Origin of the sequence: Cryobacterium sp. GrIS_2_6 (assembly GCF_035984545.1) — a bacterium.
Classification (GTDB): Bacteria; Actinomycetota; Actinomycetes; order Actinomycetales; family Microbacteriaceae; genus Cryobacterium.
The window spans coordinates 3871923-3985494 of the sequence record NZ_JAXCHP010000001.1 but is presented as its reverse complement, the minus strand read 5'-3'; the positions used below and the strand labels follow the sequence as shown (position 1 = coordinate 3985494).

At 67.1% G+C, this 113572-nt stretch carries 115 protein-coding genes, 1 tRNA gene, 1 other RNA gene and 1 pseudogene (2 of these 118 only partly in view); 15 read left to right on the top strand and 103 right to left on the bottom strand.

Annotated elements, in window-relative coordinates:
* On the bottom strand, positions 1-31 hold the start of the coding sequence (gene rarD / locus RCH22_RS19305; protein ID WP_327015219.1) for an EamA family transporter RarD. The gene continues 899 nt to the left of window position 1, outside the view; the window shows 31 of its 930 coding nt (coding positions 1-31); it begins with the start codon at positions 29-31; the stop codon falls past the left edge of the window.
* Positions 32-186: 155 nt separating this feature from the next.
* The gene (gene groES / locus RCH22_RS19300; protein WP_092339382.1) at positions 187-483 is read right to left on the bottom strand and encodes a co-chaperone GroES; all 297 of its coding nucleotides are present in this window, start codon (positions 481-483) and stop codon (positions 187-189) included.
* Between the two features lie 150 nt (positions 484-633).
* Here groES and RCH22_RS19295 point away from each other — a divergent pair, with 150 nt between their 5' ends.
* Complete coding sequence (locus RCH22_RS19295) at positions 634-1848, top strand: class I SAM-dependent methyltransferase (protein WP_327015218.1); 1215 nt, start codon at positions 634-636, stop codon at positions 1846-1848.
* A 47-nt stretch (positions 1849-1895) separates the two neighbouring features.
* Here RCH22_RS19295 and RCH22_RS19290 read toward each other — a convergent pair whose 3' ends face one another.
* From RCH22_RS19290 to glmS, 10 genes are all read right to left on the bottom strand, one after another.
* Positions 1896-2297 carry a hypothetical protein gene (locus tag RCH22_RS19290; RefSeq protein ID WP_327015217.1) on the bottom strand — a complete coding sequence of 134 codons (402 nt, stop codon included), beginning with the start codon at positions 2295-2297 and terminating at the stop codon, positions 1896-1898.
* Between the two features lie 42 nt (positions 2298-2339).
* Positions 2340-2930, bottom strand: coding sequence for a hypothetical protein (locus RCH22_RS19285; RefSeq protein WP_327015216.1), 591 nt, complete (start codon positions 2928-2930; stop codon positions 2340-2342).
* An 83-nt stretch (positions 2931-3013) separates the two neighbouring features.
* Positions 3014-3481 carry a DUF4190 domain-containing protein gene (locus tag RCH22_RS19280; protein WP_327015215.1) on the bottom strand — a complete coding sequence of 156 codons (468 nt, stop codon included), beginning with the start codon at positions 3479-3481 and terminating at the stop codon, positions 3014-3016.
* A gap of 143 nt (positions 3482-3624) precedes the next feature.
* Positions 3625-4692, bottom strand: a complete 1068-nt coding sequence (tsaD, locus tag RCH22_RS19275; RefSeq protein WP_327015214.1) for a tRNA (adenosine(37)-N6)-threonylcarbamoyltransferase complex transferase subunit TsaD — start codon at positions 4690-4692, stop codon at positions 3625-3627.
* Positions 4689-5228, bottom strand: a complete 540-nt coding sequence (gene rimI, locus RCH22_RS19270; RefSeq protein WP_327015213.1) for a ribosomal protein S18-alanine N-acetyltransferase — start codon at positions 5226-5228, stop codon at positions 4689-4691. Before rimI ends, tsaD begins: the two co-directional genes overlap by 4 nt.
* Positions 5229-5861 (bottom strand): tRNA (adenosine(37)-N6)-threonylcarbamoyltransferase complex dimerization subunit type 1 TsaB, encoded by a 633-nt coding sequence (gene tsaB / locus RCH22_RS19265; RefSeq protein WP_327015212.1) that lies wholly within the window; start codon positions 5859-5861, stop codon positions 5229-5231.
* Positions 5862-5870: 9 nt separating this feature from the next.
* Positions 5871-6428 carry a tRNA (adenosine(37)-N6)-threonylcarbamoyltransferase complex ATPase subunit type 1 TsaE gene (tsaE, locus tag RCH22_RS19260; RefSeq protein WP_327015211.1) on the bottom strand — a complete coding sequence of 186 codons (558 nt, stop codon included), beginning with the start codon at positions 6426-6428 and terminating at the stop codon, positions 5871-5873.
* The gene (alr, locus tag RCH22_RS19255; protein ID WP_327015576.1) at positions 6425-7588 is read right to left on the bottom strand and encodes an alanine racemase; all 1164 of its coding nucleotides are present in this window, start codon (positions 7586-7588) and stop codon (positions 6425-6427) included. The genes tsaE and alr overlap by 4 nt, the downstream gene beginning before the upstream one ends.
* A complete protein-coding gene (locus tag RCH22_RS19250) occupies positions 7582-7938 on the bottom strand; it encodes a holo-ACP synthase (protein ID WP_327015210.1) in 357 nt (118 codons plus the stop codon). The genes alr and RCH22_RS19250 overlap by 7 nt, the downstream gene beginning before the upstream one ends.
* Positions 7939-7975: 37 nt before the next feature.
* Positions 7976-9826 carry a glutamine--fructose-6-phosphate transaminase (isomerizing) gene (glmS, locus tag RCH22_RS19245; protein WP_327015209.1) on the bottom strand — a complete coding sequence of 617 codons (1851 nt, stop codon included), beginning with the start codon at positions 9824-9826 and terminating at the stop codon, positions 7976-7978.
* Positions 9827-9859: 33 nt separating this feature from the next.
* On the opposite strand from glmS, the gene coaA reads away from it, so the two are divergent.
* From coaA to RCH22_RS19230, 3 genes are all read left to right on the top strand, one after another.
* The gene (gene coaA, locus RCH22_RS19240) at positions 9860-10816 is read left to right on the top strand and encodes a type I pantothenate kinase (RefSeq protein ID WP_134449920.1); all 957 of its coding nucleotides are present in this window, start codon (positions 9860-9862) and stop codon (positions 10814-10816) included.
* A 134-nt stretch (positions 10817-10950) separates the two neighbouring features.
* Complete coding sequence (locus RCH22_RS19235) at positions 10951-11283, top strand: DUF6412 domain-containing protein (protein ID WP_327015208.1); 333 nt, start codon at positions 10951-10953, stop codon at positions 11281-11283.
* An 83-nt stretch (positions 11284-11366) separates the two neighbouring features.
* Positions 11367-12125 (top strand): membrane protein insertase YidC, encoded by a 759-nt coding sequence (locus tag RCH22_RS19230; RefSeq protein WP_327015207.1) that lies wholly within the window; start codon positions 11367-11369, stop codon positions 12123-12125.
* Here RCH22_RS19230 and glmM read toward each other — a convergent pair.
* The 4 genes from glmM to truA form a co-directional block, all read right to left on the bottom strand.
* Positions 12122-13492 (bottom strand): phosphoglucosamine mutase, encoded by a 1371-nt coding sequence (gene glmM, locus RCH22_RS19225; protein ID WP_327015206.1) that lies wholly within the window; start codon positions 13490-13492, stop codon positions 12122-12124. The genes RCH22_RS19230 and glmM overlap by 4 nt on opposite strands.
* Positions 13493-13511: 19 nt before the next feature.
* Positions 13512-13997, bottom strand: coding sequence for a 30S ribosomal protein S9 (gene rpsI / locus RCH22_RS19220; RefSeq protein WP_134449916.1), 486 nt, complete (start codon positions 13995-13997; stop codon positions 13512-13514).
* Positions 13998-14047: 50 nt separating this feature from the next.
* The gene (gene rplM, locus RCH22_RS19215; protein WP_134449915.1) at positions 14048-14494 is read right to left on the bottom strand and encodes a 50S ribosomal protein L13; all 447 of its coding nucleotides are present in this window, start codon (positions 14492-14494) and stop codon (positions 14048-14050) included.
* A 191-nt stretch (positions 14495-14685) separates the two neighbouring features.
* Complete coding sequence (truA, locus tag RCH22_RS19210; protein WP_327015205.1) at positions 14686-15597, bottom strand: tRNA pseudouridine(38-40) synthase TruA; 912 nt, start codon at positions 15595-15597, stop codon at positions 14686-14688.
* 61 nt (positions 15598-15658) lie between these two features.
* Between truA and RCH22_RS19205 the strand changes: the two genes are divergently transcribed.
* Positions 15659-17626, top strand: coding sequence for an acyltransferase family protein (locus RCH22_RS19205; protein ID WP_327015204.1), 1968 nt, complete (start codon positions 15659-15661; stop codon positions 17624-17626).
* A gap of 160 nt (positions 17627-17786) precedes the next feature.
* Here RCH22_RS19205 and rplQ read toward each other — a convergent pair whose 3' ends face one another.
* The 12 genes from rplQ to RCH22_RS19145 form a co-directional block, all read right to left on the bottom strand.
* Positions 17787-18305, bottom strand: a complete 519-nt coding sequence (gene rplQ / locus RCH22_RS19200; RefSeq protein ID WP_327015203.1) for a 50S ribosomal protein L17 — start codon at positions 18303-18305, stop codon at positions 17787-17789.
* Between the two features lie 47 nt (positions 18306-18352).
* Positions 18353-19342 (bottom strand): DNA-directed RNA polymerase subunit alpha, encoded by a 990-nt coding sequence (locus tag RCH22_RS19195; protein WP_134449911.1) that lies wholly within the window; start codon positions 19340-19342, stop codon positions 18353-18355.
* Between the two features lie 174 nt (positions 19343-19516).
* On the bottom strand, positions 19517-19915 hold the full coding sequence (gene rpsK / locus RCH22_RS19190) for a 30S ribosomal protein S11 (RefSeq protein WP_327015202.1): 399 nt from the start codon (positions 19913-19915) through the stop codon (positions 19517-19519).
* Between the two features lie 44 nt (positions 19916-19959).
* On the bottom strand, positions 19960-20334 hold the full coding sequence (rpsM, locus tag RCH22_RS19185) for a 30S ribosomal protein S13 (RefSeq protein ID WP_134449910.1): 375 nt from the start codon (positions 20332-20334) through the stop codon (positions 19960-19962).
* A 160-nt stretch (positions 20335-20494) separates the two neighbouring features.
* On the bottom strand, positions 20495-20608 hold the full coding sequence (gene rpmJ, locus RCH22_RS19180; RefSeq protein WP_035834639.1) for a 50S ribosomal protein L36: 114 nt from the start codon (positions 20606-20608) through the stop codon (positions 20495-20497).
* A 67-nt stretch (positions 20609-20675) separates the two neighbouring features.
* Positions 20676-20897 carry a translation initiation factor IF-1 gene (gene infA / locus RCH22_RS19175; protein ID WP_022883252.1) on the bottom strand — a complete coding sequence of 74 codons (222 nt, stop codon included), beginning with the start codon at positions 20895-20897 and terminating at the stop codon, positions 20676-20678.
* Positions 20898-21127: 230 nt separating this feature from the next.
* Positions 21128-22279: a mannitol-1-phosphate 5-dehydrogenase gene (locus RCH22_RS19170; RefSeq protein WP_327015201.1), complete on the bottom strand. Its 1152-nt coding sequence runs from the start codon at positions 22277-22279 to the stop codon at positions 21128-21130.
* Positions 22276-22716, bottom strand: coding sequence for a PTS sugar transporter subunit IIA (locus tag RCH22_RS19165; protein WP_327015200.1), 441 nt, complete (start codon positions 22714-22716; stop codon positions 22276-22278). Before RCH22_RS19165 ends, RCH22_RS19170 begins: the two co-directional genes overlap by 4 nt.
* The gene (locus RCH22_RS19160; protein WP_327015199.1) at positions 22713-24203 is read right to left on the bottom strand and encodes a PTS mannitol transporter subunit IICB; all 1491 of its coding nucleotides are present in this window, start codon (positions 24201-24203) and stop codon (positions 22713-22715) included. Before RCH22_RS19160 ends, RCH22_RS19165 begins: the two co-directional genes overlap by 4 nt.
* 65 nt (positions 24204-24268) lie before the next feature.
* Entirely contained in the window at positions 24269-25969 is a 1701-nt protein-coding gene (ptsP, locus tag RCH22_RS19155; protein ID WP_327015198.1) for a phosphoenolpyruvate--protein phosphotransferase, read from the bottom strand.
* On the bottom strand, positions 25966-26274 hold the full coding sequence (locus RCH22_RS19150) for an HPr family phosphocarrier protein (RefSeq protein WP_327015197.1): 309 nt from the start codon (positions 26272-26274) through the stop codon (positions 25966-25968). Before RCH22_RS19150 ends, ptsP begins: the two co-directional genes overlap by 4 nt.
* 41 nt (positions 26275-26315) lie before the next feature.
* Positions 26316-26618, bottom strand: a complete 303-nt coding sequence (locus RCH22_RS19145) for a PTS IIB subunit (protein WP_327015196.1) — start codon at positions 26616-26618, stop codon at positions 26316-26318.
* A 154-nt stretch (positions 26619-26772) separates the two neighbouring features.
* Here RCH22_RS19145 and RCH22_RS19140 point away from each other — a divergent pair, with 154 nt between their 5' ends.
* Positions 26773-28683: a BglG family transcription antiterminator gene (locus RCH22_RS19140; protein ID WP_327015195.1), complete on the top strand. Its 1911-nt coding sequence runs from the start codon at positions 26773-26775 to the stop codon at positions 28681-28683.
* Between the two features lie 19 nt (positions 28684-28702).
* On the opposite strand, the gene RCH22_RS19135 is transcribed toward RCH22_RS19140, so the two are convergent.
* From RCH22_RS19135 to RCH22_RS18940, 40 genes are all read right to left on the bottom strand, one after another.
* On the bottom strand, positions 28703-29032 hold the full coding sequence (locus RCH22_RS19135) for a PTS sugar transporter (RefSeq protein ID WP_327015194.1): 330 nt from the start codon (positions 29030-29032) through the stop codon (positions 28703-28705).
* Positions 29033-29189: 157 nt separating this feature from the next.
* Positions 29190-30020, bottom strand: a complete 831-nt coding sequence (gene map / locus RCH22_RS19130; RefSeq protein WP_327015193.1) for a type I methionyl aminopeptidase — start codon at positions 30018-30020, stop codon at positions 29190-29192.
* Between the two features lie 22 nt (positions 30021-30042).
* Positions 30043-30657: an adenylate kinase gene (locus RCH22_RS19125; protein WP_327015192.1), complete on the bottom strand. Its 615-nt coding sequence runs from the start codon at positions 30655-30657 to the stop codon at positions 30043-30045.
* Complete coding sequence (gene secY / locus RCH22_RS19120; protein WP_134449900.1) at positions 30654-31976, bottom strand: preprotein translocase subunit SecY; 1323 nt, start codon at positions 31974-31976, stop codon at positions 30654-30656. The genes RCH22_RS19125 and secY overlap by 4 nt, the downstream gene beginning before the upstream one ends.
* Before the next feature lie 94 nt (positions 31977-32070).
* Entirely contained in the window at positions 32071-32616 is a 546-nt protein-coding gene (gene rplO / locus RCH22_RS19115; protein WP_327015191.1) for a 50S ribosomal protein L15, read from the bottom strand.
* Positions 32616-32798 carry a 50S ribosomal protein L30 gene (gene rpmD, locus RCH22_RS19110; RefSeq protein ID WP_174774564.1) on the bottom strand — a complete coding sequence of 61 codons (183 nt, stop codon included), beginning with the start codon at positions 32796-32798 and terminating at the stop codon, positions 32616-32618. Before rpmD ends, rplO begins: the two co-directional genes overlap by 1 nt.
* Entirely contained in the window at positions 32798-33469 is a 672-nt protein-coding gene (rpsE, locus tag RCH22_RS19105; protein WP_104101028.1) for a 30S ribosomal protein S5, read from the bottom strand. Before rpsE ends, rpmD begins: the two co-directional genes overlap by 1 nt.
* A gap of 35 nt (positions 33470-33504) precedes the next feature.
* A complete protein-coding gene (rplR, locus tag RCH22_RS19100) occupies positions 33505-33876 on the bottom strand; it encodes a 50S ribosomal protein L18 (RefSeq protein ID WP_134449898.1) in 372 nt (123 codons plus the stop codon).
* A 2-nt stretch (positions 33877-33878) separates the two neighbouring features.
* A complete protein-coding gene (gene rplF / locus RCH22_RS19095) occupies positions 33879-34415 on the bottom strand; it encodes a 50S ribosomal protein L6 (protein WP_134449897.1) in 537 nt (178 codons plus the stop codon).
* Positions 34416-34421: 6 nt separating this feature from the next.
* Positions 34422-34820 (bottom strand): 30S ribosomal protein S8, encoded by a 399-nt coding sequence (rpsH, locus tag RCH22_RS19090; RefSeq protein WP_327015190.1) that lies wholly within the window; start codon positions 34818-34820, stop codon positions 34422-34424.
* 108 nt (positions 34821-34928) lie between these two features.
* Positions 34929-35528, bottom strand: coding sequence for a 50S ribosomal protein L5 (gene rplE / locus RCH22_RS19085; protein WP_134449896.1), 600 nt, complete (start codon positions 35526-35528; stop codon positions 34929-34931).
* Positions 35528-35887 carry a 50S ribosomal protein L24 gene (gene rplX / locus RCH22_RS19080; protein ID WP_327015189.1) on the bottom strand — a complete coding sequence of 120 codons (360 nt, stop codon included), beginning with the start codon at positions 35885-35887 and terminating at the stop codon, positions 35528-35530. The genes rplE and rplX overlap by 1 nt, the downstream gene beginning before the upstream one ends.
* 3 nt (positions 35888-35890) lie before the next feature.
* On the bottom strand, positions 35891-36259 hold the full coding sequence (rplN, locus tag RCH22_RS19075) for a 50S ribosomal protein L14 (protein ID WP_134449894.1): 369 nt from the start codon (positions 36257-36259) through the stop codon (positions 35891-35893).
* Between the two features lie 33 nt (positions 36260-36292).
* Entirely contained in the window at positions 36293-36592 is a 300-nt protein-coding gene (gene rpsQ / locus RCH22_RS19070; RefSeq protein WP_134449893.1) for a 30S ribosomal protein S17, read from the bottom strand.
* A gap of 2 nt (positions 36593-36594) precedes the next feature.
* Positions 36595-36939 carry a 50S ribosomal protein L29 gene (rpmC, locus tag RCH22_RS19065; RefSeq protein WP_134449892.1) on the bottom strand — a complete coding sequence of 115 codons (345 nt, stop codon included), beginning with the start codon at positions 36937-36939 and terminating at the stop codon, positions 36595-36597.
* Entirely contained in the window at positions 36939-37358 is a 420-nt protein-coding gene (gene rplP, locus RCH22_RS19060) for a 50S ribosomal protein L16 (RefSeq protein ID WP_134449891.1), read from the bottom strand. Before rplP ends, rpmC begins: the two co-directional genes overlap by 1 nt.
* A gap of 2 nt (positions 37359-37360) precedes the next feature.
* On the bottom strand, positions 37361-38122 hold the full coding sequence (gene rpsC / locus RCH22_RS19055) for a 30S ribosomal protein S3 (protein ID WP_134449890.1): 762 nt from the start codon (positions 38120-38122) through the stop codon (positions 37361-37363).
* Positions 38122-38487: a 50S ribosomal protein L22 gene (gene rplV, locus RCH22_RS19050; RefSeq protein WP_134449889.1), complete on the bottom strand. Its 366-nt coding sequence runs from the start codon at positions 38485-38487 to the stop codon at positions 38122-38124. Before rplV ends, rpsC begins: the two co-directional genes overlap by 1 nt.
* A gap of 26 nt (positions 38488-38513) precedes the next feature.
* A complete protein-coding gene (gene rpsS, locus RCH22_RS19045) occupies positions 38514-38795 on the bottom strand; it encodes a 30S ribosomal protein S19 (protein WP_134449888.1) in 282 nt (93 codons plus the stop codon).
* Between the two features lie 9 nt (positions 38796-38804).
* Complete coding sequence (gene rplB / locus RCH22_RS19040; RefSeq protein WP_134449887.1) at positions 38805-39644, bottom strand: 50S ribosomal protein L2; 840 nt, start codon at positions 39642-39644, stop codon at positions 38805-38807.
* A 25-nt stretch (positions 39645-39669) separates the two neighbouring features.
* Complete coding sequence (rplW, locus tag RCH22_RS19035) at positions 39670-39972, bottom strand: 50S ribosomal protein L23 (RefSeq protein ID WP_104100968.1); 303 nt, start codon at positions 39970-39972, stop codon at positions 39670-39672.
* A complete protein-coding gene (rplD, locus tag RCH22_RS19030; protein ID WP_134449886.1) occupies positions 39972-40622 on the bottom strand; it encodes a 50S ribosomal protein L4 in 651 nt (216 codons plus the stop codon). The genes rplW and rplD overlap by 1 nt, the downstream gene beginning before the upstream one ends.
* A 4-nt stretch (positions 40623-40626) precedes the next feature.
* Positions 40627-41286 carry a 50S ribosomal protein L3 gene (gene rplC / locus RCH22_RS19025; protein WP_134449885.1) on the bottom strand — a complete coding sequence of 220 codons (660 nt, stop codon included), beginning with the start codon at positions 41284-41286 and terminating at the stop codon, positions 40627-40629.
* 8 nt (positions 41287-41294) lie between these two features.
* A complete protein-coding gene (gene rpsJ / locus RCH22_RS19020) occupies positions 41295-41603 on the bottom strand; it encodes a 30S ribosomal protein S10 (protein ID WP_035834607.1) in 309 nt (102 codons plus the stop codon).
* 557 nt (positions 41604-42160) lie between these two features.
* Entirely contained in the window at positions 42161-43141 is a 981-nt protein-coding gene (locus tag RCH22_RS19015; RefSeq protein WP_327015188.1) for a hypothetical protein, read from the bottom strand.
* A 233-nt stretch (positions 43142-43374) separates the two neighbouring features.
* On the bottom strand, positions 43375-43626 hold the full coding sequence (locus RCH22_RS19010; protein WP_327015187.1) for an antitoxin: 252 nt from the start codon (positions 43624-43626) through the stop codon (positions 43375-43377).
* Positions 43627-43726: 100 nt separating this feature from the next.
* Positions 43727-44920, bottom strand: a complete 1194-nt coding sequence (gene tuf / locus RCH22_RS19005) for an elongation factor Tu (protein ID WP_134449883.1) — start codon at positions 44918-44920, stop codon at positions 43727-43729.
* Between the two features lie 144 nt (positions 44921-45064).
* A complete protein-coding gene (fusA, locus tag RCH22_RS19000) occupies positions 45065-47179 on the bottom strand; it encodes an elongation factor G (RefSeq protein WP_327015186.1) in 2115 nt (704 codons plus the stop codon).
* Between the two features lie 102 nt (positions 47180-47281).
* Complete coding sequence (rpsG, locus tag RCH22_RS18995) at positions 47282-47752, bottom strand: 30S ribosomal protein S7 (RefSeq protein WP_066597688.1); 471 nt, start codon at positions 47750-47752, stop codon at positions 47282-47284.
* On the bottom strand, positions 47752-48126 hold the full coding sequence (gene rpsL / locus RCH22_RS18990) for a 30S ribosomal protein S12 (protein ID WP_055787040.1): 375 nt from the start codon (positions 48124-48126) through the stop codon (positions 47752-47754). The genes rpsG and rpsL overlap by 1 nt, the downstream gene beginning before the upstream one ends.
* 366 nt (positions 48127-48492) lie before the next feature.
* The gene (locus RCH22_RS18985; RefSeq protein WP_327015185.1) at positions 48493-49149 is read right to left on the bottom strand and encodes a spermidine/putrescine ABC transporter substrate-binding protein; all 657 of its coding nucleotides are present in this window, start codon (positions 49147-49149) and stop codon (positions 48493-48495) included.
* A gap of 50 nt (positions 49150-49199) precedes the next feature.
* A complete protein-coding gene (locus RCH22_RS18980) occupies positions 49200-49688 on the bottom strand; it encodes a DUF6121 family protein (RefSeq protein WP_327015184.1) in 489 nt (162 codons plus the stop codon).
* Positions 49689-49763: 75 nt separating this feature from the next.
* Complete coding sequence (locus RCH22_RS18975) at positions 49764-50705, bottom strand: hypothetical protein (protein ID WP_327015183.1); 942 nt, start codon at positions 50703-50705, stop codon at positions 49764-49766.
* A 119-nt stretch (positions 50706-50824) separates the two neighbouring features.
* A complete protein-coding gene (locus RCH22_RS18970; RefSeq protein ID WP_327015182.1) occupies positions 50825-51553 on the bottom strand; it encodes a hypothetical protein in 729 nt (242 codons plus the stop codon).
* A gap of 2 nt (positions 51554-51555) precedes the next feature.
* A complete protein-coding gene (locus RCH22_RS18965; RefSeq protein ID WP_327015181.1) occupies positions 51556-52221 on the bottom strand; it encodes a hypothetical protein in 666 nt (221 codons plus the stop codon).
* Positions 52218-53252 (bottom strand): type IV pilus assembly protein PilM, encoded by a 1035-nt coding sequence (gene pilM / locus RCH22_RS18960; protein ID WP_327015575.1) that lies wholly within the window; start codon positions 53250-53252, stop codon positions 52218-52220. Before pilM ends, RCH22_RS18965 begins: the two co-directional genes overlap by 4 nt.
* Positions 53253-53322: 70 nt before the next feature.
* Positions 53323-54183 carry a prepilin peptidase gene (locus RCH22_RS18955; protein WP_327015180.1) on the bottom strand — a complete coding sequence of 287 codons (861 nt, stop codon included), beginning with the start codon at positions 54181-54183 and terminating at the stop codon, positions 53323-53325.
* Positions 54183-55979 carry a hypothetical protein gene (locus RCH22_RS18950; protein WP_327015179.1) on the bottom strand — a complete coding sequence of 599 codons (1797 nt, stop codon included), beginning with the start codon at positions 55977-55979 and terminating at the stop codon, positions 54183-54185. The genes RCH22_RS18955 and RCH22_RS18950 overlap by 1 nt, the downstream gene beginning before the upstream one ends.
* A 20-nt stretch (positions 55980-55999) precedes the next feature.
* On the bottom strand, positions 56000-56674 hold the full coding sequence (locus tag RCH22_RS18945; RefSeq protein WP_327015574.1) for a type II secretion system protein: 675 nt from the start codon (positions 56672-56674) through the stop codon (positions 56000-56002).
* Between the two features lie 14 nt (positions 56675-56688).
* Positions 56689-57957 carry a type II secretion system protein gene (locus RCH22_RS18940; protein WP_327015178.1) on the bottom strand — a complete coding sequence of 423 codons (1269 nt, stop codon included), beginning with the start codon at positions 57955-57957 and terminating at the stop codon, positions 56689-56691.
* Between RCH22_RS18940 and RCH22_RS18935 the strand changes: the two genes are divergently transcribed.
* A complete protein-coding gene (locus RCH22_RS18935) occupies positions 57941-58114 on the top strand; it encodes a hypothetical protein (RefSeq protein ID WP_327015177.1) in 174 nt (57 codons plus the stop codon). The two genes, RCH22_RS18940 and RCH22_RS18935, sit on opposite strands and share 17 nt — an antisense overlap.
* Before the next feature lie 12 nt (positions 58115-58126).
* Here RCH22_RS18935 and RCH22_RS18930 read toward each other — a convergent pair whose 3' ends face one another.
* The 11 genes from RCH22_RS18930 to RCH22_RS18880 form a co-directional block, all read right to left on the bottom strand.
* Positions 58127-58579 carry a type IV pilin protein gene (locus RCH22_RS18930; protein WP_277871727.1) on the bottom strand — a complete coding sequence of 151 codons (453 nt, stop codon included), beginning with the start codon at positions 58577-58579 and terminating at the stop codon, positions 58127-58129.
* A 136-nt stretch (positions 58580-58715) separates the two neighbouring features.
* Positions 58716-59945 carry a type II secretion system F family protein gene (locus RCH22_RS18925; protein ID WP_327015176.1) on the bottom strand — a complete coding sequence of 410 codons (1230 nt, stop codon included), beginning with the start codon at positions 59943-59945 and terminating at the stop codon, positions 58716-58718.
* Positions 59945-61774, bottom strand: coding sequence for a PilT/PilU family type 4a pilus ATPase (locus tag RCH22_RS18920; protein WP_327015175.1), 1830 nt, complete (start codon positions 61772-61774; stop codon positions 59945-59947). The genes RCH22_RS18925 and RCH22_RS18920 overlap by 1 nt, the downstream gene beginning before the upstream one ends.
* A gap of 30 nt (positions 61775-61804) precedes the next feature.
* Positions 61805-63478, bottom strand: a complete 1674-nt coding sequence (locus RCH22_RS18915) for an ATPase, T2SS/T4P/T4SS family (RefSeq protein ID WP_327015174.1) — start codon at positions 63476-63478, stop codon at positions 61805-61807.
* A 125-nt stretch (positions 63479-63603) separates the two neighbouring features.
* Positions 63604-65823: a hypothetical protein gene (locus RCH22_RS18910; protein WP_327015173.1), complete on the bottom strand. Its 2220-nt coding sequence runs from the start codon at positions 65821-65823 to the stop codon at positions 63604-63606.
* A 26-nt stretch (positions 65824-65849) separates the two neighbouring features.
* Positions 65850-66506: a response regulator transcription factor gene (locus tag RCH22_RS18905; protein ID WP_327015172.1), complete on the bottom strand. Its 657-nt coding sequence runs from the start codon at positions 66504-66506 to the stop codon at positions 65850-65852.
* A gap of 130 nt (positions 66507-66636) precedes the next feature.
* Complete coding sequence (locus RCH22_RS18900; protein ID WP_327015171.1) at positions 66637-67356, bottom strand: thymidine kinase; 720 nt, start codon at positions 67354-67356, stop codon at positions 66637-66639.
* A gap of 55 nt (positions 67357-67411) precedes the next feature.
* On the bottom strand, positions 67412-68782 hold the full coding sequence (locus RCH22_RS18895) for a hypothetical protein (protein ID WP_327015170.1): 1371 nt from the start codon (positions 68780-68782) through the stop codon (positions 67412-67414).
* Complete coding sequence (locus RCH22_RS18890) at positions 68779-70059, bottom strand: ATP-binding protein (protein WP_327015169.1); 1281 nt, start codon at positions 70057-70059, stop codon at positions 68779-68781. Before RCH22_RS18890 ends, RCH22_RS18895 begins: the two co-directional genes overlap by 4 nt.
* Positions 70060-70213: 154 nt before the next feature.
* Complete coding sequence (locus tag RCH22_RS18885) at positions 70214-72361, bottom strand: intein-containing Rv2578c family radical SAM protein (protein ID WP_327015168.1); 2148 nt, start codon at positions 72359-72361, stop codon at positions 70214-70216.
* Positions 72362-72500: 139 nt separating this feature from the next.
* On the bottom strand, positions 72501-73973 hold the full coding sequence (locus RCH22_RS18880; RefSeq protein WP_327015573.1) for a malate:quinone oxidoreductase: 1473 nt from the start codon (positions 73971-73973) through the stop codon (positions 72501-72503).
* Positions 73974-74142: 169 nt separating this feature from the next.
* Here RCH22_RS18880 and RCH22_RS18875 point away from each other — a divergent pair, with 169 nt between their 5' ends.
* Together RCH22_RS18875 and RCH22_RS18870 are read left to right on the top strand one after the other, a co-directional pair.
* Entirely contained in the window at positions 74143-75141 is a 999-nt protein-coding gene (locus RCH22_RS18875) for a glycoside hydrolase family 6 protein (RefSeq protein ID WP_327015167.1), read from the top strand.
* An 86-nt stretch (positions 75142-75227) separates the two neighbouring features.
* Positions 75228-76457, top strand: coding sequence for a response regulator (locus RCH22_RS18870; protein WP_327015166.1), 1230 nt, complete (start codon positions 75228-75230; stop codon positions 76455-76457).
* Positions 76458-76511: 54 nt separating this feature from the next.
* Here the strand turns inward: RCH22_RS18870 and RCH22_RS18865 are convergent, their stop codons facing one another.
* Together RCH22_RS18865 and RCH22_RS18860 are read right to left on the bottom strand one after the other, a co-directional pair.
* Entirely contained in the window at positions 76512-77000 is a 489-nt protein-coding gene (locus RCH22_RS18865) for a hypothetical protein (RefSeq protein ID WP_327015165.1), read from the bottom strand.
* A complete protein-coding gene (locus tag RCH22_RS18860) occupies positions 76997-78451 on the bottom strand; it encodes a glycosyltransferase family 2 protein (protein WP_327015164.1) in 1455 nt (484 codons plus the stop codon). Before RCH22_RS18860 ends, RCH22_RS18865 begins: the two co-directional genes overlap by 4 nt.
* A gap of 118 nt (positions 78452-78569) precedes the next feature.
* Between RCH22_RS18860 and RCH22_RS18855 the strand changes: the two genes are divergently transcribed.
* Positions 78570-79181, top strand: coding sequence for a hypothetical protein (locus RCH22_RS18855; protein ID WP_327015163.1), 612 nt, complete (start codon positions 78570-78572; stop codon positions 79179-79181).
* Positions 79182-79221: 40 nt separating this feature from the next.
* On the opposite strand, the gene RCH22_RS18850 is transcribed toward RCH22_RS18855, so the two are convergent.
* The 8 genes and pseudogenes from RCH22_RS18850 to RCH22_RS18815 all read right to left on the bottom strand — a co-directional run.
* Positions 79222-80379 carry a diguanylate cyclase gene (locus tag RCH22_RS18850; protein WP_327015162.1) on the bottom strand — a complete coding sequence of 386 codons (1158 nt, stop codon included), beginning with the start codon at positions 80377-80379 and terminating at the stop codon, positions 79222-79224.
* A 26-nt stretch (positions 80380-80405) separates the two neighbouring features.
* A complete protein-coding gene (locus RCH22_RS18845) occupies positions 80406-82058 on the bottom strand; it encodes an ATP-binding protein (RefSeq protein WP_327015161.1) in 1653 nt (550 codons plus the stop codon).
* A 16-nt stretch (positions 82059-82074) separates the two neighbouring features.
* Positions 82075-84480 (bottom strand): EAL domain-containing protein, encoded by a 2406-nt coding sequence (locus RCH22_RS18840; protein ID WP_327015160.1) that lies wholly within the window; start codon positions 84478-84480, stop codon positions 82075-82077.
* Positions 84481-84579: 99 nt separating this feature from the next.
* Positions 84580-85641, bottom strand: a complete 1062-nt coding sequence (locus RCH22_RS18835; protein ID WP_327015159.1) for an aspartate-semialdehyde dehydrogenase — start codon at positions 85639-85641, stop codon at positions 84580-84582.
* Positions 85642-85754: 113 nt separating this feature from the next.
* Entirely contained in the window at positions 85755-87095 is a 1341-nt protein-coding gene (locus RCH22_RS18830) for an aspartate kinase (RefSeq protein ID WP_327015572.1), read from the bottom strand.
* Between the two features lie 306 nt (positions 87096-87401).
* On the bottom strand, positions 87402-88001 hold the full coding sequence (gene recR / locus RCH22_RS18825; protein WP_327015158.1) for a recombination mediator RecR: 600 nt from the start codon (positions 87999-88001) through the stop codon (positions 87402-87404).
* A gap of 3 nt (positions 88002-88004) precedes the next feature.
* Positions 88005-90554: a DNA polymerase III subunit gamma and tau gene (locus tag RCH22_RS18820; RefSeq protein WP_327015157.1), complete on the bottom strand. Its 2550-nt coding sequence runs from the start codon at positions 90552-90554 to the stop codon at positions 88005-88007.
* Positions 90555-90856: 302 nt separating this feature from the next.
* Positions 90857-91321, bottom strand: a pseudogene (locus RCH22_RS18815) (beta-galactosidase); the annotation flags it as partial.
* A gap of 27 nt (positions 91322-91348) precedes the next feature.
* On the opposite strand from RCH22_RS18815, the gene RCH22_RS18810 reads away from it, so the two are divergent.
* Both RCH22_RS18810 and RCH22_RS18805 read left to right on the top strand, forming a co-directional pair.
* Entirely contained in the window at positions 91349-92134 is a 786-nt protein-coding gene (locus tag RCH22_RS18810; protein WP_327015156.1) for a substrate-binding domain-containing protein, read from the top strand.
* Positions 92135-92531: 397 nt separating this feature from the next.
* A complete protein-coding gene (locus RCH22_RS18805; RefSeq protein ID WP_327015155.1) occupies positions 92532-93524 on the top strand; it encodes a hypothetical protein in 993 nt (330 codons plus the stop codon).
* Positions 93525-93750: 226 nt separating this feature from the next.
* Here RCH22_RS18805 and RCH22_RS18800 read toward each other — a convergent pair whose 3' ends face one another.
* From RCH22_RS18800 to ffs, 4 genes are all read right to left on the bottom strand, one after another.
* Positions 93751-94938 carry an acetate kinase gene (locus RCH22_RS18800; RefSeq protein WP_327015154.1) on the bottom strand — a complete coding sequence of 396 codons (1188 nt, stop codon included), beginning with the start codon at positions 94936-94938 and terminating at the stop codon, positions 93751-93753.
* Positions 94935-97160: a phosphate acetyltransferase gene (gene pta / locus RCH22_RS18795; protein ID WP_327015153.1), complete on the bottom strand. Its 2226-nt coding sequence runs from the start codon at positions 97158-97160 to the stop codon at positions 94935-94937. The genes RCH22_RS18800 and pta overlap by 4 nt, the downstream gene beginning before the upstream one ends.
* A 2-nt stretch (positions 97161-97162) precedes the next feature.
* On the bottom strand, positions 97163-99631 hold the full coding sequence (locus RCH22_RS18790) for a phosphoketolase family protein (protein ID WP_327015152.1): 2469 nt from the start codon (positions 99629-99631) through the stop codon (positions 97163-97165).
* A 190-nt stretch (positions 99632-99821) separates the two neighbouring features.
* Positions 99822-99918, bottom strand: an RNA gene (gene ffs, locus RCH22_RS18785) — signal recognition particle sRNA small type.
* A 120-nt stretch (positions 99919-100038) separates the two neighbouring features.
* Between ffs and RCH22_RS18780 the strand changes: the two genes are divergently transcribed.
* A tRNA-Ser gene (locus RCH22_RS18780) sits at positions 100039-100126 on the top strand.
* 439 nt (positions 100127-100565) lie between these two features.
* Here the strand turns inward: RCH22_RS18780 and RCH22_RS18775 are convergent.
* The 3 genes from RCH22_RS18775 to RCH22_RS18765 are packed head-to-tail and all read right to left on the bottom strand — an operon-like array spanning position 100566 to position 102913.
* A complete protein-coding gene (locus tag RCH22_RS18775; RefSeq protein WP_327015151.1) occupies positions 100566-100817 on the bottom strand; it encodes a hypothetical protein in 252 nt (83 codons plus the stop codon).
* 37 nt (positions 100818-100854) lie between these two features.
* Entirely contained in the window at positions 100855-101553 is a 699-nt protein-coding gene (locus RCH22_RS18770) for a TrkA family potassium uptake protein (protein WP_327015150.1), read from the bottom strand.
* Positions 101546-102913, bottom strand: coding sequence for a potassium transporter TrkG (locus RCH22_RS18765; protein WP_327015149.1), 1368 nt, complete (start codon positions 102911-102913; stop codon positions 101546-101548). The genes RCH22_RS18770 and RCH22_RS18765 overlap by 8 nt, the downstream gene beginning before the upstream one ends.
* A gap of 104 nt (positions 102914-103017) precedes the next feature.
* On the opposite strand from RCH22_RS18765, the gene RCH22_RS18760 reads away from it, so the two are divergent.
* Both RCH22_RS18760 and RCH22_RS18755 read left to right on the top strand, forming a co-directional pair.
* Positions 103018-103659: a hypothetical protein gene (locus RCH22_RS18760; RefSeq protein WP_327015148.1), complete on the top strand. Its 642-nt coding sequence runs from the start codon at positions 103018-103020 to the stop codon at positions 103657-103659.
* Between the two features lie 279 nt (positions 103660-103938).
* Positions 103939-104415 (top strand): hypothetical protein, encoded by a 477-nt coding sequence (locus RCH22_RS18755; protein WP_327015147.1) that lies wholly within the window; start codon positions 103939-103941, stop codon positions 104413-104415.
* Between the two features lie 19 nt (positions 104416-104434).
* On the opposite strand, the gene RCH22_RS18750 is transcribed toward RCH22_RS18755, so the two are convergent.
* From RCH22_RS18750 to RCH22_RS18720, 7 genes are all read right to left on the bottom strand, one after another.
* Complete coding sequence (locus tag RCH22_RS18750; protein WP_327015146.1) at positions 104435-106369, bottom strand: helicase HerA-like domain-containing protein; 1935 nt, start codon at positions 106367-106369, stop codon at positions 104435-104437.
* A gap of 103 nt (positions 106370-106472) precedes the next feature.
* Positions 106473-107330 (bottom strand): hypothetical protein, encoded by an 858-nt coding sequence (locus RCH22_RS18745; RefSeq protein ID WP_327015145.1) that lies wholly within the window; start codon positions 107328-107330, stop codon positions 106473-106475.
* A 192-nt stretch (positions 107331-107522) separates the two neighbouring features.
* Positions 107523-108935 carry an FAD-dependent oxidoreductase gene (locus RCH22_RS18740; RefSeq protein WP_327015144.1) on the bottom strand — a complete coding sequence of 471 codons (1413 nt, stop codon included), beginning with the start codon at positions 108933-108935 and terminating at the stop codon, positions 107523-107525.
* On the bottom strand, positions 108932-110233 hold the full coding sequence (locus RCH22_RS18735) for a saccharopine dehydrogenase C-terminal domain-containing protein (RefSeq protein ID WP_327015143.1): 1302 nt from the start codon (positions 110231-110233) through the stop codon (positions 108932-108934). Before RCH22_RS18735 ends, RCH22_RS18740 begins: the two co-directional genes overlap by 4 nt.
* Before the next feature lie 108 nt (positions 110234-110341).
* Positions 110342-111088, bottom strand: coding sequence for a phosphatase PAP2 family protein (locus tag RCH22_RS18730; RefSeq protein ID WP_327015142.1), 747 nt, complete (start codon positions 111086-111088; stop codon positions 110342-110344).
* 124 nt (positions 111089-111212) lie between these two features.
* The gene (locus RCH22_RS18725; protein WP_327015141.1) at positions 111213-112490 is read right to left on the bottom strand and encodes a multidrug effflux MFS transporter; all 1278 of its coding nucleotides are present in this window, start codon (positions 112488-112490) and stop codon (positions 111213-111215) included.
* Between the two features lie 234 nt (positions 112491-112724).
* Positions 112725-113572 carry the 3' portion of an NAD(P)/FAD-dependent oxidoreductase gene (locus tag RCH22_RS18720; RefSeq protein ID WP_327015140.1) on the bottom strand. Its footprint extends 583 nt past the window's final position, so the window shows 848 of its 1431 coding nt (coding positions 584-1431); its start codon lies off the right edge, out of view; the stop codon is at positions 112725-112727.

The following is a 113572-nucleotide window of genomic DNA, read 5'->3' as shown; positions in this document are numbered from 1 at the left end:
GCTCGGCCGACTGACTCCGTGTCCTGCTCACAATGATTCCCCTTCGCGGGCATGCCCTGCTTTGACGTGCTCGGTGGTGCGGGCCGCGTTCACCTGGCAAAACAAAATCCCGGATGATCAGGCCATCCGGGATTTTGTGTTGTTCGTACGTGTACTGCGGTGGTGCGTGGCGCCTGGAACGAATCCCTAGCGGACGACGACGGCGAGCACGTCGCGTGCGGAGAGGACGAGGAGGTCGTCGCCACCGAACTTGACCTCGGTTCCGCCGTACTTGGAGTAGATGACCTTGTCGCCCACGGCAATGTCGAGCGGGATGCGGTTGCCGTTGTCGTCGATACGGCCGGGGCCGACGGCGACAACTTCGCCCTCCTGGGGCTTTTCCTTGGCAGTGTCAGGGATGACCAGACCTGATGCGGTGGTCTGCTCGGCGTCGACCTGCTTGATGACGATGCGATCCTCGAGCGGCTTGATGGAGACCGACACGGTTGACCTCTTTCTTAGCTAAGACTTGGTTGGCAGACTCACAGCGAGAGTGCTAACAGCGAGTTTAGGGCGCTTCTGGCACTCACGCAACGTGAGTGCCAGACTCGGGCGTTCCGGGCGCGGCGGCCACGGCTTGATATCGTTTGGACAATGGACCGCTCCGAGCTTGTTGACCTGTTGTCCCCCGAGGGGCTGCGCCTGTTGGACTCGCTTCCGCCCTGGGACAACGCCTCCGATGTGGTGCGCCTCGTGAGCGACCTGCGGAAGGCCGGCCACCCGCAGGGACTCGTGACCGCGGTGCTCGGCCAGTCCCGGCTGCGGGCGAAGGCCGTGGCCAAGTTCGGCGACTTCGCCGGGCGGATGCTCTTCACAGAGGCCGGTCTCGAACAGGCCACCCGCCTTCCCGTCGCCGCGCTGCACGCCGGCCGGTTCGCCGCTGCCGGACTGAAGCGGGTCGCCGATCTCGGCAGCGGGATCGGCAGCGACTCCATGGCCCTCGCCGCGCTCGACATCCAGGTGACCGCAGTGGACACCGACGAGGTCACGGCCACGGTCGCGAGCTACAACCTCGCCCCCTTCGACAATGCCACCGTCGTGCACGGTGACGCGGAGACCTTCGACCTCACCGGCTTCGACGCGGCCTGGCTCGACCCGGCCCGCCGCACGGCAGGTCACAGCAACACCTCCCGGCTGACCCGCCCGGAAGACTATTCGCCGAACCTCGACTTCGTCTTCGGCCTGAGCGAGCGGATGCCGATCGGCGTGAAACTCGGTCCGGGCCACGACCGCGACGGCATTCCCGCCGCCGCGGAAGCGCAGTGGGTGTCCGTAGACGGAAAGCTCGTGGAGATGGGGCTCTGGTTCGGCGTTCTCGCTCGCGAGGGCATCCGCCGTTCGGCCCTGCTCCTGGGCAGGGACGGCCGGCACGAGCTGACCGCGGCCGCGGACAGTCTGGACGTCGAGACCGTGCCCGGAGAGGCAGGCGTGCCAGGGAGCTACCTGTATGAGCCGGATGGCGCGGTGATCCGGGCGCGGCTGATCGGCGACCTGGCCCGCAGCATGGACGCGCTGATGCTCGGGGAGGGCATCGCGTACCTGAGCTCAGAGTCGCTGCACGAGACCCCGTTCGCGACGGCGTTCCGGGTGCTCGAGTCCCTGCCGGTGGACGAGAAGAAACTCCGGCTCGCGCTCAAGGAGCGTCGGATCGGCACGCTCGAGATCAAGAAGCGCGGCGTGGACGTTGACCCGGCCGTGCTGCGCACCCGGCTGAAGCTGCACGGGTCCGAGTCGGCCACTCTCGTGCTCACCCGGGCGGGCGGGCGCAGGCTTGCTCTGCTCGTGGAGCGGGTGCAGCCGCCGCGCTGAGCACTCAGTGCCGGACACTGGAGTGCCCGGAGTTCAGTGCCCGGAGCTCAGTGCGGGATGGGGCTGATGCCCTGGCTGATCAGCACGATCCAGCCGGCGGCGATGACGAGGCCCGCGAGGCCGGTACCGAGGCCCCAGGCCCAGATCGAGACGGCCGCGCGTTCGGTGCGGCTCGCCCAGACGGAGAGCACGACGGCCGCGAGCGAGAGCGGCGCGGTCCAGAACACGAAGACAGCGCCGGCGAGACCGACGGCGCCGAAGCAGAGGGACGCGACAGAGACGGCACGCCTGCTGGCGAGGGCGCGCAGCTCGGACTCGGTGTAGACGTACGGCACCCATTCGGTGGGAGCCGTGACGGTCGACGCGTAGTCGAGTTCGCCGGTGACTTCCTCCGGCGGGCGCGTCAGTTCGAAGCGGAGCTCGTCACCGGCGGCGCGTGCATCCGTCATCGCGGCCTCCCGGTCCGGTCACTTCGCCCGGGGAACGGGCTCTCAGCGATAGTAGTAGGTACTCGGCATGCTTGCGAAGACGATGATCCAGACGACGATGCTCAGCAGGGAGAGGGCGACGCCAACGATGCCCGTGATCAGGCCGGTGAGCCACAGGGCACGTGCGCGCGATTCCCTCGTGCGCCCGAGCGCCCCGAGCACGATGGCCGCGGCCGGAAGCAGCAGGGTGAGCACCCCGCCGACGAAGGGGATGAAGGCGACCGGGAGGCCGAGCAGTCCGACGACACCTGCGACGAGCGAGAGAATGCTGAGCAGCGGCTGGCGGGTGGGAGCCTGCGTCCCCGGGGCGGGCGGGTACGGATACCCGGAACCGGGCGGCGGCGGTCCGGCGGAGGGAGGACCGCCGGGCGCTGGACCGGCGGTCGGAGCATCCGTGAACGGCGGGCCGGCGAACCCAACGCCGCCGGATGCCAGGGACTCCGTTCCGGGCGGTCCTGCAGCGGCCACGGTGGACTCGCCGCGCGGAATCTGCGGGACCTCGGGAACCTCGGGCACGTGCGGCACGTCGGGCACCTGCGGAACCTCGGGAACCGGAGGGATTCCCGAAGCGCCCGGGGCGTTCAGATCACTCATGAGCTGTTCCTTTCCACTTCATTGACGGGTCAACGGTGACGACAGGTCAGTCGTGACGACGCCAGCAGGGACGATCCAGTGGGTCAGTAGCTGGAGTACCCGTTGGTCGAGGCCGTGCTGATCAGGACGACGAAGAGGATCGCGCCAATGATCCCGGCGACGATGCCGAGGTAGCCGAGCACGAGGCCGGCGATTGCGAGCCCTCGGCCCTTCTCCCCGGTCTTCTTGATCTGGCTGAGCGCGATGTGGCCGGTGATGATCGCCGCGAGAGAGACGAAGAACGCCGAAACGAGCGACACGATCGCGAGGACGTTGTACTTGTCCTGGGCGAGGGGCTGGCCGTATGCCTGCTGGCCGAACTCCTGCTGCTGGCCGTACTGCTGCTGCTGGCCGTACTGCTGCTGCTGGCCGTACTGCTGCTGACCGTGGGTGTCCGGAGCGCCGTACGCCGGGGCGGCAGGCGCCTGGTACGCGGGGGCGGCGGGCGGCTGGTAGATCGGGGGCTGGTTCACCGGGGGCGGGGTTACCGGAGGCTGGTTCGGGTCGGTCATGACTAACGGCTCCTTTGGGCTTCGATCAGCTGGCGGTGCCATAGTGGCACCCCCATTGAACGGGTGTCAACGCCCATGACGAGCCATGTCTGTTGCGTCCAGCGTATCGCGGATGCATAGGAACCGGAGATGGGACGCGGTTTTCAGCCCTGGATAACGGAGGCGGGGAGCGTTGAATCGGCGCCGAAGTCAAGGGTGGACGGCTCGTGACCCGCCATGATCAGCTGGGCGCCGAGCGCGGCGATCATGGCGCCGTTGTCGGTGCACAGCGAAAGCGGCGGGATGCGCAGGGCGATGCCTGCGGCATCCGTACGCTCGACGGCGACCTCGCGGAGCCGCGCGTTCGCGATCACCCCGCCGCCGAGGAGGAGGCGCGGCACCCCGAGGTCGGTGCACGCTGCGACGGCCTTGGTGAGCAGGATGTCGATGACGGCCTCGCGGAAGCTCGCCGCGACGTCCGCGAGCGGCACGGTCTCCCCCGCGTCGCGGGTCTGCTCGACCCAGCGGGCGACCGAGGTCTTCAGCCCGGAGAAGGAGAAATCGTAGCGGTGGTGTTCCATGTCCTTGTGATGGCTGAGGCCGCGGGGGAAGCGGATGTACGCCGGATCGCCGCCGAGCGCGACGCGGTCGATCTGCGGGCCGCCGGGGTATGGCAGGCCGAGGATGCGGGCGACCTTGTCGAAGGCCTCCCCCGCCGCGTCGTCGATCGTCTCGCCGAGCAGTTCGACGTCGGAGACGAGGTCGCGCACGAGGAGAAGCGAGGTGTGCCCTCCGGAGACGAGGAGGGCGATCGTCGGGTATTCGAGGGGCTCCGTGCCCGGGTCGGTGTCGGTCTGGAGCACGTCGGCGCCGACGTGGCCGACGAGGTGGTTGACCGCGTAGATCGGCTTGCCGAGGGCGATCGCCAGTGCTTTCGCGGCGCCGACGCCGACCATGAGGGCGCCGGACAGGCCGGGGCCGTAGGTGACGGCGATCGCGTCGACGTCCTCGAGGCGGATGCCCGCGTCGACGGTTGCCGCGCGGATCATCGGGACGAGCTCTTCGAGATGGGCGCGGGCCGCGACCTCGGGCACGACGCCGCCGTAGCGGGCGTGCTCGTCCATCGAGGAGGCGATCGTGTTGGAGAGCAGCCGGCTTCCGCGGACGATCCCGATGCCGGTTTCGTCGCACGAGGTTTCGATGCCGAGCACCAGGGGGTTGTCGCGGTTCATTCGGTCGCCTCCGCGGGATCCGTCGGGTCGGTCGGGGACTGCACCGGGTCGGGCGCGGCGAGCGCCGCCTCCGCGGGCGGCACTGCGAGTCGCATCACGAGCGCGTCGACGTTGTCCGGCTGGTAGTAGCCGCGCCGCACACCGATCTCCTCGAAGCCGAGCCGGAGGTAGACCCGCTGGGCGCCGGGGTTGTCAGCGCGGACCTCGAGGAATACCTCGCGGATGCCGCGCTTGCGGGCCTCGGTGACGAGGCTCTGCACGAGGGTGCCGCCGAGACCGTGCCGGCGGGCCGTCTCGGTGACGGCAATGGTCTGGATGTCGCCCTCGAGCGCCCCGCGCGGCGCGAGCAGCCCCGCGTATGCCTCGATGCGGTCTTGTTCGTCCGGCGGGACAGCGACGAGGTAGTAGCAGTCGGGGTCGGTCACGTCCCGGAGCATGCCCTCCGCGGACCAGGCGTCGTTCTCGAAGAGGCGGGTCTCGAGGGCCATGATGCCGTCGAGGTCGCCCGCGTGGGCGCGGCGCAGCTGCCAGGTCACTCAGCTCACCCGTTTCGGACCGTTGGAGAGGGTGACGTCGGGCGAGCGCAAGTAGAAGGCGGCGTCGGTCGCGAAGACACGGTCGTTGGCCAGCAGCAGTTCGGCGACCCTGCCGAGGTCGGCGGCCGGAACGGTCACGGCGTCCGCGCGGACCAGGCCCGCGTAGACCCAGTCGGGCTCGAGGAGGACGGCCGGTTTGGCCACCCCTGGCGCGGCGAGGCGCACGGGCAGGCCGGCGGCATCCGCCCCGCTGTAGGCCGACCAGTTCACCTCGCGCCGGCGGGCGTCGGTCACGACGACGAGGCCGCCGGTGTGGCCGGCCCGAAAGCGGCTCAGGGCGATGGCGTCGTGGCTGATCACGGGGAGGAAGGGCAGGCCGGCACCGAGAGCGAAGACGCGGGCGGCGGCGATGCCGACGCGGAGGCCGGTGAATGGGCCGGGGCCCATGCCGCCGACGACACCGGTGAGGTCGGCGACCCGCACGTTCGCCCGGTCGAGACACTCGGCGATGAGGGTGCCGATCACCTCGGCGTGGCGCATGGTGTCTGCGGTGTCGATGTCCGCGAGCACGCCGCGGACCCCGTCGAGGACCGCGACGCTGGTTCCGGCGGAGGTATCGATGGCGAGAAGCACCTGTTCAGCCTATTCCCCGGGCCATGCGCCCTCGAACGCGGCCCAGCGGGGGCCGAACCCGGTGATGGTGACGGTGCGCGGCTCGTCGAGGTCGACGTCGAGGTCCAGGCCGGGGGCGGCGGCCCCCGGAGCAACGGATGCCAGGGCCGGGCCGGCCACGCCCGGCCGGCCGGACTGAAGAGCGCCGGTCGGCCGCTCGATCTCGATGTCGAGCCAGGAGTCCGCGACCCCGTCGAGCAGCCCGCGACCCCACTCGACCACGACGACGGAATGCTCGAAGTCGATGTCGAGGTCGTCGAGTTCCATCGCATCCTGCAGCCGGTAGGCGTCGACGTGCACGAGCGGCGGGCCGCCGACAAGGCTCGGATGCGTGCGGGCGAGCACGAAGGTCGGGCTCGTCACCGCGCCGCGCACGCCGAGGCCGACGCCGAGGCCGCGGGTGAACGTGGTCTTGCCCGCGCCGAGCGGACCGGTCAGCACCAGCAGGTCGCCCGCACGGAGCTCCGCGGCGACCTGGACACCCCAGGAGTTCATCGCGGCGGCGTCGGGGATCACCCGGCGGCTCATCGTTCGGGCTCCCCGCTCTCGCTGAAGACAGCCCGGTAGCTGCGCGGAACGCGGTGCCCGATCCGGGTGACGATCTCGTAGTTGATCGTGCCGGCGGCATCCGCCCAGTCGGCCGCGCTCGGCACCGGCTCCGTCGCTCCCCCACGGGCGTCGGGGTCGCCGAAGAGCACGACCTCGTCTCCGACGTCGACACCGTCCTGGCCGAGACTCACGACGAACTGGTCCATCGCGATGCGTCCGACGATCGGATAGCCGCGGCCGTTGATGTTGACTCGCGCAGAGCCGGATGCCGCGCGGGGCACACCGTCCGCGTAACCGAGCGGGACGAGGGCCAGATTGCCGTCCTCAGGGGCACGCCACAGGTAGTCGTAGGACACGCCCGCTCCCGCCGGCACCCGGCGAACGGCCGCGACGCTCGCGCGCAGGGTCATCGCCGGCGAAAGGCCGAGCTCCCGCGGGCTCGCGTCGTCGAAGGGGGACAGCCCGTAGAGGCCGATGCCGATCCGCACCATGGAGAACCGGGCGGCGGGCAGGCGCAGGGCGGCCGCGGTCGACGCGAGGTGCGCGAGCTCCGGGGTCAGCCCTGCCGCTGCGGCGAGGTCGAGGCCGGAGCTGAAGCGGGCGACAGCCTCGTCGTCCGCGGCCGGGGAGGCGTTGGAGAGATGGCTGAAGATGCCGCGGACGTGCACGAGGCCATCCCGTTCGAAGCCGGAGGCGAGCGCGAAGACCTCGGCCCAGTCCGGCCCGTTCAGGCCATTGCGGCTGAGGCCGGTGTCGAGCTTCAGGTGGACGTTCGCGACGCGGCCGAGCCTGCCGGCGGCATCCGCTATGGTTCGCAGCTGGCGGGCGGACGAGATACCCAGGTCGATGTCCCGGGCGATCGCGGCCGCGAAATCCGTGTCGGGCCCGTGCAGCCAGGCGAGGAGCGGGGCGCCGATGCCTGCGTCCCTGAGCGAGCGTGCCTCGGTGAGGTCGGCGACGCCGAGCCAGTCTGCCCCGGCGGCGAGGGCGGTGCGGGCGACGGGGACCGCGCCGTGGCCATAGGCGTTGGCCTTGACGACGGCCATGAAATGCGGGGTGCCGATCGCGGCGCGCAGGTGGGCGACGTTCGCGGCGATCGCACCGAGGTCGATGACGGCCTCGCGGAACTCGCTCACGATGCACCCTCGAGCACCACGAAGGCGCAGGCTACGCCCGCATCGTGGGTCATCGTGAGGTGCACGGAGTCGACGCCGCGCGCACGCAGCACCTCGGCCATGACCCCGCTCAGCCGGAATCCGGGGTTACCGTGCGCGTCGCTCACGACTTCCATCTCCTGCCAGCTCGTGCCTGCACTGTCGCCGAGCGCCTTGATCAATGCTTCCTTGGCCGCGAACCGCGCCGCGAGGGAGTGGATGGGCAGGTCACGTTCGGCGGCCGCGAACAGCCGGGGAACGAGTCCGGGCGTGCGCAGAACCTGCCGGTCGAACCGGTCGAGGTCGACGATGTCGACGCCGATGCCACGAATCACGCCCGCGACCGCCTGCCCGTCCCCACTCCGCCAGCGCTTATTCGACCGTGACCGACTTCGCGAGGTTGCGGGGCTGGTCGACGTCGAGGCCCTTGACCGTTGCGAGCTCCATCGCGAAGATCTGCATCGGCACGACCGCGAGGAACGGCTCGAAGAGCGGCGAGGCGAGCGGGATCCGCAGCACGGTGTCCGCGAACGGCAGAACGGCCACGTCGCCCTCTTCGGCGATCGCGATGATGCGGGCGCCACGGGCGCGGATCTCCTGGATGTTCGAGACGACCTTGGGGTGCAGGTGCGCGGAACCGCGCGGGCTCGGCACGACGACGAAGACGGGCTGGCCGGGCTCGATCAGCGCGATCGGGCCGTGCTTGAGCTCGCCGGCAGCGAAGCCCTCTGCGTGGATGTACGCGAGTTCCTTGAGCTTGAGCGCACCCTCGAGCGCGATCGGGAAACCGACGTGGCGGCCGAGGAACAGCACGGCACGGGTGTCCGACATCCAGGCGGCGAGTTCGTGCACGGCGCTCTCCTGGAGCAGGGTGGTCGCGATCTTTGCGGGAATGGCCTGCAGCTCGACGATCTGGGCCGCGGCATCCGCTTCGGTCATACTGCCGCGCACGCGGGCGAGGTGCAGGGCGAAGAGGTAGAGGGCGGCGATCTGGGCGGTGAAGCCCTTCGTCGAGGCCACGGCGACCTCGGGACCGGCGTGTGTGTAGATCACGGCGTCGGACTCGCGGGGAATGGTCGCACCCTGGGTGTTGCAGATCGAGATGGCCTTGGCGCCGGACTCCCTGGCGAACTTGACCGCCATCAGGGTGTCCATGGTCTCGCCGGACTGGCTGATGGAGATGATCAGGGTCTCCGGGTTCAGCACCGGGTCGCGGTAGCGGAACTCGTGGCTGAGCTCGACGTCGACGGGTACCCGGGTCCACTTCTCGATCGCGTACTTGGCGACGTAGCCGGCGTTCGCCGCGGTGCCGCAGGCGACGATGACGATCCGGCGGATGCCGGCGAGCACGTTGTCGCCGAAGGCCTCGAGCTCGGGCACGACGGCCTGGCCCTCGTGGATGCGGCCGAGGAGGGTGTTGGCGATGGCGTCAGGCTGCTCGGAGACCTCCTTGGCCATGAAGCTGGACCAACCGCCCTTTTCGGCGGCGGAGGCGTCCCAGGCAATGTCGAATTCCTCGAACTCGACGGCGTTTCCGTCGAAGTCGGTGATGGTGACGCGCGAGGGGGTGATCGTGACGATCTGGTCCTGGCCGACGGCGACGGCCCGGCGGGTGAACTCGACGAACGCTGCGACGTCGGAGCCGAGGAAGTTCTCCCCGTCGCCGAGGCCGATCACGAGCGGAGAGTTGCGACGGGCGCCGACGACGACACCGGGCTGGTCCTGGTGCACCGCGAGGAGGGTGAATGCGCCGTCCAGGCGGCCGACGACGCTCAGGAACGCGGCGCTCAGATCGCCGAGGCGCTGGTATTCGCGGCCGAGCAGCACCGCGGCGACCTCGGTGTCGGTCTCGCTCTCGAAGGTGAAGCCCTCGGAGAGGAGCTCCTCCTTGAGAACGGAGAAGTTTTCGATAATGCCGTTATGGATCAGGGCGAGCTTGCCGTTGTCACCGAGGTGCGGATGCGCGTTCGCGTCGGTCGGTCCGCCGTGGGTGGCCCAGCGGGTGTGGCCGATGCCGGTACGGCCGTTGTTCATCGGGTTGCCTTCGAGGTCCCCGGCCAGAATGGCGAGCTTACCGGCCCGTTTCCTGGTGTTCAGAACGCCGTCATCGTCGATGACCGCGATCCCCGCCGAGTCGTACCCCCGGTATTCCAGTCTCCGCAACCCCCTCATCAGGACCTCGACGCTTTTATCTTCACCGACATAACCCACGATTCCGCACATAGCCCCGATTTTAGTCCGACTAAGCTGTGTGGAATGTCCGATCCAGCCGCGAGCCTCTGGAACAACGGCCACACCACACCGTTCGTCGAGCTGGATCGAGCGGACTGGGCGGCCCTTGCACCCACCACCCAGCTCCCCCTCCGTGAGACCGAGATCGTGCAGTTGCGCGGCCTCGGCGAGCCGCTCGACCTCGGCGAGGTGACCGATGTGTACCTGCCCGTCAGCCGCCTGCTCAACCTCTATGCCGCTGGAGCAAGCCAGTTGCACCGGGCGACGAGCGATTTCCTCGGCGAACGCGCCCGGCGCACCCCGTTCGTGATCGGCGTCGCCGGGTCAGTCGCCGTCGGCAAGTCGACGATCGCCCGGCTCCTGCGCGAATTGCTGGCCCGCTGGGAGGACACCCCCCGGGTCGAACTCGTGACCACCGATGGGTTCCTGTTCCCGAACGCCGAACTGGCCCGGCGCGGACTGATGGCTCGCAAGGGGTTCCCAGAGTCGTACGACCGGCGATCCCTGCTCCGCTTCGTGTCCGCCGTCAAGGGCGGCGCGGCCGAGGTGCGGGCTCCGTTCTATTCGCACCTGAACTACGACATCGTGCCCGACGCGCAGATCGTGGTGCGCCAGCCGGACGTCCTCATCGTCGAAGGCCTCAACGTGCTCGCGCCGCCGACAACGGGTCACGGGCTCACGGTCAGCGACCTCTTCGACTTCACTGTGTACGTGGATGCCCGCACCCAGGACATCGCCCGCTGGTACGTCGACCGGTTCCTGCGCCTGCAGCGCGGCGCGTTCAGTAACCCGAAGTCGTACTTCCACCGGTACGCGACGATGACCGAGGATGAGGCCCGCCGTGAGGCCCGCCGCATCTGGGACGAGATCAACGAGCCCAACCTGGTGCAAAACATCCTGCCGACGCGCTCCCGGGCGACCCTGGTGCTCCGCAAGGATGAGAACCACGCCGTGTCGAAGGTGCTGCTTCGCAAGCTCTGAACGGTGCGTCATCCGCCCGCCGCCCGGACCGATTCGACGGAGATTTTGGGGTTTAAACACGTGAGAGACCGGGTAAACCGGTTCAGAACGGAAAAACTCCGTCGAATTCGTTCGGCCCGCGGCGTAGAGTCGGCGTGACATTCGTTCTGGCCGACCCGCCTGGAGGCGCGATCGTGAGAGCCGCCTACACCGCGCTGGTGCTGTACCTGGCCGGTCCGCTGCTCGCGCTCATCCTCGTGCCGACCGAACCGGGGATGATGTTCTTCGCCGGCGTCGCCGTACTCGGCCTGGCGCTCGTGATCGCGGTCAATTGCCGGCTCACGGCCGCCGACGCCCTCGAGATCACAGTCGGCCGCCGCTCCCACCGACACCGCGAGGTGCTCAGCGAACTCGCCGCACCGAGTCATCCCAACACCGCCGGGCGTCCACGCCCGCGCGCACCGGCCCGGCCGCTCGCGGTCGCCTAGTCCTCAGCCGGCAACTCCAACGCAGGGCGAGGCCGCGCGACCGCAGACGCGCCCCTCTTCCTCCGACCGTTGGGATATCCTCCGTGGACCTCTATTCCGTTGCGCCCGTCGCAGCCCTGCTCCAAGCCGCCTCGGCGGCCATCACCACTTTCTCCTCCGCGCTCGCACCTCTCTCCGGCGCGAGCAGCACCGCACTCGTCATCGTCCTGGTCACGCTTCTGCTGCGGGCAGCTCTCGTACCGGTCGGCCGCGCCCAGGTGCGCGCCGAGTTCGTCCGCAGGCGCCTCGCCCCGAAACTCCGGGAGCTGCAACGCCGGTACCGGACCGACCCCGAGCTACTGAGCCGCAGGACAGCTGAGCTCTACGCAGCTGAGAAGGCGTCGCCCCTGGCCGGATGCCTGCCGACGCTCCTGCAGGCGCCGATCGTGTCCACCGTGTACGCGCTCTTCGTCCTCGCCAGCATCAACGGACATCCGAATCCGCTCCTCGCTCAGGAGCTCGGCGGCGTCCCGCTCGGCACGTCGTTCCTTGCGTTTCTGGGCACCACCCCGGTCTTCTGGCCCGGACTCATGCTGTTCGGAGCGCTCCTCACCGTCATCGCTCTGACCGCGGGGCTCTCTCGACGACTGGCTGCGAGATACGCCTCTCCGGTCGTGCCGACAGCCCAGCCCGCTGCATCACGGCTCGCCGCAATCCTCAGCTGGCTCCCGTTCCTGACGCTTGTGTTCGCGAGCGTGGTCCCGCTGGCCGCGACGCTCTACCTCACGGTGAGCACGGCCTGGACGCTCCTCGAACGCGGCATCCTCTACCGCGCGTTCGCTGCGACCGGGCCCGGGTCCTAGAGGGAGTTGAGGGCGAGGCGCACGCGCACGATGTCGGCGAGCGAATGCGCGAGCCGGTCGGCGGTGGCCTGGTCGGCCGCCTCGACCATGACGCGCACCATCGGCTCGGTGCCGGACGGACGCAGCAGCACCCGGCCGGTGTCGCCGAGTTCGGCTTCGGCCTCGCGCACGGCGACGGCGATGACCTCGTCGGATTTCAGCGCGTGGTGATCGACGCCGCGCACGTTCACGAGGATCTGCGGGAACACGGTCATCACGGCGGCGAGCTCGTGGAGCGGCTTGCCGGTGCGGGCCATCTCGGCGACGAGGTGCAGTCCGGTGAGGATGCCGTCGCCGGTGGTCGCGAAGGCCGTCATGATGACATGACCGGACTGTTCCCCACCGAGGGACAGGCCGTGCGCGTTGAGCTCTTCGAGCACGTAGCGGTCGCCGACCTTGGTCTCGATCATGCGGATGTCGTTGGCCGCCATGGCCCTCCGGAGGCCGAGGTTGCTCATCACGGTGGCCACGAGAGTGCGGTCCTTGAGGACACCGCGCTCAGCCATCGACACGGCGAGGATCGCCATGATCTGGTCACCGTCCACGATGTTGCCGTGCCGGTCGACGGCGAGGCAACGGTCGGCGTCGCCGTCGTGGGCGATGCCAACGTCGGCACCGTGCTCGAGGACGGCCTTCGCGAGGTTGTCGAGGTGGGTCGACCCGACCCCGTCGTTGATATTGAGCCCGTTCGGGTTGGCGCCGATGACGGTCAGGCGCGCGCCGGCATCCGTGAAGACCTGCGGGGACACGCCGGCGGCCGCGCCGTTGGCGCAGTCCAGGACGACGTGGATACCGTCGAGGCGGTGCGGGAGGGTACCGAGCAGGTGCACGACGTAGCGGTCTTCTGCGTCCGCGAAGCGTGAGATCCGGCCGACGTCGCCGGCGATCGGTGTGAGTTTGTCGTGGTCGAGGTGGGCCTCGATGCGATCCTCGACGTCGTCGGGAAGTTTGGTGCCGCCGAAGGCAAAGATCTTGATGCCGTTGTCGGGGGCGGGGTTGTGGGAGGCGGAGATCATCACGCCGAAGTCCGCGCCGATGTCCGCGATCAGGAATGCCGCGGCCGGCGTGGGGATGACGCCGGCGTCAAGGACGTCGACACCGGAACTGGCGAGGCCCGCGGCTACTGCCGAGGCGAGGAATTCGCCGGAAATGCGCGGGTCACGTGCGAGCACGGCCACCGGACGGCGGCCCTCGGCACGGCGCGATTCCGCACTGCGACCCTGCGTGAGCACTGCGGCACTCGCCTGAGCGAGGCCCAGGGCCAGGCCAGCCGTGAGATCACGGTTGGCCAGGCCCCGAACACCGTCGGTGCCGAAAAGTCGAGGCATGTCGGCGCCGACTATCGTTCTAGCGCTTCGAGAACTGAGGCGCCTTACGGGCCTTCTTGAGTCCGGCCTTCTTGCGCTCCTTGACGCGAGCGTCACGGTTGAGGAAGCCGGCCTTCTTGAGGATGGCGCGGTTGTTCTCTTCGTCGATCTGGTTGAGCGAACGCGCGATACCGAGACGCAGGGCGCCGGCCTGGCCGGAGGGGCCACCGCCGGTGATGCGTGCGATGACGTCGTAGCTACCGATCAGGTCGAGGACCTTGAACGGGTCGTTGATGAGCTGCTGGTGAAGCTTGTTCGGGAAGTAGTCCCCGAATTCGCGACCGTTCACCGTGATGGTGCCGGAGCCGGGAACGATGCGCACGCGGGCGATGGCCTGCTTGCGACGGCCCACGGCTGCGCCGGGAACGTTGAGGACGGCGCGGGGCGCCTTGGTTACGATTTCGGCCGGGGTCTCGGTGGAATAGCTCTCCGGAGCCTGGTCAATCTGATCTGCGATCTTCGCCACGATGGTGTGAATCCTTTTTTTCTTAGAGTCGAGAAGTCTGGTGGCCGGCGCTACTGAGCGACCTGGGAGAGGGTGTACGGCTTGGGCTGCTGCGCAGCGTGCGGGTGCTCCGGGCCTGCGTAGACCTTGAGCTTCGCGAGCTGGGCGCGACCGAGCGAGTTCTTCGGCAGCATGCCGCGAATCGCCTTCTCAACCGCACGCGTCGGGTGCTTCTCGAGCATCTCCGAGTAGTTCTGGGCGGAAATGCCGCCCGGGTAACCGGAGTGGCGGTATGCGATCTTCAGTTCGAGCTTCTTGCCGGTGAGGGCGATCTTCTCGGCGTTGACGATGATGACGAAGTCTCCCATGTCCATGTGGGGAGAGAACGTTGCCTTGTGCTTCCCCCGGAGGAGAACGGCGGCGTGGCTGGCAAGACGACCGAGCACGATGTCTGTGGCGTCGATGACGACCCAGTCGTGCTGGACTTCGCTTGCTTTGGGAGTATAAGTGCGCGTCACTGTTGTGCTGCTTTCTTGTTCGAACGGAGGTGTTCGTGAATCCCGCTCCGGGTGTGTTCCCCGACGGGGAACACGATCGATGGAGGGCTCACGTTCGCATGCCTGGCTGCAACGCACAGACACCAAGGGTCAATGGTAGTCCGCCGGGAGCGTCGGCGCAATTCGGCTGCGCGATTCGGCGGCGCGCTGCTCTACTCTTCGTCCTCGTCGAGGGCGCGCCGGGCACGGGTCTCGAGGGCGCGGGCCGCGAGCTGGTCGTCGGCGGGATAGTCCACCGCGAGCAGGGTGAGGCCCTGCGGCGGCATGACCTTGAACTCGCTCGTGCGGGCCCGGTTGATCCGCAGCGTCGCAAGCCGCTCCCCCGCGAGCCGTCCCTCTCCGACCGCGACGCACGCCCCGACGAGCGCCCGCACCATGCTGTGGCAGAAGGCGTCCGCCTGCACCGTCGCGACGAGCACGCCGTCCGGGTCCCGCCGCCAGCTGAACTCCTGCAGAGTGCGGATCGTCGTGGCGCCCGGCCGGGGTTTGCAATAGGTCGCGAAGTCATGCAGCCCGAGCAGGGACGCCGCGGCCACCTGCATCGGTTCCAGGTCGAGCGCGAAGCCGTGCCAGGTCGTGCGCAGCCGGTCCTGCGGGTTGTGCCCGAGCACCGAGTCGGCGATCCGGTACTCGTAGCGGCGCCAGTTCGCCGAGAACCGAGCGTCGAATCCGGGGGGTGCGACTGCGGATGCCTTGATCACGATCTCCGGCTGGGTCACCAGGATCCCCCCGAGCCTCCGCTGCACCATCACCGCGAGCGTCGCAGGGGTCCGGCCCCTTCCCCGTCGGAGCAGGCCCCCAACCTGGTCGGGGGTGAGGTCGAAGTGCGCGACCTGACCGAGGGCGTGCACCCCCGCATCCGTGCGCCCGGCGACGATGAGGGACGGATACGGCGGGTAGCTCTGCAGGATCGCGGCGAGCCCTGCCTCGATCTGGCCCTGCACGGTGCGGAGCTCTGGTTGAATCGCCCATCCCGAAAAATCGGTGCCGTCGTAGGCGATGTCCAGCCTGATCCGGGTGTTCTCCGGGAGCCGGGAGACAACGGGGGCGGCAGGAAGATTCACGGAGGTAAGTGTAAGTGCCGGGCCGGGTATCGTAGAACCCGGATCGGCTCCGCTCACCGCTATGAAACTCAGTTACCGCACTCCCGCATCCCTGCGCCCGGACTCTGAGACTCGGGATTCGCGCCGTTTCTCCGGCCTCGACGGCCTGCGCGGCATCGCCGTGAGCGTTGTGCTCGTCTTCCATTTCTTCCCACAGATGCTGCCCGGCGGCTTCGTCGGCGTCGACGTGTTCTTCGTGATCAGCGGGTTCCTGATCACCGGTCTCCTCGTGGACGAATATGCCAGGTCCCGCCGGATCTCGTTGCGCCGGTTCTGGAGCCGCCGGGTGCGCAGGCTCGTGCCGCCGCTCGTTCCCCTCGTGCTGCTCTGCTGCACCGTGGCGTGGATGCTCGGGGGCGACGTGCTCGTCGGCCTCGGTTGGCGAGTGCTCGGCGCGGTGACGTTCGGCTACAACTGGGTGTCGATCGCAGGCTCGACGAGCTACTTCTCGGCGACGAGTCCTGAGCTGTTCCGGAACCTCTGGTCCCTGGCCGTCGAGGAGCAGTTCTACCTGGTCTGGCCGTTTGCGCTGCTCGCGGTGCTGCTGATCCGGAGCGCCCGGATTCGCCTGGCGGTCGTGTGCACCCTCGGCGTCCTCTCCCTGCTCTGGATGGGGTTCCTGTTCCAGCCGGGCGCAGATCCGACCCGGGTCTACTACGGCTCGGACACGCACAGCTTCGGGCTCTTCGCCGGCGCGGCCCTCGCGCTCCTGCTGCGGCACCCGAACGGCTTGGTCACACCGACCAGCAACGCCAACGCCAGTGCCGCCCGCACCGGCCCAGCGGGCTTCACCCGATTCGCCTCCCGGCTCGCCTCCCCCGCCCGGCTGCGCCCCTGGCTCGGCCTCGTCGCACTGCTCGGCATCGGTGCGGCTGCGGCGTGGCTGCCCGCCGCGGGGCCGTTGGCGTACCGGGGCGGGCTCGCCGCCATCAGCCTGCTGTCCTGCGTCGTGATCTGGGCCGCCGTCCGCGGCGCCCGATTCGGCCGCTGGCTCGACACCCCGGTGCTCCGGTGGACCGGCGAACGGTCCTACGGCATCTACCTCTGGCACTGGCCCCTCTTCGTGCTCGCCGGCGTCGCCTGGCCGGCCGCCGGCGTCGAGGTGCACCTGCTCGTCGCCGCCGTCGCCGTGCTTGTGGCCGCAGCCTCGTACCGGTGGCTCGAGCAGCCGGTGCGGCGCAGGGGCCTGCGCGGCGGCATCCGCTCCCTGTCGCGTTTCGCGACCGAGTCGTGGTCCCGGCTCGCGGTCGTCGGCGTCGCAGCGATGGTCGGCCTGATCCTCGTCGGCGGCACGACGGCCGCCGTCGTCGTCGCACCCGCCGAGACGAGTGCGCAGGCACGGATCACGAGCGGCCGGCACCTGCTCGAAGCCGCCCAGGCCGACCGGAAGCGCGAGGACGCCGAGCGGAAGAGCGACCCGACCGCGGCGCCGGCGCCGGCCGCACCGGGCGACCTGATCTCGGCCGTCGGCGATTCCGTGATGCTTGCCTCGGCCCCCGAGCTCGAAGGCCGGTTCCCGGGCATCCTGATCGACGCCGCCGTGTCCCGGGGCATGCGCGCGGCTCCGGACATCCTTGCCGCCCAGGCCGCCGCCGGAACACTGCGTCCGGTCGTCGTCGTCGGGCTCGGCACGAACGGGCCGATCACCAGGGATGAGCTGCTCGCGATCGAGGCCACGATCGGCCCCGACCGGAAGCTCGTGCTCGTGACCGCCTTCGCCGACCGGGACTGGACGGCCGGCGTGAACGAGGCACTCGCCGGTTTCGCGGCCGACCACCGCCTCGTGGGCATCGCCGGCTGGCACGACGCGATCGCGCCGCACACCGATGTCCTGGCTGGGGACAACATCCACCCCGGTCCCACCGGAGGGCGGATCTACGCCGATTGCATCGCGTCCGCGCTCGACTGGCTCGCCCCTCAGCATCCGTTGCACGGCCGGGACCCCTTCCGGCTCGGCCAGGACCCTGTCGTCCTCCGCCCCGTGGCATAACTCCTGCAGGTTCCGGGGCCGGCGCCCGGGAACCGCGGAATCACGCCACTGTTTTCTGTCCTGGTCAGAATGTGCAGGAGTTATGCCTCACGACGGGGAGACACAGAAGAAGGGCCCGACCGAAGTCGGGCCCTTCCAGGTAAAGCGGGTGAAGCGTGGGTTACTTGGCTTCCTCGACGGGAGCCTCGGCAACGACCTCGTCCACGGCCGGGGCGTCGACGACGGCCTCGGTCTCGGTCTCGGCGGGGGCCTCGACGACGACCGGCGCGACTGCAGCAGCTGCGGCGGCGGACGTCTTCGCGGACTTGACCTTCGGGGTGACGGGCTCGAGGACGAGTTCCATCTGGACCATCGAAGCGTTGTCGCCCTTACGGAAGCCGAGCTTCGTGATGCGGGTGTAGCCGCCCTCGCGCAAGGCGACCTGGGGTGCGATCTCGGTGAAGAGCTCGTGCACGACGGTCTTGTCGCCGATGGTGGCCAGAACGCGACGACGGGCGTGCAGGTCGCCCTTCTTCGCGAACGTGATCAGTCGCTCTGCGACCGGACGAAGGCGCTTGGCCCGCGTTTCGGTCGTCTTGATCGACTTGTGGGTGAACAGCGAGGCGGCAAGGTTGGCGAGCATGAGGCGCTCGTGTGCCGGGCCGCCACCGAGGCGGGCTCCCTTAGTGGGCGTGGGCATTAGTAATCTCCAGTATCAAAAGTCAAAAGTCAGTCGGGAGACTGCTTTTAGATGGTTTCTTCGTCGTAGCCGCTGTAGAAGTGGGCGCCGTCGAATCCGGGCACCGAGTCCTTCAGTGACAGGCCAAGCTCGACGAGCTTGTCCTTGACCTCATCCACCGACTTCTGTCCGAAGTTGCGGATGTTCATCAGCTGGGTCTCCGAGAGGGCGACCAGTTCGCTGACGTTGTTGATGCCTTCACGCTTAAGGCAGTTGTACGAACGAACCGACAGATCGAGGTCTTCGATCGGGATCGACAGTTCGGTCGACAACACGGCGTCGACCGGCGCGGGGCCGATTTCGATGCCCTCTGCCGCGGTGTTCAGTTCGCGGGCCAGACCGAACAGCTCGGTCAGGGTGCGACCGGCGGATGCGATGGCGTCGCGAGGCGAAATCGCCGACTTGGTCTCCACGTCGACGACGAGGCGGTCGAAGTCGGTACGTTCACCGGCGCGGGTTGCCTCGACGCGATAGGTCACCTTGAGCACGGGCGAGTAGATCGAGTCCACCGGAATCTGGCCGGCCTCGGAGTACTCGTTGCGGTTCTGGGTGGCCGACACGTAGCCGCGGCCACGCTCGATGGTCAGTTCGAGTTCGAACTTCGCCTTGTCGTTCAGGGTGGCGATGACCAGTTCGGGGTTGTGCACCTCGACGCCGGCCGGAGCCGAAATGTCGGCGGCGGTGACCTGGCCGGCACCCTGCTTGCGCAGGTACGCGGTAATCGGCTCGTCGTGCTCGCTCGAGATGACGAGTCCCTTGATGTTCAGGATGATCTCGGTGACGTCTTCCTTGACACCGGGAACCGTACTGAACTCGTGCAGCACGCCGTCGATACGGATGCTGGTGACAGCGGCTCCGGGGATCGAGGAGAGCAGGGTGCGGCGCATGGAGTTGCCGAGGGTGTAACCGAAGCCAGGCTCGAGCGGCTCAATGATGAACCGGGACCGGAACTCCGAGATGTTCTCCTCGGTGAGCGTGGGGCGCTGTGCGATAAGCACTATTGATTCCTTTCGGCAAAGTGTCCGCTATATGACACTTGCGAGGCGAGGTGTTGAGTGTGAAAGAAAAAAGAATCGCGCGGGGCCTGGACCGCTCCGTGAGGAGCCGTCCAGGCCCGGCGATCCGCGGCGACCGGGGTCGTCACGAGGACGAACCCGGACAGTGCGGGTGCTTTAGACGCGGCGACGCTTCGGCGGACGGCAACCGTTGTGAGCCTGGGGCGTCACGTCGTTGATCGAACCAACCTCGAGGCCGGCGGCCTGAAGGGAGCGGATCGCGGTTTCGCGGCCTGAGCCGGGTCCCTTGACGAACACGTCAACCTTCTTCATACCGTGCTCCTGCGCCTGGCGGGCGGCCGACTCGGCTGCCAGCTGTGCGGCGAACGGGGTCGACTTACGCGAACCCTTGAAGCCAACTCCACCTGAGGATGCCCAGCTGATGACCGCACCGGTGGTGTCGGTGATCGAGACGATGGTGTTGTTGAACGTGCTCTTGATGTGGGCCTGGCCCACGACGACGTTCTTCTTTTCTTTCTTGCGCGGCTTCCGAACGGCCGACTTGGGTGCTGCCATGAATTTCTCCTGAATCCTAAAGGCGAGACGGGCCAGGCCGAGGCCTAGCGCGCCTTCTTCTTGCCGGCTACGGTGCGCTTCGGGCCCTTGCGGGTGCGAGCGTTGGTCTTGGTGCGCTGGCCGCGGACGGGCAGGCCCTTGCGGTGGCGGATTCCCTCGTAGCTGCCGATCTCGACCTTGCGGCGGATGTCGGCGGCAACCTCACGGCGGAGGTCACCCTCAACCTTGAAGGTTCCTTCGATGTAGTCACGGAGGGCGACGAGTTGCTCGTCGGTCAGGTCCTTGACTCGGATGTTTCCATCGATTTCAGTGTCGGCGAGGGTCTTGAGTGCCCTCGTGCGGCCAACACCAAAGATGTAAGTCAGTGCAACTTCCACGCGCTTATCGCGGGGAATATCAACGCCGGCTAGACGTGCCATTATGGCTTCTCCTGTATATGAGTGGAGGTCTGTAGCAGTGCCCGTTCATCGGCCTCCAACCGATGGTGTCCCCCCTCGCGGGGTTCCTGGCACTGCTATTTTCTGTATTCAGTTGAATCGTTCACCAGGGTGAGTCTGTCGGGTGACAGACTCCCACCGGCTAACCCTGACGCTGCTTGTGACGCGGGTTCTCGCAGATGACCATCACGTTGCCGTTGCGGCGGATGACCTTGCACTTGTCACAGATCTTTTTGACGCTGGGCTTGACCTTCATGGTGTGTCCTTGTATTCGCTGTCTTCGTACCCGCGGAATGCCGCGGGCCGTTACTTACAGCAACTTCTTACTTGTAGCGGTAGACGATCCGGCCGCGAGTCAGATCGTAAGGGCTCAGCTCCACGATCACGCGGTCCTCAGGAAGGATGCGGATGTAGTGCTGACGCATCTTGCCCGAAATGTGGGCAAGAACTTTGTGGCCGTTCGTCAACTCAACGCGAAACATCGCATTGGGAAGAGCTTCGACTACTGCGCCCTCGATTTCGATGACACCGTCTTTTTTGGCCATAACTCACTATCACTAGGTATTGATTGCTGGTCGTGCGGGGATATGGTGCTCTAGACACGCCGCAGGCGACGGCATCAGACACCAAGGATTTACTCTATGGTATGAAGTTGCCTTTTGGCAATTCTTCCCTATAATCCCTGGGCAATTGCTGCTGCCGCCGCCCGTTTCAGTGCGGAATCGTGCTGTTGTGTCGCTTCAGTGCCGATTGTGCTTTTTTGAGCCTGATGGGCCTAGAGCGTGCGCTGCACGCCCTCGACGACGGTGACCACGTCCGAGAAGAGCGGATGCGTCGCGTCGAGCCCGCAGACATCCGTCACGAAGCCCGCGGCCGTGAGGCTGCGAAGCTTGGCCTGGAGTTCGACGCTCTGCTCGTCGTCCGCCACATCGAAGCGGAGGGCTGCGCCGACCGCCTCGAGCAGTGCCGTCGGGCGGGTGCCGCGTTCGGCGATCTCCGCGGCGGGGCCGATGAAGCGTTCGTGCCTGCTGAGCTTGCGGAGCGGCTGGCGTCCGACGCGCTGCACTGTGTCGGGAAGGGCCGGGTTCTTGAACCGAACCAGGATCTTCTCGCGATAGGCGCGCTGGGCGGCTTCGGAGAGCCCGTGCTTGGCCACCAGGAGGGCGCTGGTCTCCTCCAGGACGCGCCGGGCGCCGTCAAGCACCTCGGGTACCAGGAGGGCGTCCGAGATCTTCGTGACGCCGGCAACGGAGCCGAGGTAAGCGACCGTTGCGTGGCCCGTGTTGACCGTGAACAGCTTGCGCTCGATGTAGGGCGCGAGGTTGTCGACGAAGGTCGCACCGGGGATCACGGGCACGGCGCCGTTGAAGGCGCCGCGTTCGATGACCCACTCGTAGAAGGCCTCGACGGTGACGTCGATGCCACTGCCGTCCGCCTGCCCGGGAACGATCCGGTCGACGGCTGTATTGGCGAAGGCGACGCGGGCATTGATGGCCGCACGATCTCCCTCTGCCACGTTGAGCCAGACCTGTTCCGCGAGCACGTCAGTCGCGTTGATCGCGTTCTCGCACGCCATCACGGCGAGCGGGGGCAGCGACGCTTCGCGGGCCGCGAGTCCGGCGGCGATGACCGGGGCCACGAAGCGCAGCACGGTCGGGCCGACGGCGGTCGTGACGATGTCGGCCGTCGCGATCTCCTGGATCAGGGCGGCCTCGTCGGTCGCACTGTTGATGGCGCGGAAGTTGTCGACCACGCGAGTGGTCGACTCCTCCCCCGCCTCATGCACCGAGTAGGTCGTCGCGGCCTTGAGGGCGTCGATCAGGGAAGCATTCACATCGGCGAAGACCACCTCGTATCCGGCGTCGTGAAGCAGGAGGCCGACGAATCCGCGACCGATATTGCCTGCACCGAAGTGAATTGCTTTCATTCTGCGTTGACCTCCTCGAGGAGAGCGTAAATCTCTCCTGCATTTCCTGCATCGATCAGTTTCTGTACTTCGTCCTCGTCCGAGAAGACGATGGCGATCTTCGAGAGGATCGCGAGGTGCTCGTTGTTGAGTCCCGCGATCCCGACTGCGAACCGAACAGGGTTGCCGTCCCAGTCGATGGGCGTGTCATAGCGGACGAGCGAGAGCGCCGAATGACGGATCGACTCCTTCGCCTCGTTCGTGCCGTGCGGGATGGCGAGAAAGTTGCCCATGTACGTCGACACGCTCGCCTCCCTGTCGAACATCGAGTCGACGTACGCCTGGGTCACGGCACCCGCGGCGACCAGCAGCGCGCCGGCCTCCCTGATGGCGTCGTTCTTCGTGGTGGCCGTTCCCGCGGCCATCACGTTGCCGGGCTCGAGGATCTGATCGGTCACAGTGTGGCCTCTGAGTCCGCCTTGCTCTGCAGCAATTCGACGACCTCGTCGTACTTCGGGCTGTTCATGAAGTTCGACACCGAAACGTGCACGGATGCCGGCGACTTCTGCTGAGCCCTCGCGGTGAGGTCCTGGTGGGTGATGACCAGGTCGGCGGTGCCGTCGAGGTTCGCGATGGCCTGGTTGGTCACCGTGATGCCTTCGATGCCTGCCTTCTTGATCTTGTTGCGGAGGACCGAAGCGCCCATGGCGCTCGAACCCATGCCGGCGTCGCACGCGAAGACGATGTTCTTCAGCTGGTGGCCTGCGGCGGCCGCGGTGGCGGCATCCGTGGTGCCCGCAGCGGCGAGGTTGCCGAGAACGCTCGAGGACTTGCCCTTCAGGGCTTCGGTCTTCGCGACGGCCTCGGTGAGGTCGTTGTCGAGCCCGGCGGCGATGTCGCGCTTGCGGCTGGCACGGAGGATGACGGAGGCGATCAGGAACGACACGGCCGCGGCGCCGATGACCGAGAGGACGACGCCGACGTAGCTGTCCGGTGCGGTCTGGAGAAGCACGGCGAAGATGCTGCCGGGCGAGGCCGGGGCGCGGAGGCCGGTGTGGAACGCGACGTTGATCGCGACGCCGGTCATGCCGCCGCCGATGGTGGCGAGGATGAGGATCGGCTTCATCAGGACGTAGGGGAAGTAGATCTCGTGGATTCCACCGAGGAACTGGATGATGATCGCGCCGGGTGCACTGGCCTTGGCCAGTCCGACCCCGAAGAAGGAGAACGCGAGGAGCAGGCCGAGGCCGGGGCCGGGGTTCGCTTCGATCAGGAAGAGCAGCGACTTGCCGGACTCAGCAACCTGCTGCACGCCGATCGGGGTGAACACGCCGTGGTTGATGGCGTTGTTCAGGAACAGCACCTTGCCGGGCTCGACGAGGATGCTCGCGAGCGGCAGCAGGTTGTTGGAGACGAGCCAGTTGACTCCGCCCTCCAGCGTGGTGCTGAAGCCGGTCACGACCGGGGCGATTCCGAAGAACGCGCCCAGGGCGAGGATGGCGCCGAGGATACCCGAGGAGAAGTTGTCCACGAGCATCTCGAAACCAGGGCGGATCTTGCCAGCCCACAGGCTGTCGAGCTTCTTGAGCAGCCAGGCGGAGAGCGGACCGACGATCATCGCACCGATGAACATCGGGATCGCGCTGCCGACGATGACACCCATCGTGGCGATCGACGCGATGACCCCACCGCGGACGCCGTAGACCATGCGGCCACCGGTGTTGGCGATCAGGAGCGGGAGCAGGTACAAGATCATCGGGTCGACCATCTTGGCGACGGTCTCGTTCGGGGTCCAGCCGGTCGGGATGAAGAACGCGGTGATGAGGCCCCACGCGATAAACGCCGCGATGTTGGGCATGATCATGCCGCTGAGGAAGGTGCCGAAGCGCTGCACGTGGACGCGCGCTCCGCCTCCGCTCTTCGTGTCAGTTGACGTCGTCGTCATTTCTCTGCCTTTCGTTGTGTGTTCGGGTTGTGATTGCGGGTGAGCGGTGAAACGACTCGCACGGACTAGTCCGTGTGAGAGAAGGTGGCGGCCAGCTTCGTCGCCGCCGCGCGAGCGGATGCCGCGCCGTCTGCCGCGAGGGCGACCGCGGCGAGTTGCCCGGCCTCCTCCGCGCTGAACCGGGCGAGTTCCGCCCGGACGTCGGAGAGTGCCGCAGAGGACATGGACAGGCTCGTGGCCCCTAGTCCGACGAGAACGACGGCGAGCAGTGGGTCCGCCGCCGCCTCTCCGCACACCCCGACCGGTTTGCCACGGGAGAGGCCGGCTTTGCCGACCTCTCCGATCAGGCGCAGGACCGCAGGGTGCCACGGGTTCTGGTAGCCCGCCACGGAACCGAGGAGGCGGTCGGCGGCGAGGGTGTACTGGGTGAGGTCGTTGGTGCCGATCGACGCGAAGTCCGCGTGCTGCAGGATGCGGTCGGCCAGGAGTGCTGCCGAGGGGATCTCGACCATGACGCCGGCCGTCTTGAGCCCGAGCTTGTGGGCGAGTTCCACGAAGTAGGTGGTCTCCTCGACCGTTGCGACCATGGGCGCCATCACCCAGACGTCGGCGTCGGTCGCGGCATCCGCTTCGGCGAGCGCGGTCAGCTGTTCGCGGAGGATGTCTTCGGAGGCGCGTAGGGCCCGCAGGCCGCGGAGGCCGAGTGCTGGGTTCTCCTCCTCTGCGTCGTTGAGGAACGCGAGCGGCTTGTCGCTTCCGGCGTCGAGCGCACGCACCACGACCTTCTTGCCGGGGAAGGCGTGCAGCAGGCGTGCGTACTGTTCCGCCTGCTCGAGGATCGTCGGTGCGTTCCGGGAGCCGAGGAAGAGGAACTCTGTGCGGAACAGGCCGACACCTTCCGCGCCCAGTTCGACGGCCCTCGCGGCGCCGTCGGCGGAGCCGAGGTTCGCGAGGAGCGGGATCGGGGTGCCGTCCCGGAGCACGCCGGGGCCGGTCGGGGCCTGGGCGCGCAGGGCGCGGGCACGGATGCGTGCTTCGGCCGTTTCGACCTCGGCCTCCGTCGGGGAGACGGTCACGGTGCCGGCTGCGGCGTCCACGATCACGAGGGTGCCGTCGGCGAGGTCGGTTGCCCCGGTGGCGCCGACGATCGCGACGATCGCCTTGTCGCGTGCGAGGATCGCGGTGTGGGAGGTCGGGCCGCCGTCACTCGTGACGAGACCGAGCACGCGAGTGAGGTCGAGCAGCGCGGTGTCGGCGGGGGCGAGGTCATGGGCGACGAGGATGAACGGTTCCTCCTGCTCCGGCACGCCGGGGGCTGCCCGGCCGCCGAGCTGGGCGATGACCCGCTGGGACACGTCGTCGAGGTCGGCCGCACGCTCGGCGAGGTACCCGCCGAGTTCGGTGAGCTGGTCGCGGAATGCGGAGAAGGCCTCGAACACGGCACGTTCCGCGGTCTTGCCGGTCGCGAGCCGTTCGGTGAGATCGTCGACGAGGGTGGGGTCCTCTGCCATCATGGCCTGGGCTTCGAGGACTTCCTGGGCCGCTCCGCCAGCGCGTTCGGCGCGAGCTTCGAGGTCGACGGCGACAAAACGCTGCGCGGACGCGGCGCGGGCGCCTTCGTCCTGCGGGGTGAGTGCGCTGGGGGTGTCGGTCGGCTCCGGGAGCGGTTCGGGCATCCGCAGCACCCGGCCGATGGCCACGCCCTGGCCGATGCCGGTTCCGGTCAGGTCGGTTCCGGACGTGGCGGATGCCGTCGCGAGGCTCATACCGCGACCCGCGTTTCGGAGGTCGCCGCGTCCGCGGCCGGCAGGTCGTAATCTGCGGCGAGCAGGGACACGAGGGTGTCGAGGGCGGCCCCGGCCCCGTCGTCGACGGTCGCAATGGTGACCTCGTCGCCGTTGCCGAGGCCGAGGGAGATCACGGCGAGGATGCTGGCGGCATTGACCGCCGTGCCGCCGGCCTTTTCGATGGTGACCTTGACGCCGGATTCGGCTGCCGCCTTGGTGAAGAGTTTCGCGGGGCGGGCGTGCAGGCCGTTCGCCGAGCCGATTCGAACTGTGCGTTCAATCATCGGTGGGGTTCCTTCCGGTGGAGAGTGGAGTGCTGTACTGGTCATGCCACGGCTGCGAGCGCCGCGTCGAGTGCTTCGACGCCGTCGCGGGCCGTGAAGATCGTGTCGGCCAGGAGCGCGCAGCCCACGCCGTGTTCGGCCGCCTGCGCCCGGATCTCGGGGAATCGTGCGGCCAGGTGCGGGCCGACGAGCAGGGCATCGATGCCGTCGAGGGCATCGGGGAGTTCTGTTTCGCTGGCCGCGGCGACCGTGGCGGCCAGGCCGCGCTCGGAAATGGTCCGGCGCATCCGCAGCGCGACGAAGGTGCTGGACGCGCCCGCACCACAGATCACAAGAATCCTCATTGACTCAGCCTTTCGGTGTTTCGACTCTTTCAGTTTCGTCCGATGGCCGGGCCTCGGCCAGTAGAGCTGTTTCCGCACCCCCGGAAACCCGGCTCGGGAATACCGGAGGGGTGCAGCATGATTGACTAACTAGGACAATGTGGAGTTTTGTGCGATGAGCGACAAACAAACGCGGATGCTGGAGTATCTGTCGCAGACGCCGGTCTGGGTGACCGCCGGCGAACTCGCCGACCACCTCGGGGTGACCCCTCGGACCGTGCGCAGTTACGTGACGAACGTGAAGGCGGCGGCGCATCCGCTCGACGTGATCGAATCGGGGACGGCCGGGTACCGGCTGGATCTCGAGGCGTACACCGTGTTCCGGTCCAGCCGCAAGCCGGTCGAACCGGACAGCAGGCAGAACCGGCTCTATGCCCTCGTCAGGCGGCTCACCGAGTCGGACAGCGGCCTCGACGTCTACAGCCTCGCGGCGGAGCTCTTCGTGAGCGATTCGACGATCGAGGCCGATCTCGCCCGGGTTCGGTCGCTGCTGCCGGAGACCGGGCTCACGCTCGGGAGGCGCGGCAGCGTCGTGACTCTTGCCGGATCGGAGACAGACCGGCGCCGGCTGCTCAGCCGGATGTTCCGCGAGGAGACCGCCCGCGGGATGCTCAACCTCGAGACCATCCAGCGCGAGTTCGCGTCGAAGAGCCTCAGCGCGTTCAAGACCGACCTGATCACCATGCTCGACGCCCAGGGCTATTTCGTGAACGAGTACGGCACCAACGACGTGCTCCTGCACGTGGCGATCGCTGTCGACCGCGTCACCAAGCGCGCCGCGCCGCTCCCCACCGAACCGGAGGCCACTCCCCGCGACGAGATGACCAGGGCCCTCGCCGTGCTCATCAAGCGGCACTTCGACGTCGAGCTCGCGCTCGGGGACCTTGACTACATCGGACTCCTCCTCACCACCCGGGTGATCACGCCGGGTCACGACCAACCGGCGAAGAAGCTCATCGAGAACTTCGTGCGCCCGGAGGACCTCGACACGGTCAGGCAGATCGTGACGCAGGCGAGCGAGGAATTCCTCGTCGACCTCACCGAGGAGACGTTCATCGTGCGGCTCACCCTGCACGTGCGGAACCTGATCAACCGCGCCCAAGACCGGTCATTCGCACACAACCCGCTCACCCGGTCCATCAAAACGGGCTACCCGATGATCTACGAGCTCGCGGTGTACATCGCGAGCAAGTTGCAGCGCCAGGAGCGGATCGTGATCAACGACGACGAGATCGCGTACATCGCGATGCACGTCGGCGCGCACCTGCAGCAGCAGTCCCGCCGGGTCGACCTCGTCAGCTGCGCGATCGTCTGCCCGAACTATTACGACATGCACGTCCTGCTGCGGGAACGCATCGAACGGGTCCTCGGCGATGAGCTCGAGGTCGTCTCCGTCGTCACGAGGAGCGACGTGGATTGGAGCGGACTCGAGGCCGACCTCGTGCTCACGACGATCGATCCGGGCAGCCTCGGCGACGGGATCATCGTCATCCAGCCGTTCCTGACCGAGGCCGATATCGAGCGGGTTCGGAAGGCCGCGAGCCGGGTGCGCCGACTGCGCAGGCGCGCGCATCTCAAGGACGACCTGCTGCAGTTCTTCGACGCCTCGCTGTTCTCGCACAACTTCTACGCGGACGACGAGGACGCCATGATCCGCGCGCTCGGCGATCGGATGGCCGCGCAGGGCATCATCGAACCGGAATACATCGACGGCGCGATCGAGCGCGAGCTGATGAGTTCGACGGCGTTCACCGACAACCTGGCGGTGCCGCACTCGATGTCGATGACCGCGAACCGCACGTCGATCGCGATCGTGATCAACGACACCCCGATGGACTGGGGAGAGGCACGGGTCAACGTCGTCGCCCTCGTGGCGTTCAGCGCCGAGGGGCGCAAGAGCTTCCAGGATGTCTTCGACCAGTTCGTCGAGGTCTTCTCCGACCGAAACGACGTGCAACGGCTGGTCCGCAGGTCGGTCGACTTCGCATCCTTCATCGACGAGCTCGTGCACCTGATGGACCAGTAGCCCTCAGGGGGAACCGGGGTCAGGCGAGCAGTTCGGCCCAGCCGCGCGATTTGAACGCGTGGATGGCGAGGTCAAGTGCCTCGTCGCCGTTCTGGGAGGCGAACACGGTGTCGGGCAGGAGCGCGACGCCGACGCCCCGCTTGATCGCCTCCGCGCGGATCTTCTCGTAACGGGGGGCCAGATACGGGCCGACGAGTAAGACATCGATCGGGTCCAATGACCCGGGAAGGTCGGATTCGCTGCCGGCGTGAACCGTCAGTTCGACGCCCCTTTCCTCACCGGTACGGCGCACGCGATGGGCGACGAAGGCGCTGGACGCCCCGGCACCGCAAACTACGAGAATCCTCATTGACCTGCTCATTTCTTCGGAGGGCTCTGCCCACTTCCATCTTCCCGCTAATCAGGGCCTTTGGCTAGCGGATGCCGCGCCCCGGCGCGCCGCCCGCCCGCCCGCCCGCCCGCCCGCGAGAGTTGGCGCAGCGAAGCGGCGGGGCGCTGGAGGGGGGTTAGGGGATGGGGACGGGGATGACGCCGAGGGGAGCGAGCTGGGCTGCGCCGCCGTCCTCGGCGGTGAGCACCCAGATGCCGTCCTTGTGCACGGCGACGCTGTGCTCCCAGTGCGCGGCCGCGAGGCCGTCACTCGTGGCGACGGTCCAGTCGTCGTCACGGACAAAGGTGTCGATCGATCCGAGCACGACCATCGGTTCGATGGCGACGACGAGTCCGGGCTTGACCTCCGGCCCCTTCTGGCGCACCCGGTAGTTGAAGACCGGAGGGGCTTCGTGCATGGACCGGCCGATGCCGTGGCCGACGTAGTCGGTCAGGATGCCGTAGCTGCCCTGCGACTCGATGTAGTCCTCGATGGCGTCGCCGACCTCGTTGAGGTACCCCGCCTCAGCGAGGCGGGCGATCCCGTGCCACAGGGACTGCTCCGTGACGTCGGAGAGTCTCTGACGTTCGGCGACGACCTCAGGCCTGCTCGGGTCCGGGATCACGAAGCTGAAGGCGGCGTCCCCGTTCCAGCCGTCGAGGATCGCACCGCTGTCGATCGAGACGATGTCGCCAGGGGCGAGGACACGGGCGCCCGGGATGCCGTGGACGACGTCCTCGTTCACGCTCGCGCACACCGTGTGAAAATAACCGTGCTCGAGCTTGAAGTTCGGCAGGCCGCCGCGGGCCACGATTGCGGTCTCAGCGGCCGCATCGAGCTCGAGGGTCGTGACACCGGCCCGCATCAGAGCGCGGGCCGCGTCGAGGGACGCGGCGGTCGCGAGGCCCGGTGCGATCATCAGCCGCAACTGTGCCGGCGACTTGTAGATGGATCGACGAAGGCTCATTGCCTGGTTCCCCGCAAACGGATCAGGACGCGCTCGGTGCGTCCGTATTGATGTCGACGGCGTGAAGCTCGCGCTCCGCGAGGGCACTCAGAATGCGCTCGGTCACCGCATCGACGGCACCGAGGCCGTCAACGGTGACAACGAGCCCGCGGGCCCCGTACACGTCGATAAGCGGAGCGGTCTGCTCCGAGTAAACCTCGAGACGGTGACGGATGACGTCGGCCGTGTCGTCCGCTCGACCCTGTTCGGCCGCGCGCTTGAGCAGACGGGCGACGACTTCGTCGGTGTCCGCTGAGATCTGGACGACGGCATCGAGTGCGGTGCCGTCGGCGTCGAGCAGGCGGTCGAGCTCGTGCACCTGTTCGAGCGTGCGCGGGTAGCCGTCCAGGAGGAAACCGCCCGCGGCATCCGCCTGGGCGAGCCGGTCGGCGACGATCTCATTGGTCAGCGAGTCTGGCACGTAGGCGCCCTTGTCCATGAACGCCTTGGCCTTGAGGCCGAGTTCGGTCTGGTTCGCCACGTTGAAGCGGAAGATGTCGCCGGTCGAGACGGCGGGGATCCCGAAGGCAGCGGCCAGGCGAACCGCCTGGGTGCCCTTGCCGGCGCCGGGCGGGCCGATCACGAGCAGGCGGGTCATCGGAGGAGCCCTTCGTAGTGACGCTGCTGCAGCTGGGAGTCGATCTGCTTGACCGTCTCGAGGCCGACACCGACGATGATCAGGATGCTTGCGCCGCCGAACGGGAAGTTCTGGTCGGCTCCGATCACTGAGAAAGCGATCAACGGCAGCAGGGCGATCAGGCCGAGGTAGAGCGCTCCGGGAAGGGTCACCCGAGTCAGCACGAAGTCGAGGTACTCGGCGGTCGGGCGTCCGGCACGGATGCCGGGGATGAATCCGCCGTACTTCTTCATGTTGTCGGCGACCTCTTCTGGGTTGAAGGTGATCGCGACGTAGAAGTAGGTGAACCCGACGATGAGCAGGAAGTACATCAGCATGTAGAGCGGGTGGTCGCCCTTGGTCAGGTTGTTCGTGACCCAGGAGACCCACGCCGCCGGGGCCTGTCCGGCGGCCGGCTGGTTGAACTGCGCGATCAGGGCCGGCAGGTACAGCAGCGAGGACGCGAAGATAACGGGGACGACGCCGGCCATGTTGACCTTGATCGGAATGTACGTGTTGTTGCCGCCGTATGTCCGGCGTCCGACCATCCGCTTGGCGTACTGCACCGGGATGCGTCGTTGCGACTGTTCGACGAACACGACGGCCGCGACGACGAGCAGTCCGACCGCGATCACGATCAGGAAGGTGTCGAGGCCCTTCTGGTTGAGGATCGAGCCGAGGGAGTTCGGGAAGCGCGCCGCGATGGACGTGAAGATGAGGAGCGACATGCCGTTGCCGATGCCGCGTTCGGTGATGAGCTCACCCATCCACATGATGACGCCGGTTCCTGCCGTCATGGTGATGACCATGAGCATGATGGCGTACCAGGCGTCGTTGGTGATGAGCTGAGAGCACTCGGAGCTGGAGGAGGTGCCGAACAGTGCGCCGCTGCGGGCGACCGTGATGAGCGTCGTCGACTGGAGGATGCCGAGGGCGATCGTGAGATAGCGCGTGTACTGGGTGAGCGTGCTCTGCCCGGACGCGCCCTCTTTGTAGAGGGTCTCGAAGTGTGGGATGACCACGCGCAGGAGCTGCACGATGATCGAGGCCGTGATGTACGGCATGATGCCGAGCGCGAAGACCGACAGCTGCAGCAGCGCGCCACCGCTGAACAGGTTGACGAGTTCGTACAGGCCGCTGGTGCCCTGGTTCGCCGCTAGACACGCTTGCACGTTTCCGAAGTCCACGAAGGGAGAGGGGATGAACGAGCCCAGTCGGAACAGAGCCACGATACCGAGGCTGAATCCGATTTTCTTGCGAAGGTCGGGCGTGCGGAAGATCCGCGCTATGGCGCTGAACAAAAGGCCTCCAGTTACTAACGTGAAACGAGCCTGCCGGGGCCGCTATCGAATGAACGATGGCGACGCCCGACAAGCTCGATCAGCGTCTACGGACTTACTTGATTGAGCCACCCGCGGCGACGATCTTCTGCTCAGCTGAGCTGGAAACCTTGTCGACCGCAATGTTCAGCTTAACGGCAATTTCACCGTTACCGAGCACCTTGATTTTTTCGTTGTCACGAACGGCGCCCTTGGCAACCAGGTCGGCGATGGTGACATCGCCACCGTTCGGGTAGAGCTCGGCGAGACGGTCGAGGTTGACGACCTGGTACTCGACGCGGAACGGGTTCTTGAACCCGCGCAGCTTCGGGGTACGCATGTGCAGAGGCATCTGCCCACCCTCGAAGCCGATGCGCACGTTGTAGCGTGCCTTGGTGCCCTTGGTGCCACGACCCGCGGTCTTACCCTTGGATCCTTCACCGCGGCCGACGCGCATACGGTCCTTCTTCGAACCGGGAGCGGGGCGAAGGTGGTGGACCTTCAGCACCTGCTCGCGCTTCTCAGCGGGTGCAGTCTTCGCGGCGGCAGCCTTGGGGGCAGCCTTCTTTGCGGTGGCGGGCTTGGTTGCTGCCGTGGCGGCAGCGTCCTTCTCGTCAGCCATTAGTCAATCTCCTCGACCTTCACGAGGTGAGCAACCGTGTTGACATAGCCGCGGTTCTGCGAGTTGTCCTCGCGGATCACGACGGCGCCAATGCGCTTGAGACCCAGGCTGCGAAGCGTGTCGCGCTGGTTCTGCTTCTCACTAATTTTGGACTTGATCTGTGTCACTTTGAGGCGAGCCATCAGGCACCTGCCTTTGCTGCCGCTGCTGCAGCAGCAGCCGCGGCGTCGGCGCGCAGGAAACGGGCCGGGGCCACGTCTTCGTACGCGAGGCCACGACGGGCGGCAACGGCACGCGGCTCTTCGAGCTGATGCAGTGCCTCGACGGTGGCGTGGACGATGTTGATGGTGTTCGACGAACCGAGCGACTTGCTCAGGACGTCGTGGATGCCGGCGCATTCGAGCACGGCGCGGACGGGGCCACCGGCGATAACGCCGGTACCGGCAGCGGCGGGACGCAGCAGGACAACGCCGGCTGCGGCTTCGCCCTGGACGGGGTGCGGGATCGTCAGGCCGACGCGGGGAACGCGGAAGAAGTTCTTCTTCGCTTCCTCGACGCCCTTGGAGATAGCGGTCGGGACCTCGCGGGCCTTGCCGTATCCAACGCCAACGAGTCCGTTGCCGTCACCGACGACGACGAGGGCGGTGAAGCTGAAGCGACGACCACCCTTCACCACCTTGGAAACGCGGTTGATGGTGACAACGCGCTCCAGGAACTGGCTCTTGTCGGCGTCGCGGCTTCCGCGATCCTTGTTCGGGTTGCGCTCACGGCCACCACGACGAGCCTCACGAGGCTCGTTCTGTGCCGGAGCGGTTGACGCAGCGGTTTCGACGGGTGCCTCAGCGGCCACCACGGTCTCCTTGGCTGCTGTGTTACTGGTTTCAGCGGTCACAGGTTCAATCCACCCTCTCGAGCTCCCTCGGCGATGGCAGCGACGCGTCCCGCGTACTTGCTGCCGCCACGGTCAAATACGACGGCGTCGATACCGGCGGCCTTCGCGCGCTCGGCGACGAGTTCACCGACCTTACGGGCCTTGGCGGTCTTGTCACCATCGAAGGTGCGCATGTCCGTCTCGAGCGTGGATGCCGACGCAAGGGTGAAACCCTTGCTGTCGTCGACGACCTGCACGAAGACGTGGCGAGCCGAACGTGTGACGACGAGACGGGGACGAAGCTCCGTCCCAACGACCTTTTTGCGAAGACGTGTGTGCCTGCGTCCGCGGGCAGCGGCCTTGCTCTTACCTCTAGTTCCGAGACCCATGGTTATTTACCACTCTTTCCGGCCTTGCGGCGAACAATCTCGCCGGCGTAACGCACGCCCTTGCCCTTGTAGGGCTCAGGCTTGCGAATCTTACGGATGTTGGCGGCGACCTCGCCGACGGCCTGCTTGTCGATGCCACCGACCGTGAGGCGGTTGACGCCCTCGACAGTCAGGGTGATGCCGACGGGCGGCTCGATGAGGACCGGGTGTGAGAAGCCAAGGGCGAACTCGACCGCGGTGCCCTTCTGGGCGACGCGGTAACCGGTACCGACGATCTCGAGGCCCTTGGTGTAACCCACGGTCACCCCGATGATCTGGTTGGCGATCAGGGTGCGGGTCAGGCCGTGCAGCGAACGCGATGCGCGCTCGTCGTCCGGACGGGTGACGACAACGTGGCCGTCTTCGATCGACACCTGGATCGGGTTGGCGACGGTGAGCGCAAGCTCACCCTTCGGGCCCTTGACGCTGACGAGGCGGCCCTCAGTGGCAACCGTGACATCCGCGGGGATCGGGATGGGGAGTCTTCCAATACGTGACATTGTCGACTACCACACGTAGGCGAGAACTTCTCCGCCTACGCCCTTCTTCTCGGCCTGACGGTCGGTGAGCAGACCGTTGGAGGTGGACAGGATGGCAACGCCGAGGCCACCGAGAACGGTGGGGATTTCGGTCGACTTTGCGTACACGCGCAGGCCGGGCTTGGAAACCCGCTTGATGCCGACGATGGAACGCTCGCGGTTCGGACCGAACTTGAGGTTCAGCGTGAGGGTCTTTCCGACCTCTGCATCCTTGACATCCCAGGCGGAGATGTAACCCTGCGCCTTGAGGATGTCTGCGATGTGCGCTTTGAGCTTGCTGTGCGGCATCGACACTGTGTCGTGGTACGCCGAGTTAGCGTTGCGCAGTCTGGTCAGCATGTCTGCGACCGGATCTGTCATTGTCATTTGTGGTGCCTTTCTCGCCTGGTTTCGTTCATCCGTTACGCGGGTGACGACCTTGGTCGTGGTGGGGCTGGACGGTTGTCCAGCCCCAGGGTTTAAAACTAGCCGGTACTACTTGGTGTTCTCGGCCGTCTGGAAGGGGAAGCCAAGCGCCTTGAGCAGCGCACGGCCTTCTTCGTTGTTCTTGGCGGTCGTCACGATGGTGATGTCCATACCGCGAAGACGGTCGATCCGGTCCTGGTCGATCTCGTGGAACATGACCTGCTCGGTGAGACCGAAGGTGTAGTTGCCCGCACCGTCGAACTGCTTGTCCGAGAGGCCGCGGAAGTCACGGATGCGGGGAAGGGCGAGGCTCAGGAGCCGGTCCAGGAATTCCCACATGCGGTCGCCGCGGAGGGTGACGTGGGTTCCGATGGGCTGGCCTTCGCGCAGTTTGAACTGCGCGATGGACTTGCGGGCCTTGGTGACCTGCGGCTTCTGGCCGGTGATCTTGGTGAGGTCGGAGACGGCGCCATCCATGATCTTGCCGTCGCGAGCTGCCTCGCCGACACCCATGTTGACGACGATCTTCACGAGGTTCGGAATCTGGTGAACGTTCGTGAAACCCAGCTCGGTGGAGAGCTTGGCGGAGATCTCGTCGCGGTACTTCTGCTTGAGACGCGGCAGCGTCTTGACGGGCGCTTCGCCCGCAGCAACGATCGTGTCGGTCATCAGAGGTCCTTCCCTGACTTCTTGGCGTAACGGATGCGGACCGTCTTGGTGACGCCGTCCTTCGTTACCTCTTCGACGCGGACGCCGACGCGAGTCGGCTTCTTGGTCTCCGGGTCGACGATGGCCACGTTGGACGCGTGGATCGGCGCCTCCATGGTCTCGATGCCGCCGGTCTTGGTGCCGCGCTGGGTCTGGCCGACACGAACGTGCTTCGTGACGAAGTTGATGCCCTCGACGAGGACACGGTTCTTCTCCACGAGCACGGCGATGACCTTGCCCTGCTTGCCGCGGTCGCCGCCGCGTGCCTGGCTGCGGCCGCTGATGACCTGTACGAGGTCACCCTTTTTGAGTCTGGCCATGATTTAGATAACCTCCGGTGCCAGCGAGATGATCTTCATGAACTTCTTGTCGCGAAGCTCGCGACCGACCGGTCCGAAGATTCGGGTGCCCCGGGGGTCACCGTCGTTCTTCAAAATCACTGCGGCGTTCTCATCGAACTTGATGTACGAACCGTCTGGACGACGGGTCATCTTCTTGACGCGAACGACGACGGCCTTGACGACGTCGCCCTTCTTGACGTTTCCGCCCGGGATCGCGTCCTTGACGGTGGCGACGATGGTGTCGCCGAGGCCTGCGTAACGACGACCGGAGCCACCGAGGACGCGGATGGTCAACAGTTCCTTGGCACCCGTGTTGTCGGCAACCTTGAGTCGTGATTCTTGCTGAAGCACTTTTTATACCCTTCTATCAAGTAAGCGCGAGGCTTACTTGGCCTTCTCGAGGATCTCGACCAGGCGGAAGCGCTTGGTGGCGCTCAGCGGACGGGTCTCACTGATCAGGACCAGGTCGCCGACGCCGGCGATGTTCGCCTCGTCGTGGACCTTCAGCTTGGACGTACGGCGGATGACCTTGCCGTACAACGGGTGCTTCACGCGGTCTTCGACCTCGACAACGATGGTCTTGTCCATCTTGTCGCTGGTCACGTAGCCGCGCAGCGTCTTCCGGTAGCCGCGAACGAGAGCTTCTGCCTCGGCTGCGACGACCGTTTCGTCAGTCTTCGCCATGACTAGGCCTCCTTCGTTTCGACGGCCTCAGCGACAGCATCCGTTTCGGATTCTGCAGCCTTAGGGGCCTTCTTGGGCTTCTTCTCTGCCTTGTCGGCCTTGACGGCCGCTTCGACGGGTGCGGGCGTCGGGCGGATGCCCAACTCGCGCTCACGGAGAACCGTGTAGATACGAGCGATGTCGCGCTTGACCGCGCGGAGGCGGCCGTGGCTTTCGAGCTGACCGGTGGCCGACTGGAAGCGCAGGTTGAACAGCTCTTCCTTGGCCTTCTTCAGCTCGTCGAACAGTCGTTCGTTTTCAAAAGTGTCGAGCTCGACTGAGGCGAGCTCCTTGGATCCGATCGCCATTATGCGTCGCCCTCCTCGCGCTTGATGATGCGTGCCTTCAACGGCAGTTTGTGAATGGCGCGGGTGAGCGCTTCCTTGGCGACGATGTCGGTGACACCGCCGATTTCGAAGAGCACACGACCCGGCTTCACGTTGGCGACCCACCACTCCACAGAACCCTTACCGGAACCCATTCGGGTTTCGGCCGGCTTCTTGGTGAGCGGGCGGTCAGGATAGATGTTGATCCAGACCTTGCCGCCGCGCTTCATGTGACGGGTGATCGCGATACGAGCGGACTCGATCTGACGGTTGGTCACATACGCGGGGGTGATGGCCTGGATGCCGTACTCGCCGAACGACAGCTCGGTGCCGCCGGTTGCGTGGCCGGTACGGCCCGGGTGGTGCTGCTTACGGTGCTTGACTCTGCGTGGAATCAACATGGTTATGCCTCAACTCCTGCTGCAACCGGCGCCGCGGCCTCTGCGCGGGGCGCACGGCGGGGTCGGTCGTCACGACGCTCGGGGCGGGACGACTTAGCGTTGGCCTGCTCGCGGGCGAGTTCCTTGTTGGTGATGTCGCCCTTGTAGATCCAGACCTTCACGCCGATGCGGCCGAAGGTGGTCTTGGCTTCGTAGAAGCCGTAGTCGATGTTCGCCCGCAGGGTGTGCAGTGGCACGCGTCCCTCGCGGTAGAACTCCGAGCGGCTCATCTCAGCGCCGCCGAGACGACCGGACACCTGGATGCGAACACCCTTGGCGCCGGCGCGCTGGGCGCCCTGCAGGCCCTTGCGCATCGCGCGGCGGAAAGCCACACGAGCGGAGAGCTGCTCTGCGATGCCCTGCGCAACGAGCTGGGCGTCGACCTCGGGGTTCTTGACCTCGAGGATGTTGAGCTGGATCTGCTTGCTCGTGAGCTTCTCGAGGTCGGAGCGGATCCGCTCGGCCTCGGCGCCACGACGACCGATCACAATGCCCGGACGGGCGGTGTGGATGTCGACGCGAACGCGGTCACGGGTGCGCTCGATCTCGATGCGCGAAACTCCCGCGCGGTCGAGGGTCGTGCTCAGCAGGCGGCGGATCTTGACGTCTTCAGCGACGAAGTCGCTGTAACGCTGTCCCGGCTTCGTGCTGTCAGAGAACCAACGCGACACGTGGTCGGTCGTGATTCCCAGACGGAAGCCATACGGGTTTACTTTCTGACCCATTACTTCGTACCCTCCTCAGGAGTGGCGAGCACAACAGTGATGTGGCTCGTACGCTTCTTGATCTGGAATGCGCGACCCTGTGCGCGAGCCTGGAAACGCTTGAGGGTCGTACCCTCATCAACGAATGCCTGGCTCACGAAGAGGTCCTGCTCGTCCAGGTATGTGTTCGCTGCATCGGCCTTGACTCGTGCATTCGCGATGGCCGAGGCCACCAGCTTGTACACCGGGTCGCTGGCGCCCTGCGCTGCGAACTTCAGGATTCCCAGGGCCTCGTGGGCCTGCTTGCCGCGGATCAAGTTGACGACGCGACGAGCCTTCTGGGGGGTAACGCGGATGTGACGCACGCGTGCGATCGACTCCACCATTTCTTCTCCTCCTTCACGTCACCGCGTTAGCGGCGACGGCCCTTCTTGTCGTCCTTCACGTGACCACGGAAGGTGCGGGTGGGCGCAAACTCGCCGAGCTTGTGCCCGACCATGCTCTCGGTGACGAACACCGGGATGTGCTTGCGTCCGTCGTGAACCGCGATGGTGTGCCCGAGCATGTCGGGGATGATCATCGAACGGCGCGACCAGGTCTTGATTACGTTCTTGCTGCTGGCTTCATTCGCCCGGACAACCTTGCGAAGCAGGTGGTCGTCAACGAAAGGGCCTTTCTTGAGACTGCGTGGCATCGTCTACTCCTACTTACGCTTCTTGCCGACAGTACGGCGACGAACGATGAGCTTGTCGCTTTCCTTGTTCGGGTGCCGGGTACGGCCTTCTTTCTGGCCCCAGGGGCTGACGGGGTGACGTCCACCGGACGTCTTTCCCTCGCCACCACCGTGCGGGTGGTCGACCGGGTTCATGGCAACACCACGAACGGTCGGGCGAACGCCTTTCCAGCGCATCCGGCCGGCCTTGCCCCAGTTGATGTTCGACTGCTCGGCGTTGCCGACCTCGCCGATCGTGGCGCGGCAGCGGGCGTCGACGTTACGGATTTCTCCGGACGGCAGGCGCAGCTGGGCGTAGATGCCATCCTTCGCAACGAGGCGAACCGACGAACCGGCGGAGCGGGCCATCTTGGCACCGCCGCCCGGACGCAGTTCGACAGCGTGGATGATGGTACCGGTGGGGATGTTCTTCAACGGCAGGTTGTTGCCGGGCTTGATGTCAGCACCCGAACCCGACTCGATGATGTCGCCCTGGTTCAGCTTGTTCGGGGCGATGATGTAGCGCTTAGTGCCGTCAACGAAGTGCAGGAGCGCGATGCGCGCCGTGCGGTTCGGGTCGTACTCGATGTGAGCGACCTTGGCGTTGACGCCATCTTTGTCGTTACGACGGAAGTCGATGAGACGGTACTGACGCTTGTGTCCACCACCGATGTGACGGGTGGTGATGCGACCCTGGTTGTTACGGCCACCGGTCTTGGACAGGGGGCGAAGCAGGGACTTCTCCGGGGTCGAACGGGTGATCTCTGCGAAGTCCGCAACAGATGAACCGCGACGACCAGGAGTCGTGGGCTTGAACTTACGAATAGCCATTTCTTATTCCTCTAGTCCGCGCCGCTTAGCCGACGGCCGTGAAGATGTCGATGGAACCGGACTTGAGCGTGACGATGGCACGCTTGGTGTCCTTGCGCTTGCCCTGACCGAACTTCGTGCGACGCGTCTTGCCGATGCGGTTCATGGTGTTGATCGAAGCGACCTCCACCTTGAAGATCTTTTCGATCGCGAGCTTGATTTCGGTCTTGTTCGAGCGCGGGTCCACGATGAAGGTGTACTTGCCCTCGTCGATCAGGCCGTAGCTCTTCTCAGAGACGACCGGAGCGATGATGACGTCGCGGGGATCCTTGTTGATCGGGGTAGCCATTATGCGGACACCTCTTCCTTCTTGGTCTTGCTCGCCACGAACGCGTCGAACGCGCCCAGGGTGAAGACGATGTCGTCGCTGACGAGGACGTCGTAGGCATTCAGCTGGTCCCAGGACAGCACGTGCACCGTCGGGAGGTTGCGGATGCTGCGCAGTGTCAGCTCATCGGTGCGCTCGAGGACGACCAGCACGTGCTTGCTGCTGGCGATCTGGGTGAGCAGCGTGATGGCGCCCTTGGTGCTGGGCGTCTCTGCCGTGAACAGTGCGGTGACGACGTGGAGACGGTCGCCGCGGGCGCGGTCGGAAAGCGATCCGCGCAGTGCTGCCGCGATCATCTTCTTGGGGGTGCGCTGTTCGTAGTTGCGGGGCGTCGGTCCGTGGACGATGCCACCGCCGGTCATCTGGGGCGCGCGGATCGAGCCCTGACGAGCGCGACCGGTTCCCTTCTGCTTGAAGGGCTTGCGACCGGCACCGGAAACTTCTCCGCGGCGCTTGGTCTTGTGCGTGCCCTGGCGTGCGGCAGCGAGCTGCGCGACGACGACCTGGTGGATCAGGGGGATGTTGGTCTGAACGTCGAAGATTTCGGCGGGCAGTTCAACGGAACCGGACTTTGCGCCGGTTGCATCGATGAGATCGAGCGTGGTGGCCATGCGGTTACGCTCCCTTCACGGCAGTGCGGACGAATACGAGGCGGCCCTTGGCACCGGGAACGGCACCCTTGACCAGCATGAGGCCCTTCTCGGCATCAATTGCGTGAACCTTGAGGTTCAGCACGGTGACGCGCTCGCCACCCATACGACCGGCCATGCGCATGCCCTTGAAGACACGGCTCGGGGTCGAGGAAGCACCGATGGAACCGGGCTTGCGGTGGTTGCGGTGGGAACCGTGAGAGGAGGAGACACCCTTGAAGTTGTGACGCTTCATAACACCGGCGAAACCCTTACCCTTGCTCGTGCCCATGACGTCAACCTTGGAGCCGGCAACGAAGACACCGTCAACGGTGAGTTCCTGTCCCAGGGTGTAGTCGGCGGCATCCGCTGTGCGGAGCTCGGTGAGGTGACGGCGAGGCGTGACGCCCGCCTTTTCGAAGTGTCCGGCTGAAGGCTTGTTGACCTTGCGCGGGTCGATGGCGCCTGCAGCGATCTGGACGCCGGCGTAGCCGTCGATTTCCTTGCTGCGGATCTGGGTGACAACGTTCGGCGAGATCTCGATGACGGTGACGGGAACGAGCTTGTTGTTCTCGTCCCAGACCTGGGTCATGCCGAGCTTCTTGCCGAGGAGACCCTTGGTGGTCTTGGTATCGGAGTAAGACATCGCGGGCCCTAGAGCTTGATCTCGATGTTGACGTCCGCCGGGAGGTCGAGACGCATGAGCGAGTCGACGGCCTTCGGGGTGGGGTCAATGATGTCGATCAGACGCTTGTGGGTGCGCATTTCAAAGTGCTCCCGGCTGTCCTTGTACTTGTGAGGGGAACGGATGACACACACCACGTTCTTCTCGGTGGGAAGCGGCACGGGGCCGACAACCGTTGCACCCGCACGGGTCACGGTGTCGACGATCTTGCGCGCCGAGATGTCAATGACCTCGTGGTCGTAAGACTTAAGCCGAATGCGGATTTTCTGTCCCGCCATGTCGAACTCTCTTTCTGTCAAGGCTTCTTACAGCCCGGGGGCTGCATTGGACGCCGTAGTAGCACTGCTGCTGTCGCACCACTGTTCATCTGTCAATTTCGATTCCTCGTCCCGCAGCCTTCCAGCCGCACGACTTTGAACCGAGCCAACCGCTTCTCCATGCCGGGGCATGGGGGAAGGCATGGATTTCCCATGCTTTCCCGGCTGTTGGTTTAAGCTCTGTTCTGCTACCCGCGGCCTAACCGTGTGACCTGTGGACACCGGCTATGCACTGCCTGGCAGTGATCCCGACACCACGTGCAGCGCGGCAGTCGAAAGTGTTGAACTAGAAGAGTCTGCCACAGGGGTAGGCCTTTGTGCAACCCGGGCGTGTCGCGACCGGCGTGTCGCGCGTTTCGGCCCCCTTTCGCCCCGTTTCCAGCGCTTCGCTGCCCGTTTCGCGCTCGTTTCCCTCTGCCGGGGCCCGCCCTTCGTCGAGCGCGGGTGTTGCGCCGTTGCGCGGGTGGTCAACCACCCGCACAGCGGCGCAGCGCCCGCGCTCGATACAGACACGCCATTCACCACGGGCGGAGGCCCGGTCTCCGAACAGGCAGCCCAAGCTCCAGCAGACGCCCGCGCAAGCGCATCCTGCTCACCGCAATGGAGAAACCCCAGCGAGTGAAGCCGTGCACCTGCCGACGCACGCCATCTTCACGGCGCTTTTCATCCCACAGCACTTCCTCGGGCGTACGCCCGTCCCTCATGACGGGATCGAAGTACTTGATCTTCCCGTCAGCCTCCCCCACTTTGTCTTCGTCTGGGAAATAGAAGTCGACGAAAACTTCTTTCCCATCGACGACAAACGGATGCTGGAGAACCGGCGCCGGGAATCCGTTCAGCGCAATATTGACTCGACTCGCGGATTCGTTGGGTGAACCAGCGAGGTCCGTTGCAAATTCGATCACTGCGCGCGCTCGCGCCGAACCACGAAAGGGCAGCATCCGCTGCCAGACCTCGAATAGCTCCGCCTTCGTCGTCAGCGGCGGCTCTTTTCGCTGCCGGTCCACGTAGAGCGCTCGGTCTGCGATGGCTACCGCTGACATGAGGTCGAGGGTCGCCGAAAGATCGATCACGGTGCGCGCCACCGAAGTGGTGCGAAGCCCGTTCACGATGACGACGTCTCGTGAGTCGATACCCACGGCATGCTTGCGAACGCCGGGATCCGAACGCCCGCCACCTGCCCGGGGAACGATGAAATGAACATCCTGCGGAGGACCGAACAAGAACGGCAGGCCGAGAAGTACCGCCGCTGAGTGATGAGAGACCACGCTATCCACGTGCCTTGCAGCCGCCGCAGCCTGCACTCGAACCGAGTACTGCATGTCCGCCGTCAGCGACTGCCATCGGTCCCGGGGAAAGTACAGGCCGCGCCTGACTCGTTCGAAGTCCCCTCGCTCGGCTCGGCGGCGGAGTCGGAGATCTGCGTCGAAGGAATGCTGATAGTCGGCTACGGACAACAAGTGGTCCGCAGGGTTGTCCGGTGGAATGTGTTCAGTCATGCTGCAGAGCCTGTGACCCACGGACCACATCTGGAGGTCGAAGGCGTCATTTGTGCGTTACCGACGACATCCACTCCTGTGGAGGACTGCGTTCAGACTCGAGCGCGGGTGTTTCGCCGTTCCGCGCCTGGCACACCACCCGCGGAACGGCGAAACACCCGCGCTCGAGTGGTGCGTCCTGAGCGCCGCGGCCGACTCGGACGCTCGCTGCGGACGCTCGCCGCGCGAGCGCGCTAGTCGGTGCCGAGGTGGGTGTCGGCGACGGTGCGGGCCTGCTCGATCTGGTCCTCGAACTTATTGCCGGTGACCTTGTTGACCGCGTCGGCTGTGCCGTCGAGCAGCTTGTCGCTGATGTCCTCGGCCTGCTCGCTGTGCGAGGCCTCAGTGACCTTACTGTCGCCCAGGAACCCCTGGGCCTTTTTCGTGATGTCGTCCAGTCGTATGATCCACTCCAGTCCGGCCGGTTCAGTACGACCGCGACCCACGATAGAACCGGGGCCAGCCCGCGACAAGGGTCTCGCGGGGACGCAAAAACGGGCCGGCCCCGAAGGACCGACCCGTTTCAGTGGTGCAGGTGGTGAAGAATTACTTGATGATCTTCGTCACGGTTCCGGCGCCGACGGTGCGGCCACCTTCACGGATAGCGAAGCCGAGTCCATCTTCCAGGGCGATCGGCTGGATCAGCGCGACAGTCAGGTCGGTGGTGTCGCCGGGCATGACCATCTCGGTGCCCTCGGGCAGCGTGATGACGCCGGTGACGTCGGTGGTGCGGAAGTAGAACTGCGGACGGTAGTTCGCGTAGAACGGGTTGTGACGGCCGCCCTCTTCCTTTGACAGGATGTACGCGGTGCCTTCGAAGTCGGTGTGCGGCGTGACCGAACCCGGCTTGACGACGACCTGGCCGCGCTCGACGTCTTCGCGCTTGGTGCCACGAAGAAGAAGACCACAGTTCTCGCCGGCCCATGCCTCGTCGAGCTGCTTGTGGAACATCTCGATACCAGTGACCGTGGTCTTGATCGTCGGGCGGATGCCGACAACCTCGACCTCGGAGTTGATCTTGAGGGTTCCACGCTCGGCGCGGCCGGTGACGACGGTGCCACGACCGGTGATCGTGAAGACGTCCTCGATCGGCATGAGGAAGGGCTTGTCCTTGTCGCGGACGGGCTCCGGGAAGTAGTCGTCAACGGCCTGCATGAGCTCCAGGATATTGCCGACCCACTTCGGGTCGCCTTCCAGCGCCTTGAGCGCCGACACGCGGACAACAGGAGCGTTGTCGCCGTCGAAGCCCTGGGCGGTGAGGAGTTCGCGAACCTCGAGCTCGACGAGCTCAAGGATCTCTTCGTCGTCGACCATGTCGGCCTTGTTCAGTGCGACGAGCAGGGACGGCACGCCGACCTGCTTGGCGAGAAGAACGTGCTCACGGGTCTGAGCCATCGGGCCGTCAGTTGCGGCGACAACGAGAATCGCGCCGTCCATCTGTGCGGCACCGGTGATCATGTTCTTGATGTAGTCAGCGTGGCCCGGTGCGTCGACGTGCGCATAGTGACGCTTTTCGGTCTCGTACTCAACATGGGAGATGTTGATCGTGATGCCGCGCTGGCGTTCTTCCGGAGCCGAGTCGATCGACGCGAAGTCGCGCTGAACGTTGGTCTTGGAAGGGAACGTGTCGGCAAGGACCTTGGAGATCGCTGCAGTCAGCGTGGTCTTTCCGTGGTCAACGTGACCGATCGTTCCGATGTTTACGTGCGGCTTAGTCCGCTCGAACTTGGCCTTGGCCACTGTGGGTCCTCCTCAGGACTCTCGGCTTCACCGCCCGCTGGTTTGCGGCCGGTGAAACTGCTGGATTTGTGTACTTATGTTACTCGGGCCGGGAGGCCGAAGCGATTTCGGCCCGAAGGCCCGGAAAGGCCCGAGGGCCCCAGACTATTCGCCCTTATTCTTCTGGATGATCTCTTCGGCAACAGCCTTGGGGACCTCGGCGTAGCTCTCGAAGGTCATCGAGTACACGGCGCGCCCGGAGGTCTTGGACCTCAGGTCGCCGATGTAACCGAACATCTCCGAAAGCGGAACGAAGGCACGAATGACCTTGACGCCGCTCGCGTCCTCCATGGTCTGAATCTGACCACGGCGGGAGTTGAGGTCGCCGATGACGTCGCCCATGTATTCCTCAGGCGTACGAACTTCGACGCTCATGAGCGGCTCGAGAAGAACAGGGTTCGCCTTGCGGACGGCTTCCTTGAAGCCCATCGAGCCGGCGATCTTGAACGCCATCTCCGAGGAGTCGACGTCGTGCGCGGCACCGTCGAGCAGGCTGGCGCGAACGCCGACCATCGGGTATCCGGCCAGAACACCGACGTGCATGGCGTCCTGGATGCCCGCGTCGACCGAGGGGATGTATTCCCTGGGGATGCGGCCACCGGTGACCTTGTTCAGGAACTCGTAACCCTTTTCGGCAGTGATTTCAAGCGGCTCGATCGCGATCTGAATCTTCGCGAACTGGCCGGATCCACCGGTCTGCTTCTTGTGGGTGTAGTCGTGACGCTCGACGGCCTTGCGGATCGTCTCGCGGTACGCGACCTGGGGCTTGCCGACGTTGGCCTCGACGTTGAACTCGCGACGCATGCGGTCGACGAGGATGTCCAGGTGAAGTTCACCCATTCCCTTGATGACCGTCTGGCCAGTTTCCTGGTTCTGCTCGGTACGGAAGGTCGGGTCTTCTTCGGCCAGCTTCTGGATCGCGAGACCCAGCTTTTCCTGGTCCTGCTTCGTCTTCGGCTCGATCGCAACCTCGATCACCGGGTCAGGGAACGTCATCGACTCGAGGACGACCTGGTGGTTCGGGTCGCACAGGGTGTCGCCGGTGGTGGTGTCCTTGAGGCCGATGACCGCGTAGATGTGACCGGCGGTCACGAAGGCCACCGGGTTCTCCTTGTTGGCGTGCATCTGGAAGATCTTCCCGATGCGCTCCTTCTTGCCCTTGGTCGAGTTGATGACCTGGCCGCCGGAGTCGAGGTGTCCCGAGTAGACGCGGATGTAGGTGAGGCGACCGAAGAACGGGTGCACCGCGACCTTGAACGCGAGGGCCGTGAACGGCTCGGTCGCATCCGAGTGACGCATGACGACGACCTCTTCATCGCGCGCGTCGTGGGCCTCGATGGCCGGCACGTCGAGCGGGGTGGGGAGGTAGTCGATGACGGCGTCAAGCATCGGCTGCACGCCGCGGTTCTTGAACGCGGAGCCGCAGAGGACCGGGTAGATCTCGCTGTTGACCGTGAGCTTGCGGATCGCGTGCTTGATCTCGGAGACGGTGAGCTCTTCGCCGGAGAAGTACTTCTCCATGAGGTCGTCATCGGTCTCGGCGACGGTCTCGAGGAGCAGCTTGCGGTAGACCGCGGCCTGCTCGACGAGGTCGGCCGGGATGACCTCGATCTCGTAGTGGGAGCCCATCTCGACGTCACCCTTGGAGTCGCCGCGCCAGGTCAGTGCACGCATCTCGACGAGGTCGACAACACCTTCGAAGGTGTTCTCGGCGCCGATCGGCAGCTGGATGACGAGCGGCTTCGCACCGAGACGCTTGACGATGGTGTCGACGGTGTAGAAGAAGTCCGCGCCGAGCTTGTCCATCTTGTTGACGAAGCAGATGCGGGGAACGTCGTACTTGTCGGCCTGGCGCCAGACGGTCTCGGACTGGGGCTCAACGCCCTCCTTGCCGTCGAACACGGCAACCGCGCCGTCGAGGACGCGGAGCGAACGCTCCACCTCGACGGTGAAGTCCACGTGGCCGGGGGTGTCGATGATGTTGATCTGGTTGCCGGCCCAGAAACAGGTCGTCGCAGCGGAGGTGATCGTGATGCCACGTTCCTGCTCCTGCGCCATCCAGTCCATGGTCGAGGCGCCGTCGTGGGTCTCGCCGATCTTGTGGTTGACACCCGTGTAGTACAGGATGCGCTCAGTGACGGTGGTCTTGCCAGCGTCAATGTGCGCCATGATGCCAATATTGCGGACCTTGCTCAGGTCGGTGAGCACATCAAGTGCCACGGGTGTCCTCCGGACGTTTTTTGGGGGTGTGTGGGGCGAAACAAGACAAGCCGGTGGGCGAGCGGGGCGGGTGACCCGTCCCGCTCGCTCACCGGATCGCGACTACCAGCGGTAGTGTGCGAAGGCCTTGTTCGCCTCGGCCATCTTGTGTGTGTCTTCACGACGCTTGACCGCGGCACCGAGGCCGTTGGACGCGTCGAGGATCTCGTTGGTGAGGCGCTCGGTCATGGTCTTCTCGCGACGAGCCTTGGCGTAGCTGGTCAACCAGCGAAGGGCCAGGGTGTTGGCGCGGTGCGGCTTGACTTCGACCGGCACCTGGTAGGTGGAACCACCGACGCGGCGCGAACGCACCTCGAGGGTGGGGCGCACGTTGTCGAGCGCCTTCTTCAGCGTGACGACAGCATCCGCACCGTTCTTGGCAACGACGCCCTCGAGTGCATCGTAAACGATGCGCTCGGCGAGGCCCTTTTTGCCGTCGAGGAGGATTTTGTTGACGAGCTGGGAGACGATGGGGGCGCCGTATACCGGGTCAGCGATAACGGGACGCTTGGGCGCTGGGCCTTTACGAGGCATTACTTCTTCTCCATCTTGGCGCCGTAGCGGCTACGAGCCTGCTTGCGGTTCTTGACAGCCTGGGTGTCCAGTGCGCCGCGAACGATCTTGTAACGAACACCGGGGAGGTCCTTGACGCGACCGCCTCGCACGAGCACCATCGAGTGCTCCTGCAGGTTGTGACCCTCGCCGGGGATGTAGGCGGTGACCTCGGTACCGTTCGACAGCTTGACGCGGGCGACCTTGCGGAGAGCCGAGTTCGGCTTCTTCGGGGTGGTGGTGTACACGCGGGTGCACACGCCGCGCTGCTGCGGGTTGGCCTTGAGGGCGGGAGCCTTGGTCTTGGTGACCTTGGGGCTGCGGCCCTTCCTGACCAACTGCTGAATGGTTGGCACTAATTACTCCTTGTTATTGCTGCACGGTGACAGCTCATTGATGGTTAGCATTCGATTCGTTCCGTTTCCGGTCCTTGTCGAGTTCATCTGGACCCGCCGGCGCACGCGGAACAAGTTCCGTGTGTTTCAGTGGGTATGCCGTGGGGGCTGCTCGGTGAGCAAACCCAGCATGCGTGCCGTGTCTGGGCGCCCAAGGTGCGGCACGACGAGATCGCGATGGCATGACTCAAGCGCACGACGAAGCGCACACCCCGAAATACTAACTCCCCTCGGGTAGCCCGGTCAAATGGTGAGCCTCCGTCGAGCGGATGCGGCGGGCCGGGCACGCGCGTGGCCCACGCGGCTTGTCCCCCACTCGTCCGCGGCTCAGAGGCCGTGGGGCCAGAGCGGGGAGTTGAGGGTGCTGTCGAGATCGGCGAGCAGGGACTGCACCCAGGGCTCGACGAACGCGTCGACCGCGGCCCGCATCCGCTCACGGTGCCGGTAGAGGGCGGTGCAGACCTGGCCGCCGATCTCGGCCGCGTACTCGTCCGCGAGGCGCAGTTCGGCGCGGATCGCCGCCTTCTCTTCCGCGGTGAGTGGCTCCGGTTCGGCGACGAACGCGGCCGGGGAAGCGGGGCGGGACAGCTCGGCGAAGGTGAAGAGGTATGGCGCCTCACGTTCGGCGGGCGGGTCGAGCTCCAGGCCGGTGTATTCGGGGTCGAGGCCGTCGGCCGGGCGATAGCTCGCCACGGCGGCCTTGCGTTCCTCGTTCGCGCGGATCTCCCGGCTGAGCAGCGGGAGGGCGGACTCGGTGTACGCGTCGACGGAGCCGTCGATCACAGCCTTCACGCGCATGGCCAGGGCGTGCTGCACCGCGTGCGGAACATCGGTCGTGAGGCCGGCGGCGCGGATGACGGGCGAACCGAAACAGGTGCGGCACAGCCGCGTTCTGCGGGTGTGCGTGCCGGGTCGCCACTTGGGGAGCCAGCTCAGCCAGTCGTCGACGACATCGCCGACGCGTGCTTCGATGGAACCATCCATGGACATTAAGGTTACTTGATGCCGCAGGTGTTCGGCGGGGAGATTTCGCCCTATTCGTCCGGGCGTTCCCAGGGCCACAGCGGCCGGCCGTGTTCGTTGATGCGGGAGGCGAGCACGAGCGAATAGGACAGGGTGATGACGAAGGCGAGGATGCCGGTTGTCGCCGCGAACGGCTCGCGCAGCACCGCCGCAGCGAAGGTCAGCCCGCTGAAGAGTTGCCCGTTTCCGAGGGGATAGAGCACGGAGCCGGCGGCGACGAACCCGAGGAACGCGGCGATGCCGGTTCCGGCCGCGTACCCGAGCGCCACCCGCTGGCGGCGCGGTGACGCCCGCAGCCCGAGCCACAGCAGGAGAGCGAAAACCAGCAGCACGGACGCCGCCGCCATTCCGGGACCGACGAGCGGGCCGGCATCCGTTACCGGGATGACCTCGATGTCGGCGAGCAGGCTGATCATGCCGAAGCCCGCGACGAGCAGGGCCGCGTAGAGCACGGCCGCGAACACGGCGACGACGGCCGCGTATCTCTGGTAATCGCGCATCGCTCAGGCCTCACTCCCCCGCTGCGGGGGCTGCACCGTTACGGCGACTCGCCGGCCGCCCCGGACTGTTCGGGATTACTGCGGACGGGAGAGCTGCGGCCCCTCGGCGAGGCGGCGGTCGTAGTCCTGGCGGGCAGCGGCGTTGCGGGCCGTGACGGTGCGTCCGCGGCGGGCGATCCAGGCGCCGAACCAGATCGGCACCTCGCGGGCGACGATGGCGGCGGCAATCGCGTACGGGCTCAGCCACTGCGCGGTGATGAAGCGGACCGCTTCGGACGGGGTGAAGTTCCAGGCCTGCACGGTCAGCAGTGCCGCTCCGATGTAGGAGAAGTACACGACGACGGCCACGAGGAAGCCGAAGAGCACGTACGCCCACCAGCCGCCGCGGTTGACGATCAGCACGAGCAGGGAGAAGCCGATGAAGAAGAACACGGCCGGCACGTAGAAGACCGGGAGCACGATGAAGTCGCTGAACTTCGCGGCGGCGTCGGCGACCGAGCCGCTGCCGGCCCCGGCGATGCCGAAGGCGACGAGCGCGTAAACGATGGCGTAGACGACCGTCGCGAGCAGCACGAGCAGCACGCCTGCACCCCGGTTGCCCTTGTCGACGGGCGGGGCCGGAGCCTGGATGTAGATGGGGCCCGCGGGCGCCTGCACGGGAACCGCGGGCGTGTAGCCGGGGGTGTAGTCGGTGACGGGGGCATGCTCCGCTGCCGCCTGGTCCTGCGTGGCGACCTGGGCGTCCTCGTGCACTGTCTCGGCCGAGACGGCCGCGGAGGTCTCGTAGGAAATCGGCTCGCCGACCGGTTCGGGGTCAACGACAGGGGCGACGGGCGCGGATGCCGCGGGCTCGGCGAGCGGGGCCGGTGCCGACTCGTCAGCGGGCACTGCGGCGGCGTGCGCCGGCTCGCTCGGAGCCGACTGGTCGGTCGGGTCCGTCTCGGACCGCGCGTACGCGGCCGTCGGGGCATCCGTCTCGGGGGTCGTGTTGCGCTCGTCTGATGTCGGGTCGCTCATGCTGCACTCCTCGCGGGCCGGGTGGCCGTAGCTCTCTGCAGCAACCATAACAACATGCCCGGCCCCCGATCGGGAGCTTGGCCGCGCGATTTGTGATTCGGCGCTGCGGCCGTTCGGGGCTATTTCGCCGCGGGCGTCGGAGTTGGCGTCGGCGTCGCGGCCGCAGTCGCCGCGGGTGTCGCCGCAGTCGCGGGTGGGACGAGCACGTAGACGAGGCCGGTGATTGTGGCCGTGATGTCCCCTGTCGCGCTTGTCTTCGAGTCGGTGGTCGAGTCCGCGGCGAGAGGTGCCGTCGTGATCCCCGTCACCAAATAGAGCCGCTGACCGCTCTGAAGTCCGCTGATGAAGTCGAGGGCATGGGCGTAGCTTCCTGTGACCGTGATCGACACCGCGAGCGAAGCGAAAGTCGTTGCCGTGATCTGCGCGTTCGTGACCGGCATGACGGCCGCGGGCGTTCCGGTCGTGGCGCTATCCGTACCGGTTGAAGCGAGTGCGGCCGGAGCCGCATACGGAACGGCATCGGACACGGTCATGCCGGTCAGAGTCACCGACTTCGACCCGGCGAGCGCATCGAGCTGAGTGACAAAACTCGGCATCTCCGTGCCGCTCGGCACGGAAGCCTGCAGGGGAACCAGCTCGGCCTTGAGCGCATCGATACCGGCGTAGTCGGATTTGAGTTTGGCCAGCACCGCTGCCTGCCCTGCATTCGACGCCTCCACGGCGGCGCGCGCCTGATCGGCTGTCGCGACCGCAGCGAGCTGCGGTTGGATGCCGAGCAGCAGGCCAATCGCTAGGACGGCGACCATGACGACGACTGACCCGATAACCCAGATCCTGTTCTTGTCCATGTTCATTTCCCCACAGTCGCGAAGCGCTTGGCGTACGCGGCATCATTGACGTGCATGGTGATGTCGACGGTGTAAGTCTTCGTGGTCGCATCCAGAGTCACAGACCCGGGCAATGCGTCAGCGAATCCCGGCAGAGTGGAGAGCGCGTTGAGCCAGGTGGGGACGTCAGGCAGCACTGCACTCTTCGCGGTGAACTTCACAGTACCGACGCGGGCGCCCTGAAGCGGCGCAGTGGGCTGCGCATAGGCAAATATCGGGGAGGCAAAGTCCAGAGTCACCGTGTCGATCGAAACGGTGGACGGCAGGGTGGCCTGCACGCTGTCGAGGTACTTCTTCCAGTCGATTTCCGTCGACACCCCCACTTGCTGGGCGGCCTGCACAAGCGTGACTTTCGCCTGCACGGATCGAACTTCGATGTACTTGGTTTGCTCGGCGACGAGACTCGAGGTGCGTGCCTGTTCGTCCGCCAGCTGACTCTGGGCCTGGAGTGCGAGCACGGTCGAGGCGCCGGTTCCGACGGCCATGATGACGATCACACCGAAAACACCGATCAACAGGCGCCGCCGGATGACGGCAGCAGCACGTTCCTTGTAGATCTCCGGGGGGAGAAGATCCACTCGGGGCACACCGCCGACGATGAGCTCCGCGGCCTTGCTGGCGCGGCTCATGCTGCACTTCCCAAGGCGAGGCCGAGCGCCACGGCAAATGTAGACCCGCTGAGCCTGAGGTCGTTCGCGTCGACGTCCCGCGCGAGACCGACCGTGACAAACGGGTCACCGACGACCACGGGCATTCGGGTCATCTCGGCGAGTGCTTCGGGCAACCCGCGCAATTGCCCGCCGCGCCCACTGAGCACGATCTGTCCCACCGGATTGGTCGGCCGTGTGTTGACGAAATAGCTGATGGTGTTGCGGAGGCTCGTCAACTGTTCACTCGCGATCTTGTAAATGACTTCCACAGCACGCTTGTCCGCCTCGGGCACAGTTCCGGTGGCCAGTCCGAGACCGCACTTGGCCGATTCTGCCTGTTCGGGAGTCGACTTGAGTTCGTCCTGCAGGGCTCGCGAAATGTCATCACCGCCTGTAGCAATAATTCGCACGAATTGCGGAACCCCGTTCGTCGCGATGACGACACTCGTGGTACTGCCACCGATGTCGACCAACGCGACCGTGCCGGCGATGCCCGGTCTGCTCACGAGAATGCGAGTCAAAGCGAATGGAATCAGATCTACGTCGACAGTCATCAGTCCCGCGAGCTGAGTGGCTTTGACGTTCGCGAGTACAGCCGACTTGACCGCCGCGATCAACAGCCCGTTGACGACCGGTCCATTCTCACCCTCGGATTCGGAGACCGGGTAGAAGTCGAGCAAGGCGTCGGCTACTGGGATCGGGAGCATTTCCTGCACCTCGAACGGCAAAGATTCACGGATACGGGCAAGTGACATTTTCGGGACGCTCAGGTCGCGGGCGAGGACCCTCTGGTTGCCCATGCCGAGCACGACGTTCTTGGATTTGAACCCACCGGACGACCAAAGCTGCTTGAGCGCTGCGGCAACGGTGTTCGGTTCTATGACCTCGCCACTGTTGACCGCTCCGTCCGGCAGGCCAATCTGGCTGTAGCGGAGCAGGATCGGTTTGACAGATTGCGGGTCGCTCACTTCGACGGCTCGCAGAACCGAGCTCCCGATGTCTATCCCCACGATGCTTGTTGTCACGTTGTCATTCCTCTACTGATTTGGACGTCACTACGAGCAACGATGTTGCGTTCCGTCACTGTGTTATGCCGATGAAGCTCAGGTAGCTGTTCCACAATTGGTTTCCCCAGAAGATTCCGACCCACGCGCCCGCCAGCATCCAGGGCCCAAAAGGGATTCCACTCTTGCGATTGGCGCGTCGGGTTGCGAGCAAGCCGATCGCGAAAACCCCGCCCAGCAGGAAGGCCGCGAAGGCGCCGGCCACAAGGGGCCCCCAGCCGAGGTAACCGAGGAAGAGTCCGAGCACACCGGCGAGTTTGACGTCGCCGAAACCCATTCCGCCTGGATAAGCGAGCGCCATGACCAGGTACAGGGCCCAAAGGATTGCGAGACCAATGCCAGCACGGATCAGCGACGCATAGTCACCCGTCACGATTGATGCCGTCCCGAGCAGCCCTGCCCCGACGAGATAGCTCGGCAGCACGATCCTGTTTGGCAGCCGATGGGTGTCGAGGTCGATCAGTGCCAGTGCGATACTCACCGCCGCCAGGTACAAGATCGCGAGCAAAACGAGCATTGCGGGGATCCAGGACGCACCCGCGCTGTCGGGTCCAACTTGGCCAGCGTACGCACCAGTCCACACGTAGACGGCGACCACCACGAAGAAGACGGCAGTTCCGGCTTCCACGAGTGGATACCGCACCGAAATCTTCGTCCGGCAGTCGCGGCACTTGCCGCGCAGGAGAGCCCAGGAGACCACCGGAATGTTGTCCCGTCGAAGGATGGAGGCCCCGCAGCGCGGACACGCGCTGGGCGGTGACACGATCGAGAGGCCTGCCGGAACGCGGTAGATCACGACGTTGAGGAAGGAGCCGACGACGAGACCGACCACGGCGCACAGCACGACGATGACGGGCAGCAGCTCAGTGACGGCCATCAGGGAAGGGCCGACCCGTTTGCCGCGAAAGCCGTCGCAACATCGACGTACTGGGTGACCCCGTAGGTCGTCGACGTCGGGGCGAGGAACTTGGGCGGTGCTGCCCCGTGCAGTCGGCTGTCGTACTTGTAGTTCTTCAGGAAGCCCGTGTCGCCGGAGCCGGTGCCGACGGTACCGCGGAACTTCTGTGCGATAGCTCCCAGGACCGTTAGTGTGCCGTGGCTGCCACCGGTGTCGTAGTTCTGCACCTGGAACGTGTGATTAATCGACAGAATCGCAGCGTCGATTTCCCTGTCGCCGAGAGGCGCTCCTCCATTGGCCGTGGTTACTTCCGTGCAGGCAGCGCGTCCGCCGGAGGCCGGGCAATCCATCGGGTTCCACACCCACACAGCGTTTTGCGCGACGAGCCCGAGAACGTCGAAGGCCGGATCGACATACGTGAGGTTACCCGTGACGTAAATGAAGTTGTCGGTTGCAACCGTGACCGCACCCTTGACGACGCCCTTCACAAATGCGTCGCCCGTCCTGCACTGGTAGGCCGGAAGGGCAGACGTGGACGTCGGTGCGCGATCCTCGGTTGCCACCGGGTAGCGCAGGGTAACCGGGGAACCGTAGGTCCAGCCCTGGTCTCCACCGCTGCCGGTGCAGCTGAAGTTGGCGGGCGTGACTCCCGGAGCCCAGTAGTTCGGGTCGGTTGAGGTCGACGAAGCGGTTTGAACGAAAATCAGGTTCTGATCCGGAACGGTCACAAGGGCACCTGCTGGCGAGTTCAATGAGGCCAGGTCACCGCACTCGATAGGGTTCTGACTCAGAATTCCCACGGTGTACGACGGCCTCGTGAACTTTGTCCATGGAGAAGTGACGCGCATATGACCAGTCGCGTCGAACGTGATCGTGGTCGGTCCGGTGTACATACACCCCGGCCGCGGAACATCCGCGGGCAAGTCGACGCGCGTCTCGTTAGGCATGGACGCGTTTGTGGGCGGCATGTCAAGAGACGGGGCCCACACGGGACCCGTCGGGGCCGGCGTGCCTGTTCCGAACACGATTGGGGTTCCTGGGCAGGTGTTGACGTAATTCGGTGTCAACGTACTGCTCGTGGTTACTCCCTGGAGAAACTTCGCTCCACAAATACGCATCTGGTCGTTGGAGTGAACGGGCCCATCGAGGACGTCCCCGCTTGCGAATTGAATTTCCGTGCAATCCGGGTCGTGCGGGGCGTGCCGCACATCGGCAGGATCGACGCAGCGGGTACTTCCCGTAATCTGCGGGTCCATGAATTCGTAATTGGTGAAGTAGAGGAAGTCGATGAACCCTTTCTGCTTGAGGTTGGCGACAATGCTGCGAGTCGACGCGCCGACTTTGCCGGTGGATCGGATCCGCACGATTCCGGATGACGAGTATAAGGAATTGTCTACCTCGTAACGGAACGACGCCCGACCTCCAGCGCCGGCGACGGTTCCCCAGGTGCCCGCGCTTCCCACACCGAAGGCGGGGTTTTCGTTGCCAGGCACGGGCATCGAAACGGTCGTCGTGCTTCCGGTCCCGATAGTGAAGGGGGCAGCCGGATTGCCGAACTTCTCGTAGGTGCTGTCATTAGACAGTCGACTGCCGTATTCGTCCACGCCGGCGTAGGCCGCCGCTAGTGCGGCAGTCGAATCCTGATCGTCGCGCGCTTTGATGGTGCCGCTAGCGGTGAAGCTAAGCGCGGTGGCAGTCAGGAGAAGCATGACAAGCGCCAGGCCAATGACGGTGACCAGGGCGACACCACTTTCGTCGCGACGGAAGTCGGTCATTAGCTTGTTTCTCACTGCGCTCACGAGACGACCTCTACCGTTTGTTCGATCACCACAGGCGCAGCGCCTGGTCCATCATTGCCCTGTAGTCGGACCGTCAGCAGAACGGTTGCAATTCGGGCAAGATCCGCTGAGACCATGCTTCCAGTGGCCGGCGCGGCAATCACAACGCCGCTGCTGTCGAAATAGCTGAAAAGGGGCGCTCCCGCGCCGGGGTCAACGAAGCTGGAGCCCAGATTGAGGCTTGAGTTCGGGGAAGTTGTCGTCGCGGCGAAGACCCATCCTGCCCCGGAGGCCGTCGCCGTCCATCGGCTTTCGATCAGGGCGCGGCTCGTGGGTTCGATCGAGAACCGAATCATCGTGGGTTTAGGAGGACGAACGGCCACACTCGCGAAAGCGTTGACGTCGGTATTGCTGAAAAGCACCACGCTCTCCCTGCCCGCGAAGCTGAAGGCTGGCGCCGCGATACTCGATCCGGCCACTTTCAGTGTCGTGCCGAAACGGATCACCTGACCGAGCTCGTTGGCCGCGGTCGACGCCACCCGGGTACTGCTGTCCAGTGATCGACTTATCGACACCGAACGAACAACGCTCGAGTACAGGCCGGAAGCCATCGCAAGTATCAAGCCCAGAAGCATCATGCTTACAAGAAGCTCCACAAGAGTGATTCCCGACTCTGTGTCGGGCCGGCGCATCGGCTCGACCGACCTCATCGCGGGTCCAGAACGAACAGGCCGGTCGCGTCAGGGGCGAGGCCATGTGTGAGTAACGTCGCTCGTGTCTGGGGCAGCTGCGTCAGTGCCCCTCCGCTACTCGTACTCGTGAAAAGTCTCCAGGAACCAAAAGGAAGCGAGATGCGCACAGCACCCGACGACGGCACGATATTGCCGAAGTTATAGGTCATCGTGGTGGTCGCCGATGTGAGGCATGAGGGTTCGCCCGGCACCGGGGTGGCCGGGTCCGATACCGCGGTGAGCCAGCCCGCCGTCCCGGATGTCACGGTGACGCCGCCCATGGGGACGTTGACGGTGACCGGGACGCCCGGGGCAGGTGCCGCAATGGCTCCACGGACCGCAACGAGCGCCGGCGTCACACGAGTATCGGGGGCCCAGGCCTCCGGGTCAGGAGAAGGACATCCGGTCGCTGCAAACTTGCCAGCGAACGTCTGATAACCGACCGTGTACGGGTGCAGATCGACGTGGTTACTCGTCGCTTTGAGTGCCCAATTGCCCAGGCTGTTGATAAAGGTGTAGTCGAGATCGATCGGGATCTTCGGTAGCGGAGCCACGATATTGGACGCGTAGTTGAGCGTGAACCGCACGGCCGTGTCGTATTGGAATGAATAGGAGGCACTTGTCCCCGCCGCGACCGTACGCGTGAGGACCGGATTCGCAACTTGCGTCGAGTCGATCATGCCTGTTGTCGTGAGCTTCACGGCATAGTCGCCGGGTGCCGCTTGAAGCACAAAGGCACAGCCGTCGGCATCCGTCGGAGTAGTCGTGACAGAACCGAGCGCTGAAATCGCCGTGAAGGTCACCCCGGACTGCCCCAGGCCACGAGCGTTCTTAACCGAGATGAGCAGGGTCCCCTTTGTCGGATCGTTTATCCGGGCGCTTGGCGCTAGAAGGGTATCGACGACGACCGGGCGCGAGCTTGGTCGAATGTTCGGCCAGCTGACGGTGACCGTAATGCGCTTGTATTGAAGAGCCCCGCCGCCCGTTCCACATGTCGACGCAGCTCCCGCCGGTGTGACCCAGGCGGTTGTGCGCGTGACGATGTAGTTTTCCGATCCTGCAGTTGTAATCGTGTGCGCGGAGACGTCCAGCACGGTAAATGGATTGCCTAGTGCTCGAGCGGCGTCGATCTCGGTTGAGGCAATACTAGATGCCGTTTCGCGCAGCTTGCTGTCGCGGGAAAGAGCGAGAGTGGTAACCATCGCGTAACCGACTCCCAGAGCGATCATGGAGAAGATCATCATCGCGACCAAGATTTCGACCAAGGAAAGGCCTTCTGACCTGGCTGCGATCAATCGCGTGCAGATTTTCTTCTTCCCCAAGTCTTACCTCCAGCAAGCGATTCCGTCATTTGAGCGGCAGAAGTGGGGCACCACGATCGCGGTGCCCCACTTCTTTTGAACGCGCCCCGTCTTAGCAGGCAGTCCCCGTTACGCCACTTGAATCACTGACGTAGAAGGAGGTGCCGGTCGGGCTCTTGGCAACAATGCAGAAGGTCGACGCGTTGGTGGCCGGAGCCGCGACTGACCACTTCGGAGCGTCAGCGGCTGCGGTGTACGTGATGCTGGTGCCGCTGTAGCCGTAGGTCCCCAAGACCGCGGTTGTCAGCGCCGGGTAGGCGCCGGCATTCTGCGTGAAGTAACTCACGACAGCCGTCTTTACGTTGGTGAGGTCAGACTTGACCGCGCTGTCTTTGGCGTTGTTCTGTACGCCGAGGTAGACAGGGATGGCGATCGCAGCGAGAATTCCGATGATGATGACGACGACGAGGAGCTCGATCAGGGTAAATCCTTTTTCGTTCTCGTCGAGCTTCTTGCGGCGGAGGTTGAGGGCGTTGAGCGCACGAGTGACCACTGTGAGATCCATTCAGTTAGGTGTGGAACCGGCCATCGGGCCCGATTGGACTCCAAGCGTATTTGCAGGTGGTTTCCAGCGGCGACCCATGAATGAGGGGTATCGCATGCAATTCCACCCCCAGTACGAGGGCGGCTCGCGGCGTGTCCTATTTGATGGCGCCCGCGATACTGAAGATCGGCATGTACAGAGCGATGACCATGCCGCCGATCACGACGCCGAGAAACGCGATCATGAGCGGCTCGATAGCGGCGGTGAGCTGCTCCGTCGATGATTCGACCTCCTGGTCGTAGAAATCGGCGATCTTGTTCAGCATGGTCTCGAGCGAGCCGGCGTCTTCGCCGACGGCGATCATTTGCGTGACCATCGGCGGGAAGACCGGCTGGGCCAGAAGCGGGCCGGAGATGGACTGGCCCTGGCGCACCGACTCGGCCACTTTGACCAGTGCGTTCTCGATGACCCAATTGCCCGAGGTCTCGCCGACGATCTTGAGTGCTTGCAGGATGGGGACTCCGGCACCGATCATGTTCGCGAAGTTACGGCTGAACCGTGCAACGGCGATCTTCTTCAGCAGCGGGCCGAACACGGGCAGCTTGAGCATGATCGGGTCGCGGAAGCGGCGCACCTTTTCCGTGTTCTTGTTCTTGCTCCACCAGATGCTGAAGACCACGCCCACCACGACGAGCACGGGCACGACATAGATCATGGAATGTGAGATGTTGACGAGAATCTGCGTGGGGAGCGGCAGACCACCGCCCAGGCCTTTGAACATGTCGTCGAAGATCGGAACGATGAAGATGAGCATGATCATCACCGAAACGAGGGACATGATCAGCACGATCACCGGGTAGGTCAGCGCAGACCTAATGGTTCCGCGCAGCTTGACCTCCTTCTCGAAGTTCGCCGCGATCGACTCGAGGGCCCGGTCCAAGAACCCACCGGTCTCGCCCGCGCGGATCATGTTGATCATGATCGGTGGGAACTCACGGCCATGCTTGGCGAACGATTCCGAGACCGAGACGCCGGTCTCGACGTCATCCCGCACCTGAGCGAGGATTTTGGCGAGCGGCTTGCTCTCGGTCTGCTCCGCAAGGATGTTGAGCGTGCGCAGCAGGGACAGGCCCGAACCGATCATGGTCGCCATCTGGCGGCTCATGATCGCGAGGTCTTTGAGGCCGACACCCTTCGTGAAGCCGGGAATGTTGATTTCCCGGTTCAGGCCGGTGCCCTCGGCCGATTCCTTGATGGAGATGGGCGAAATGCCCATGCTGCCGAGGCGACTGGCCACGGCCCCTTCACTCGAGGCATCCAGTTTGCCCTTGACGGTCTTGCCGTTGTTGTCCCGGCCGACATAGGCCCAGGCCGTTGCGGTCGACATCAGCGCTGAGGGATGGAGTAGGTGTCGCCGTAGTCGACGCCACCGCCGCCCATCGTTCGGGACGAGTCGTCGGTCGTCGTGTCGGCACGCTTGATCAGCTGCTGCAGGCTCTCCACGTCGTGCGCCTTGTCGAGAGCGGCCTGTCGGGTGATCTGGCCGGAGTCGACGAGGTCGGCGAGGTGCTGGTCCATGGTGTGCATTCCGTCGCCGCCACCGGCCTGCATCATCGACGTGATCTGGTGAGTCTTGCCCTCGCGGATGAGGTTGGCGATGGCGGGGGTCGTGACGAGGATCTCGGTCGCGACCACGCGGCCCTTCTGATTGGCCCGCTTCACGAGGGTCTGGCAGACCACGCCGCGGAGGGTCGCCGCGAGCTGAGTGCGGATCTGGCCCTGCTGGTGCGGCGGGAACACGTCGATCATGCGGTCGATCGTCTGGGCGGCATCCTGGGTGTGCAGGGTCGCGAAGACGAGGTGGCCGGTCTCGGCTGCGGTGAGGGCCACCGAGATGGTCTCGAGGTCGCGGAGCTCACCGATCAGGATGATGTCGGGGTCCTGGCGCAGCACGTGTTTGAGGGCGGCGGCGAAGCTCTTGGTGTCGTGGCCGACCTCGCGCTGGTTGACGAGCGACTTCTTGTGTTTGTGCAGGAACTCGATCGGGTCCTCGACCGTGACGATGTGGTCGGGCCTCGTGCTGTTGGCGAGGTCGACCATCGCGGCGAGGGTCGTGGACTTACCGGAACCGGTGGGCCCGGTGACCAGGACGAGGCCGCGGGGCAGCAGCGAGAAGCGGCCGACGGACTCGGGCACGCCGAGTTCCTTGAGCGGCTTGATCTCGCGCGGGATGAGCCGGAAGGCCCCGCCGATGGAGTTGCGCTGGTGGTAGAAGTTCACCCGGAACCGGGCGCCCGCGGCGGTGTACGCGAAGTCGAGTTCGCGGTCCTCCTCGAATCGGGCCTGGTCCTCGGCCGAGATGATGCTGTACAGAGCCGAGAAAACCTTGCCGGGCAGCCACGCATCGAGGCCCTCGATCGGGCGCAGGGCGCCGTCGATGCGGATCGTGGGCGGGGCGCCGACGGTGATGTGCAGGTCGGATGCCTCGAGCTCGAGCACGAGGTGGAGGGCGTCGATCAGGTCCTGGTCGGCTGGGCGGCCGTCGGGGCCGATGTGCACGGGGGAATGGGGGCGGGCGCCTTCGGTGTGGGTCTCCGGCTCGGCCTGGATCGCGGCGCGGCGACCGGCCGGGCGTGCGTTATGCGAGACGTACGGCTGCGGCGGGGTCAGCGCCGGGTCGGCGAGATGTTCCTGCTCGGGGGCGGCAGTGGGCACGACGAAGGGAACGACGAAAGGGGTCCCGGTGGGCGGCTCGATCGGCAGCGTGCCGAGGAGGGTGTGCGGTGCGGCCACCGGCTGCGGGAGCGTGTACGGGGCTGCCGCCGGGAGCGGAAGCGTGTAGTCGATCGCGGAGCGGGGCGGTTCCGCGTGGTTCACATCGATGCCGTCGAGGTCCTCGTCAGCGGATGCCGCCGAGTCCGCGAATCCCTGGAGGGGCGCCGGGGAGAAATCGGGTTCGACGCGGCGGACGCTGCGGCGTTCGAAGCCGTGGCCGCCGGTTTCGTCGAGGCCGGGGCCACGACGTTCGGCCGCCGCGCTGTCGACCGCGGCCTGCAGGCGCGCGGTGCGCTCGGCCGCGACCTGCTCGGCGGCGGTGCGCTCAGCATCCGCCTTCTCGAGGGCAGCGCTCTCGGCGGGGCCGGCCGCGATCTGGTCCCACCAGGAGACATTCTCTCCCGGCTCGACGGCTGGAATTTCATAGATGGGCTTGTCCATGCGTTCTTTCCTTTCGGCATGCGACGAGCGCTATGCAACGACTCGCAGAATCTCTTCGATCGAGGTCAGGCCCATGCGGACCTTCTCCCAGCCGTCATCACGGAGGGAAATCATTCCCTCCGCCCGGGCGGCCCGGCCGATGTCCGCGCTCGAGGCGCGGTCCACGGCGAGCCGTTCGATGTTCTCGGAGACCGTCATGACCTCGTGCACGGCGAGCCGGCCTCGGTAGCCCGTCTTCGAGCAGTTCTGGCAGCCGATCGGCTGGTAGAGCACCGGCAGCGGCTGGGTCGGGTCGAACCCGAAGCGCAGCTGGTTCAGGCGCTCGACGGTGACCTCGGCGGGGGCCTTGCAGCGGTCGCACAGGCGGCGGGCGAGGCGCTGGGCGACGACGCAGTCGAGGGCGGAGCCGACGAGGAAGGGCTCGATGCCCATCTCGGTCAGGCGCGTGATCGCGCTCGGCGCGTCGTTCGTGTGCAGGGTCGAGAGCACGAGGTGGCCGGTGAGCGAGGCCTCGATCGCGATCTGCGCGGTCTCGTGGTCGCGGATCTCGCCGAGGAGCACGACGTCGGGGTCGCTGCGGAGGATGGACCGCAGCGCGCTCGCAAAGGTGAGGCCCGCTTTCGGGTTCACCTGGACCTGGTTGATGTCCTTCATCCGGTATTCGACGGGGTCCTCGACCGTGATCACGTTGATCTCCGGGCGGGCGACCGAGTTGAGCGTGGTGTACAGGGTGGTCGACTTCCCGGACCCGGTCGGGCCGGTGACGAGGATCATCCCGTAGGGCTTCGTGTACGACTTCTTGTACGCCTCGTAGTTGTGCTCGAGCAGGTTGAGGTCGTGCAGGTCCATCGTGGTCGAGGAGTTGTCCAGGATTCGCATGACGATCTTCTCACCCCACACCGTGGGCAGGGTCGCCACGCGGAGGTCGATCTGGCGGCCGGCGTGGCTGACCGACATCCGGCCGTCCTGGGGCTTCCGACGCTCGGCGATGTCGATGTCGCTCATGATCTTGAGGCGCGAGATGACGCCGTTCTGGATGCTCTTGGGCGCCCGCTGCATCTCGTGCAGCACCCCGTCGATGCGGTACCGCACCCGCAGGTTGTGCTCGGCGGGCTCGATGTGGATGTCCGAGGCTTTGTCCTGGATGGCCTGGCTGACGAGGAGGTTGACGAAGCGCACGATCGGGGCGTCGTCGTCGAGCGAGTCGGAGACCCCGAAGGCCGATGAGGCCTCGACGGTGGCCTGCTCGTCCTCCATGGTGGTGGTGAGGTTGCTGAGCTCGTCGTCGGCGCGGTGGTAGCGGGCGATCGCGGCGAGCAGGTCGTTCTTCTCTGCGACGACGGGGATGACCCGCATCCGCGCGGACTCGCGCACGTCGTCGATCGCGAACACGTTTCCGGGGTCGACCATGGCGAGCACGAGGCGGCCGGCCTCGATCGCGATCGGCAGCACCTGGTGCCTGCGGCTCATTGCCGGGGTGACAAGGGCGACGGCGAGCCGGTCGACGGGGAAGTCGATCAGTTCGACGAAGGCGAGGCCGGCCTGCTCGGCGCGGGCGCGGGCGAACTGCGCCTCGGTGATCACCCCGGAGTCGACGAGTGCACGCACGGCGCTTTCGTCGGCCGGGTCACCGGCCATGAGGGTGTCGAGCTTCTCGATCGGCAGCAGCCCGTGCAGGATGAGAATCTCGGTCAGTGAAGCCACGTGATCCTCCCCCGCCGGCTGAAGCTGCAGAGAACCGCGAGCGCACGCAGCAAATCGATCCACGCCCGGGAAAGTTGGTAACGCCCAACGCTAACCCCGCGTTCGAGTCCGGGACAGACCCACGATCAGGGGGTGCGGAGCTTTCCGACCGGCGAAACCGTCAGCATCCGGGTGCCCGTGGACTCGACGACGAGGGAAGCGACGTCGTCGCGGCCGGGCGGGAGGAGCCGCGCGGTGAGGCGATCCGAGTCGAGCAGATCGAGCTGGCCGGCGACGATGTCCGCGACCGCGGCGAGCGCCTCGGGGGGCCGGCCGCCGGAGTCGTCGAGGAGGGTCACGTCGACTCCGCGGAGCCGGGCCGCGCGGGCAGCCCTGATCACCGGCTCGATGAAAAGCGTCCTGGCCCGGATGGCGTCGCGCAGGGTGGCCTCGACGATGAGGCACTCGGCGCGGAGCGGCGGGTCGAGGTCCTCCCCCCCGGCCAGGCGCTCGAGGGCAGGCCGGGCGAGCGCGTTCACGCGGGCGAGTTCCGATTCCCGTTCGGTGACGGCCGCTTCGGCGCTCGCGGTCGCCGCGATCGAGACCGCGCGCTCCCGGTTGAGCACGGCGAGGGTGCGGGTCGAACGGGTGAGCCCGACGGCGAAGACCGCCCCCGCGAGCAGGGTGGCGGCGTGCCGCACCACGAGGGTGAGGCCGTCGGCGAGGGCCAGGCCGTTCAGCAGTGCCCAGCCGACGCCGACCGCGACGAGCAGGCCGTAGCCGGCCCAGGCCGGGCCTGGCCGTCCGCGGGTGGCGAGCAGGACGAGCAGCAGCGTGACGGCGCCGAACGCCCAGTGCGCGAACGGTGGGGCGGATGCGGGGGCGACGGCCGCCGAGGCGAGCGCGGCCCCCGCGGTGGCGAGCAGGATCACCGAGACAGGGGCCCGGCGGGGAATCGGGTCGGGGACGACCACCAGGAGCCACGCCGCGGCGCCGACGATCAGGAGCAGGCCGAGCGCTGTGAGGGGCCGGCCTGCGGCGGGGCCGGGCTCTCCGAAGGCGAGGAGCAGGTGCACCGCGGCGAAGACGGCGAGGAGGACGAGGGCGAGGCTCCGCGGCAGGGTGACGAGCAGCGGGATGGCTGCGGGTGTTCCCGGGGTTCCCGCGCTTTCCGAAGCGACCGGAATGACCGGCGTTGTGGCCTCCGGCGTCCAGGAGACCACGACCTCGGCGCCGGCACCCGGTCGCGACCAGACCGTGGCCGCCCCTCCCGCCACGCGGCGCATCCGCTCGACGATGCTGCGGGCGATGCCGAGGCGTTCGGCCGGGACGCTGGCGGGTTCGAAACCGACCCCGTCGTCGCGGACGGTGATGCGGAGGCCGGGGCCCTGCATCCGTGCGGTGACGCTGCGGTGCACCGGGCGGTCAAGGCCGACACCCGCCGCGACCCGGGAATTGCGCAGGGCCTCGCCGACGGCGCCGAGCAGGGCCGTCGCGGCTGCAGCTGTCACGGCGGAGCGGTCGTCGAGGTCGGAGCCGACGACGGCGTCGGGGGTGATCTGCGCGGCGAGGGCTTCCAGTCGCATGGTCAGTTCGGGGCCGGGGACGAACTGCCCGGGGGCGCGGTCCCTGACCGCGTCGAGACGCACGAGGGTGGTGGCGGCGTGCTCGGCGAGGGCTGCGGCCGGAATGCCGCCGCGGCCGGCCATCAACAGGGTGGAGATGACGCTGTCGTGCACGAGCTCGTCGATCGCCACGCGCTCGCGGCTGCGGGCCACTCCCGCGGCGGCGGCGGCGATGTCCGCCCGGGTGGCGACGGTCGCAGCGTCGACCCGGACGGCATTGCGGCGGGCCGCCATCATCAGCCCGAGGAAGACGCCGACGAGGAGCATCGAATAGACGGCGTCTTCGAGGCCCACAAGGACCGGCCGGGGATCCGTCGATGTCGCGGTGCGCACGAGGCCGCTGAGCGCGCAGACGACGACGAGATAGGCCCAGCCGACGCGGTCGCGGGTCGCGACGCCGACGGCGAGGACGGGCACCCCGGTGAAGGTCAGGGCCCAGGGGATGTCGGCGCCGGCCGGGAGCGGGGTGGCCCGGAACGTCAACCAGAAGACGAGGATGGCGAGGAACACGACGCCCTCGGCGAGCGCGATCCGGCGCAGCAGCCGGAGCGGCGCCCGCCGGGACAGCACGCCGAGCGCGACGGGCAGCCCGAAGACCAGGGCCCAGATCAGGATCGCGGGCAGGGGCCGCGGCGCCCAGACCTGGCTGAGGAACGAACCCAGGCTGAGGAGGCAGAACACCACCGCGGTGGGACCGATCGACGTATAGAGCACCCGGGCGAGGCGCTCGGCGGCGGTCAAGCCGGCGTGCGGGCGCCGGCCGCGCCTCACGGCTGGCCGGGGACCGGCAGGATGCCGTCTTCGAGGGCCCGCTTGTACAGGTCGATCTTGGTGTTGGCCGGGCGCCCGACGCGCTGGTATTTCGAACGGACCCGGCGGATGTAGTCGATCACGGTCGCCTCGGCGAGGCCGGTGCGGGCGGCGACGAGCGGGGCCTTCGCGCCCGCCGCGTAGAGGGAGAGCACTTCGCGTTCCCGCGGGCTGAGCCCGGCATCGTTGAGCTCGGGGTCGCCGTCGAGGGCGGCCGCCCACTCGGTCGAGGGGATCGGCTCCCCGGCGGCGGCGCGGAGCACCGCGTCGAGCAGCACGGCGGTCGGTTCGGACTTGCGCACCACGCCGAGCACCCCGCTGCGGGCGGCCGTGCGCATCAGCACGGCGTCGTCGCCCGCGGTGAAGGCGAGGACGGCCGAACCGGCGGAGCGCAGCCGGTCGACGTTCTCGCCGACGCCCGAATCGTCGGACAGCCGCAGGTCGAGGATCACGAGGTCGACCGGGCGGCTGGCCTGCGCGGTCGATTCGAGCAGTTCGGTCACGGAAGCGACCGTTGCGACGACCTGGATCTCGGGGAGCGCCCCGAAGAGGGCGGCGAAACCGCGCGCGACGATCTCGTGGTCATCGATCAGGGCAATGCGATAGGTGGGCACGAGAAACTTTCGGTCAGGCCGTACGGGGACGGCGCCTGCGGGGCGGTGCCGCTGGATGGTGTTCCTGCCGCCGGCGTGCGCGTTCGGGTGCCACCGGAAGTGACGGCTTTTCGATGGTGATGTGCTGGTCCTAGTGTGAAACCGGGGGAACGCGCCGGGGGGCATGTGGGGCGCTCGCAGTCTCGCCGGGGACGAGGTTTTCTGGAGAGACGGCCGGGCGCCCCCTCCCCTCGTTCATGGCCCGATGGCCGAGGCGTCCGCCGCTCTCCTCGAGGTAGCAGGAGCCGCACAGGGACTCATAGGTGACGAAGGCCCCGTCGATCGCGACCTGGTCGCCATCGAAGACGAAGCGCCCGTCGATCTTGCGGCCGTTGAACACTGCCTTGCGCCCGCAGCGGCAGATGGTCTTGAGCTCTTCGAGGCTGTGCGCGATCTCGAGCAGGCGACGGCTGCCGGGGAACGCGACGGTCTGGAAGTCGGTGCGGATCCCGTACGCCAGGACGGGGATGTTCTCGAGGATCGCGATGCGGAGCAAGTCGTCGACCTGGGCCTCGGTGAGGAACTGCGCCTCGTCGACGAGGAGGGCGCTGACGTCGAGCCCGTCGCGGGCGACGACCTGCGCGCGGTGCTCCTGGAAGAGGGCGTAGGCATCCGTCTCAGGGGTGAGCAGGAAGTCGACGCCGCGCGTCACGCCGAGGCGCGAGAGGATGCCCCGATCACCCTTGGTGTCGACAGACGGCTTGGCGAGCAGCACACGATGGCCGCGCTCCTCGTAGTTGTATGCGGCCTGGAGCATCGACGTGCTCTTACCGCTGTTCATCGCTCCATAGCGAAAGTACAGTTTTGCCACGGTACCTGGAATCCCCCTCTGCGCCACCCGGCGCGTTCGTCTGCCCCGGGTCAGTTCAGCGTACTGGGCGTGCGACTCTGCGGCGTTCGGGGCCGTGTTCCGCGTCGAACTCGAGCGTCACGAGCGGTCGACGACCGTACGCCCGGCTCGTGGAGACGCGTACCCGCCCGAACACCACGTGCAGGACGCCGAGGTAGGGCCGCAGCAGCGCGCGAACGGCCCGGGCGGGCAGGTCGATGCCGACCTGAATCGTTACCTGGTCGAGCCGGGGGGCGGATGCCGGGGCGCCGACGCCCGGGGCCGTCTCGCGCCGGGGTCCGCGGTCGGGGATCGTGCGGAGCGGGGAGGTGCTCAGCGGGATCTCGGACGTCGTGGTGAGGGGCGACCGGGTCAGGGCAGGCCGCGGGGACCCGGTGCCGCGGAACTCGTCGCCCGCGGTGACCTGGACGACGAGGCTGCAGGGGTCGAAGCCCGGCGCCGAGCAGACGGCGCCGAGCAGGGCAGCGGTCGCGGCGCGCTGGTCGGTATGGAAGGCGGCGGCGCGGCGGTCGGGATCGGCGACCACGAGCAGAGGGGTGATGCCGCCGGCCAGGAGGGCTGCGCGCTCCCTCGCGATGGCCGCGTCGAGCCAGGTCTTGTCGAGCTCGCGAAGGAGCGCCTTGCGCACGTCGGCGGCGAGCGCGCCGGCCCGGGAGATGTCGGCCTTGGTGATCTCGCCGCGGTCGAGGACCTCGGTGAGCAGCGGGAGCACGCCGGCGGCGAGTTCGGTGCGCTGCTGCTCGACGACGGCCCTGACCACGCGGGCCCTCGTCTCCTCGGTGCGCTCGATGATCGCACGGCGGGCATCCGTCTGCCAGGCCAGCAGTGAGCCGACGAGCCGACGGGAGTATGCGGCCCCGGCGAGCGCGGGCGCGAGGACCTGGGTGACCGCGACGGCGGCGAAGACGACGGGGGCGACGTCGATGGAGTGGAAGGGCGCCTGCACCCAGGTCACCGCGGCGACGACGAGCGCGAGGACCCCGGCGGAGGCCGCGATCTGGCGCCACGGCCGGTAGGGGGCGAGGCCGAGCAGGAGAAGGCCGATCGCGACGGGGCCGAAGTCGTCCTGGATCAGGGCGTTGTGGTTCCAGCGGGAAGCCTGTTCGAGCAGGTAGGCGGCGAGGGCGAGCACGGCGATGGCCACGTGCGCGGCGCCGCGGAAGGGTGCGTTTCTCGGGCGGGAGGCGAGGACGAGCAGGATCGCGGCGAGGGTGACGGCCACGATCGCAAGGGAGCCCAGGAGCGCGTTCCCGGTCTGGCCGGCCTGGGTGATCGTGGCCGTGACTGCGGAGACCGTGACGATCGCGGCGATCGCCGGCGCGAGCGGCCACGCGGAGAGGGCTCCGAGCGGATCGAGTTGCTGCTGGGTCAGGGAGCTGCGGCTCATAGCGGCCAGCCGATCCCGGCGTCGCTCGCGGTGTCGCCGGCCGGATCGGATGCCGGGCCGCTTGCCGCACCGGTACCGGGCCGTTCGACGGCGTCGCCGGGAGGCGCAGGCACCGTCAGGAGCACGGAGGTGCCCGCACCGGGACGGGTCATGATCGTGACCGAGCCGCCGAGGCGCTCGATCCGGCGGCGCACCGCCTGGCGAAGGCCGAGGCGATCGGCGCCGGTCTCCGATTCCGTGAAGCCGCGGCCGGCATCCATGACCATCACGGAGAGATCGTGGTCGGTGGATTCGATGACGACCTCAGCTGAGACGATGCCGGCGTGCAGGATGACGTTGATCAGGCACTGCTGCACGGCGAGGCCGAGCTCGCGGTCGGCGACCGCGTCGAGGCGGCCGAGGGCGGCGCGCTCCCCCGTGACCTCGACGACGAGGCCGCGGTCACGGCAGCGTTCGATCGCGGAGTAGACGGCACTGTCGAGCCAGCCGTCCGGGCCGGAGAGTCGCTCGTCGGAGTCGGTGAGCCAGCTTGTGCCGTGCAGGGTGTCCACGGTCTCACGGATGCCGGCGGCCAGGTGCGGGCCGAGCGGACCGGGGTGGGCGTGCACGAGCGCGACAAGCTGGTTGAGCGTGGTGTCCTGGCTGAGGGCGACCGCGCGCACGTCGAGTTCGTGCCGCAGCAGCCGCGACTGGTCCTCCTGCAGCGCCCGGTGCATGGCGAGCTGGACCGGACGGTGCCTGCGCCTGCCGAGGCCGCTCACGAGCATCACCCCGACGAGGAAGAGGTACGTCGACACCGTGAACGCATCGGGGTGATACGGCACCCCGGTCTCGAGGGCGGCGATGACCGTCACGGTCTCGGCGAGGATGAAGCCGGCGGTGCCCCAGAGCACGCCCACGAGGGCGCCCGTTCCGACGCCGCCGACCATCAGGAGCGCCATCTTCGGCATCGACACGAGAAAGACGTCCGAGCTGTGGAAGAGCTCAGGCAGCCCGAGCAGGGTAACGCTGACGACGTACGTGACGACGGCGCCAACGAGGAGGTAGGCGACCGAGAGCAGCACGGTGCGGTGGCGGGACAGAAGGAAAAGGAGGATCGCCATCGAGAGGATCCCGATCAGGCTCACGCCGATCTGCGCGCTCGGGTGGCTGATGCCGAGCACGGCGATCGAGACGAGGGCGCCGACCAGGCAGGTGAGGCCGAACCAGTGCGTGGCCTGGGCCAGGGCGCGCCCGACAGAGGTGCCGACCAGATGGTCGGGGAGGCCTAGGGTCATTGCCGCTCCGTTCTCCGTCGATTATCGCATCCGGCGGAGTCCTTCTTGCGTGAGGGGTCGCGAATCGAGGTTCGCGTGAGCGTTGAACGTCGATCTGCGACACCTGAGCCGGGGGCCGGGCCGCAGCGAGGCATCCGCTGTTCGAGGCCGCCGTTCAGAACAAGGTCGGGTGCAGCTCAGGAGGGAGCTCGCCCGCGATGAGCAACCTCGGGCCGGGCACGGGCTGGCCAGGGAACGCAGGGACGGCGGGCGCGGGGCGGGCGAGCGCGCGGGAGCGGACGCCGCCGGTGACGGGATCCTCGATCCCGTGCTCGAGCCCGTGCGCCCGGATCAGCGGTTTGATCCGGAGCGCGAGCCATTGCCGGTAGCCCTTGGGTGCGTAGGCGTTGCGACCGTAGAGCTCGTGGTAGCGGGGCACGAGGTCGGGGTGGTCCCTCGCGAGCCACTGCATGAACCAGTCGCGTACCCCCGGCCGCAGGTGCAGCGCGGTGTACATCACGTCGGAGGCCCCGGCGGCCTTCGCCTGGCGGAGGGCATCGTCGAGGTGCGCGCGGGTGTCGGTGAGGAACGGCAGGATCGGCATCATGAACACCGAGCAGCGCAGGCCGCGTTCCCGGATCGCGGTCACCGTGGCGAGGCGCGCCGCCGTTGATGGGGTGCCCGGCTCGACCGCGGACTGCAGTTCGTCGTCATAGATCGCGATCGAGAGGGCAAGGTCGACGGGCACGAGCGTGCTCGCCTCGACGAGCAGGTCGAGGTCGCGCCGGATCAGGGTGCCTTTGGTCAGGATCGAGAGCGGGGTTCCGGAGTCGGCGAGCGCCGCGATCACGCCCGGCATCAGCCGGTAGCGGCCCTCTGCGCGCTGGTAGGGATCGGTGTTGGTGCCGAGCGCGACGGCGTTGCGCTGCCAGGCGGGCCTGGCGAGCTCCTTGCGGAGCACCTCGGCGACGTTGACCTTCACGATGATCTCGTTGTCGAAGTCCTTGCCTGCGTCGAGGTCGAGGTACGTGTGCGTGTTGCGAGCAAAACAGTTGTGGCTGATGACCCCGTTCGCGATGAAATCTCCGGTCGCGGTCGAGATATCGATCATGTCCATCGTGCTCCCCAGGTCCTCCACGGACACGACCTGCAGCAATGCCGCGGACTTCACTGCTGCACCGGCAATGGACAGCTTCCGGTCGATCGCGGGGCCTACCAGCCCGAAGAACCTGGAACGCATCGGCAGCCCGCCGGTAACCCGAACACAGCGAACGCCGTTCGGCCGCGCACCCTCTAACACGTGCTCAATACCCAGCGCGGACATGGACTTCTGGATGTTGTCGAGTATCGTCGCGTCCTTGTTACTGATCCGCAGAATGCCTCGCGAACCTGAGCCCTCCGCATCGAAAACACCGGCAAGAAACCCGGCATGCCAATCGTCGTCGGGGTCGTCAACCCAGCGGATGAGCTCCGCGATCCGGGCGAACGACGCGGCCTTGCCCGAGTAGATCGAGGTCACGGCGCGCCGAGTGAGGGAAGGCGCGGAGAACGGACGGGTCTGCGTGACTACTCCCTCCTGTTCGAGGAACAGTCTCGAGCGGTTGAGCGCCTCGACGTCCGTCAAGGCAAGCCGGAAGAGCCGCACTTTGTTTCCGCCGCCGGCTCGACGTGGATAGTCGCGCGAGATCATCATCCCGTCACCGCGAATCATGCCGGTCAAGTACCCGCGTCGGTAACTCGGCGCGAAGTAGTTCGGCTGCGTCGCCTCCGTGAGCCCATTGAGCCCGAAACCCATGAGTTTGTTGTTCTCGGTCAGGTAGGGACGTTGGTCGTCCCCGCGCATGGCGCGGGTGACGTACTTCCAACCCCGTTCGGTGAGGAAGCGATGGTCTCCGCTGGCGACGAGCTCGGTTCCGTCAGCTAGGGTGACGCGGTAGCCGCGCTTCCGGGTGTCCCACGAAGCGAGCACTGTCGTCTGCATATACCGCCGGTAGGCGCCGACGGTCTCCGTGCCCATGATCGCATCGCCAACCCTGACCTGCCAGAGCGGCTTCTGCCGCCCGTCCGCCATCAGGATGAGCGTTTCCGGGCTCAGGCAGTATGTGCAGGCATGGGAGCAGCCTCGGTAGGGGTTGATCGTCCAGCCGAACGGCATGGCGCTCTGGCCGGGTACCCGGTTGAGCGCGGACTTGGCCAGGATCTCGTGGAAGGTGATCCCCGCGAACTCGGGTGTGCGCACGCTCCGCACCAGGTTGTTCAGCCGGGCAAGGCCGGGAAGCGCGCCCGCCTGTTCCGTTGTGAGTTCCTGCCCGCTCCACCGCATGCTTACATTCGAACACACGTTCGATACTTGCGCAAGGGTGCCGCGGCATCCACCCTCACCGATTCGACGGAGATTTTGTCGAAAACGAGCCGAAACCGCCCGCTCACGGACAGAAAACGCAAAAACTCCGTCGGATTGGTCAGGGGTTGGTGAGGTGCAGGGTCGCGGCGGTCGCGGCGAGGGAGGCTGCGGCGCGGGCGGGGGCGTCGGACAGGGTCGTGCCGAGGCTCGGGATCAGTTCGCGGAGTCGCGGTTCCCAGGCCGGGTACTGCTCGGGGAAGCAGCGCTGGAGCAGGTCGACCATGATCGGAGCCGCGGTCGATGCCCCGGGGGATGCCCCGAGCAGGCCGGCGATGCTGCCGTCGGCCGAGGTGATGACCTCGGTGCCGAATTGCAGCACTCCGCCCTCCTTCGGGTCCTTCTTCATCACCTGAACACGCTGGCCCGCGGTGATGAGCTCCCAGTCGGCCATCTTGGCCGTCGGCATGAACTCCTGCAGGGCCTTGAGTTTGGCAGTGCGGGACGCGAAGACCTCGCCGAAGAGGTACTTCATCAGGCCGACGTTGTGCCGGGCGACGGCGAGCATCGGACCGATGTTGTGCCCACGGACAGAGAAGGGGAGGTCGAACCAGGTGCTCGACTTGAGGAACTTGGGCGTGAACCCCGCGAAAGGCCCGAACAACAGCGAGGCCTCCCCCTCGACGTGGCGGGTGTCGAGGTGCGGGACCGACATCGGCGGGGCGCCGACGGCGGCCTTGCCGTAGACCTTGGCCTGGTGCTGGGCGACGACCGCGGGATTGGTTGTGCGCAGGAACTGGCCGCTGATCGGGAAGCCGCCGAAGCCCCGCGCCTCGGGGATGCCGCTCTGCTGCAGCAGGGCGAGCGCACCGCCGCCGGCACCCACGAACACGAAGCGGGCCTTCACCGTGCTGGGATGCCCGCCGACGAGGCGCCGGAGGTTCAGCCGCCAGGTGCCGTCCGTCAGCTTCTTCAGGCCGGTGACCTGCTGGTTGACGTGGACGCCGACGCCCTTGGTCGCGAGGTCGTCGAAGAGGTAGCGGGTGAGTGCGCCGAAGTCGACATCGGTGCCCGACGCGATCCGGGTCGCGGCGATGCGCTGGTTCTTCGGGCGATTTTTCGTGAGCAGCGGGGTCCAGGTGCCGATGACGGCCGGGTCCTCGCTGTATTCCATCCCGTGGAAGAGCGGCTGGTCCTTGAGCGCCGCGAACCGTTTGCGCAGGTACTCGACGTTGGATTTGCCGTGCACGAACGTCATGTGCGGCGTCGAGTTGATGAACTTCGTCGGTTCGGGAAGAACGCCGTCGATGACCAGGGACGACCAGAGCTGGCGGCTGATCTGGAACTGCTCATTGATGCTCACGGCTTTGTCGGCGGTGACGCTTCCGTCGCTCGCCTGGGGCATGTAGTTGAGCTCGCACAGGGCAGCGTGACCGGTCCCGGCGTTGTTCCAGGGGTTCGAACTCTCCTGGGCGACCTCGCCGAGGCGCTCGTAGACCTCAATACTCCAGTCGGGCTGCACTTGTTTGATCAAGGTTCCGAGAGTGGCGCTCATGACGCCGCCACCAATAAGTACGACATCAACCTGCGCCATTGGATTCACACGTTCGAGTGTAACGCCGCGCGCACGCGCGCCTGACCGCGTCCGATGCCGCCGATCACCCCGGACTGGGGGCGAAATGGGACGCCGAAAGGGGACAGATAACCGTCAGACGATACTCCTGCGTAACATATTTGTCGAACCCCCCCGATAGGGCGGATGCGTGCATCCGTCCGGCTCTCGTACAGGTCTCGTCCTCGGCATCATCGCCCTGGCGGTGCCCGTCCTTGCCCTCGGCACCTTCGTCAGCGCTTTCGCCCTGCAGGTACCCGGAGGTCAGACCGTGAACCCGCTGGCGACCACATCGTTCTACGTCAATCCGTCCTCCTCTGCGGCGCAGGCCGCAGCGGATGCAGCCGAAAGGTCCGGGGCGACCTCGGTCACGGCGACGGCGCTGAGGCGGCTCGCCGCCCAGCCCGCAGCGATCTGGCTGACGCCGGAGAAGTATCCGCTCGACACGGTCGGCGAAGAGGTCGCGACCATCACAGATGCCGCGATCAAGGACGGGAAGACCGCCGTCTTCGTTCTCTATGGAATCCCCAACCGGGACTGCGGCAACTTCTCGGCCGGCGGACTCTCGGTACTCGAATACCCCGGCTGGGTGAAGGCGATCGCGACGACCCTGACGCTGCGCGAGGCCGTCGTGATTCTCGAGCCAGATGCCCTCTCCCTCGCAACCCAGTGCAACAACGTCGAGGAGCGGGTGCACGAGGTGCACACCGCGGTCGACCTGCTCGCACCCACGCGGGCAACGGTCTACCTCGACGCCGGCCACTCCGAATGGATCGCCCCGTCCGCGATGGCCGGGCTACTCAACCGCTCGGGCATCGCCTCCGTACGCGGGTTCGCGACGAACGTGTCCAACTACATGGACTCCGCGGCCGAGCACGCGTATGCACAGCAGGTCTCCGACCTCACCAACGGCGCCCACTATGTGATCGACACCTCCCGCAACGGCGCGGGCTCGAACGGCGAGTGGTGCAATCCCCCCGGCCGCGCCCTCGGCGTCCTGCCCTCCGTCGTCTCGAACCAGGGCGCCCAGGATGCGAACCTCTGGATCAAGCAGCCGGGCGAGAGCGACGGAACCTGCAACGGCGGCCCCACTGCGGGGGACTGGTGGAACGCCCAGGCACTCGCGCTCACCAAGGCTGCCGGATGGTAAGCCCCGGTGCATGCGGCACCCCCTTCGACAGCACACCGTTCATTGTTCGTTTTCGGTCTCAGGCCGAAGCAGCTAGGAGATAGATCATGGAAACAACGGAGAGTGAGCGGCGCGTTGCTGTCATCATCGAGGACGACGACGATATCCGACATCTCCTCGAGGCCGTGCTGACCCAGGCCGGTTTCGACGCAATCGCGACGAGCAACGGTGTCGACGGCGTGCGCGCGGTGCGGGCGTACGACCCGATCGTCACGACCCTCGACGTGAGCATGCCGGGCATGGACGGCCTCGAGACCGCGAAGCGCATTCGCGCCTTCAGCTCGACCTACATCGTGATGCTCACCGCGCGCGACGAGGAAATCGACACCCTGCAGGGCCTCGAAGCCGGCGCAGACGACTATATGACCAAGCCGTTCCGCCCGCGTGAACTGCGCGCCAGGATCGACGCCATGATGCGTCGTCCCCGTCAGGCCCTCGTCTCACCGTCTTCGAACTATGCGGATGCCCCGTCTGCGGACGCCTCCGACGACTCCGGCTTCCCGGCCGCGCCGGCCGAGTACGCGACCTCAGAGCAGTCCACCACCGACTATGCGCAGGCCGCATCCGCGCCGGAGTACGCGCAGGCTCCTCCGGTCGAGTACCGTCCGGCCGCCGCGGCTCCGCAATACCAGCAGCCGCCCGCTGCGCAGCCGACGACTTACCAGCAGGCCCCGCAGTACCAGCAGGCACCGCCCGTGCAGTACCAGATGGCGCCGCCCCCGCAGGCCGCCCCGCCGGTGAAGTACCAGCAGGCTCCGCCGCCCGGATACGTTCCCGCGCCATCTGGCTGGGTCCCCGCCCCGGTCGAGTACGCGCCTGCGCCCCCGCAGGGCTGGGCGACCGCCCCGACGCCGGCGGCTCCCCCTGTGGCCCAGCCGCCGGCATCCGCCCCCTCGAACGCGCTCGCACTCATCGCGCCGCAGCCCGCCGTTCCGGAGGCCGCGGACTGGATGGAGCACAACGGCCTGCGCCTCAGCCCGGAAATGCGTCTCGCGGTGCTCGGCACGGCGGAGCTCGACCTCACCCGCACCGAATTCGACCTGCTCGCCGCGTTGCTCGACTCCAAGCGCCGCGTGCGCAGCAAGGCCGACCTCGCTCTCCTCCTGCGCGGCGAAAGCTACGTGACCGCGTACTACGTGAACGAGGCCGACAAGCGTGCCGTCGAAGCGCACATGGGCAACCTTCGCCGCAAGCTCGGCGACAGCCTCACCACCCCGCGCTGGCTCGAGACCGTGCGCGGCGTCGGTTACCGGCTGGCGGCTTCCGAAGACGACTGAGGCCCGGCTCTCCACCGGAACTCCGCGGGGGCGGGCCTGAGGCCCGTCCCTGTTTCAGTGCGCGTGCGGCGCGGGGAATTCCCAGCGCTGCGGCGGAACCGCACGGTCGCCGAAGTGGGACTGCTGCTCATGCTGAGCCTGCTGTTGCCCCTGGTGCTCCTGCCGGGCCTTCTGGGCGCGTTCGGCGTCTTCTGCCCTGGTCGTCAGCACGGCGAGCTCGGCGCAGGTGGCTTCGCCGACCTCGACAAGCCGCGGCATGTGTTGCAGGCATCCCGGCAGATCATTGCGGGAGAGCGCACTGTGCACCAGGGCGGCGGTCGCTTCGAGCACGACGGCTCCCACCATCGTGCTCGTTGAACGGATGCTGAGGAGGACGACGTGCGCCTCTTCCAGGTCAGGCCGGGCGAGGGACTCTGCGAGCCGCTCGGCCCGGCTGGGCCAGAGGGCGACGAAGTCGCGCAGGAATCGGTGGCGCAGCGAGGTATCGCCGCCCACCTGGTTGAGCAGCGTCTCGAGCGCCCCGTCTTCGAGTAGGGCGATCACACCCGGTAGCCCCGGTGACGCTTGACGAGTGTGCCGAACATGGTGAGGGTCTGGATGATGGTGGTGACACCGAGGATCGGCCAGCCGATCCAGAGGACCGTCGACTGCGCCACCACGGGCAGCTGCAGCCAGATGAACACGAGCGCGGCGAAGAAGGCCGTCGCGAAGATGAGCGGGAAAAGGAAGGCGTTTCCGGAGCCGCGCTCTGCCTTGGCCTGCTCCGCCCAGTTGTCGACCTGCTTGTTGCTCGCGAACTTCGTCCAGGCCCTGAGGAAATGTCCGATTCGCACCCACATGTAGATCTCTGCGGGGAACCAGGCCAGCGCGAAGAAGAAGTCCCGTCCATTGCGGTTTTTCATCGACCAGGCCGTGCGGAAGTTGAGCAGCAGTGCGACGAGCGGCGGGATCAGCCAGACCGGGCTGAACACGAAGGCGCCGATCGACAGGGATGCGGCGAGCAGGAGGATGAACAGACCACGGGTGAGGATGTTGACGGCCATCGAGAAGTTCTCGATCCAGCGGAGCCGGAGGTTGGGGTGGAAGGGCTGCCCCTTCGTGTCGCCGCGCTGGCCGGGCCACATCAGCTCGATGGCGCCGAAGTTCCATTTGACCTGCTGGGCGTCGAGGCCGCGCAGGGTCGTCATGCCGCCGACGTTGGCGCGGGCCTGGGCGCTGATCTTGGTCAGGTAGCCGGCGCTCTTGATCTGCAAGGAGAGGAGGGAGTCCTCGACCTCGCTGTCCTTCACCCACGGAGTGGACTGCTTGCTGTCGATCATGACTTCCTGGAGGGTCCGGATCGAGAAGATCGAGAACTGCCCGCCCAGGACGGCCATGTTGCGGCCGCGGAGCATGTTCTGCATGTTGAAGGCGGCGAACTGGGTGCGCTGGCCGGCGATGAGGAACTTGCCCATCGTGCCGTCGATCTGGCTGTCGTCGATGCTGTAAATGGCGGAGATGCCGCCGACGCGGGTGTCGGAAGAAATCTCGGCCTCGAGGTGCCAGACCGCCCGGGGGTCTGCGGTGGTGTCGCCGTCGACGCCGAGGAGGTAGTCGCAGCCCTCGATAAGTGAGAAGCCGTAGTTGAGCGCACCGACCTTCTTGTCCGGGTTCTCCCCGATGTCGTGGACGAAGATCTCGGTGAACTGTTCGACACCGTCGGTCATCCGCATGTGCGGGCCGGCGTAGTGGCTGGCGATCTCGACCGTGTCGTCCGTCGTGTTGTTCACAACGACGTGGATCACGTCGGGAAGACGGGTCTGGGCGAGCAGGGAATCCAGGACTGAAGCGATGGAGTCCGCTTCGTTGTACGCAGGAACGATGCACCCGATGGTCGGGCGGAACACGGGCAGAGCGTCGACGATTTCCGTGAAATCGTTCGCGTAGGCCGCGAGGGTAGGGTCAACCGGGGGCTGGGCCTTGACATACGGGGAATTCTGGGGGTTCTCGTTCACAGGTCTTACTCTCCCATCCGAACCGCAACTTTTGCCACAGCCCCGGCCAAGGTCTCCGCAAGATAAGCTCAAGCGCAGCCCCCTGTCCGGGCTTGAACCACGATCTACGGGAGTCCTCATGCCTGCTCGTTCCCTCTCACGAGTGCTCCCCGCACTCGGTCTGGGCCTTCTGCTCACAGCGGGTCTGAGCGGATGCGGCCAGGCACCCTGGTCGACGGGTCTCGCCTCGAGCACGCCGACGGCCACCTTCTCGGTGGCACCGATCATTCCGGTGATCAACGACCTCGCGACCGGTTCGACGACCCGCAACCTCAAGGCCGGCGATGTCACCCTCGCCGTGAACTACTGGTCGACGCTCAACATCGGCGAATGGACACCCGCCGCGAACAAGCCGATCAGCTTCTCGCTGATCGGAACCCTCGGCACGGACGACGGCCAGGCCGTCTACCTCTCCCGGGTGAGCGTCGTCGCGTCCGTGAAGGGCCCCAGCGGTCCCCTGACCGCCCCGCCCGCCTCGGTCGACCAGGCCTCGATCGCGCCCGGATACCTGATCAAGACCCCGTACAGCTATAGCCAGACGTTCATCCTGCCCGCGGTCGACCCCGCTGCGACGAGCATCACGCTCGCATTCACCTACGAGGTCCTCGTGCAGTCGACGCCGACCTCCGCGGCATTCGCCAAGTCGACGGCGAGCGACGAGATCACCGTCGCGCTCACCCCCGCCGGATAGCCGCAGGCCGGCCGGTCTCCGCGACTCATTCCGTCAGGTCTCAGGCGGCTTCGGAGACGACCGTGATGTCGTTGCCACCGCCGCGCTTGAGGGTGCGGATGGCCTCGGTGACGGCCGACGTGAGCACGCCGAGCTCGTAGCCGTGGTCGAAGGTGTCCGCGATGGCGAAACTCGCGGTCAGGCGGATTCGATACGAGTCCGTGACCGGTTCGTCGACGAGCGCGGTCTGGATGCGTTCGGTGATGCTCCGGGCCTCCGTTGCGGACGACACACTGACGAGAATGAGGAAGCTGCCGGCGGCGGGGTGCCCGATCAGGGCCATCACCGGCGCGCTGTACCGCAGAGTCTGGGCGAACCGGGCGATGGCCGCGTCACCGGCGGCGCGCCCGAAGGCGGTGTTGATCTCCGGGAGGTTGTCGATGTCGGCACCGATCACGGCGAGTCCGAGTTGCCAGCGGTCGGCCCTCTCGATGTGGTCGGTCGCCGCCTGCACGAAGGCACAGGACGTCATCACCCCCGCCGCAGAGTGGATGCCATCGGTGAAGTCCCCGACGGCATTGTTGCCGAGCTTCTCGGCGCGGAGGATCGAAATGGCGATGGAACCGACCACGATCAGGGACATGTTGACGATCGACGCAGATCCGGTTCCGAAGAACCGGGAGAAGTCCGGGTCGTCGTGGCCGAGCACAATAAGGGCGACCACCCGCGCCGACGTGTAGATCGTCACGATCCAGAGGCTCAGCCACAGAATCCTGCCGTTGATGTTCCTGCCGAGCCTGCCCCGCAGCGCCTCAGAACCGCCCAGGGCGCCGAAGGCGGCCATGAATACCCAGGTCACCCCGGAGGCGCCCCAGTCGTCTCCGCCCGGCGCGGTGACGAGCGTCCAGATCGCGACGACCGCTCCGGCCGCTCCGACAGTCCAGAGCAGGGACTCCTTCGAGTTGTAGAGGCGGGACCCGCTCCAGAACGCCCCGGACAGCACGACAAGGCCGACGTTGCCGACGATGAGACCCCACCAGTTCGAAGCCCCGATCATCGCCACACCGTAGCCGAAGGCGACGGCGATGCCTGCGATGAAGGCGAGGCTCCAGAGCTTGCCGGCCGCGTCATTGCGGTTGAGGGCTGTATTCAGGATGAACGACACCCCGCAGAGCACGACGATGAGCGCGCTGACGATAAAGAGTGTGGTCGAGTCCAAGTGCTGGGCCCCCTTCTGAGGGCAGTCTACCGGCTGGCGACGGACGTCAGGGGTAGCGTGAAGACCGCCACCGAGCCTTTGCCCTTGGTGGATTCGAGGCGCAGGTCGCCCCCGTGCTTGCGCATGATGTCCCTGCTGATGCTCAGCCCGAGCCCGGTGCCGTGCACGCTCGAATTCCGCACGGAGTCCGCACGGTAGAACCTGTCGAACAGTTTGGTCTGTTCCTCGGCCGTCATCCCCCTGCCGGTATCCGAGATCCGCAGTTCCGCCAGCCCGTCGGCGACGGCCAGCGTCACCCCGATCCGCCCGGACTCGACGTTGTACTTGATCGCGTTCGAGAGGACGTTGTCGACGACCTGCCGTAACCGGAAGGCATCCGCTTCGACCGTGACGGCGGGAAGGGCCTCGACATCGAACGCGATGCTGCGTTTGGAGGCTGACGGGCCGGCGGACTCGAGAGCGTCCGCGACGATCCCGGCCAGGTCGCACGGGGCGACGTTGAGCGGAGGCTCGTGCTTCGAACCACTCGCGTCGGTGAGCAGTCCGGCGACCATCTCGAGCAGTCGGTCGGAGTTCTTCGACGCGACCTCGAGCATGCCCCTGGTCGACGGGTCGAGCCGTTCGTCATCGAGAGCGAGTTCGAGGTAGCCGAGGATGGACGTGAGCGGCGTGCGCAACTCGTGGGACACCGAGGCGACGAGGTCGTCGCGGGCCTGGATCGCCCTGACTTCCGCGGTCACGTCCCGCGAGACCATGACACCGCCGTCGTAGTCGCCGTTCTCGTCGGTGATCGGCCGCGCGGAGACCAGGAGGGCCGCCTGCTGCTGGCCGGGTTCGCCGACCCAGACAGTGAGGCGGTCGATTGTCTCCCCGCGGAGCGCCCGGGAGTACGGCCGGTCCACCTCGTCGTACGGGGTCACCCTGTCTTCGTAGAACACCGTGCTGACGACTGCCGGCCGGTTGTCAGTCGTGCCGTAAAGGGCGAGCAACTCGCGCTGGGCACGGTTCAGGAAATTCGCCCTGGAAGCGCGATCGAATCCGACGACCCCGAAGTCCACAGCGTTGAAGAGTTCGTCCAGGGTCTGCTCCTGGCGGCGTGAACGTCGCAGGGCCGACTCGAACAGGCCGGCCTGCTGGGTCAGGAGCACCCGCTGCGCCGTTGCGCGCTTGGTCGTCAGGTGCGTCGTCACCGCGACGAAGCCCAGCATCGCCGGGATTATCGCGAGCTGGGGAACGTCGGCCAGGGAAATGGGCACGGAACGGAAAAGTGTTCCGCCCCAGAACATGACGGCCGCCAGGATGACGCTCCCCGTCGCACCCCGCGCTCCGAAGTGCGTCGACAGCCAGATCACGGGAAGCACCAGCAGGAAACTCGCGCCGATCGCGGTCGCGGACTGCCAGATCAGCACGATCGCGATGATGTCGACGACGGGAAGCAGGACGATCCAGTTCTTGGAGTGGTCGCTCCAGGTGACGAGGGCACTGACGGCCGTGACGATGAAGATCAGGAGCACACCGAGGAAGAACATCAGGGAGCTCAGCCGCTGGATCGCGGTGAGCCCGGTGACAGCGACGAGGAACAGGGTCGCCCCGGAGAGGAGAAGCTGGGAGAGGAAGACGGAACGGTCGAGGCGCGACAGATTCGACCCCACTGCGCGGTCCATCCCGGTCTCACTCATGGACTGAGACTATCGGTCAGGGCGCCGGGGCTGCAGCAGGAGTCTCTGCTCCAACGGGTGGACCGATCGGGAGGTCACCAACCGGGACGACCGCTGCGGCCCCATAGCGCTCGAGACGAGACAGGGTCTTCTCAAAACTCTCCGGAACGCCGTAGTGGAAACCCTGGGCGCTGCGGATGCCGATGGCAGCAAGGTGCCTGACCATCGCCTCGTTCTCCACGCCCTCGACGATCATCGAGTATTCGAGGTTGTCGCCGAAGCCCTGAAGCGCGGTGAGCACCTCACGCTGGCGGATGTCGTCGAGGTCATCGACGAGGCTGCGATCGATCTTCAGGATGTCCATGGGCATCCGCACGAGCGCGTCCACCGAGGAGTCCTGGGACCCGTAGTCGTCGAGGGCGATCAGCAGCCCCAGGTCGCGCAGCCGGTCGGCCTGCGAGCGGATGGCGGGGGTCACCCGGGCGACGGAACGCTCGTTGAGTTCGAGGCACAGCGAGATTCCCGGATACCGTCCGGCGAGGTCTTCCATGAAGGTGCCGACCCGGTCGGGCACAATCTGCCCGGCCTCGACGTTGATGGCCATGCAGGTGACCCGGGGTTCGACGAGGCGGAAGTCGGCGGCCGCGGCCATGGCCTTCACGGCGACCTGCCGGGTGAGGGCGTCCATCCGGCCGAGTCCCTTGGCCTTCTCCACGATGGACGGCGGCGACAGCGGGCCGAGAACGGGGTCGTTGTAGCGGACAAGTGCCTCGAACGCCCAGATCTGGCCCGTGACGAGGCTGACGATCGGCTGGAACGCGAGCTCGAGGAGATCCTCGTCGATGGCGTGCGCGATGATGTCGTTGATCTGGGAGGAGCGGTGGCTCGAGATGTTGATGCTGCTCTCGTTGGCCGGTCCGCCGTGGCGCCGCGACTTCTTGATCGCGAGCATGGCCCGGTCGGCGTCCTGCACAAGCTGGGAGACATCCGTCTCCCGATGGGCCGAATAGGCGAGGCCGATGCTGAGCGTCGGGGTGTAGTTGCTCGAGCCGAGGGTGAGCGGCTGCACGGAGGTCTCGAGGATACGCTCGGCGATCTCCTTCGCCTCGCCGAGCGAGGCCAGGTGGGTGAGGATCACGACGAATTCGTCGCCGCCAACGCGAGCGACGACGTCGCTCGGTCGCACGACCGTGCGCAGCCTGCGGCCGAGTTCCCTGAGCAGGTCGTCTCCGCTCTGGTGGCCGTGCCGGTCATTGAGGCGCTTGAAGTCATCGAGGTCCAGGAACAGGACGGCGAGGGCCTCGGAATAGTCACGGTGGTCGTTGATGTTCGCGAGCGCCGTCTGGAAGGCCCGGTAGTTCGGCAGGCCGGTCAGGGGGTCGGTGTTGGCGCGGGCGGTGAGGCCGCCGATGTTGTAGTGGGCGCTCATCGCGAGTTCGGCCGCGCGGGCGAGGGCGTTGAGTGCGCTCTTGTCGTCGGCGGTGAAGACGCCGCCCATCGGCTCGCGGCCTGCGACGACGAACCGGGTGTCGGACTCGGACAGCAGGATGGGGGCGCTGATCTCCCCGACGCGCGCCGCGTGGTCGCGCACGGCAACGTACTCGACGCCGATGGTCGTCCGCACGGCCTCGTGAAGCAGTGCGAGGACCCGGGCGGTCGCTTCGGCGTCGTCCTCCGGCCCTGACTGGACCCGGCCGGCGGAGATGTCCTCGCGCCCGGCGGCGCCGAGCGCGGCCGCGCCCGTGATGAGGCCGGTGAGCCGGCTGCGCATCGTGACGACGCGGCCGATGAGCTTGATTCCGACGCCGGCGAGGGTGAAGGCGAGCAGGGTCGCGATCACGAACACGATCGGGTCCCGGCTGACGGCCAGACCGGCGTCGTGGAAGACTACGACGAGCGCGGACAGGACTGCGCAGCCGAGGACCATCAGCGCCAGCCGCGCAGGCGCGATCAGGGGGCCTGTGCGGTTCGCGATCGGCCGGACCAACACCATCCGCAGGTATTCGATGATCGCCACGATAGCGACATACCCGGCGCCAGCGCATGCGGCGGCGAGGTAACTGGGGAGTCCGAAGGCGGTCGCGCCTGCGAGGACGGCGATGGCCGCGGCGCTGCCGGTTCCCGCCAGTCCGGCACTGTAGAGGGCGACGTCGACGCGTCGGGAGCGCACCAGGACGATGAGCAGCACTCCGAGGACGATGGTGCCGGCCGCGGCCAGGGGACTGACGACGGAGAAGAGCACGGGCAGCACCAGGATGGGCAGGCTCACGACGGGGCTGCGATGCCGTTCAGGGCCCAGGCGTACCCAGCAGACGTTGAGCGCCGCGGCGCAGAAAACACCGGTGGCGGCGACCCACCAGGCTGACCCCGGCTGACCGGTCAGCGACAGGATCGCGGAGACCACGACGACGCCGGCGATGGTCGCGAAGAGTGCGATGATCACGCGCCGCGCGCCCTCTGAAACGCGATACCCGCCCATGGTGTTCCACAGTACTGCACGTGGTCCGGCGGTCGCCTCCGCGACCGGAAAAGTCACCGTCGGTCAGGACGCGAGCAGGTCCGCGGCGACGAGTTCGGCGATCTGGACGGCGTTGAGAGCGGCGCCCTTGCGGAGGTTGTCGTTGGTGATGAACAGGGCCAGTCCGCGCCCATCCGGCACTCCGGGGTCCTGGCGGACCCGGCCGACGAAGCTCGGGTCCTTGCCTGCAGCCTCGAGCGGAGTGGGGACGTCCGTGAGCACGACGCCCGGAGCATCCCGGAGCAGCTCGAGCGCACGGGCGACCGAGAGCGGGTTCGCGAATTCGGCGTTGATGGACAGGGAATGGCCGGTGAAGACCGGCACCCGCACGCAGGTGCCCGAGACGAGCAGGTCGGGCAGTTCGAGGATCTTGCGGCTCTCGTTGCGCAGCTTCTTTTCCTCGTCCGTCTCGAAGAGCCCGTCGTCGACGATCGAACCGGCGAGCGGAACGACGTCGAAGGCGATCGGGCGCACGTACAGCACGGGTTCGGGCATCGGGACGGCGGACCCGTCGTGGACGAGCTGGAGAAGGTTGTCGCTGTGCGCGGCGGCGCGGATCTGGCTCGCCAGTTCCTGGGCGCCGGCGAGGCCGCTTCCGGACACGGCCTGGTAGGTGCTCACGATCAGGCGCTGCAACCCGGCTTCGTCGTGCAGGACCTTGAGCACGGGCATCGCGGCCATCGTGGTGCAGTTCGGGTTCGCGATGATGCCCTTGACGGCTTGGTGAATGGCTTCGGGGTTGACCTCGCTGACGACGAGGGGAACGTCGGGGTCCATCCGCCAGCCGGACGAGTTGTCGATCACGGTGACGCCGGCAGCGGCGAACCGGGGGGCCTGGACCTTGGACAAGGTCGCCCCGGCGGAGAAGATCGCGATGTCGAGCCCGGTCGGGTCGGCCGTCGCGGCGTCTTCGACGACGATCCGGTCGTCCTTCCACGGCAGGGTGGTTCCGGCCGAACGGGCAGAGGCGAAGTAGCGGATGCCCGCAACCGGGAAGTCCCGCTGCTCGAGCAGGTGCCGGACGACGGCGCCCACCTGGCCGGTTGCCCCGACGACTCCGATGTGGATTCCTGCTGTGCTGCTCACGGTTTCTTCCCTAGTATCTGTCTGTCGTGCTGTCTGTCGTGCTGTCTGACGGTCTAACTGCGGGTGACGCGGTGTGTGTGGCTCGGCGCCCGGCGATGCCGGGACGGCGCGGCTCAGCGGCCGGTGCCGCCGTGCACGACGGCCTCGGCGTCGTCGTCGAGGTCGAATGCTGTGTGCACGACCCGGAGCGCCTCGTTGATGGTGTCCGCGCGGGTGACGACGGAGATGCGGATCTCGCTCGTCGAGATCATCTCGATGTTGATCCCTGCCTCGTAGAGTGCGGCGAACAGCTTCGCGGAGACACCGGTGTTGGTGCGCATGCCTGCGCCGACGAGGGCGAGCTTGCCGATCTGGTCGTCGTACTGCAGGCTCGCGAACCCGACGTTTCCCCGTTCGTTCGTCAGCGCGGTCAGGACCCGCTGTCCTTCCGACTTCGGAAGGGTGAAGGAGATGTCGGTCAGCCCGGTTGCGGCGGCCGACACGTTCTGCACGATCATGTCGACATTGGCGTTGGTGTTCGCGACGATCTTGAAGATCTGCGCGGCCTTGCCGGGGATGTCGGGAACGCCGACGACGGTCACCTTCGCCTCGCTGAGGTCGGCGGCGATCCCGGCGATGATGGGCTCTTCCACTTTTTCTCCGATCAGGGATTCGGTCGTACTGGAAACGGGAGGCGTGCCGACGGTTCCATCCGGGAGCGCGGTCGCCGGGTCGGTCGTGTCGGGGTTGTACACGATCGTGCCGAGATTGTTGTTGAAGGATGAACGCACGTGCAGGGTCACCCCGTGCCTGCGAGCGTATTCCACGGCCCGGATGTAGAGGACCTTGGCGCCGGCGGCGGCGAGCTCGAGCATTTCCTCGCTCGAGATGCGGTCGAGCTTGTGCGCCCGGGGAACGACGCGCGGGTCCGCGGTGAACACGCCGTCGACATCCGTGTAGATCTCGCAGATGTCGGCGTTCAGGGCGGCAGCGAGGGCGACGGCCGTGGTGTCCGAGCCGCCGCGACCGAGGGTAGTGATGTCCATGGTGTCGCGATTGAAGCCCTGGAAGCCGGCGACGATCGCGACGGCGCCCTCGTCGAGAGCCGAGCGGATGCGACCGGGCGTGACGTCGACGATGCGCGCGGCGCCGTGGTGCGCGTCGGTGATCATGCCGGCCTGGCTGCCGGTGAAGGAGCGCGCGTCGTAGCCCATGCTCTTGATCGCCATGGCGAGAAGGGCCATGGAGATGCGTTCGCCTGCGGTGAGGAGCATGTCGAGCTCGCGCGGCGCCGGGATCGGGGTGACCTGGTGGGCGAGGTCGAGGAGCTCGTCCGTGGAGTCGCCCATCGCGGAGACGGCGACGACGACCTCGTTGCCGGCCTTGCGGGTGTCGACGATGCGCTTGGCGACGCGCTTGATGCTTTCGGCGTCTGCGACGGATGATCCGCCGAACTTCTGCACGATCAAGCTCACGTGGCGCTCCTGGGGGTTCGGGTCTGCGGGCATGGCGGGCATTGCCCCGTCTTCCATCCTAAATGCTGATGTATTCGGCACCGGCAATGTGACGCCGCGCACGCGATGTGTCGACCGGCGGCATCCGCCTCCCCCGGCTGCGCCCGACGCGCCATTTTCGCCGCTTCGCGCCAGGCACGCGTGGCACGAAGCGGCGCACCTGGCGCGTGACGTGTCGCGATGACCGTGCCGTCGATGCGGTCGGCTCGTGACGGTCGGCTCGTGACGGTCGGCTCGTGACGGACAGACAGTCAGCCGGTCACACGGTCAGCCGGTGACGGTACGTCGACCCTCGAAGGCACGGCCGAGGGTGACCTCGTCGGCGTACTCGAGGTCGCCACCGACGGGCAGGCCGGAGGCGAGCCGGGTGACCGTGATCTCCAGGGTCGTCAGGAGGCGCGACAGGTAGGCCGCCGTCGCCTCGCCCTCGAGGTTCGGGTCGGTCGCAATGATGACCTCCTGGACGGTGTTGTCGGAGAGGCGCTGCAGCAGCTGGCGGATGCGGAGCTGGTCGGGTCCGATCCCGTCGATCGGGCTGATCGCGCCGCCGAGCACGTGGTAGAGCCCCTTGAACTCGCGAGTGCGCTCGATCGCCACGACGTCTTTGGCCTCTTCGACGACGCAGATCATCGCGGGGTTGCGGCGCGGGTCGCGGCAGATCATGCACGTCGGCTGCTCGGAGACGTTGCCGCAGATCTCACAGAAGCGCACCTTGTCGCGCACCTCGAGGAGGACATTGGCGAGGTGGGTGACGTCGAAGCTCTCGGTCTGCAGAATGTGGAACGCGATGCGCTGCGCGGACTTGGGCCCGATTCCGGGCAGGCGGCCGAGTTCGTCGATCAGTTCCTGGACGATTCCTTCGTACATGGGTCAGTCGCCTCTGGTTCGGGGTGCCGGTTCGTAGGGCTGTTCTTCGAGGAAGGTCGCACCGAGGACCTCGCGGACGACGGATTCCCCGTAGCGCTGCTTCTCCTCGAAGGCCGGGCTGCGCCTGCCGTTCGGGGTGATGGTGTTCGGCCCGGTGTGCGTGACGTTGCGGTCGACCGGTGCCGGCTGCGCCTGGCTCGCCTGGGCCTGGGCCTGGGACGGCTGGGGCTGAGCTTGGGACGGCTGGGGCGCCCGTTGCGGCTGGCGCGGCGCCGTCGCCTGGCGGGCGCTGCCCGACCGGCCGGGGGCCGCGTGCTCCGGAGGTGCGTCGTCGTCCGGCGGAACGTCGCTGTCATCGTAGGGCGGCGGTTCGTCGTCGTAGGGCGGTTCACTCTGTCGGGCAGCGGATGCCGTGGGGCCGGGCGCCGCCGGAGCCGGGGGTGCCGGTGTTGCCGCGTTCGGTGCTGCGGAAGCCGGCGTGCCGGTCCGGGCAGGTGCGGTCGCGGGGGCCGTCGCCCCGGTGGACGCGTCGCCGGCGCCCGGAATCGCGACGGTCGCCCAGGCTGTGACGGAGCCGGTCGACTCGACGGGGGTGGACCGCGGTGCCGATTCCGACTGAGCGGATGCCCGGGTCGGGGCGTTGGACCCGGCGGCGGCCGAGGGGCCGGTCTGTGATGCTGACGCGTCCGGGCGTCGGAACGGTATGTCGGCTGCGCCGTCGCTCACCGCAGTGGCCGACGCTGCGGCCTGCGACCCGGCGGCGGCAGGGCTCGATGTCTGTGGCTCAGGCACGGGCGACGCACTGGGCACCGCTGATGCGCCGGCGCCGGGCGTTGGCGCTCCGGGCTCGTTGACCCTGGCGAGGAGACGCGGCGTGAAGCCGAGGACCGAGTTGACCGCCCGCTTGAGGCAGTCGCCGACACCCTCCCCCGGCGCGGCGGTCTGCTTGAGGCCGGCGACGTCCTTCTGGCTCGGGAACGAAAGCACGAGGAGGTCCCCGTCTCGGAATTCGAGCACGTTCGCCGTGTAAAGCACCAGCCACGCGCTCGTCTTGGCGATCTGGACGGCCTCGAGGACCTCCGGCCAGGCGTCCTTGACCTGCTGGAAGGTGACCGGCCCGATCGGGCGGGCCGCTGGAACGGCCGCAGGCCCGACGGATGCCTGACCTGCCGGTGCGCTCGAGGGAGAAGGGGCGGCCGCGGGGGCAGTGGGGGCTTCGGGGGCCGGCGCACCGCGATCGGCGACCGGTGCGGGGCGTGAAGCGGGGGCGTGCGAAGCATCCGTCGGGGACGAAACGGCGGGCGTGGCGCGGCTGGGAGGCACCGATGCGGCCGAGCCCGTATCGACACTGCTTGTACCCACACTGCTTGTACCAACACTGCTTGTACCCACACCGATGCGACGCTCGAGCCGTTCGACGCGGGCGAGCGCCCCCCGGGTGGAGTCGTCGCTCGCGGGGATCAGCACGCGGGCGATCATGAGTTCGAGGTGCAGCCGGGGCGAGGTCGCGCCGGTCATCTCCGTGAGTGCGCCGTTCAGGATGTCGGCGGTGCGGGAGAGCTCGGCCGGGCCGAACTTGGCGGCTTGCACGGCCATCCGCTCGATTTCGTCCTGCGGGACCCCGCGAAGCACTGCGGACGCACCCGCTGCGGAGGTCGCCGCTACGACGATGAGATCGCGCATGCGCTCGAGGAGGTCTTCGACGAAGCGTCGTGGGTCCTGGCCGGTCTGGACGACGCGGTCGACCGCGTCGAAGGCTGCGGCGGGGTCGCGGGCGGCGATCGCGTCGATCGACTCGTCGAGCAGGGACGCGCTCGTGTAGCCGAGGAGGGCGACCGCGCGGTCGTACTCCACGGAGTGGTCGTCTGAACCGGCCATGAGCTGGTCGAGGAGCGAGAGAGTGTCGCGGGGCGACCCCCCGCCGGCGCGGACGACGAGCGGCAGCACGCCGGGTGCGACGGCGACCTTCTCGCTCTCGCAGAGCGTCTGCACGTATTCGAGCATCGGGCCCGGCGGGACGAGCCGGAACGGGTAGTGGTGGGTGCGCGAGCGGATCGTGCCGATGACCTTCTCCGGCTCGGTCGTCGCGAAGATGAACTTCACGTGTTCCGGCGGCTCTTCGACGATCTTGAGCAGGGCGTTGAAGCCCTGCGGAGTGACCATGTGCGCCTCATCGAGGATGAAGATCTTGTAGCGGTCGCGGGCGGGCGCGAAGATGGCGCGCTCCCGGATGTCGCGGGCGTCGTCGACGCCGTTGTGGCTCGCGGCATCGATCTCGACGACGTCGAGCGAGCCGCCACCGTCGCGGGAGAGCTCGACACAGCTCGGGCAGACCCCGCACGGGGTGTCGGTCGGGCCCTCTGCACAGTTGAGGCAGCGGGCGAGGATGCGCGCACTCGTGGTCTTGCCGCAGCCGCGAGGGCCGCTGAACAGGTACGCGTGGTTCACCCGATTCGTACGCAGGGCCGTCATCAGGGGTTCGGTCACCTGGGACTGGCCGATCATCTCGGCAAAGGTCTCTGGCCGGTAGCGGCGATACAGGGCGGTAACCACGGGTCAATCGTAGCCGGGACCGCTGACAGTCCCTCCCGGGGGCCGGGGCGGGGGACGGGGACGGCGAGAAATCGGTGTGGCCGCGGTCGGCGCGGGACACGAAACGGGCCCGGGTGCTTCCGGTTCCGTGCAGGACCAGCACGAGGAGCTCATTGCGCTCCGGCAGCACCGGGCCCGGCATCCATTCTCGGCAGCCCGGGCACGGGCTCGCCGGCCGGATCAGCCAGCTCGCGCAGGGCGTCCCGGGGCGTCACCGACTCATCGAGCTCGACCTCGAAGGTGGGCGCCCCCGGAACGGCTTCTGGCAGTTCAGCCGGCACCGACCCATACCGGGCGAGCACCTCGCGGAAGGCGCGGTACTTCTCCGTCACCTCCCCGCTCCCGGAGAGCGGCGCGTCGTAGTCGTAGGAGGTGACCGTCGGCTGGAACACGTCCTTGTCGTTGGCGCCGTTGGTGAAGCCGAAATTGGTGCCGCCGGTGAATATATACAGCGACACGGAAGCGCCGGTGGCCAGCAGGTCGTCGAGCTCACGGGCCGAGTCTTCCGCGGAGGTGGTGTGGTGGTGGGCTCCCCGGTGGTCGAACCAGCCGTTCCAGAATTCGGCGCACACGAGCGGCCCTGTCGGCTGGTGGCGGCGCAGGGTCGCCAGTCGTTCGGTGGCCCGCGACCCGAACGAGCCGGTCTTGTGCAGGCCAGGAAGGCTGCCGTCGGTCAGCATCTGGTCGGTGGGCTGGTCGACCGTGGTGAGCGGCACCGTGATGATTCCGATACCCGGGACCGCGTGCTCGCGGCCATGGATGAGATCGGCTACCGGCCCAACAGCGCCGCCCGCGCCCTCGAGTCGGGCCGGTTCAGCACCATCGGCGTGATCGTGTTCACCCTGTCGAGCGTCGGCAACATGCGCACGTTCGATGCGGTCGCGATGCTCGACCGGATCGACGTGACCGTGCCGACCGGGCTTCCCGTCGTGATCGTCGACTCCGACGCCGGTTCCCGGTACACGGTCGTCGACACCGACCAGACCGAGGGCGCCCGCCTGGCCACCCAGCACCTGCTCAACCTCGGGCACCGCACGGTCTGGCACATCGCCGGCCCGGAGTCCTCCTTCTCGGCCGGTCGCCGCACGGCGTCGTGGCGCAACACCCTGAAGGCGGCCGCTGCTCCGGTGCCCCCCGTGCTCGAAGGGGACTGGAGTGCGCAGAGCGGCTACGTTCACGGGGTGACCCTCGCCGCCGACCCGCTCGTCACGGCCATCTTCGCGTCCAACGACCAGATGGCCCTCGGTGTGATGCGCGCGATGCACGAAGCCGGCCGGGCCCTGCCCGCCGACGTGAGCGTCGTCGGCTTCGACGCCATGCGCGAGTCCGGTGAATTCTGGCCCGCACTGACGACGGTGCACCAGGACTTCGCCCAGGTGGGCCGGCTCTGCATCGAGAAGCTCCTGCGGCAGATCGATTCCCCCCGGTGCGTCCGTTCCCGGCACCACGATCGTGCCCACGCACCTCATGGTGCGCGGAAGCACAGCCCCCAAAACCCCCTGAGGCGCCGTTCGCACGCACCTCGTGTCGTGGGCGGATGACTCCGGCGGGGGCCCGGAGTGCGATGACGCCCCACGGCTTCGCAACGTCGGAGATATTCTCGACGCGCCGCGAGCAAAGTCGGCGGATGCGGCGAGTCGCGAGAATCTCCGACGTTAAGTCGGAGCGACCACGTGCACGCCCTGCGGGACTCACTCGCGCCAGGCATCCGCTGTCGCCCGCCTCAATCACACACTGTCGGTGATTTTCGCGACACGCCGCGAGCAAAGTCGGCGGATGCGGCGAGTCGCGAGAAGCTCCGACGTTACGCCTGTGAGGCCCCGCAGCCGGCCGCACCCGGCGGCACACGGCTCCCCCACAGGCTCGGGGGCCGCGCGGTTCTCCCCAGGCACGCCTCGGCCCGCCTGCCGTCTCGCGCGCGCGCGGCATCCTCACCCCGTGGACGAGATACAGAACCGGAATGCCCCGGCCCCCGCGCCTACGGTCGCAAGCGACGACGCACGCCCCACAACTGCCCCGGCTACGGCCACCACCACCCCTGCAACGTTTCTCTGCGGCTTCGGGCACGCGAGTACGGCCGCCGAACTGCGCCGGTTCGGGGTGACGGCGGCGCGGGTCCGGGCCGCCATCGCCGACGGCACGATCGAACGCGTCGCCCGCGGATCGTATGTGTGTCCACACGCCGGCCGTGACCAGCGCGACGCCGCAGCAGTGCACGCACGAGTTACCTGCCTGAGCGCCCTCGGGCCGGCGCGAGTGTGGACCGGTATGCCGTACGACGCCCTGCACCTGCAGGTGCCGCCGAACGGGCGCGGGAAGCGCCCGTCGCGAACGAGCGAGGGGCGCGTCATCGTCTACCACTGGGCCGCGCCGCGCTACCCGGACCGGGCGAGATCCTGGCTCGTCGGTCCGATGGAGGCGGTGTGGCAGGCGATGCGCTGCCTCGACGAGGAACATGCGATCGCGTGCCTCGAGTCCGCGGTGCACGAAGGGGTACTGACGCGGGCCGAGGTGGACGTGCTGTGTCGTGCGGCTCCGGCGCGGCTGCAGCCGGGCATCCGCGAACTCGAGTTCACGGCAGACTCCGGGCTCGAGACGATCGTGCGCCGGCGTCTCCGGCACGCCTGGTACACGGTCGTCGCGCAGGTGCGGGTGCGCGATATCGGCGACGAGGACCTGCTTGTCGAGGACTGCGTCGCGCTCGAGATCGACGGTGCGCGCTGGCACGGACCCGAGCGGTTCCACCCGGACCGCATTCGCGACCTCAAGACAGAGGCGCTCGGGCGGCGTTCGATTCGACTCACGCACGACCAGGTCCTGCTGGAGTGGGAGACGACATTCCTAGCTATCAAACGTGTGGTCGACGACGCCCTCTACGTGCGAGCGCGCCAGGTCGGACCCGTGCTCTTCGCGAAGCACGACCCGTTCTAGAGCACGGCCTCGCTGCCGGATGCCGCGCCGTAAGGTCGGAGATTTTCGCGACACGCCGCACGACCGGGCAGCGGATGCCGTGTGTCGCGAAAATCTCCGACATTACGTTCGCCGACCCCGCCCACACTCTGAGGGCGGCCTCGGCGGCCCTCTACCGCTGCTCCATTCGCGGGTTAACGACGCGACGGCCGCCCCCCGAAGGGAGCGGCCGTCGACTTCGGTGCTGCTAGATGACGGCGAGGGTCTGGCGAGCGATCTCCAGCTCCTCGTTCGTCGGGATGACAAGCACGGTGACCTTCGAATCATCGGTCGAGATGACGCGGGCGACCCGGGAGAACGGGTCGTTCTTCGCCGGGTCGATCTCGATGCCGAGGAATTCGAGTCCGGAGAGGACGCCGGCCCGGATGATTCCCGAATTCTCGCCGATACCGGCGGTGAAGACGATCACGTCGAGCCCGCCGAGCTGGGCGATGTAGTTGCCCACGTAACCGCGGATGCGGTGGTAGTAGACGTCGAGGGCGGCCTGGGCGACCGCGTCCCCGGCTATGGCGGCGTCCTCGACGTCGCGCATGTCACCATTGCCGGTCAGTCCGAGCATCCCGCTCTTCTTGTTCAGCAGGGTGTCGAGCTCTTCGATCGACATGCCGGCCTTGCGGTGCAGGTGGAACAGCACGGCGGGGTCGATGTCGCCGGAGCGGGTACCCATGACGAGTCCCTGCAGCGGGGTGAGTCCCATCGAGGTGTCGATGGACTTTCCACCGTCGACCGCGCACGCCGACGCCCCGTTTCCGAGGTGCAGCACGATGGTCTTGAGCTCGGCGAGCGGGCGGCCGAGGAACTCAGCAGCGGCTTCGGACACGAACTTGTGCGAGCTGCCGTGTGCTCCATAGCGACGGATCCCGTACTCGGCGGCCAGCGCGGTGTCGATCGCGTAGGTGTACGCCGGTGCCGGCATCGTCTGGTGGAACGACGTGTCGAAGACGGCGACGTGGGGCACGTCCGGGAACTGCGCCCTGGCCGCGTTGATGCCCTGCACGTGTGCCGGGTTGTGGAGGGGCGCGAGGTCGGAGAGCGCGCTGATCTGGGCGAGCACCTCGTCGTCGATCACGGTCGGGCCCTGGAAGATGCTGCCACCCTGCACAACCCGGTGGCCGACGGCCACGAGGTTCGCCGTGCTGAGCTGCGGGCCGCTGGCGGCGAACGCGGCGAGCATCACGGCGAATCCGGCGGTGTGGTCCGGGATCGGCAGCGTCTGCTCGACGCGGTCGGAACCGGCCGCGGCGTGACGGGCGTGCCCGCTCGCCTCACCGATGCGCTCGACGAGACCGCTCGCGAGCTCGGTCTCCGTCTTCATGTCGATCAACTGGTACTTGAACGACGAGGAACCGGAGTTGATGACCAGGACCGCGCTCATGCTGAGACCGTCGCAGTCGCGGCAGCAGCGGCGGCAGCGGAGTCGAGCGACGCCGCCTGGATTGCGGTGATCGCAACGGTGTTGACGATGTCCTGCACAAGTGCTCCTCGGGAAAGGTCGTTGATCGGTTTGCGCAAGCCCTGCAGGACAGGGCCGAGCGCGAGGGCGCCAGCACTGCGCTGGACGGCCTTGTAGGTGTTGTTACCGGTGTTGAGGTCCGGGAAGATGAAGACGGTGGCCCTGCCTGCCACGGCCGAAGCCGGCATCTTCACAGCGGCGACGGCAGCATCCGCTGCCGCGTCGTACTGGATCGGGCCCTCGATGAGAAGGTCGGGGCGACGCTCGCGGACGAGCGCGGTCGCGGCGCGGACCTTGTCGACGTCCGCCCCCTTGCCCGACTCGCCGGTCGAGTACGACAGCATCGCGATGCGCGGTTCGATACCGAACTCGACGGCCGTCTCCGAAGCGGAAATGGCGATGTCGGCGAGCTGCTCGGCGGTCGGGTCGGGGTTCACGGCGCAGTCACCGTAGACGAGGACCTTGTCCGCGAGGGCCATCAGGAACACGCTCGACACGACGGACGTGTTCGGGCGCGTCTTGATGATCTCGAAGCTCGGGCGGATCGTGTGCGCCGTGGTGTGCGTCGCACCGGAGACCATGCCGTCGGCCAGTCCCATCTGCACCATCATCGTGCCGAAGTAGGACACGTCGGTGACGACGTCCCTGGCCTGGTCGATGGTGACGCCCTTGTGGGCGCGCAGGCGGGCGTACTCCGTGGCGAACTTGGTGCGGAGCTCCTCGTTGAAGGGGCTGATCACCTGGGCCTTCCCGATATCGATGCCGAGCCCGATCGCGCGGGAGCGGACCTCGACCTCTTCCCCGAGAATGATGATGTCGGCGACATCGCGGGCCAGCAGGGTCGCGGCGGCGCGCAGCACGCGGTCGTCCTCCCCCTCGGGCATCACGATTCGCTTGCGGTTCTTCCGGGCACGTTCGAGCAGCGTGTACTCGAACATGAGCGGCGTCACGACGTCGGCGCGGCTCACCTTGAGGCGGTCGAGCAGAACGGATGCCTCGACGTGGCCTTCGAAGAGGGCGAGCGCGGTGTCGAGCTTGCGCTGCGAATCCGCGGCCATCCGGCCGGGGGTGTGCGTGATGCGCACCGCGGCCTCGTAGGACGCGAGTTCGGTGCGGATGATCGGCACCGAAGAAGCGAGCCCCTCGACGAGCTGTTCGATCTCCGTCGGGAGGTCGAAGCCGCCGACGAGGATGATGCCCGCGATCGAGGGGAACGTCGCAGAGGAGTTCGCCATCAGCACGGCGAGGAGCACATCGGGACGGTCGCTCGGGATGAGTACGACGGCCCCGTCGAACAGGCGCGGCAACACGTTGACCATCGACATCGCCGCGACGACGACTCCGAGGGCCTCACGGGACAGGAGTGCGGGGTCCCCCTTGACGAGGGTTCCCTGCACGGCCTTGAGGATGCTCTTCATGCTCGGTGCGACGATGTACGGGTCCTCGGGAAGCGCCCAGACGGGCACGTTCGTGAGTTCGCTTCCGGGGGCGTCGACGACGTCGCGGACGGCGCCGATCACGTCGTCCAGGCGCGTCGGATCTGCCCGGTTGACGATGACGCCGAGCAGCGAGACGTGCTCGTTGCGCAGTTCGGCGATGGTGACATCCGTCAGCTGGCGGATGTCGTCCGGCGTGCGCGGGTCGCTCTGACCGAGCCTGTCATCCTGGTTGAGCGTCTCGCCCTGGCCGGAGCCCACGCGTCCGCCGAGAACCAAAAGCACAGGGACGCCGAGGTTGGCGGCGATGCGGAGGTTGAAGGCGAGCTCGGTGGGGCTGCCGACGTCGGTGTAATCGCTTCCGATGACGACGACCGCGTCACACTGGGCCTCGACGGCCTTATAACGCTGAACGATACGACCGAGTGCCGCATCGGGGTCGAGGTGGACCTCGTCATAATGTACGCCCACGCATTCGTCGTAAGTGAGTGGGGTGCTCGTTGCGGCGGTCGCACTCGCGGCCTTGCCTGCGGAGAGGTGCTCGAGCAGGAGCTCGAGCACGTAGTCGGGATGGTTGGAAGAACGGGCGACGGGACGGAAGACGCCGACCCGTTCGACCGAACGAAGCAGGGTGTCCAAAACACCCAGCGCGATCGTAGATTTGCCTGTATAACCCTCGGCGGAGGTGATGTAAATGCTGTCAGCCACGATTAGACGTTATCCCCACCGGTCGAAAGTCCCACATCGACCGGGGTGGCGCCGATGCCGTTTGCATCCCACACCCACTCGGTGACCGCGGGAATGTCCTCACCGAATGCACGCGTGTAGTCCCGGGCGCGGAGGCGGGCATCCTGCATTTCCTGGCGGAGAACACCGGCGCGCGCGCCGAGTCCGGGGACGCGGTCGATCACGTCCATCACCAGGTGATACCGGTCGAGGTCGTTGAGCATGACCATGTCGAACGGGGTCGTCGTCGTGCCGTTCTCCTTGTACCCGCGGGCGTGCAGGTTCGCGTGTCCGTGGCGCTTGTAGGTCAGGCGGTGGATCAGCCACGGGTACCCGTGGTAGGCGAACACGATCGGCTTGTTCGCGGTGAAGTAGGCGTCGAACTCGGCGTCGCTGAGTCCGTGCGGGTGGTCCGCCTCGGACTGCAGGCGCATCAGGTCGACGACGTTGACGACGCGGACCTTGAGGTCGGGCATCGCTTCGCGCAGTATCGCGGCGGCGGCGAGGATCTCGAGGGTCGGGACCTCTCCGGCTGCGGCGAGGACGACATCCGGTTCGGTGTCGGCGATTTCGGTGCCTGCCCAGTCGAAGATGCCGAGGCCGCGGTCGCAGTGCGCGACGGCCTGGTCCATGGTGAGCCAGTTCGGTGCGGGCTGCTTGCCTGCGACGACGACGTTCACGTAGTCGACGCTGCGCAGGCAGTGGTCGTAGATCGAGAGCAGTGTGTTCGCGTCGAAGGGCAGGTAAACGCGCACGACATCCGCGCTCTTGTTCACGACGTGGTCGATGAAGCCCGGGTCCTGGTGGGAGAAGCCGTTGTGGTCCTGGCGCCAGACGTGCGAGGAGAGCAGGTAGTTGAGGCTCGAGATCGAGCGGCGCCACGGGATCTCGCGGGTGACCTTGAGCCACTTCGCGTGCTGGTTGAACATCGAGTCGACGATGTGGATGAAGGCCTCGTAGCAGTTGAACAGGCCGTGGCGACCGGTGAGCAGGTAGCCCTCGAGCCAGCCCTGGCACTGGTGCTCACTGAGCATCTCCATGATGCGGCCGGCGCGTTCGAGGTTGGTGTCGCCCTCGTGGTATTCGGCGTTCCAGGTCTTCTCCGTCGCAGCGAACACGGCGGGGGCGAGACGGTTGGATGCTGTCTCATCCGGCCCGAAGATCCGGAAGTTGTCGGGGTTGTCCCTGATGACATCCGCGAGCCAGGTTCCGAGGACCTTCGTGGCCTCATCCGTCGTGGCTCCAGGGGAGGGAACGTCGACCGCATAGTCGTGGAAGTCCGGGAGGCGCAGCTCCTTGCGGAGCAGGCCGCCGTTGGCGACGGGATTCGCGCTCATCCGCAGCTCACCGTCCGGGGCGAGCCCTGTGATCTTCGCGACCGGCGCACCGGACTCGTCGAACAGCTCTTCGGGGTGGTAGGAGGCGAGCCAGCCCTCGAGGAGGCGGGTGTGCGCCTCGGTGTCGCGGGCGTTGCTGAGCGGCACCTGGTGCGAGCGCCAGGAGTCGACGACCTTGAGACCGTCGATCGTGGTCGGGCAGGTCCAGCCCTTGGGGGTGCGCAGGATGATCATCGGCCAGCGCGGACGCTCAGTGTCGTCGGCGAGGGCGCGGGCCTTGATGTCGGCGATCTCGTTGAGGACCTCGTCGAGGGTCTCGGCCATGCGCTGGTGCACGAGGAGCGGGTCTTCCTCGTTGAATCCTCCTGAAACGATGTACGGCTTGTGGCCGTAGCCACGCATCAAGTCGAGGAGTTCCTCCTCGGGGATGCGGGCGAGGATGGTCGGGTTGGCGATCTTGTACCCGTTGAGGTGCAGGATCGGCAGTACGACGCCGTCGACGAGCGGGTCGACGAACTTGTTGGAGTGCCAGCTGGTGGCGAGCGGTCCGGTCTCGGCCTCGCCGTCGCCGACGACGGCCGCGACGAGCAGGTCGGGGTTGTCGAACGCGGCGCCGTAGGCGTGGCTGAGGGCGTAGCCGAGCTCGCCGCCCTCGTGGATCGAACCGGGGGTCTCCGGTGAGGCGTGGCTCGGGATTCCGCCCGGGAAGGAGAACTGGCGGAACAGGGCCTTGACGCCGCGTTCGCTCTGCTCGACACCGGGGTAGATCTCGGTGTACGTGCCGTCGAGATAGGCGTTGGCGACCATGCCGGGCCCACCGTGGCCGGGGCCGGTGACATAAAGGGTGCTGATCTTGCGTTCCTGGATTGCGCGGTTCAGGTGGGCATAAATGAAGTTGAGTCCAGGGGTCGTCCCCCAGTGCCCGAGCAGACGAGGCTTAATGTGGTCGCGGGTCAACGGTTCCCGCAGTAGCGGATTGTCGAGCAGGTAGATCTGCCCCACCGAAAGATAATTCGCGGCTCGCCACCAGGCGTCTACGCTCGCGAGCGCTTCATCGCTCAGCGGACGTGGCTGCTGGGTGGGCCACAAGAAGGTTTTATCGGACGTGTTGACCATGGGTGCCTCCGGCACTGTCGGGGCGCGATCCGCGCATAGCCCAGTCTATGAGTAGATATGGAATCGTTATCACAGAATTATTGGCAGTATGCAACGCGCGCGCAGTGACTAGTGCGCGGTATGCCCAGACCTCGGCCCGGGTGGGCGTCAGAGTGCCCTGAGGAAACCGCTTTTCGAGGCCGCGCGGGCATGAAAAAACTCCTCGCGCACCCACCAGAGCCCAGTTACCCTTGCTACGTTTCCGTCCTGGGGGAGTTGGCCGAGATAGCGCCACGCGAGGAGCCGCTCTCAGTTTATGCGCAAAGCCCCACCGAGCCAAAAGCAGGTCCCTGCGCAGCGCGTTCTCAAGCGCCTCCAGAAACAGGTAAGATTCTTCGAGGTTGTTACCTTCGGGAAATGACCGGCCAGGAGAATTCGCCTAGTGGCCTATGGCGCACGCTTGGAAAGCGTGTTGGGTGAGAGCCCTCGGGGGTTCGAATCCCCCATTCTCCGCCAGGTAGTACGAGTCCGCGGGTGAGCGCACAGCGCCCACAGCCGGGGTCCGAATCCCCCATTCTCCGCCAGGTAGTACGAGTCCGCGGGTGAGCGCACAGCGCCCACAGCCGGGGTCCGAATCCCTCATTCTCCGCCACGTAGTACGAGTCCGCGGGTGAGCGCACAGCGCCCACAGCCGGGGTCCGAATCCCCCATTCTCCGCCACGTAGTACGAGTCCGCGGGTGAGCGCACAGCGCCCACAGCCGGGGTCCGAATCCCCCATTCTCCGCCACGTAGTACGAGTCCGCGGGTGAGCGCACAGCGCCCACAGCCGGGGTCCGAATCCCCCATTCTCCGCCACGTAGTACGAGTCCGCGGGTGAGCGCACAGCGCCCACAGCCGGGGTCCGAATCCCCCATTCTCCGCCAGTAAAGACAAGTCAGCGCCAGTAGAGACTCGTCAGTCGGCGAACGGATGCCGCGGCGCACGCGGCGCCGGCGGCGGCGGCACTTCCTTCGCGGCCACGATCTCGGCGAGCACGATCGTGACGAGACCGCGTTTCGTCTCGACCACGCAGTCGACCGGACCGCACGCGCGGAGGTAGCCGACGGCATCCGTCACCCCGCCCTCGATGGTGCGGCGCACGACGACGCGGGTCCCGACCGCGGCCGCTGTAACGAAACGGGCGGCGGCCGCTGCTGCACTACTCATAGGGCGAGCCTACGCGGCGCCGGCCTCAGCCCCGACGTCAGCGCAGCCGGCTGAACGCCTCGACCCGCTCGGTCTCGCCGGCCACGAGGATCACGTCGCCCGCCTCGAGGACGGTCTCGAGGGTCGTGTAGCTCCAGCCGGCCCCCTCGTGGAGGAATGCGGTCACGGTCACGCCGTGCACCGGACGCACCCGGGACTCGCCGAGCGGGACCCCCACGATCACGCGTGGCGGCGCCATCTTGACGAGGGCGAAGTTGTCGCCGATCTCGAGATAGTCCTGCATCACCCCGCGCACGAGGTGCGCGACCCGCTTGCCCATGTCCTTCTCCGGATAGATCACGTGGGTCACGCCGAGCTGGTCGAGGATCGCGCCGTGCGGTTCGCTCACCGCCTTTGCCCAGATGTTGCCGATCCCGAGCTTGAGCAGCAGCGACGCCGTGAGGATGTTCGCCTGGATGTCGCCGCCGATCGCGACGACCGCTGTGCTGAAGTCGGCGACGGCGAGCTGGCGGAGGGTCTCCTCTTTCGTCGAGTCTGCGCGCACGACGTGGGTGAGCAGGCCGTTGTGCGCCTGGACGATATCGGCGTCGCCGTCGATCCCGAGCACCTCGGTGCCGCTCTTCATCAGCTCGAGGGCGAGTGAGCTGCCGAACCGGCCGAGGCCGATCACAACTACGGCGTCCTCCTGGGTGAGACGGGAGGACGAGCGACGCCCGAAGAGGGAAAACTTAGCCAAGGATCGGCCTTTCTATGGGGAGTTCAAAGGTGCTGGGCCGCTGCCGGAGTGCGAGGGCGGACGCGAAAGCGATCGGGCCGAGCCTGCCGATGAACATGAGCAGCATCAGCACCGCCTGCCCGCCGGGAGGAAAGGCCGCGGTGATGCCGGTCGAGAGCCCCACGGTCGCGAAGGCCGAGATCACCTCGAAGAGCAGCGCGTCGAGGCTGAAATCGGTCAGGAGCATCAGGATGACGGTGGAGAAGGCGATCACGGCCACGGCGATCAGCACGATCGTGATGGCCTGGCGTTGCACCGAGCGGGCGAGCTGCTTGCCGAACACGGTGACCGTCCCTTCGCCGCGAATCTCGGCGACGAGGACGAAGAACAGCACGGCGAAGGTCGTGATCTTGATGCCGCCCGCGGTTCCGGCGGGGCCGCCGCCGATCAGCATGAGCACGTCGGTGCCGAGCAGGCTCGCCGAGTCCATCTGGCCCCAGTCGATGCTGTTGAAGCCCGCAGTGCGTGCCTGGACAGACTGGAAGAATCCGACCAGGATCTTGTCCGGCCAGCCCAGCGGCCCGAGGGTCGACGGATTCGACCACTCGACTGCCGTGAGGTACACGGTGCCGGCGACGAGGAGCACAACGGTGCCCGCGAGCACGAGCCGGGTGTTCATCACCCATTTCCGGGGCAGGCGCGGGTACCGGCGAAGCTGCACGAGCACGGGGAAGCCGAGACCGCCGAGGATGACCGCCGCGGCGAGCGGGAGGCAGATCCACGGGTCGGTCGCGTAGGAGATCATGTTGTCGCTGAACAGGGCGAACCCCGCGTTGTTGAACGAGGACACCGCGTGGAACAGCCCGAGCCAGAGCGCCCTCCCGAGCGGTTCGCCATAGCCGAACAGGAACCGCAGGCTCAGCACCACCGCGATGCAGAGCTCGATCAGCACGGATGTCCCCACGACGCCGAGCACCAGACCGCGCACGTCCTCGAGTCCGACGCTCTTGACCTCGGCAGCGGCGGTGATCCGGGAGCGGAGGCTCATCTTCCGCAACACCGAGAGCCCGACGACGGACGCGAACGTCATGACGCCGAGGCCGCCCACCTGGATCAGGAGCATGATCACGACCTGCCCGAAGGGCGTCCAATGCGTCGCGGTGTCGACGACGACGAGCCCGGTGACGCAGACCGCGCTCGTCGCGGTGAAGATCGCCTCGAGCAGGCTCGACCCGCCGGGACCCACCCGGGCGATCGGCAGCATCAGCAGCGCTGTGCCGACGAGGATCGCCAGCGCGAAGGCCGCGACGCCGGCCTGGGCCGGGTGCGCCCGGAATCTCGGTGGCTGCGCGCGGCGCTGCACGCTGGGAGAGTCTGGCACGAGCCCACTCTACGGATTCCAATCCGCTTCGAGGGGAGCTCCGGACTACGTGTGCGGCCCGGGGAATATCCGAGGCCGGACCAGAACTACGAAATGGAGCTCTCATGAACACCATCACGAAGCGTCTCACCGCATTCGGAATCACCGGAATCGCGGCATCCGCCCTCATCGTCTGCGGCTTCGTCGCCCCGGCGCAGGCAGCGGAAACCGGCACGGTCTCCCCGTCGTTCAGTGACAGCAGCAGCCTGGCCAACACGGTCGACCTCGGCGTCCTGAACGACGCGCTGCGCGGCATCGACACGAACGGGTCGGGCCTGGACGGGGCCACCGCGAACGGCACCAGCACGGATGCCCTCGGCGGCGGCGTGCTGAACGCCCCGCTGGTCTCCGGTCCGGTAGTCTCGGGCAACTCCGTCGGAAACGGCGCCTCGATCGGCAACGGCACCTCCGTCCCGGTCGCGTCCGGCAACGACGTCCCGGTCGCCTCCGGCAACGACACGGCCGTCACCGCTCCGGTGACCGCCCCGGTCACGGCTCCCGTGACCGCCCCGCTCACCACCGACACGACCGCGCCCGTCACCGCGCCCGTCATCGCTCCGGCCGGCAACGGCACCTCGGCGTCGGTCGACGACATCGGTGCGAGCGTCAGCGACATCGTCGATGGTGCCCTCAGCGGCTCTGGAAGCACCGGCGCCACGAACGGCACAGGCACCGGAATCGACCTCGGCGGCATCCTCGGCCGCTGACCCGGCCCGCACGACCGGCTGCACCGCAGCCTCCACCAGGAACCGGGCGGCCCGATCCCCTCGTGCCGCCCGGTTCCGGCGTCTGCCCGCACGGACCCGGGCACCGGGGTGCGGGGTACTGTCCCCTTTAAGGTGGCTATCGGGCACGCTCCCCCATTCGCGATAATCTGGGTACACCGGCTAGGGGGAACGCTTAAGGTGAAAGTCACTAGGGGACCGCTCATTCGGGCGCACGCTCTGAGACCGCACGGCCGGTTGCTCCGGCAGTCCGGTCTGTCCGTGCTGGCCCTCGTCGCCCCGGTTTCCGCCGTTCTCTACTGGCTCACGATCCCGACAGATTCCTGGCGACCGGTTTTCATCGGCCAGATCATCCTCGTCGCCATCTGCGTTCTCGCCGCGATCGCGTTCTTCCGCACTGTGATCTGGGTCGACAGGGACGGCGTCTCCGAACGCGGCTTCCTCGGCAGGGTCACGAGCTACGACAAGTCCGTGATCGGGACCATCGTGCTGCTCGACCTCTACGAAAGCGGCGCGCTCGACACGCATCCGCAGCTGTTCATCACGGGACTCGACGGCCGGCTGCTGCTGCGGATGCGCGGCCAGTTCTATTCACGCGGGGCGATGGAGATGATCGTCGAACAGCTCGATGCGCCGATCGTGCGGGTCGCCGAACCGATGACGCTGCTGGACCTCAACCGGTCCCGGCCCGAGCTGCTCTACTGGTTCGAGCGCCGCTTCACCTCCCACACCGACTGAGCGGATGCCGGGTGGCGGCTCACCGCCGGCGGCGGGTTCCGAAGATGCCGGCCACGACCCCGGTCAGGATCGACTTCGTCACGGACGACCCGAGCACCTCCTCGAGCACGCTCTTCTGCGGCTTCGCGCTCGTGCGGGTACGTGCCGGGGCCGCGGTCTGCCGCATCAGCCGGTCGTATTCGGCCTGCGCCTTCCGGTCCGCCTGCGCCCCGGCCCGCGCATCCTTCTCCTCCTGCGCGGCGGCGGCCTTCTCCACCTTCTCGCGCTCCGCGGCCGCCTTCGCCGCATCGAGCGCCGCCTGCTGTGCCGCCTGCTGCTTGGCCGCGGCCCGGTTCGCCGCCTCGAGCTTGATCGCGAGGATTTCCCGCGCCGACTCCCGGTCGATCGTGGCGCCGTACGTCGCCAGGAGCGGCGAGGCCGCGACGGCCGACTCGATCGCGGCATCCGCAGTCGGAGACATCGACCCCTGCGGCGCGCGCAGCCGCGTCCAGGCCACGGGGCTCGGGGCACCCTTCTCGTTCATCACCGTCACGATCGCCTCGCCGGTTCCGAGCCCGGTGAGCACCTCTTCGAGGTCGTAACCGGAGTTCGGGAACGTCGAGACGGTCGCTCGCAACGCCTTGGCGTCATCCGGGGTGAAGGCCCGCAGCTGGTGCTGCACACGGGAGCCGAGCTGGGCGAGCACATCGCCGGGCACGTCCTTGGGGGTCTGGGTGACGAAGAAGATACCGACGCCCTTCGAGCGGATGAGCCGCACGGTCTGGGTGATCGACGCGAGGAAGTCCTTGGAGGCGTTCGCGAAGAGCAGGTGAGCCTCGTCGAAGAAGAACACGAGCTTGGGCTTGTCGAGGTCGCCGACCTCTGGCAGGTCGTTGTAGAGGTCGGCGAGGAGCCACATCAGGAACGTCGAGAAGAGCGCTGGCTGGTTCTGCACGCCGGGCACCTCGAGCAGGCTGATCACGCCGCGGCCGTCCGGCGCGGTGCGGAGGAACTCCCGGGTATCGATCTCGGGCTCGCCGAAGAACACGTCTGCGCCCTGGTCGGCGAAGGTGATCAGCTCGCGGAGGATCACGCCGACGGTCGCCGGGGACAGTCCGCCGAGTCCGGCGAGCCCGGCCTTGCCGGCCGGGCTCGTCAGGAAGCTCAGGACCGCGCGCAAGTCGGTGAGGTCGAGCAGCGGCAGGCCGGCCTGGTCGGCGTAGTGGAAGACGAGGCCGAGACTGGACTCCTGGGTGTCGTTGAGGCCGAGGACCTTGCTGAGGAGCAGCGGGCCGAACCCGGCGACGGTCGCGCGCACCGGTACACCGCGGCCGGTGACGCCGAGGGAGAAGTACTCGGTCGGGGCGGCCTGGCCGGTCCAGTCCTGCCCGATGCCCCGGGTGCGGGCCAGCAGCTTGTCGTTCGGGATGCCCGCGGTCGCGACCCCGGACAGGTCGCCCTTGATGTCGGCGGCGAACACGGGCACGCCGTGCGCGGAGCGTTGCTCGGCGAGCACCTGCAGGGTGCGGGTCTTGCCGGTTCCGGTGGCGCCGGCGACGAGGCCGTGCCGGTTGGTCATCGCGAGCGGGATCCGGATCGGCACGTCGGCGAGGGCGTCGCCGTTGACGAGGGCTCCCATCTCGAGCGCCGCCCCGCTGAAGGCGTAGCCGGCCCGGATCACGTCGACCTGGGCGGCCGTGAGCGGTGTTGCGTGTGCCGCGGATGTCGCGGGTGCCGCGGATGTCGCGGGTGCCCCGGGTGCCGCGGGTGCCGCGGGTGCCGGCACCGGCGCCGCCCGGTCGGACCCGGTCTGTGCGGTCGCCGTCGCGGCATCCGCCTGCTCCTGAACGGCCGCAGCCTGCACTCTCGCGAGGGCGGCTTCGGCGTCGGCCTGCGCCTGGCGGGCCGCGGCGACCGCGGCCTCGGCTGCGGCCTGGAGTTCGGACAGGTGATCGGCGGCGTCGCTCGGATTCATGGCGCGATCCTAGTCCCACACGCGATCCGTGCGCCAAAATCCCGGCCGGGAGAACACACGCGCACGAAGGACGGCGGGTCGTGGGAGTAGCGGGGCGGGCGGGTCAGGCGGGGTCTGCGGGGCGGGAAGTGAAGACCCAGGAATCACCGGCGAGTTCGGGCCGGAGGCCGCGGGAGAAGGCCTCGGCGAACACGACGCGGGAGTCGGTGCGTTGCCGGGCCGCGGCATCCGGTGCGTCGTCGCGGAGTCGCTCGAAGTCAGGGTCGAGCCGCAGGGGCTCTGGGGCGGGCAGCCCGTCGCGGGTCGGTTCGGCGGCGCCCCACTGCGGCCGCGGGGAACCGGCGAGCGCCGCCAGCACCCGAGGCGAGCCGAGGCGCCAGCGCACCTCGAACCGGTCGCTGCGGTCGCTGCCGCTGATCGCGTCGTCGAGCCGCCCGTAGAAGTCCGGGTGGAAATCGGTCACCTCTACCCCGAGTTTCACGAGGTTGAAGTGCGCGTTGCGGCGGATCAGCGGGTCGAAAGTCCAGCGCATCTCGTCGACGCCGCGCTCGAGGCAGACCGCGCGCTGGAAGAGCTTGAGCGCGTAGCCGACCCCGACGCCGCGCAGCCCGGGTGCGACGGCCGTCATGTGCGAGTGCAGGTGGATGCCGCCCGTCCAGCCGAGGAAACCGAGTGCGGCCCCGACGAACGCGGGTGCAGCATCGACATCGCTCGTGGCGACGAGCACCGTATTGCCGGCGTGGTCGATGGCGCGCAGGAGGGAGGCGTCCGGGCTGCGTCCGGCGCCCCAGGTGCGCTCGAAGAGCGCGACGACCGCGCGCAGGTCGTCGGGGCGCGCCGCACGCACGCTCACCGCGGCCGCGTCCGCCGCGGCCAGCGCGACCCGGTACGCCGCCACGAGCGTCTCGGCGGCAGTTTCGGCGGAAGCATCGGGCGCACGGGGCGGCGGCGGAACGTTCATGCCTCGAGTAGACCACATCTGCGGCCGGGCCGGCCCAGGGCATCTGCCGCGGCCGCCACCCGGGACCACGCCGGGGCCACGCGGCAGGCCCGGACGCCCGTAGCCCCTCACCAATTCGACGGAGATTTTCGGCTTTCAGGCCTCAAACCGCGCTCCCACGTGTTCGACACCCAAAAACTCCGTCGAATCGGTTCAGTGCCCTCGGCCCGAGACGCGGTCGGCGAGCGTCGCGAGCGGCGACGTCGTCGTGCGGCGGCCGCCGTGCTCGGCGCGGTCCGCGATCCCGTACGCGCGATAGAGCCCGGTCACCGCAAGCCAGCGCAGCGGCTCGGGCTCCCAGTTCCGCACCCGGTGGTTGACCCAGGGCAGCTCACTCAGCGCGGCCCCAGCACCGGCCGCACCGCCCGGGGCGTTTCCGGCGGCCCGCGCGAGGATCAACTCGGTCAGCGTGCGCCCGGCCAGGTTCGTGGTCGCGACCCCGGTTCCGACGTACCCGCCCGCCCAGGCGAGCCCGGTCGCCGGGTCGAGGCCGACCGTCGCGGCCCAGTCCCGGGGTACGCCGAGCACGCCTGACCAGGCGTGGTCGATCGACACCCCGGTCGTCGCGGGGAAGAACCCATTCAGGATGCCGCGCAGCGCGTCGATCGTGCCCGCCGGGGTATGCCCGTCCGAATCCGTCCGTGACCCGAAACGGTACGGCACCCCGCGGCCGCCGATCGCGATGCGGTCGTCGGCGGTGCGCTGGGCGTACATGTAGGCGTGCGCCATGTCGCCGAGGGTCTCGCAAGCGTCCCAGCCGATGCTCTCCCAGACCGCCGGAGCGAGCGGCGCGGTCGCGATCAGCGACGAGTTCATCGGCAGCCAGGCCCGGTGCAGACCGCGGAGTCCCGCGGTGAAGCCTTCGGTCGCCCGCACGACGACGTCCGCGGCGACGACGCCGCGTGCCGTGACCGCGCGGTGCGGCGTGATCTCGGTGACCGTGGTGTCCTCGTAGATCTCGACGCCGAGCGCCTCGACGACCCTGGCAAGTCCCGCGGCGAGTTTCGCCGGGTGAATGCGAGCACAGTGCGGGTGCCACATCGCTCCCGTGGCTCCGACGACGTTCACGCGAGCGGATGCCTCCGCGGCCGTCAGGAGCTCCACATCCGTTTCCGCCCACTGCTGTTCGGCCCGGACGCTCGCCTCGAGCCGCCGCTGCTGGGGCACGTCGCACGCGACAGTGAACTCGCCGCCCTTGACGATGTCGGCGTCGATGCCCTCGGCTGCGGCGACCCGGATCACCTCGTCGACGGTGTAGTTCATCGCGGCCTGGAACCGGGCGGCGGAGTCGCGCCCGTGGGTGGCGACATACTGCTCGCGGCCTCCGGTGATCGAGTTCGTCAGCCAGCCACCGTTCCGCCCGGAGGCCCCGTAGCCGGCGAAGCGCTGCTCGAGGATCACGATGCGCAGGCCGGGTGCCGCCTTCTTCAGGTAGTAGGCGGTCCAGAGTCCGGTGTAGCCGGCCCCCACGATGCAGACGTCGGCGCGGAGGGCACCGGGCAGCGGCGGGCCCGGCGTCGGCCGGCCGAGCTGGTTCCACCAGAACGAGATCTCGCCGTTGATCATGCCAAGTCGGCCGCGGAAGCGGGCCGCACCAGCCGGTCTTCCATCCCCCAGGGCTCGCCATACCCGCCGGATGCCTCGCTCGCGCTCATCAGGTCGAGGAACGCTTTCGCGTCGAACGCCTCGGGGCCGAGGACACCGAGGCCGCTCCAGGCCCCGGTCGCGAGCAGTTCGAGAGCGACCACCGGGTTGAGGGCGGTTTGCCAGACCACGCACTGGGCGTCGTACTCGCGCATCGTCCACTCGTTGTCGCTCACGTGGTACAGGTATACCTCACGCGGCTTCCCGTCGATCCCCGTGCCCGTGACCCAGACCCCGGCGCAGGTCTTCCCGGTCATCCGAGGTCCGATCGTGGCCGGGTCGGGCAGGCTCGCCGCGACGACGTCGCGGGGCGCGACCCAGACCGGCCCGGACTCACTGCGCACGCGCACCGGGGTCACGCTGTCGAGGCCGAGGCGGTGCAGGGTCTGCAACACGCCGATGAACTCCTCACCGAGCCCGTACTTGAAGGTGACCCGCTTCGCGTCGAGCCAGCGCGGCATCAGCAACACCTCTTCGTGCTCGACGTTGACGCACTCGACCGGGCCGATCCCCTCAGGGAAGTCGAAGATCTCCGGTTCGCTGAACGGCTGCGTCGTGAACCAGCCGCGGTCCTTCTCGAAGATCACCGGCGGGTTCAGGCACTCCTCGATCGTGGTCCAGATACTGAACGAAGGCGCGAAGATCTCGGCACCGGACTCGTCGCGCACGACGAGATTGGCGCCGTCGCGGGTGCCGAGCTCGTCGATCTCGCTGAACAGGTGGTCGGCAGCGTACCGGGCGAACACGTCGGACAGCCCCGGCTCGACGCCCATCCCGACGAGGGCGAGCCTTCCGGCGGTCTCCCAGTCTGCGGCGAGCGCGAACTGGTCGTCACCGAGCTTGACGCCGGTCTCGTGGTACGGGTCGGTCGGGTGCGGCTCAGAGAGGCTCGCCGCCATGTCGAGGTAGTCGCAGCCTGCGGCGAGCGCCCCGGCGAACACGCTCGGCACGAACTTCGGCTCGACCGCGTTCATCACGTGCGTCGCGCCGTGTTCCCGGGCGACGGATGCGACGCGGTCCGGATCCCCCGCATCGATCTGGGCCGCTGTGAACCGGGCCGCGCTCTCGTCACCGTATTTCGCTGCGACGGCTGCAATCGTCCGTTCCGCCCGGCCGAGGTCGTAGTCGCTCACGATCACCCGCTCGAAGAACGACCGGCGAGCGATGATCTTCGCGAACGCGTCACCGACGCCGCCCGCCCCGACTAGGAGGATTCTCATTCGACGACGCTACCGCGCGCATCCGGTGTTGTCAGCCCTGCACGCCCACCAATTCGACGGAGTTTTTGGCTCAAACGGTCCGAAAAAGCCGTCCCACGACCTCACACCTCACGAAGCCGGTCGAACTGGTTCGGGGGCGGGGGGATGCCGGCGGGCCAGCCGGCGCTCGCCGTCCAGTTTCGCGGCGACGGGCGCCCAGAGCAGCACGGCTACTCCGATGCCGAGCAGCAGGCCGCCGAAGGTGTCGGTGAGCCAGTGCGCACCGAGGTAGGTGCGACTGACCATCATCGCGACGACCCAGATCGTGCCGGTCACCCAGACCCACACCTTCGGGAAGATCAGCGCGAGACAGACGACCATCGTCGCGGCATTCGCTACATGCCCAGAGGGGAATGAACCGAAATCACTCGTGACCAGCATGTCCTGAGGGCGGGCGCGGCCGAAGAGGTTCTTGAGCAGTTGCACGAGCGCGGAACTGACCAGCGTTGCCGCCACGTAGTAGCCCGCCGCCCACGGACGCTTCAGGAGGAGCAGTCCCACCAGGATCAGGACCGGGATGATCACGACCCCGGCGATTCCCGCGCCGAGGAAGTTCATCACGAGCGAGGCGTACTCCCAGATCGGCGCCCGGTGCTCGATGATCTCGTCCATCCACTCGGTGTCGATACCGAGCGGGTTCCCGTTGTCACGAAAGACGATCAGGGCACCGAGGCCCGCGGCGAGCAGCACCGCCACGAGACCACTGAGGAGAGGCCAGCGCCGGGCGATGCGGCGCGCCGCCGGGGCCGCCGCGGCTTCCGGGGCGACGACGGGTGCGGGTTCTGGCTCGGGTGCGCGGGCGCTGTCATCGTCCATCAGCCCATGTTAAACGACCGCCGCAACTGTTCCCGCTACGGACACGTGTTGCCGGTGCGCCGGCCACTATTGTCCGTATCGGCAAGCGTTCGGCAACGGGCGGGCGCGGAGAACGGCGCGGCGCTCAGTGAGCGAGGCGCGGGACCGTCCGCGGGCGCAACACGAACCACAGGGAGCACACCGAGGCGAGCGCGGTTCCGAGCATGACCGCGGCCATCGGCACCGCGGTCGAGACCCCGAGCATCCCGACGACCGGCGAGACGAGACCAGCGAGCCCGTAGTTGCCCGCCCCGAGGAGCGACGCCGCCGTGCCCGCCTCGTGCGGATGCGCGTTGAGCGCGATCACCTGCACGGAGGGGAAGGTGAAGCCGCACGCGGCGATGAAGAACCAGAGCGGCACGATCACGCCCCAGAGCCCGGCGTCGACGAGGCCGAGCACGAGCATCAGGGTCGCGAACACAGCGAGTGCGGCCGTCGAACAGGCCAGGATCCACTGCGGGGCGACGTTGTGACGGTGCATCAGCCGGGAGCTCGTCTGCACCCCGACGACGATGCCGAGGGAGTTCGCCGCGAACAGCACCCCGTATTGCTGCGGCGTGAACGCGTAGACCTGCTGGAACAGGAACGACGACGCCGACAGGTAGGAGAACAGCCCGGTGAAGGTCATCGCGCCGACTATCGCGACGCCGACGAAGGTGCGGTCGCCGAGCACCGCCCGGTAACGCTGGCCGAGGGTGCTATGCCCGGCGTGGTGGCGCTCGTTCACCGGCCGGGTCTCGACGATCCAGATGGCGACCGCAGAGATCACGACAGCGCCATACCCGGCGAGAACGATGAAGATGCCGCGCCAGTTCATCACGAGCAGCAGCTGCGAACCGAGAACCGGCGCGACCACGGGCGCGAGTCCGCTGATCAGGGCCAGACGGGACAGCATCCGCACGAGCGGCTTGCCGCCGAACAGATCGCGCACCATGGCGAGGGCGACGACGACGCCCGCCGCGGCGCCGAAGCCCATCAGCACGCGGAAGACACCGAGCCAGACGATGTCGGGCGAGAGCGCGGCGCCGACGCTGCTCGCAATGTGGAAGCCGGCCGCGAGCATGAGCGGAAGGCGGCGCCCGACCTTGTCACTCCACGGCCCGACGATGAGCTGGCCGAGCCCGAACCCGACCATGGTGCCGGTCAGGGTCAGCTGGATGGCGGCCGCCGAGACGCCGAGCTCGCTCTGCAGAGTCGGGAACGCGGGCAGGTACAGGTCGATGGTGAACGGGCCGAGGGCCGTGAGCGCGCCGAGAATGAGCACGTAGACGAGCCGTTGTCCGCGGGACAGGGCATCACCCGGGTGCCGTCCGGTCGCCCGCAGGTCTGCAGCGGTGATCACGGTCAGGGATTCGGTGGTCACGGCGGGTGCTCCTCAGGTCACTTCCCGCAGGCAACGGATGCCGCAGGCCGGGTCAGGTTGCGTCGAAAGTCCCCAGGGTGCCAGGTCGCACCTGTGTCCAGCCTACGTCGCGGCCGACCGAGTCGGCCCCGGAGCGAATGCAGGACCACGCAGCCGTTGAGGCTGTCCTGGCCTCACAGACCCGCTCCTCCTGCGTTTGACGGCGCCGGCCCCGGGGGTCGGGCCGCGTCGCGCTTAGGCGGTTCGCCCGTCCGGCTGCTCGGCGAGGAGCTGCCTGGCGGCGATGCCGATCACCGCGCTGTATGTCGGGTAGGCGAACCGCACCCGGGCGAGGGTTGCCACGTCGACGCCCGCGGCCATGGCCGTGGTCACGGACTGGACCACTTCCACGGCGTTCTCCCCCGTCGCATGTGCCCCGAGGATCAGTTCCCGCCGGCGGTCGGAGATGAGTTTGAGGAATCCGCGTTCCCTGTCGTCGATCACGGCACGATCGAGGCCCGAGTACCGTATGACCGCGACGACGCAGTGCGGGTCGCGCGCACGGGCATCCGCTTCGGTCAGACCGACCCCGGCGTAGTCGGGATCGGTGAACCCGCCGGCCGGCAACAGGTGGTGCGGCGTGCGACGGTTGGCATCGAGCACGGCGTTCTCCGCAGCCGCCTCACCCTCGAATTGGGCCGCCTGCACGAGCATGTCGCGCCCGTTGGCGTCCCCGACGGCGAAGATGTGCGGAACGACCGATCGGAAGTACCGATCAACGGGGATGGCAGAGCGCTCGGTTGCGATACCCGCCGCCGCGAGGCCGAGGTCCTCAACGTCCGCCGGCCAGCCCGTGGACATGATCACGGCGTCGAAGTCTGCGGCGAACGGATGCCCGCCCTCGACCCAGCGGAGTGTGATCGCCCCGTCGCTCGCCCGCTCCAGACTCGTGATCGTGTCGATCCCCGTGTGGATCGCCACGCCGTTGGACCGGAAGGCGTCGCTCACCGTCACTGCGATATCGGCGTCGGAGGCCATCAGGATGCGCGGCGCGACATCGAGCACCGTCACCCGGGAACCGAAGGCGCTGAACACGGTGACCA

Coding starts and splice junctions, on each gene's coding strand:
- RCH22_RS18855 (WP_327015163.1), top strand. CDS start 78,570: ATGCCTGCTCGTTCCCTCTCACGAGTGCTCCCCGCACTCGGTCTGGGC.
- rplO (WP_327015191.1), bottom strand. CDS start 32,616: ATGGCTGACGAGAAGGACGCTGCCGCCACGGCAGCAACCAAGCCCGCC.
- rplC (WP_134449885.1), bottom strand. CDS start 41,286: ATGTCTTACTCCGATACCAAGACCACCAAGGGTCTCCTCGGCAAGAAG.
- RCH22_RS19205 (WP_327015204.1), top strand. CDS start 15,659: ATGAAACTCAGTTACCGCACTCCCGCATCCCTGCGCCCGGACTCTGAG.
- rpsK (WP_327015202.1), bottom strand. CDS start 19,915: ATGGCAGCACCCAAGTCGGCCGTTCGGAAGCCGCGCAAGAAAGAAAAG.
- RCH22_RS18745 (WP_327015145.1), bottom strand. CDS start 107,330: ATGAACGTTCCGCCGCCGCCCCGTGCGCCCGATGCTTCCGCCGAAACT.
- ptsP (WP_327015198.1), bottom strand. CDS start 25,969: ATGAGCCTCGCGACGGCATCCGCCACGTCCGGAACCGACCTGACCGGA.
- RCH22_RS18920 (WP_327015175.1), bottom strand. CDS start 61,774: ATGGACAAGCCCATCTATGAAATTCCAGCCGTCGAGCCGGGAGAGAAT.
- RCH22_RS18790 (WP_327015152.1), bottom strand. CDS start 99,631: ATGGTCAACACGTCCGATAAAACCTTCTTGTGGCCCACCCAGCAGCCA.
- RCH22_RS18775 (WP_327015151.1), bottom strand. CDS start 100,817: ATGAGTAGTGCAGCAGCGGCCGCCGCCCGTTTCGTTACAGCGGCCGCG.
- RCH22_RS18895 (WP_327015170.1), bottom strand. CDS start 68,782: ATGAGCCGCAGCTCCCTGACCCAGCAGCAACTCGATCCGCTCGGAGCC.
- rplR (WP_134449898.1), bottom strand. CDS start 33,876: ATGGGTCTCGGAACTAGAGGTAAGAGCAAGGCCGCTGCCCGCGGACGC.
- recR (WP_327015158.1), bottom strand. CDS start 88,001: ATGTACGAAGGAATCGTCCAGGAACTGATCGACGAACTCGGCCGCCTG.
- rplB (WP_134449887.1), bottom strand. CDS start 39,644: ATGGCTATTCGTAAGTTCAAGCCCACGACTCCTGGTCGTCGCGGTTCA.
- tsaD (WP_327015214.1), bottom strand. CDS start 4,692: ATGAACCGCGACAACCCCCTGGTGCTCGGCATCGAAACCTCGTGCGAC.
- glmS (WP_327015209.1), bottom strand. CDS start 9,826: ATGTGCGGAATCGTGGGTTATGTCGGTGAAGATAAAAGCGTCGAGGTC.
- RCH22_RS18955 (WP_327015180.1), bottom strand. CDS start 54,183: ATGGCCGTCACTGAGCTGCTGCCCGTCATCGTCGTGCTGTGCGCCGTG.
- RCH22_RS18975 (WP_327015183.1), bottom strand. CDS start 50,705: ATGAGCGACCCGACATCAGACGAGCGCAACACGACCCCCGAGACGGAT.
- RCH22_RS18845 (WP_327015161.1), bottom strand. CDS start 82,058: ATGAGTGAGACCGGGATGGACCGCGCAGTGGGGTCGAATCTGTCGCGC.
- RCH22_RS18740 (WP_327015144.1), bottom strand. CDS start 108,935: ATGATCAACGGCGAGATCTCGTTCTGGTGGAACCAGCTCGGCCGGCCG.
- RCH22_RS19150 (WP_327015197.1), bottom strand. CDS start 26,274: ATGATTGAACGCACAGTTCGAATCGGCTCGGCGAACGGCCTGCACGCC.
- RCH22_RS19295 (WP_327015218.1), top strand. CDS start 634: ATGGACCGCTCCGAGCTTGTTGACCTGTTGTCCCCCGAGGGGCTGCGC.
- RCH22_RS18935 (WP_327015177.1), top strand. CDS start 57,941: ATGGAGAAGATCATCATCGCGACCAAGATTTCGACCAAGGAAAGGCCT.
- RCH22_RS19125 (WP_327015192.1), bottom strand. CDS start 30,657: ATGACCCGCCTGCTCGTGATCGGCCCGCCCGGCGCCGGCAAGGGCACC.
- rpmC (WP_134449892.1), bottom strand. CDS start 36,939: ATGGCGATCGGATCCAAGGAGCTCGCCTCAGTCGAGCTCGACACTTTT.
- rpsC (WP_134449890.1), bottom strand. CDS start 38,122: ATGGGTCAGAAAGTAAACCCGTATGGCTTCCGTCTGGGAATCACGACC.
- RCH22_RS19135 (WP_327015194.1), bottom strand. CDS start 29,032: ATGAGGATTCTCGTAGTTTGCGGTGCCGGGGCGTCCAGCGCCTTCGTC.
- RCH22_RS18750 (WP_327015146.1), bottom strand. CDS start 106,369: ATGAATCCGAGCGACGCCGCCGATCACCTGTCCGAACTCCAGGCCGCA.
- rpmJ (WP_035834639.1), bottom strand. CDS start 20,608: ATGAAGGTCAAGCCCAGCGTCAAAAAGATCTGTGACAAGTGCAAGGTC.
- RCH22_RS18940 (WP_327015178.1), bottom strand. CDS start 57,957: ATGATGATCTTCTCCATGATCGCTCTGGGAGTCGGTTACGCGATGGTT.
- RCH22_RS18930 (WP_277871727.1), bottom strand. CDS start 58,579: ATGGATCTCACAGTGGTCACTCGTGCGCTCAACGCCCTCAACCTCCGC.
- rpsM (WP_134449910.1), bottom strand. CDS start 20,334: ATGGCACGTCTAGCCGGCGTTGATATTCCCCGCGATAAGCGCGTGGAA.
- RCH22_RS18885 (WP_327015168.1), bottom strand. CDS start 72,361: ATGCGGTGGAGCGGGCAGGAACTCACAACGGAACAGGCGGGCGCGCTT.
- RCH22_RS19140 (WP_327015195.1), top strand. CDS start 26,773: ATGAGCGACAAACAAACGCGGATGCTGGAGTATCTGTCGCAGACGCCG.
- glmM (WP_327015206.1), bottom strand. CDS start 13,492: ATGCCTCGACTTTTCGGCACCGACGGTGTTCGGGGCCTGGCCAACCGT.
- RCH22_RS19145 (WP_327015196.1), bottom strand. CDS start 26,618: ATGAGGATTCTTGTGATCTGTGGTGCGGGCGCGTCCAGCACCTTCGTC.
- RCH22_RS18980 (WP_327015184.1), bottom strand. CDS start 49,688: ATGCGCGATTACCAGAGATACGCGGCCGTCGTCGCCGTGTTCGCGGCC.
- RCH22_RS18810 (WP_327015156.1), top strand. CDS start 91,349: ATGGATGAGATCGGCTACCGGCCCAACAGCGCCGCCCGCGCCCTCGAG.
- infA (WP_022883252.1), bottom strand. CDS start 20,897: ATGGCCAAAAAAGACGGTGTCATCGAAATCGAGGGCGCAGTAGTCGAA.
- rplX (WP_327015189.1), bottom strand. CDS start 35,887: ATGGCCAGACTCAAAAAGGGTGACCTCGTACAGGTCATCAGCGGCCGC.
- map (WP_327015193.1), bottom strand. CDS start 30,020: ATGAGCCTTCGTCGATCCATCTACAAGTCGCCGGCACAGTTGCGGCTG.
- rpsG (WP_066597688.1), bottom strand. CDS start 47,752: ATGCCTCGTAAAGGCCCAGCGCCCAAGCGTCCCGTTATCGCTGACCCG.
- RCH22_RS19285 (WP_327015216.1), bottom strand. CDS start 2,930: ATGAGTGATCTGAACGCCCCGGGCGCTTCGGGAATCCCTCCGGTTCCC.
- RCH22_RS19290 (WP_327015217.1), bottom strand. CDS start 2,297: ATGACGGATGCACGCGCCGCCGGTGACGAGCTCCGCTTCGAACTGACG.
- RCH22_RS18890 (WP_327015169.1), bottom strand. CDS start 70,059: ATGACCCTAGGCCTCCCCGACCATCTGGTCGGCACCTCTGTCGGGCGC.
- rpsS (WP_134449888.1), bottom strand. CDS start 38,795: ATGCCACGCAGTCTCAAGAAAGGCCCTTTCGTTGACGACCACCTGCTT.
- RCH22_RS18870 (WP_327015166.1), top strand. CDS start 75,228: ATGGAAACAACGGAGAGTGAGCGGCGCGTTGCTGTCATCATCGAGGAC.
- RCH22_RS18800 (WP_327015154.1), bottom strand. CDS start 94,938: ATGAGCGCGGTCCTGGTCATCAACTCCGGTTCCTCGTCGTTCAAGTAC.
- coaA (WP_134449920.1), top strand. CDS start 9,860: ATGTCCGATCCAGCCGCGAGCCTCTGGAACAACGGCCACACCACACCG.
- RCH22_RS19015 (WP_327015188.1), bottom strand. CDS start 43,141: ATGACTGAACACATTCCACCGGACAACCCTGCGGACCACTTGTTGTCC.
- rpsH (WP_327015190.1), bottom strand. CDS start 34,820: ATGACAATGACAGATCCGGTCGCAGACATGCTGACCAGACTGCGCAAC.
- RCH22_RS19160 (WP_327015199.1), bottom strand. CDS start 24,203: ATGACGACGACGTCAACTGACACGAAGAGCGGAGGCGGAGCGCGCGTC.
- rplV (WP_134449889.1), bottom strand. CDS start 38,487: ATGGTGGAGTCGATCGCACGCGTGCGTCACATCCGCGTTACCCCCCAG.
- rplQ (WP_327015203.1), bottom strand. CDS start 18,305: ATGCCCACGCCCACTAAGGGAGCCCGCCTCGGTGGCGGCCCGGCACAC.
- RCH22_RS18950 (WP_327015179.1), bottom strand. CDS start 55,979: ATGACCGACTTCCGTCGCGACGAAAGTGGTGTCGCCCTGGTCACCGTC.
- RCH22_RS19280 (WP_327015215.1), bottom strand. CDS start 3,481: ATGACCGACCCGAACCAGCCTCCGGTAACCCCGCCCCCGGTGAACCAG.
- RCH22_RS18735 (WP_327015143.1), bottom strand. CDS start 110,233: ATGAGAATCCTCCTAGTCGGGGCGGGCGGCGTCGGTGACGCGTTCGCG.
- RCH22_RS18970 (WP_327015182.1), bottom strand. CDS start 51,553: ATGGACAAGAACAGGATCTGGGTTATCGGGTCAGTCGTCGTCATGGTC.
- RCH22_RS18760 (WP_327015148.1), top strand. CDS start 103,018: ATGAACACCATCACGAAGCGTCTCACCGCATTCGGAATCACCGGAATC.
- rpsJ (WP_035834607.1), bottom strand. CDS start 41,603: ATGGCGGGACAGAAAATCCGCATTCGGCTTAAGTCTTACGACCACGAG.
- rpmD (WP_174774564.1), bottom strand. CDS start 32,798: ATGGCTCGCCTCAAAGTGACACAGATCAAGTCCAAAATTAGTGAGAAG.
- rplD (WP_134449886.1), bottom strand. CDS start 40,622: ATGGCCACCACGCTCGATCTCATCGATGCAACCGGCGCAAAGTCCGGT.
- rplE (WP_134449896.1), bottom strand. CDS start 35,528: ATGACCGACACGATCGTTGCTGCGGGCGAAGCGCCCGTCAAGACGCTG.
- RCH22_RS18730 (WP_327015142.1), bottom strand. CDS start 111,088: ATGGACGATGACAGCGCCCGCGCACCCGAGCCAGAACCCGCACCCGTC.
- rplP (WP_134449891.1), bottom strand. CDS start 37,358: ATGTTGATTCCACGCAGAGTCAAGCACCGTAAGCAGCACCACCCGGGC.
- rplW (WP_104100968.1), bottom strand. CDS start 39,972: ATGGCTACCCCGATCAACAAGGATCCCCGCGACGTCATCATCGCTCCG.
- RCH22_RS19170 (WP_327015201.1), bottom strand. CDS start 22,279: ATGAAAGCAATTCACTTCGGTGCAGGCAATATCGGTCGCGGATTCGTC.
- RCH22_RS18945 (WP_327015574.1), bottom strand. CDS start 56,674: ATGCGCCGGCCCGACACAGAGTCGGGAATCACTCTTGTGGAGCTTCTT.
- RCH22_RS18880 (WP_327015573.1), bottom strand. CDS start 73,973: ATGGCGCAGGTTGATGTCGTACTTATTGGTGGCGGCGTCATGAGCGCC.
- RCH22_RS18985 (WP_327015185.1), bottom strand. CDS start 49,149: ATGGATGGTTCCATCGAAGCACGCGTCGGCGATGTCGTCGACGACTGG.
- rplF (WP_134449897.1), bottom strand. CDS start 34,415: ATGTCACGTATTGGAAGACTCCCCATCCCGATCCCCGCGGATGTCACG.
- RCH22_RS18965 (WP_327015181.1), bottom strand. CDS start 52,221: ATGAGCCGCGCCAGCAAGGCCGCGGAGCTCATCGTCGGCGGTGTGCCC.
- rpsQ (WP_134449893.1), bottom strand. CDS start 36,592: ATGGCGAAGACTGACGAAACGGTCGTCGCAGCCGAGGCAGAAGCTCTC.
- tsaE (WP_327015211.1), bottom strand. CDS start 6,428: ATGAGCCGCCGGGTGATCCCCGACGCCGCCGCGATGAACTCCTGGGGT.
- RCH22_RS18925 (WP_327015176.1), bottom strand. CDS start 59,945: ATGTCGACCGCAACGGCCTGGGCCTATGTCGGCCGGGACAACAACGGC.